Source organism: Streptomyces sp. NPDC047079 (genome assembly GCF_040643755.1).
GTDB lineage: Bacteria > Actinomycetota > Actinomycetes > Streptomycetales > Streptomycetaceae > Streptomyces.
In genome coordinates this window covers 1-115,343 of record NZ_JBEYUZ010000007.1, presented here as the reverse complement: position 1 = coordinate 115,343, position 115,343 = coordinate 1, and the positions used below count along the sequence as shown (strand labels likewise).

Below are 115,343 nucleotides of genomic sequence, written 5' to 3'. Positions count from 1 at the left end.
ACCGCCGGCGTCGTCGCCTCGCTTCTCCTTGCCACGGCCCTGTTCGGGTATGCGACCAACCCCTGGCAGCGGATCTTCACCCAGGCGCACGGCGCGCATGTGTGGATCCACACCGGCCGCCTGGCCGACGCCTCGAAGCTGGCCCGACTGGAGGGTGTCGCGTCCGTCGCCGGTCCCTACCCCACCGAGTCCACGACCGTCACCTCCCGCGGCACCCGTGCCTCGGTGGAACTGCGCGGCGCGCTGCGGCCGCCGTCCGTAGGCCGGCCGCTGCTCACCACGGGCCACTGGCTGGACCCGGCCAACCCGGGCGGCGTGGTGCTGGAGAGCCGGCTCGCCCGGGCTCTGCTGGCCGAGCCCGGCGACACCCTGAGCGTGGGCGGCACGGCCCGGACGCTGAACGTCGTGGGCATCGCCGACAGCGCCGAACCCCGCTACAGCCCGGGGGAGCAGCCGGGACTGGTATGGGCGCTGCCCTCAGCCGTGCGCGATCCCGGCGGCCAGGTCACCGGGCTGCGTCTGAGCGACCCCGCCGACACGGACTACGCCGTCCAGCGCGCCGTCACCGTGCTGGGTGCCGGCGCGATCAACGAGGTCTCCACCTGGCAGCAGGCGCGGGCCGAGGCACAGGGCGAGAACCGGCTGCTGGGACAGGTCCTCGGCCTGTTCGGTCTCGGCGCGCTCGTCGCCGCGGGGTTCGCCGTGCACGGGGCGATCGGCACCCGGATCCGGGGCCATCTGCGGGACATATCGGTCCTGAAGGCGATCGGTTTCACGCCTGGCCAGGTCGTCCGTGTCTTCCTGCTCCAGCATGTGGCGTACGCGCTGCTGGGCGCGGTGGCCGCGGCGGCGCTCACCCAGGGGCTGGGCGGCCGGATCCCTGGGCGCTTCGGGGACGCGGTCGGGGTGTGGCAGGGGCTGCCCGGGCACACCGCGGCACTGCTCGCCGTGCCGGTGGGCGCTGTGCTGTTCATCGCCGCCACCACCGGGCTTGCGGCCTGGCGCGCCGGGCGGGTGCCTCCGGTGCCGGTGCCCCGGCCCGCGGCCTTGGTCGGCGGGCGCCTGACGGGCGTGGCACGCGCGGCGCTCGGCCTGCGGCTGCCGCCCGCGCTGGTGCTGGGCTGGCACCAGGCGTTCACGCGCCGTCCGCGGTCGCTCGCGACGGTCGTCCGGCTGGCGCTGCCGCTGCTGCTGATCGTGGTGGCGATGAGCGCCTGGACCACCATCGACCGCTTCCACAGCAGGCCGGACGAGGTCGGCCTGGCCGCCGCCCTCACGGTCCGCCCCGACGCCGGTCTCGGCGACTCGGCCGCCCGCTCCCTGATGGAGGCCAATCCCCGGGTCGCCGCCGCCTACCCGGGTGTGGAGGTCGCGGCCCTCGTACCGGGCCAGACGGCGACGATCGCACTGCGCGGCCTCGGCACCCGGCCGGATCCCTATCCCTACGCGCTGGCCGAAGGCCGCCCCGCGCGGGGCCCCGACGAGGCGGTCGCCGGTCAGGGGCTGCTCGATCTGCTGGATGTACGCGTCGGCGACTGGGTGCGGATGACGGTGGGCGAGCAGCCGCAGATCCTGCACATCGTGGGCCGCAGCATCGAGCCGGAGAACGCCGGGCGGGTCATCTCCACCTCGCTCGACACCCTCCACGAGAACGACCCCGGAGTGCGCCCCACCCTCTACCAACTGCGGCTGCGTCCCGGCGCCGACCCGCACGAGGTCGCCGAGGAGCTGTCCCGGGCGGCCCGTGGACACCTGGACGTGCATCCGGTGGCGAACCCCGCGGACGGGCTCTCCCCGCTGCGCGGAGTCGTCGTCGGACTGATCGCCGTTCTCGCGCTCATCGGGATCGTCGAGCTGCTGACCGCGATCGGCGGCACCGTCCGGGAGGGTGAGCGGGATCTGCTGGCGCTCAAGGCGATCGGCCTGTCCCCGCGACAGATCACCGGGATCACCGTCACGGCCACGGCCTGCACCACCCTGGCCGCGGTCTGCGTCGGCACGGTGCTCGGCATCCCCCTCGCCCACTGGCTGATCGACGCCCAGGGCCGGTCCAGCGGCATCGGCGCGGGTCTCGCCCAGGGCCCGTCCCCGGTCCTACTTGTCCTGTTCGGGGCCGCCGCCGTGCTCGGCGCCGCCGCTCTCGCCGCCCTGCCCGCGTCCCGCGCGGCACGCCGACGGCTCGCGGACACGCTGAGCGCGGTGGGCTGACCGGCGAGCGTGGTCGTCCCGGGAGTCGCCGGGGAGCGGACGGCACCGCGCCGTCCGCTCCCCGGGCTGCGCGAGCGGCTAACGGCCGCGCATCTCCCGGTACTTGGCGACCAGGGTCTTGCTGGACTCGTCCAGGCCCGGGACCTCCGCACCCTCGGTCAGCGCGGGCTCCACACGCTTGGCGAGTACCTTGCCGAGTTCGACGCCCCACTGGTCGAAGGAGTCGATGTTCCAGATCGCGCCCTGGACGAACACCTTGTGTTCGTAGAGCGCGACGAGCTGCCCGAGCACCGACGGGGTGAGCTCCCGGGCGAGGATGGTGGTGGTGGGACGGTTGCCCTTGAACGTCTTGTGCGGCACCAGCTCCTCGGGGACGCCCTCGGCGCGCACCTCGTCCGGGGTCTTGCCGAAGGCCAGCGCCTGCGTCTGGGCGAAGAAGTTGGCCATCAGCAGGTCGTGCTGGGCGACCAGGCCGGGCGGCAGATCGGCGACCGGCTCGGCGAAGCCGATGAAGTCGGCCGGGACCAGCTTGGTGCCCTGGTGGAGGAGCTGGTAATAGGCGTGCTGCCCGTTGGTGCCCGGCGTTCCCCACACGACCGGTCCCGTCTGCCAGTCGACCTCCTTGCCGTCCCGGCCCACGGACTTGCCGTTGGACTCCATGTCCAGCTGCTGGAGGTAGGCGGTGAACCTGGACAGGTAGTGCGAGTACGGCAGCACCGCGTGCGACTGGGCGTCGTGGAAGTTGTTGTACCAGATGCCCAGAAGGCCGAGCAGCAGCGGCACATTGGACTCGGCGGGCGCCGTGCGGAAGTGCTCGTCGACCGTGCGGAAGCCGTCGAGCATCTCACGGAAGCGGTCCGGGCCGATCGCGATCATCAGGGACAGGCCGATCGCCGAGTCGTAGGAGTAACGGCCACCGACCCAGTCCCAGAACTCGAACATGTTGGCGGTGTCGATGCCGAATTCCTCGACCTTCGACGCATTCGTCGACAGGGCCACGAAGTGCTTGGCGACGGCTTCCTGACCCGCCTTCAGCTCTCCGAGCAGCCAGGTGCGGGCGGAGGTCGCGTTGGTGATCGTCTCGATCGTGGTGAACGTCTTCGAGGCGATGATGAACAGGGTCTCGGCCGCGTCCAGGTCCCGGACCGCCTCGTGCAGGTCGGCACCGTCCACGTTGGAGACGAAGCGGACCGTCAGATTGCGGTCGCTGTAGGCCCGCAGGGCCTCGTACGCCATCGCCGGGCCGAGGTCGGAGCCGCCGATGCCGATGTTGACGACGTTCTTGATGCGCTTGCCGGTGTGGCCGGTCCACTCGCCCGAGCGCACGCGGTCGGCGAAGGCGCTCATCTTGTCCAGCACCGCGTGGACCTTGGGGACGACGTTCTCCCCGTCGACCTCGATGACGGCGTCCCTGGGGGCGCGCAGCGCGGTGTGCAGGACCGCACGGTTCTCCGTGGTGTTGATCTTCTCCCCGCGGAACATGGCGTCCCTGAGGCCGAAGACGTCCCGGGCGGCGGCAAGCTCGCGCAGCAGCCGCAGCGTCTCGTCGGTGACCAGGTGCTTGGAGTAGTCGACGTACAGATCGCCGGCCTCGAGGGTGTACCCGCTGCCGCGCCCGGGGTCCGCCGCGAACAGGTCGCGCAGCCGCACCTCGCCGAGCTCCTCGCGGTGCTTGGCCAGAGCGGTCCACTCGGGCGTCTGATTGAGCCTGGTACGGCTGTCTGCGTTCATCTCGGACTTCAGCCTTCTTCCTTGCCGGTGCTGCTGCGTACCTCACCCCGCTGCCGGTCCCAACCTAATTGATCAGGGGGCCCGGTCACCTGGTGTCGCGCCGTCGTCCGGCACAACAACAGGTACGTCCGGCTTGCGCCGGGGTATCAGCGCGGTGACGGACAGCACGAAGAATGCGGCGGCGAGCAGGGCCGGTGTGTTCGGACCCCAGGCGGTGGCGACGGCGCCGCCCAGCAGGGCGCCCAGTGGGGCTCCGGCAACGGCGAGCGTCCGGAAGGCGGAGCCGACCCGGCCCAGCAACGCGGCGGGGGTGCGCTGCTGCGTCAGGGTCGTCGTGTTCACGTTCCACACCGTCCCCATCAGCCCGAAGACGCCGAGGGCGGCCACCAGCGCCGGCAGACTGCGCACGGACCCCATGACGACCAGGGCACCGGTCTGCACCGCACCGGCGGCCAGGACCGCCGCCGGGCGGCCGAGGCGGGCCACGAGCGGGCCGTTCACCGCCGCGCCGGCCAGGCTGCCGACGGCGTACGCCGTGCCCGCCGCCGCGTATCCCGCCGGACCGGCGTCCAGCCAGCCCGTCACCAGGATCACCAGGGTGGCGACCAGCGCACCTACGCCGACGTTGCACAGGGCGGTGGCGGCGCACAGCCCGCGCAGGACCCGGTCGCGCCACAGTGTGCGGAGACCGTCGGCGATCTCCAGGCGCAGGGTGCTGCCCGCCGCTCTCGGCGCCCGCTCGCGCCTGGTGACCCGCAGCGAGCCGACCAGCAGGGCCGCCGCCAGGAAGGTGCCCGCGTCCACGGCGAAGGGGGCGGCAGCGCCCGACGCGAGGAGCAGCGGCACGGCGGGTCCGGCCAGCAGGCCGCCCGCGATCCGCTGGCCGGTCATGAGCCGGGTGTTCGCGCTGCCGAGTGCCTCGCGGGCCACGAGGCCGGGCAGCAGCGCCGTGGCGGCGTTGTCGAAGAGGGTCTGGAGGGCGGTGAGTGTGAAGGCCAGTGCGACGAGCAGGGCGATCGAGGCGTGTCCCGCCGCCACGGCCAGGGCGAAGCACCCGACCAGCACCCCGCGCACCGCGTCCACCGTCCACATCGCGCGCCGCTGGTCGACTCGGTCCGCGACAGCACCGCCGAGCAGCCCGAAGACGATCCAGGGCAGATAGCCGCAGGCGGTGACCGAGGCGATGAGCAGCGGCCGGTCCGTCAGTCCGGTGGCGAGCAGCGGCAGCGCGGCCCCGCGCAGCGCGTCACCGAAGCTGGAGAGCACGGAGGCACTCCACAGCCGTCCGAATCCTCCGCGCCAGGCGGGCGCACGCGCGCCCGTCACCTCCACCGTCGTCACGTCTCCCCCTCACGATTCGCCGATGCACAAACCGTAAGGGGCACCACTGACAATGGCGGCGGAGGCGGCCTGCCGCCGGGCGGGCGAAGCAGCTCCGGCCGGGCACCGCAGGGTGTCCGGCCGGGCTCAACTCCTAGATTTCGCCCCGCAGTTTGGCGAGCGCCTCGGCGAGGATCGCCTCGCCGTCCGCGTCGCTGCGCCGCTCCCGCACATAGGCGAGGTGCGTCTTGTAGGGCTCGGTACGCGGCGGGTCCGGCGGATTGTCCCGGTCCTGTCCGGCCGGAAAGCCGCAGCGCGGGCAGTCCCAGGTGTCGGGAACCTGCGCGTCGCTGGCGAAGCTCGGCTGGGTCTCGTGCCCGTTGGAGCACCAGAAGGAGACGCGCAGACGCGGCGCGGACTCGCCGCGCTCGGCCTCACCCATCGGCCCCGCCCCGACCCGGCTTCCTCGGATCGCGTTGCCACTTGCCACGGTCGTAACTCCCTGCGTGATGGTGCCGCGAAGCGAGTCGGCGTTTCGCTTCACTGCGAGCGCCTCAGTCTACGTAAGGCCCAACGCGCGTCCAGTGATGGGAGTTACCCCCGCCCCCAGACGCAAGCCCCATGATAGGCCGCGTCCGAAGACCCGTACCGGACATGGGGCGTTACGTGCTTCCTGCGCGGTCCGCCGATGGCGACCGGCGCTACTTGACCTTCACCAGGATGCCGAGCACCACGATGCAGGCCAACCAGAGGAGACCGACCACGATGGTGATCCGGTCGAGGTTGCGCTCGGCGACCGAGGAGCCGCCGACGGAGGACTGCATGCCGCCACCGAACATGTCGGAGAGGCCGCCGCCCTTTCCCTTGTGCATCAGCACCAGCAGCATCAGCAGCAGGCTGAAGACGATCAGGGCGATCGAGAACCCCAAAACCACGGCTGGACCAACTTCCTCGGATTCGGATGGACGACGGGGGCACGGTGGATAGCCACCATGCCCCCGCAAGGGTACGACGGATCGCCCCTAGGACACACTCACGGCTGATCGGTTCGCCTCCGGAGTGGCGATCACTGGTCGCGGAAGCGGACGATCTTGACGAACTCGTCGACGTCCAGCGAGGCGCCGCCGACCAGGGCACCGTCGATGTCCGGCTTCGCCATGATCTCGGCGACGTTGCCCGACTTGACGGAGCCGCCGTACTGGACGCGGACCTTGTCGGCCACATCCTGCGAGTACAGCTCGGCGATCTTGCCGCGGATCGCCGCGCAGACCTCCTGGGCGTCGTCTGCGCCGCAGACCTTGCCGGTGCCGATGGCCCAGACGGGCTCGTACGCGATCACGATCGACTCGACCTGCTCGGCCGGGATGTCCTTCAGACCGCCCTCGACCTGCGCGAGCGTGTGCCCGACGTGGTCGCCCGCCTCGCGGACCTCCAGCTCCTCGCCGACGCACAGGATCGGGGTCAGGCCGTGCCTGAAGGCGGCCTTGGCCTTGGCGTTCACCAGCTCGTCGGTCTCACAGTGGTACTGCCGTCGCTCCGAGTGACCGATCACCGCGTAGGTGCACTTCAGCTTGGCCAGCATCGAGCCCGAGATCTCGCCGGTGTAGGCGCCGGAGTCGTGTGCCGAGACGTCCTGGGCACCGTACTTGATCTTGAGCTTGTCGCCGTCGACCAGCGTCTGCACGGAGCGCAGGTCGGTGAAGGGCGGCAGGACGGCGACCTCGACGGCCTCGTGGTCCTTGTCGGACAGGGCGAAGGCGAGCTTCTGGACGTGGGCGATGGCCTCGAGGTGGTTGAGGTTCATCTTCCAGTTGCCCGCCATCAGCGGCGTGCGCGTGCTCATTGAGGTTCAGTCCTCCAGTGCGGCGAGGCCGGGGAGCGTCTTGCCCTCGAGGTACTCGAGGGAGGCGCCGCCACCGGTCGAGATGTGGCCGAATGCCGACTCGTCGAAGCCCAGGATGCGGACGGCGGCGGCGGAGTCGCCGCCTCCGACCACGGTGAAGCCCGGGCAGTCGACGAGTGCCCGGGCGACCGCCTTGGTGCCCTCGGCGTAGTCGGGGTGCTCGAAGACGCCCATGGGCCCGTTCCAGAAGACGGTGGCGGCGTCGGCGAGCTTCAAGGCGTACAGCTCTCGGGTCTTCGGGCCGATGTCCAGGCCCTCCTGGTCGGCGGGGATCTTGTCCGCGTCGACCACGGTGTTGTCGGTCGGCGCCTTGGTCTTCAGGTCCGGGAACTCCCGGGAGACCACGACGTCGACGGGGAGCAGCAGCTCCACGCCCTGCTTCTCGGCGCGCTCCAGGTATTCGGTGACGGCCGGGATCTGGTCTTCCTGCAACAGGGAGATACCGACCTCGTAGCCCTTGGCCTTGAGGAAGGTGTAGGCCATGCCGCCGCCGATGAGCAGCCGGTCGGCCTTGCCGAGCAACTGGTCGATCACGGCCAGCTTGTCGGAGACCTTGGCACCGCCCAGCGCCACGACATAGGGACGCCGCACGTCATCGGTGAGCTTCTTCAGGACGGCGACCTCGGTGGCGATGAGGTAGCCGGCGTAGTGCGGCAGGCGGGCCGGGAGGTCGTAGACGGAGGCGTGCTTGCGGTGCACCGCACCGAAGCCGTCACCCACGTACACATCGGCGAGGGCGGCGAGCCGGTCGGCGAACTCGCCGCGCTCGGTGTCGTCCTTGGACGTCTCGCCGGGGTTGAAGCGCAGGTTCTCGAGGACCGCGACCTGGCCCGGCTGGAGGCCGTTCACCGCGTCGTGGGCGGCGGGGCCGACGGTGTCCTGGGCGAACGCCACGGGCGCGTCGAGCAGTTCGCCGAGGCGCTCGGCGGCGGGCAGCAGCGAGAAGGCCGGGTCCGGGGCACCCTTGGGGCGGCCCAGGTGCGAGGCGACGACCACCTTGGCGCCCGCGTCGGCGAGGGCCTTGACGGTGGGCAGGACGGCGCGGATGCGGCCGTCGTCGGTGATGAGGCCGTCGGCCAGCGGGACGTTCAGGTCGGCGCGGACGAAGACCCGCTTGCCGTCCACGCCTTCGGCGAGAAGTTCGTCGATCGTCTTCATAGGGGACTCCTGGAGAGGGCTCTTGATCGTACGAGAGCTGATCGATCTGCACGCGCGCGGGCGCCCGCCGTGCGCGGGGCCGCTCGCTGTACGTGAGTCAGGGCTCGGGCAGCGCGCCGTGCGCTGCCCGAGCCCTGTTCTCACATCGAGGTGCCTGCTTCGGCGATCAGAGCTGGTTGCCGACGAAGACCGTCAGGTCGACGAGGCGGTTGGAGTAGCCCCACTCGTTGTCGTACCAGCCGATGACCTTCACGTTCTTGCCATCCTGGACCATGGTCAGGGAGGAGTCGAAGGTGCAGGACGCCGGGGCGTTGACGATGTCGGAGGAGACGATCGGGTCCTCCGTGTAGTCGAGGAGACCCTTGAGCTCGCCCTCGGCGGCCTTCTGGAAGGCGGCGTTGACCTCTTCCTTGGTGACCTCGCGGCCGAGCTCGACGACCAGGTCGGTGACCGAGCCGGTCGGGACCGGGACGCGCATGGCGATGCCGTCCAGCTTGCCCTTGAGCTGCGGCAGGACCAGGGCGGTGGCCTTGGCGGCACCGGTGGTGGTCGGGATGATGTTCTCGGCGGCGGCACGGGCGCGGCGCAGGTCCTTGTGCGGGAAGTCCAGGATGCGCTGGTCGTTCGTGTACGCGTGCACCGTGGTCATCAGGCCCTTGACGATGCCGAAGTTCTCGTCGAGGACCTTCGCCATCGGCGCCACACAGTTGGTGGTGCAGGAGGCGTTGGAGATGACGTGGTGGTTCGCCGGGTCGTAGGTGTCCTGGTTGACACCCATGACGATGGTGACGTCCTCGTTCTTGGCCGGAGCCGAGATGATGACCTTCTTGGCGCCGCCGGCGATGTGCTTCTCGGCGTCTTCCTTCTTGGTGAAGATGCCGGTCGACTCGATGACGATGTCGACGCCCAGCTCGCCCCAGGGGATGTCGGCCGGGTTGCGCTCGGACAGGACCTTGATGGTCTTGCCCCCGACGGTGATGGTGTCCTCCGTGTGGGACACCTCCTCCTTGAGGCGGCCGAGGATGGTGTCGTACTTCAGCAGGTGAGCGGTGGTCGCGGTGTCACCCAGGTCGTTGACAGCCACGATCTCGATGTCCGCACCCTGCTCCAGCAGCGCGCGGAAGTAGTTGCGACCGATGCGGCCGAAGCCGTTGATGCCTACGCGGATCGTCACGAACCGATCTCCTCGTTGGTACGCCGGCTATGGACGCCGGCGAGCTCTATTGGGATGTCCCCGACCGCCTACGACCCTACCCCCCTGAGGCTCCCGGAGTGACATCGAGACGGCTCATACACGGCAGTGCGGTCCGTACCCGTCAGTAGGGGTACGGACCGCCCTGTCCCGAAGGCCCCGTCACCCTTTTCGGCGATAGGGAACCAACTGCCGTTGACTACAGGGGGTCAGTTGCCGAGCGCGGCGAGTGCCTTGCCCATGAGCGCAGTCCGCTCGCCCGCCGAGGCGAGGTGTTCCAGGCCGAAGCAGAGGAGCACGGTGCGGTCCGTGGTGACCGCCCCGTAGGTCCGGAACAGGGGCGCTCAGGTCGAACTCCGCCTGCTGCCAGCCGTGCGAGGCGCCCGTGAAGCTGTGCCACGCGCCGGTGGTGCCGGTCGCGGCGCAGCCGCTCGCCGTCACGGTCAGGTAGTGCCTCAGCCAGGGGTGCTCGCCCACGAGGTACCCGGCCCCGCAGTCCTGCGGCACGGCGTCGCTCGTGGCGCCCCCGGCCTCCGGCAGCGTGGTCCAGTCGTCGGTCCCGCGGTGTGGATCTCGACCACGGCGTGGTCGTAGCCCGGTTCGGTGTCCCACAGCAGCCGGGTGCGGAGCACGGGCTTGTCGGCGGCGGTCACTTTGGTGAGGTCCAGGGTGCGGGTGAGCCGCTTGTACGCGTCGTCGGTGTGGACGGCTGCCGCCATGTACGAGCCGGCGTAGGGCCCGTACGGGTCGACGGGGCCGACGAACTGGCCCGCCCCGGCGCTCGCGAACTGGGGGTAGCAAGCGGCGGGCTCGAGTCAAGAGCGCCCCAAGGACAGACAAACGCCGGTGCCGACGGCCCAAGTGGGCGTCGGCACCGGCGGGTTGGAGGTCTGCTCGTCGACCCCGCGGATCGTCATCCCACCATGTTGTCCGCCATCTCCTCCGAGAGGTTGGACTCGGTCCCGGGAATGCCCAGGTCCGCGGCGCGCTTGTCGGCCATCGCCAGCAGCCGGCGGATACGGCCGGCGACCGCGTCCTTGGTCAGCGGCGGGTCGGCGAGGGCGCCCAGCTCCTCCAGGGAGGCCTGCTTGTGTTCCATGCGCAGGCGCCCCGCGGCCGCGAGATGCTCGGGGACCTCCTCACCGAGGATCTCCAGGGCACGGGCGACGCGCGCGCCCGCGGCGACGGCGGCGCGCGCCGAGCGGCGCAGGTTGGCGTCGTCGAAGTTGGCCAGGCGATTCGCCGTGGCCCGGACCTCACGGCGCATCCGCCGCTCCTCCCAGGCCAGCACGGACTCATGGGCACCGAGACGGGTCAGCAGCGCACCGATCGCGTCGCCGTCCCGTACGACGACGCGGTCCACGCCCCGTACCTCCCGGGCCTTGGCCGCGATCGACAGGCGGCGGGCGGCGCCGACCAGAGCGAGCGCGGCCTCCGGACCGGGACAGGTCACCTCGAGGGACGACGAGCGGCCGGGCTCCGTCAACGAGCCGTGCGCGAGGAACGCGCCGCGCCAGGCCGCCTCGGCGTCGCACGTGGCACCCGAGACAACCTGTGGGGGCAGGCCGCGGATCGGGCGGCCCCGGCCGTCCACGAGGCCGGTCTGCCGCGCCAGCTGGTCACCGCCCGCCACCACACGCACCACATAGCGGGAGCCGCGGCGCAGACCGCCGGGCGCCATCACGATCAATTCGGAACTGTGGCCGAAGATCTCCAGGATGTCCCGCTTGAGACGCCGGGCCGCCATTGCCGTGTCCAGCTCCGCCTCGATCACGATGCGGCCGCTGACCAGGTGCAGTCCGCCCGCAAACCTCAGGATCGCCGAGACCTCCGCTTTTCTGCAGCAGGTCCGGGTGACGGGAAGCCGGGAGATCTCGTCCTTCACCGCTGCCGTCATCGCCATGGGCCGATCCTTCCATGCATCCGAAAAATACGGTCGTACGCGGCGGCCAACAGCTCCGGGTCGTGCCGCGGGGTTCCGTCGGTACGGGCCACCGGGGCCAGCTCGACCGCGGCGCCGAACCTGTTGGCGGCCTCGGTCAACGAGGCGCGGTCGGGCACGGCGGCCTGATCGGCCAGCACCACGTCCAGGGCGAGTTTAGGGGCGTGTCGTCCCAAAACCTCCAAATGACGCTGCGGAGAGAATCCTTCGGTCTCTCCCGGCTGCGGAGCGAGGTTGAGGGAGAGCACCCGGCGCGCCTTGGTCTCCGTCAGGGCGTCCAGGAGCTCGGGCACGAGCAGGTGCGGGATCACGGAGGAGAACCAGGAGCCGGGCCCGAGCACCACCCAGTCGGCGTCCAGGACCGCGGCGACGGCCTCCGGGACGGCCGGCGGGTCGGACGGCACGAGGTGCACCGACTGCACCTCGCCGGGGGTGAGCGCGACGGTCGCCTGCCCCCGTACGGTGCCGACCTCGTCCGGACGCTCCGGATCGTGGCCCTTGACCAGGGCCTGGAGTTCCAGGGGGACGGCGGACATGGGCAGGACGCGTCCGTGGGCGCCCAGGAGCCTGCCGACCAGGTCGAGGGCCTGGACGTGGTCGCCGAGCTGCTCCCACAGGGCCACGATCAGCAGGTTGCCGACCGCGTGTTCGTGCAGGTCACCCCGGGACTGGAAGCGGTGCTGGATGACGCGGGCCCAGGTCTGGCCCCAGTCGTCGTCGCCGCACAGCGCGGCCAGCGCCTTGCGCAGGTCGCCGGGCGGGAGCACGCCCAGCTCGTCGCGCAGGCGGCCACTGGAGCCGCCGTCGTCGGCGACGGTGACGACGGCGGTGAGGTCGCCGGTGATCCGGCGCAGAGCGGCGAGCGAGGCGGACAGGCCCATGCCGCCGCCGAGGGCGACCACCTTGGGCTGGGCGCCGCGGCGGCGCGCCCGGCCGCCGCGTCCCTCGGGCACGACTCGGCGCAGCCTGCTCAGCCGCAGAGTACGTCCGGTCACTCGCGCCCCATGTCCCGGTGCACGACCACGGTCTCCACTCCCTCGGCGGCCAGGCGGGCGGCGAGCTTCTCGGACATGGCGACGGAACGGTGCTTGCCACCGGTGCAGCCGATGGCGATGGTCACATAGCGCTTACCCTCCCGGCGGTACCCGGCCGCGATGAGCCGGAGCAGCTCGGCATAGCGGTCGAGGAAGTCCTTGGCTCCGGGCTGGTTGAAGACGTACGCGGCGACCTCCTCGTTGAGGCCGGTGTAGGGGCGCAGCTCCGGGACCCAGTGCGGGTTGGGCAGGAAGCGCATGTCGGCGACCAGGTCGGCGTCGACCGGCAGGCCGTACTTGAAGCCGAAGGACATGACGGTGGCCCGCAGCTCGGGCTCCTCGTCGCCGGCGAACTGGGCGTCCATCTTGGCGCGCAGTTCGTGCACGTTCAGGCTGGAGGTGTCTATCACGAGGTCGGCGTCACCGCGCAGCTCGCGCAGCAGCTCGCGCTCGGCTGCGATCCCGTCGACGATACGGCCGTCGCCCTGAAGCGGATGCGGCCTGCGGACCGACTCGAAGCGGCGGACCAGGGCCTCGTCGGAGGACTCCAGGAAGACGATCCGCCGGGTGACGTGCTTCGCCTCCAGGTCGGCCAGGGACTGGCGGAGGTTGTCGAAGAAACGCCGTCCGCGGACGTCCACGACGACCGCGATCCGGGCGACGTTGCCCTGGGAGCGGGCGCCCAGTTCCACCATGGTGGGGATCAGCGCGGGCGGCAGATTGTCGACGACGAACCAGCCGAGGTCCTCCAGACACTTGGCGGCCGTGGACCGGCCGGCGCCGGACATGCCGGAGATGATCACCAGCTCGGGGATGCCCGCGTCGGCGGCCCCGGCTGTTTCGATGCCCGTACTCACCTGTGCTCCGTTTTCCTGGACCGTCTGCTGCGGCGTCCGATCCTCGCCCGTCTCGTGGTGGGCGGCCCGGCCTTGGGCTGAACGTTCTTCTGCGCGCTGGTTGTGCTCGGTCATGTCTCCTGCCCCCGTCGCTCGTCCGGGGCGCCCGCGGACACGGGCTCCCCGGGGGAACCCACCGTCGTCGCGGATTCTTCCTCTTCCATGATCTCTCCAGTCGCCGTGTTGACGGCTGGTGCGGCCGGAGCCGCCTGGGCGAGGGCCACGGCGATCGTCTCGGCCGTCTTGCGGCCGATACCGGGGACCTCCTGAATCTGGTCGATTGTCGCGGATCGCAGCTTTTTCACCGAGCCGAAATGCTTCACGAGCGCCTGTTTGCGGGTCTCACCGAGCCCCGGCACCTCGTCCAGGGGACTCGACCTGACACGTTTGGCCCGCTTGCTGCGCTGATACGTGATCGCGAAGCGGTGGGCCTCGTCCCGGATGCGCTGGAGCAGGTAGAGGCCCTCGCTGGTGCGGGGCAGGACCACCGGGTCGTCCTCGCCCGGCAGCCACACCTCCTCCAGGCGCTTGGCGAGACCGCACACGGCGATGTCGTCGATGCCCAGCTCGTCCAGTGCCCGCCAGGCGGCGGCGACCTGCGGCTGTCCGCCGTCGACCACCACGAGCTGCGGCGGGTAGGCGAACCGCTTGGGCCGCCCGTCGTCCTCGGTCAGGACGACCTCCCCGTCCGCCCACTCCCCCGTCTTCTCCTTCTCCGCGAGATAGCGCCTGAAGCGACGGGTGATCACCTCGTGCATGGAGCGGACGTCGTCCTGGCCCTCGAAGCCCCTGATCTGGAAGCGGCGGTACTCGCCCTTGCGCTGGAGGCCGTCCTCGAAGACGACCATGGAGGCCACCACGTCCTCGCCCTGGAGGTGCGAGATGTCGTAGCACTCGATCCGGAGCGGGGCGCTGTCCAGGTCGAGGGCCTCGGCGATCTCTTCCAGGGCGCGCGAGCGCGTGGTCAGGTCGGAGGCGCGCTTGGTCTTGTGCAGGGCGAGTGCCTGCTGGGCGTTGCGCTGCACGGTCTCCATGAGCGCCTTCTTGTCGCCGCGCTGGGGGATGCGCAGCGACACATGGGACCCGCGGCGGCCGGTGAGCCAACCCTGGACCGGCTCTATGGGGTCGGGGAGCGCGGAGACGAGGACCTCCTTGGGCACGGAGTCGCCCGTCTCCTCGCCGTAGAGCTGCTGGAGGGCGTGCTCGACGAGGGCGCCGGTGGTGACGTCCTCCACCTTGTCGGTGACCCAGCCGCGCTGGCCGCGCACGCGCCCGCCGCGCACGTGGAAGATCTGCACGGCCGCTTCCAGCTCGTCCTCGGCGACCGCGATCAGGTCCGCGTCGGTCGCGTCGGTGAGCACGACCGCGTTCTTCTCCATGGCCCTCTTCAGGGCCTCGATGTCGTCGCGCAGGCGGGCGGCCCGCTCGTACTCCATCTCCTCGGCCGCCTCCGTCATTTGATTCTCCAGACGGCGGAGGTACGCGCCCGTGCGCCCGGCCATGAAGTCGCAGAACTCCTCGGCCAGTTCGCGGTGGTCCTCGGGCGATATCCGGCCGACGCAGGGCGCGGAGCACTTGCCGATGTAGCCGAGCAGGCAGGGGCGGCCGGTGCGGGCGGCGTTCTTGAAGACGCCCGCCGAGCAGGTGCGCACGGGGAAGACGCGCAGCAGCAGGTCCACGGTGTCCCGGATCGCCCACGCGTGCGAGTACGGCCCGAAGTAGCGCACGCCCTTGCGCTTCTGGCCGCGCATCACCTGTACGCGCGGGAACTCCTCGTTCATCGTCACCGCGAGGTAGGGGTAGCTCTTGTCGTCGCGGTACTTGACGTTGAACCGGGGGTCGAACTCCTTGATCCAGGTGTACTCCAGCTGAAGGGCCTCTACCTCGGTGGACACCACGGTCCACTCCACGGACGCGGCCGTCGTGACCATGGTGCGGGTGCGCGGGTGGAGGCCCGCCAGGTCCTGGAAGTAGTTCGCAAGGCGCTGGCGCAGGCTTTTCGCCTTTCCGACGTAGATCACCCGGCGGTGCTCGTCGCGGAACCTGTAGACCCCGGGAGAGTCCGGGATCTCGCCCGGCCTGGGGCGGTAGCTGGAAGGGTCGGCCATGTCTCACACCCTACTGGCGGGGGCCGACAGCGCGGCGCCCTGTGGACAACCCCCGGCGGGATCCCACCCCGCCCCCGCGACATCGTCGCGGGCCCGCCCCCGGCCCCGCGCCGAGGGACCGGGCCAGGGGCGGGAGAGGTGCTCAAAGGCCCCGGGCCCGGGCGCTCGGCCGTCTCCCGTCGGGCTCGGCCCGCCTCCGGCCGCCGGTGGCTCGGTGCCGGGGCGGTCTCGTCGGCCATACGCCCGTGGAGGGCCGTTTCCGCCACCCGGCACAGCAGCCGGTGACCGCCCCGCACAGCAGCCGGTGACCGTCCCGCGCAGCAGCCGGTGACCGCCCCGCAGCAGCGGGTACAGCCTTCGGCCACGGTCCACCGTTCGTCGGAACTCAGGTGTTGTCGGGACTTGGTCAACACGCTTCAATGCGGGGAACCTTCGGGCCACCGACGGAGAGGTTCGCTTGTGAACGGACCTCACACGCCTCCGGGTGGCCCGGTACGACCCTGCGCGCGGTCCGACCAGCCGTCGCGCACATTCACAGAAAGGCCCCCCTGTATGCGGCACGGCACACAGCATCCGGACATCGTTCCGGTCGTTCCGACGGAGGTGGAGGCGGCCCTGCGCGGCGGCCCCTTCCATGTCGCGCTGCGCACCGCGATCGCCGCTCGTGGGCTGCCGCTGCAGCGCGTGCAGCACCATCTGTCGCGCTACGGGGTCAGGGTCGGGGTGACGAGCCTGAGCTACTGGCAGCAGGGTGCGCGCCGCCCGCAGCGCCCCGAGTCCCTGCGCGCCGTGCGGGCCCTCGAGGAGATCCTCCAGCTGCCCGAGGAGTCTTTGATCAGGCTGCTCGCCGAGACCGACGAGCGGACCGGTCCCCGTCCCGCGGGCCGTTCGTACCGCTCCCTGATAGAGGCCTCGGGCGTGCTGGAGAAGCTCCTCGCCGACCTGGAGTCACCGCTCGACGGCGGACTGCACACCATCGGCCACCAGGATCACGTCCGCATCGGAGCGCGCCGCGAGCTGCTGGCCCGTGAGTCCCAGCACATAGTGCGTGCCCACAGGGAGGGGGTGGACCGCTATCTCGCCGTCCACCACGGCGATCCGGGGTGTGTCCCCGAGCGGATCGCGGTGCGCGCGCTGGAGAACTGCCGCACCGGCCGGGTGCGCTGGCATCACGACACCGGCATCCTCGTCGCCGAACTGCTCTTCGACACCCGGCTACGTCCCGGCGATACGTTTCTCTTCCGCTACGCCTTCGAGGACGGCACCGCCGGCGCGTCCCGTGAGTACGTCCGCGGGTTCGGTCTCGCGGGCGGCCAGTACGCGCTCCAGGTGCGCTTCGACGAGGAGGCCGTGCCGGCACGCTGCCACCGGTTCACCCAGCACTCCCCCGCCGCCCCCCGCAGCGGCCGCCAGGAGCTGCGCCTGAGCGGGAGCCACCGCTCGGTGCACCTGGTGGAGCCGAGGGTGCGGTCAGGGATCGTCGGGATCGGCTGGGACTGGGAGTGACCCGGCGCCGCTGAGCCGTCAGGCCGCCGGGCCCGCCACGATCCGGCCGTTCTTCACCTCGACGGACAGCTCGTGCAGGGGCTCGGTGGCCGGGGCCTGCACCACCTGGCCCGTGACGGCGTCGAAGCGGCTTCCGTGGCAGGGGCAGACCAGCGTGGCGCCCGACAGTCTGTCGATGGCGCATCCCGCGTGTGTGCAGATGGTGCTGTAGGCCTTCAGGGAGCCGTCCGCGGTGCGGCTCACGACGACGTTCTCGTCCCGGTACAGCTTCGCGCCCCCCTCGGGGACCTCGCTCTCGGCTCCCAGCGCGACCGGGGCGGTGGGCGTGGCGGGCGTCGCGCCGGTGTCGCCGCCCGGCGAACAGGCCGCGAGACCCAGCCCGGCGACCGGGGTGAGCGCCGCCCCGCGCAGAACGGTGCGACGGGTCGCGGAGGGACGGGCGGCCATGGGAACTCCACTGGTCAGGGGCGGTGTACGCCGGAAGGGGTCACGCCGACGATACCGGTGGCGGCCATTCCGCTCACGACCGGGGCCAAGGGCCGGAACGCCACCGGGGCAGGGAGCGCCCGGCGACAGGAAGTGACGTAAACGCTTGCGCAAGCGTTTACGTCTGCCGCCGAATGGGATACGTTCCCGGCCGGACGGTCCGAGAAGGGGGCACGTTTGGCAACGATGGCGGATGTCGCACGGAGCGCGGGTGTGTCCGTGGCGACCGTCTCCCATGTACTGAACGGCACCCGCCCGGTGCTGCCCCACACCCGCCAGGCCGTGCTGGACGCCATCGAGGAACTGGGCTACGCACCGAACACGCTCGCCCGCTCCCTGGTCACCTCGCGCACCCGGACCATCGGGCTCGCGGTGTCGGCCATCAGCAACCCGTACTTCACGGAGATCCTCCAGGGTGTCGAGGCCCGCGCCCGGGAGCACGGCTACGGCCTGCTCATCGCCGATCCCCACGACGACCCGGAGCACGAGCGCGATGTCGTCCGGCTGCTGCACGAGCGTCGCGTCGACGGCGTGATCGTGGCGCCTTCCGCGGACCCGGGCGAACTCCTCGCCCTCCTCACGCGACACCGGGTCCCGGCCGTGTTCCTCGACCGTTTGGTCTCCCCCGTGGTTGCGACGCGTCACGCGCACACCCCGGACGCCCCCACACCGCACGCGCACACCCCGGGCGCCCCCACACCGCACGCGCACACCCCGGACGCCCCCACACCGCACGCGCACACCCCGGACGCCCCCACACCGCACGCGCACACCCCGGACGCCTCCACACGGCACGCGCACACCCCGGGCGCCCCCGCGCGCGACGGGTACGCCCGCGGCTCCTTCCACTTCGACCAGGTCTGCGCCGAGAACGCCGAGCCCCTGGCCCGCCTGGTCACCCATCTCGCCGGACTCGGCCATCGGCGGATCGGCCTGGTCGCGGGTCTGCCCGGGTTCAGCACCACGACGGAGCGGATCAGCGGGTACCGGCACGGACTCGCGGCCGCCGGTCTTCCCCATGACGCGCGGCTGGTGGTGCACGGCGACTCCACGGCGGAGGGCGCCCAGCGCGCCACCGCCGCCCTGCTGTCGCTCGCCGCACCGCCCACGGCCCTGGTCACCGCCAACAACGCGATGACCATCGGCGCGCTGCGGACCCTGCGCGATCACGGACTGTCCGTACCGGGCGACCTGGCGCTCGTCTGCTTCGACGACTTCGCCTGGGGGGATCTGTTCTCGCCCCGGCTCACCGCCATCGCCCAGCCGAGCAAGGAGATCGGCGCCGAGGCCGTACGGCTGCTCCTGGAGCGCCTCCAGGCACCGGACCGTCCCTCCCGCACGGTGCGCCTTCCCTGCGCCTTCGTCCACCGCACCTCGTGCGGCTGCCCCGACACCCACTCCGAGAAGGGAACCGTCTCGTGATCGTCGTCGCCGGTGAGGCCCTGATCGACCTGGTCCCGCGCGAAGCGGGCGCCCTCGCACTGTTGCAGCCCGCGCTCGGCGGCGGCCCCTACAACACCGCCGTGGCGCTCGGCCGGCTCGGTTCCCCGACGGCCTTCTGCTCCCGCCTGTCGTCCGACGCCTTCGGAGAGGCCCTGCTCGACGGGCTGCGCGCGGCGGGCGTGGACGTGTCGGCGGTGCGGCGCGGCCCCGAGCCGACCACCCTCGCCGTCGCCACGATCGACGACAGCGGCTCGGCCGCGTACTCCTTCTACGTCGACGGCACCGCCGACCGGCTGTTCACGGCGCCGGCACACCTTCCCCAGGGCACACGGGCCGTCTCGTTCGGCACCTGCTCCCTCGTTCTGGAACCGGGGGCGAGCGCCTACGAGGAGTTGATGCGCAGCGCCGCCGCCGAGGGCGTGTTCACAGCCCTGGACCCGAACATCCGCGCGGGGCTGATCCCGGACCCCGACGCCTATCGGGCTCGCTTCAAGAGCTGGCTGCCGTCGGTGACCCTGCTCAAGCTCTCCGCCGAGGACGCCCGGTGGCTGGGCGGCACCCCGCGGGAGTGGCTGGCTTCCGGGCCCTCCGCCGTGGTGCTCACCCACGGGGGCGATGGACTGACGGTCTTCACCCGCGACGGGGCGGAGCATTCCGTGGCGGGGGTACCGGTCGACGTCGTGGACACCATAGGTGCCGGCGACACGGTGAACGCGGCTCTGCTGCACGGCTTGGCCGCCCGCGACGCCCTCTCCCCGGGGGCGCTGGCCGCTCTGGACGGAGAAGGCTGGAGCGAGCTGCTGCGCTTCGCGGCTCGTGCCGCGGCGATCACCTGCTCCCGGGCCGGTGCGGAACCGCCGTACGCGTCCGAGCTGACAGCCCCGTAGCCCAGGACGGGTCGCGCCGCAGGGACCCTGCGGCCGGCCGTTCGACGAGCGGCGCCCCGCGGGGAGTTCCGCGGGGCGCCGGCTGCGGTGAGGAGGGTCAGGCCTTGCGCGCCCGCGTGGCCTTCTTCGCGGGCGCCGCCTTCTTCGTGGCGCCGACCGCCTTCTTGGCCGCCGTGTTGTTGGCGGTCTTCACGGTCTTGGCCGCCGCTGTCTTCGCCGTCCTGGCCGTCGCCGTCTTCCTGGCCGTCGAGGCGGCCGCAACCGCCTTGCCGGCTGCCGTCCTGCGCGGCGCCTTGACCGAGGCCGCGTCGCTGATGCGCTCCGCGCCGAGGATCTCGCGCAGGAACTTGCCGGTGTGGCTGGCCGGAACGCCGGCGACCTCTTCGGGCGTGCCCTCGGCGACCACGAGACCGCCGCCCGCACCGCCCTCGGGCCCCATGTCCACGACCCAGTCGGCGGTCTTGATCACGTCGAGGTTGTGCTCGATGACGATGACCGAGTTGCCCTTGTCGACCAGTCCGCCGAGCACCGTGAGCAGCTTGCTGATGTCCTCGAAGTGCAGACCGGTGGTCGGCTCGTCCAGGACGTAGACCGTCCGTCCGGTGGACCGCTTCTGAAGCTCGCTGGCGAGCTTCACACGCTGGGCCTCACCGCCGGACAGGGTGGTCGCGGACTGGCCGAGGCGGACATAGCCGAGACCGACGTCGTGCAGTGTCTTCAGGTGACGGTTGATCGCCGGCACTGCCTCGAAGAAGTGCATGGCCTCCTCGATCGGCATGTTCAGGACCTCGGCGATGGACTTGCCCTTGTAGTGGACCTCCAGGGTCTCCCGGTTGTAGCGGGCACCGTGGCAGACCTCGCACGGGACGTAGACGTCCGGGAGGAAGTTCATCTCGATCTTGATCGTGCCGTCGCCCGCGCAGTTCTCGCAGCGGCCGCCCTTGACGTTGAAGGAGAAGCGGCCCGGCAGGTAGCCGCGGACCTTCGCCTCGGTGGTCTCGGCGAACAGCTTGCGGATGTGGTCGAAGACACCGGTGTACGTGGCCGGGTTCGACCGCGGGGTGCGGCCGATGGGCGACTGGTCGACGTGCACGACCTTGTCCACGAGGTCGTCGCCGTCCACGCGCGTGTGCCGCCCGGGAACGTTCCTCGCGCCGTTCAGCTCACGGGCGAGGTGCGTGTAGAGGATGTCGTTGACCAGGGTCGACTTCCCGGAGCCTGACACGCCCGTGACGGCCGTGAACACGCCCAGCGGGAACGACACGTCGATGTCCTGGAGGTTGTTCTCACGGGCGCCGTGCACCGTGAGCTGCCGGGACGGGTCGCGCGGGCGCCGGATGTCGGGCAGCGGGATCGACTTCTTGCCCGAGAGGTACTGCCCGGTCTGCGACTCGTCGTTGGCGAGCAGCTCCTTCAGGGAGCCACTGTGCACGACCTTGCCGCCGTGCTCGCCCGCGCCGGGGCCGATGTCGACGATCCAGTCGGCGACCTTGATGGTGTCCTCGTCGTGCTCGACGACGATGAGCGTGTTGCCCATGTCGCGGAGGCGGACCAGGGTCTCGATCAACCGGTGGTTGTCGCGCTGGTGCAGGCCGATGGACGGCTCGTCGAGGACGTACAGGACGCCGACGAGTCCCGAACCGATCTGGGTGGCCAGCCGGATGCGCTGGGCCTCGCCGCCGGAGAGGGTGCCGGCCGCGCGGTTCAGCGAGAGATAGTCGAGGCCGACGTCGACCAGGAACCGCAGCCGCTCGTTGACCTCCTTCAGAACCCGCTCGGCGATCTTCTTGTCCCGTGCGTCCAGCTTCAGCTCGCCCAGGAAGTCCGCGCAGTCGCTGATCGACATCGCGGCGATCTCGGCGATCGACTTGTCCATGATCGTGACGGCGAGGACCACCGGCTTGAGCCGGGTGCCCTGGCAGGTGGGGCAGGGCACCTCGCGCATATAGCCCTCGAAGCGCTCCCGGCTGGCGTCGCTCTCGGCCTCACTGTGGCGGCGCCTGACGAAGGGGACGGCGCCTTCGAACGGCGTCGTGTACACACGCTCACGTCCGTACCGGTTGCGGTAGCGGACCTCGATCTGGGTCTTGTGGCCGTAGAGCAGGGCCTTCTTGGCGCGCTGCGGCAGGCCCGCGAAGGGGATGTCGGTCCGGAAGCCGAGCGCGTCCGCGAGGGCGCCGATGAGGCGGCCGAAGTAGTCCTTGGTGTGCCCGTGCGACCAGGGGTGGATGGCGCCCTCGTCGAGCGTCTTCTCCTCGTCGGGGACGATCAGCTCCGGGTCGACCTCCATGCGCGTGCCGATACCGGTGCACTCGGGGCAGGCGCCGAAGGGCGAGTTGAAGGAGAAGGAGCGGGGCTCCAGCTCCTCGAAGGACAGGTCGTCGTACGGGCAGTACAGGTGCTCCGAGTACATCCGCTCGCGCTCGGGGTCGTCCTCGGGAAGGTCGACGAAGTCGAGCACGACCATGCCGCCGGACAGGCCGAGCGCGGTCTCGACGGAGTCGGTGAGGCGGCGCTTGGCGGATTCCTTCACCGTGAGGCGGTCCACGACCACCTCGATGGTGTGCTTCTCCTGCTTCTTCAGGGTCGGCGGGTGGGAGAGCTGGATCGTCTCGCCGTCCACCCGCGCGCGGCTGTAGCCCTTGGTCTGGAGATCGGCGAAGAGGTCGACGAACTCCCCCTTGCGCTCGCGCACCAGCGGCGACAGCACCTGGAAACGGCTGCCCTCCGGCAGCTCCAGGACCTTGTCCACGATGGCCTGCGGGGACTGGCGGGAGATCGGGCGGCCGCATTCGGGGCAGTGCGGCTTGCCGATGCGCGCGAAGAGCAGACGCAGGTAGTCGTAGACCTCGGTGATCGTGCCGACCGTCGAGCGCGGGTTGCGCGAGGTCGACTTCTGGTCGATGGAGACCGCCGGCGAGAGGCCCTCGATGAAGTCGACGTCCGGCTTGTCCATCTGGCCGAGGAACTGCCGGGCGTACGAGGAAAGCGACTCCACGTAACGCCGCTGGCCCTCGGCGAAGATCGTGTCGAAGGCCAGCGAGGACTTGCCCGACCCCGACAGGCCCGTGAAGACGATGAGCGAGTCGCGCGGCAGATCGAGCGAGACATTCTTCAGGTTGTGCTCGCGCGCGCCACGGACGATGAGACGGTCGGCCACGCCGGTCCGCACCTTTCTTGAGAGAAGCGACAGGGGCGAGGCCCCCGTGCTTTCTCAGACTAGGGGGAGCCACTGACAACGCCGGTCGGATTCCAGGGTTCATAACAATCCCCGCCCATCCAGCATGCCCGACGCCGCACTCGACCATATAGCACGTGCATTCGATTTGCGGCCGTGGTCCACCCGCTTCACCCGAAGGTGTGGCCCGGCTAGGGTCGGGCTCATGATGGATCACGCGCACGACCTGGCGTCTGTACGTGACGCGACCGATCGACTGCTCACCGCAGTCGCCAAGCTGGACAACGCGGCAGTGACCGAGTCGTCACGGTTGCCCGGCTGGACCCGGGGCCACGTCCTCGCCCACCTCTCGCGCAACGCCGACGCCCTGGTGAACGCACTGGAGGGGCGTCCGATGTACGTCTCCGCCGAGGCACGGGACGCCGACATCGAGCGGGACGCCCCGCGCCCCCTGGAGACCCAGCTCGCCGACCTGCGCGAGAGCGCGGGCCGGTTCGAGCGGGCCGGAGCCGCCCCCGCGGACTGGTCACGCACGGTGGAGCTGCGCAACGGCGTCACCGACGCGGCCGCCCGGGTGCCGTTCCGACGGTGGATCGAGGTCGAACTGCACCACGTCGACCTGGGGATCGGGTACGAGCTGGAGGACCTGCCGGCGGAGTTCGTCGAGCGGGAGATCGACTTCCTCACAGAGCGGTTCACCGGGCATACGGAGATGCCGCCCACCAGCGTCACGGACGGCACGCGCGCGTGGAGCACGGGCCCGGAGGGGGCCGAGCCGGAGGTCACGGTCCAGGGTCCCGCCGCCGTGCTGCTCGGCTGGCTCTCGGGCCGCGACGACGGTTCCGCGCTGAGAGTCGAGGGCGGGCCGCTGCCGAAGCTTCCGCCGCTGTAGTCCGACGCCCCTCCCCCCTCGCCGCTATAGGCTGCCGCCATGACGTACAGCGGACAGGTGACGGTCGGCGGCCCGGCGGATGTGCACGAGCTCAAGGACCTGATGATCACCAAGATCGCGGTCGGCCCGATGGACAACAACGCCTATCTGCTGCGCTGCCGGGCCACGGACGAGCAACTGCTGATCGACGCGGCCAACGACGCGAAGGCGCTCCTCGGCATGATCGGTGACGACGGGATCGCGTCCGTCGTCACCACGCACCGGCACGGGGACCACTGGCAGGCGCTCGCCGAGGTCGTGGCGGCCACGGGAGCGCGGACCTACGCGGGCCGGGAGGACGCCGAGGGCATCCCCGTACCGACGGACGTGCCGGTCGACGACGGCGACACGATCCGGGTGGGGCGCGTGGAACTCACCGCGCGCCACCTCGTGGGCCACACGCCGGGCTCGATCGCCCTCGTCTACGACGACCCGCACGGACACCCGCACGTGTTCACCGGGGACTGCCTCTTCCCGGGCGGGGTGGGCAACACCCACAAGGACCCGAAAGCCTTCGCCAGCCTCATCCACGACGTCGAGACGAAGATCTTCGACGTGCTTCCCGACGAGACCTGGGTCTACCCCGGGCACGGCAACGACACCACGCTGGGCGACGAGCGTCCGCACCTGCCGGAGTGGCACGCGCGGGGCTGGTGAGCCCCGCCCCGGCAACGCGCCCGGTCTGAAGACCGGGCGCACGCGCCCCGTGTGAACCGTTCGCACACACCGGTCTCCCGCGCGCGCTCCCGGCGCACACGCCGGCGCGGTCAACTGAGAACAGCCCCGCTCAGGATGACGGCTCCTGCGCGGCACGGGCCGCCGGTCCCCTGTTTCCCGCCCTCGGCCGGCGGCCCCCGGCACGCGCGCACCGTCCAGGGGTTCACATAAACGCAACACCCGTTCCCGCCATACGGACAGTTGCCCGCGTGACCTCGACAAGCAGCATGTCGCGCTGCCAATCTCCCGCCATGCAACGTGTCCAACGCGCCCTGCGCAGCGCCACGTCCGGCGCCACCGTCGCCCTGCTCGCCCTCGCCGTGGGGTGCGCCCCGCAGCCGGAGGGAAGTGCTTCCGCCACAGCTTCCGGGACGACCGCGGGCACCTGTGCGCAGGGCAGGTTGGCCACCAGGACCCCGGGCAAGCTGACGGTGGCGACCGACGAGCCCGCGTACGAGCCCTGGTTCAAGAACGACACGCCGGCCAACGGCAAGGGCTTCGAGTCGGCGGTGGCCTACGCGGTGGCACGGCAGCTCGGCTACGGCAAGAGCGCCGTGGTCTGGCAGACCGTTCCCTTCAGCAAGGCCTTCGCGCCTGGGGAGAAGACCTTCGACTTCGACATCAACCAGGTCTCCGTCAGCGCCGAGCGCAAGAAGGCCGTGGACTTCTCGTCGGGTTACTACGACGTCCGCCAGGCCGTCATCGCCCTGAAGGGCTCCAAGGCCGCGCAGGCGAAGAGCAGCGCGGACCTGAGGGGTGTCAAGCTGGGCGCCCAGGTCGGCACCACCAGTCTCGACTACATCACCAAGGTGGTGAAGCCGACGCGGCAGCCGGCCGCGTACGCCAAGAACGACCAGGCCAAGTCCGCCCTGAAGAACGGTCAGGTGGACGCCATCGTCACCGATCTGCCGACCGCCTTCTACATCACCGCCGCCGAGGTGACCGATGCGAAGATCGTCGGCCAGTTCGAGAACCAGGGCGGTACACCCGAGCAGTTCGGGCTCGTCCTCGACAAGGGCAGCGCGCTGACCTCGTGCGTGACCTCCGCCGTGGACGCCCTGCGCAGGGACGGCACCCTGGCGAGGCTCGAGAAGCAGTGGCTGTCCGACGCCGTCGACGCTCCCGTGCTCAAGTGACCGTCGTCAAGCCGGAGTCGGGAGAGGGATCGGACGAGGGCGGCAAGGCGGCAGGGGGCGAGGCGAGGGACACGCCCGGCGGGGGCGACGCGTACGTCCCCTCCCAGCGGCGGATCGAACGTGAGCGGCACAAGCGCGCCCGAGCCCGCCGCGCCACGGCCGTCGCCGCGGTCTCGACCCTCGTCACCGGTGTCGTCCTCTATCTGATCGTCGTCAACGCTCCGGGCTGGCCGCGGACCGAGGAGACCTTCTTCAACGCGCACTACGCGCGCGAGGCACTCCCCAAGGTTCTCGACGGCCTGTGGCTCAACGTCCGGCTGCTGCTGGTGTGCGGGACCGCCGTCCTGCTCCTCGGTCTGCTGATCGCCGTCGCCCGCACCCTGCGCGGGCCGGTCTTCTTCCCGCTGCGCGTACTGGCCGCCGCCTACACGGACTTCTTCCGAGGACTGCCACTGATCATCAACCTCATGATCGTGGTCCTGGGCGTGCCCGCGCTGCGCCTGCAGGGCGTCACCGTCGACCCGGTGCTCCTCGGCGGCACGGCACTCACGCTGACGTACTCCGCGTACGTCGCCGAGGTCTTCCGCGCCGGTATCGAGTCGATCCATCCCTCCCAGCGTGCGGCGGCCCGCTCGCTCGGCCTCACCAACCGTCAGGCACTGCGCTACGTCGTGCTGCCGCAGGCGGTACGGCGTCAGGTGCCGCCCCTGCTCAACGATCTGGTGTCCTTGCAGAAGGACACGGGGCTCGTCTCGATCGGCGGTGCGGTGGACGCGGTGCGGGCCGCGGACATCATCGTGGGCCGCAGCCTCAACTACACGCCGTACATCGTCGCGGGGCTGGTCTTCGTGGCGCTGACCATCCCCATGACCCGCTTCGCGGACTGGGTGACCGCCCGGCTGGACCGGCGGCGGGCACAGGGAGGGAACCTGTGAGCGACATCCTCGCCCCGAGCGGCCCCGCCGAGGACACCGAGTCCCCAGGCTCCCCGGTGTTGCGCATGGAATCGGTCCGCAAGACCTTCGGCGGCTCCGTCGTCCTGCGGCACATCGATCTGGGCGTCGCCGCGCACACGGTGACGGCGCTGATCGGCGCCTCCGGCTCCGGCAAGTCGACCCTGCTGCGCTGTGCGAACCTCCTCGAGGACGTCGACGACGGCGCCATCTGGCTCGACGGTGAGGAGATCACCGACCCGCGAGTCGACCAGGACGCCGTACGCCGCCGGATCGGCGTGGTCTTCCAGGCGTACAACCTCTTCCCTCATATGACCGTCCTGGAGAACATCACGCTCGCCCCGCGCCGGGTGCACGGCGTGGACCGTGCCACGGCCGAGGAGCGCGCACGCGCGCTGCTGGAGCGCCTCGGGCTCGGAGCCAAGGCGGGCGAGTACCCGGACCGGCTGAGCGGCGGCCAGCAGCAACGCGTCGCGATCGTGCGCGCGCTGGCCGTACGCCCCCGGCTGCTGCTCCTCGACGAGATCACCGCCGCCCTAGACCCGGAACTCGTCGGCGAGGTCCTCACCGTCGTCCGGGATCTGAAGGACGAGGGCATGACCATGGTGCTGGCCACCCACGAGATGGGCTTCGCCCGCGAGGTCGCGGATCAGGTCTGCTTCCTGGACGGCGGCGTGGTCCTGGAACGCGGCACTGCCGAGCAGGTCTTCGGCGACCCCCGGCACGAGCGCACACGGCGCTTTCTGCGCCGGATCATGGAGGCGGGGCGGCTCTGAGGCCTGGGTGCTCGATGGCTGTGGAGGCGGGGCGTCCGGTCTTGCCGCCCGCTCTCAGGGCAGCAGCGGGCTGCCCTCCGGTGTCTCCGCCCACCGCCGCGGCGGCCTCGCGACCGGACGCTGGACTCGGCGTCTTCGCGCGGGTCGGCGACGTCGTGTCACTCCTCCGTCCGCCCCGCCCCCGCGAGCGTCGCGACCCGCTCCACCGCGAACGCGTACCCCTGCACACCGCATCCGGCGATGACACCGTCGGCACGCAGCGAGACGTACGAGTGGTGCCGGAACTGCTCGCGCTGGTGGACGTTCGAGATGTGGACCTCCACGACCGGCAGTCCGTCGCAGGTGTTGAGCGCGTCCAGGATCGCGACGGAGGTGTGGGAGTAGGCGGCCGGGTTGATCACGATCCCCGCGTGGTTCAGCCGTGCCTCGTGGATCCACTCCACCAGTTCACCCTCGTGGTTTGACTGCCGGAAGTCCACCGTGCCCCCGTATGCGGCCGCCGTCTTCACGCACAGCGCCTCGACGTCCGCCAGCGTGTCGGAGCCGTAGATCTCCGGCTGGCGCTGCCCGAGGAGGTTCAGGTTGGGGCCGTTGAGGACCATGATCGGGTCGCTGGCGAGGGTACGGGGCACGGTTCCTCCGGTCCGTTCGGATCTGCTGAGCCCCCGGTTTATCACGATGCGGCCCGCAGGCGGCGCCCCATGGCCGACCGCGAGGTACCGCGCGATCCGGCGGCCCACGACGGCGGGGTGCTCTTCCTGGAGACGTCGGAGGAGATGCCGAGCGGCGCGGAGGTCTTCCGCCTGCTGCGGAACATGGGCGAGCGCGGGCTGCTCCAGCGCTTCCCCGCACTGCTCATGGGCCGTCCGAAGACCTGGTCGTTCGAGCGCCCCAACAGTCCGGAAGCGGCCGCCCGTTACGCGGCGGAGCAGCGCGAGGCGGTGCTACGCGCCCTGAGGGCCTACGCTCCCCACACCATGGTCGTCTTCGATGTGGATCTCGGACACACCGATCCGCAGCTCGTCATCCCCTACGGCGGCACCGTACGCGTGGACGGCCCGGCCCGGCGCATCACCGTGATGTACTGATCACGGCCGCCGCCGCGGGCGTACGCCCTCTCCCGTCACATCATGCACCGAGCCCCCATGCGCCCCCGTAATCGCCGATCACGGTGGGTAGTTGAAGCGGCATGCACGACGTACGCAACGTGAGGGCCCCCTCCCTGATCCGGCTCGCGGTCGCCTCACTGGCGGGGACCGCCATCGAGTTCTACGACTTCTTCGTCTACGGGACCGCCGCCGCCCTGGTCCTTGGGCCTCTGTTCTTTCCGACCTTCTCGCCGCTCGGGGGCACGCTGGCGGCCTTCGGCACCTTCGGCGTGGGCTTCATCGCCCGCCCACTCGGCTCGGTGCTGTTCGGGCACATCGGCGACCGGCGCGGTAGGCGGCCGGTCCTCATCGCCTCCCTGGTGCTGACCGGCGCCGCGACGGTGGCGGTCGGCTGTGTGCCGACGTACGGCACGATCGGCATCGCCGCCCCCATGCTCCTTCTGGTGCTGCGCTTTCTCCAGGGACTCGGGCTCGGCGGGGAGTGGGGCGGTGCGGTGCTGCTGACCCTGGAACACGCGCCACCCGGGCGGCGCGCCCTGTGGTCAAGCTTCCCGCAGATGGGCCCCGCGCTGGGGTTCGCGCTCGCCAACGGCATGGTGCTGGGGCTGTCGGCGACGCTGTCGGACGCGCAGTTCGCCTCCTGGGGGTGGCGGATCCCCTTCTGGGTGGCGGGCCTGCTCGCGGCAGCGGGCCTGTGGCTGCGCGGTTCGCTGCCGGAGAGTCCGCTCTTCCTCGAGATCGACGACCACGCGCGCGTGCCACTCGCCGAGGTGGTGCGCGGCCACTGGCGGCTGGTGCTGTTGACGGCCGGCGCGCTTGCGGTCGGGTACGCGGTCTTCTACTCCGTGACGACCTGGTCCCTGGCCTACGCGACGGAGCGGCTCGGGGTGAGCCGTCCGGTCATGCTGACCTGTGTCATGGCCACCGTCCTGGTGCAGGGTGCCCTCACTCCCCTCGCGGCCCTCCTGGGCGACCGCTACGCACGCCGGCCGCTGTGCCTCACGGGGTGCGTCGCTGTCGCCCTGTGGATGTTCCCGATGGTCGCGCTGCTGTCCACAGGCGAGCCCTTGCTGATGTGCCTGGGGTTCCTGGGAGCGATGCTCGCCCTGAGCACGACGTTCGCCGTGACCGCCGCGTATCTGCCGGAGCTGTACGAACCCCGGCTCCGGTGCACGGGCGCGGCCGTGGGCTACAACCTCGGCGGAGTGCTCGGCGGCGCCCTCACCCCGATCGTGGCCACCACGCTTGCCGGGTACGGGGGCCGGGTGCCGTGGGGTGTCGGCGCCTATCTGACGGCCGTGGCCCTGCTCAGCCTGGGATGCTTCGCGGTGCTGCCGGAGACCGGTCCCGTGTCCGTCCCGGTGACGGAACCCGCGCCCGGATGAGAAGCCGGCGGGCACACCGGCGCCTCCGCGAGGGCTTGCCCGCCGGCCTTGGGCACCCGGCCGCCTAAGGGGTCACCGCCAGCTCCAGATACGCCGCGAACAGCACGAGGTGCACACCGCCCTGAAGCGGCGTGGCACGGCCGGGCACCACGGTCAGCGAACCCACCACCACGGTCAGGGCGAGCAGAACCATGTGGACGGGGCCGAGGCCGAGGACGAGCGGCCCCGACAGCCACACGGACGCGAGGGCGACGGCGGGGATGGTCAGGCCGATGCTGGCCATCGCCGAGCCGAGGGCGAGGTTGAGGCTCGTCTGGACGCGGTCGCGGCGCGCCGACCGCAGAGCGGCGATGGTCTCGGGCAGCAGCACGAGCAGCGCGATCACCACCCCGACGACGGCCTGCGGCATCCCGGCCGCCGTCACGCCGGACTCGATGGCGGGCGAGACACCCTTGGCGAGTCCTACGACACCGACAAGGGCCAGCGCGAGCAGGCCCAGGCTGATGGTTGCGGCACGGGCGGACGGCACCTCGGCGTAGTCGTCAGCGCCGATCACCTCTCCCTGGCGGGTGATCGGGAGGAAGTAGTCGCGGTGGCGCACGGTCTGCGTGGTCACGAACAGCCCGTAGAGGATCAGTGAGGAGAGCGCGGCGAAGGTGAGCTGGGCCGGGGAGAACTGCGGACCGGGTGTGCTGGTGGTGAACGTCGGCAGAACCAGGCTGAGGGTCGCCAGGGTGGCAACGGTGGCGAGCGCGGCACCGGTTCCCTCGGGGTTGAAGACCGCGATCCGGTGGCGGAGCGAGGCCACCAGGATGCTCGCGCCTACGACGCCGTTGCAGGTGATCATCACGGCCGCGAAGACCGTGTCGCGGGCGAGGGTCGCGCTCTTGCCGCCGCCGTCCGCCATGAGGGTGACGATGAGACCGACCTCGATGGCCGTGACCGCCACGGCGAGGACGAGCGACCCGAACGGCTCACCGACCCGGTGCGCGATCACTTCCGCATGGTGGACCGCGGCCAGTACGGATCCGGCGAGGACCACCGTCACCAGGACGACGACACCCCCGGGCAGAGTCCGCCCCCAGGTGAGGGCCAGGAGGGCCACCGCGGCCACCGGCACGACGACCGGCCACCGCGCCGTGAGTGACCGGAGCCCGACGACCATGCTAATGATCGTCGCAGACCCGCACGGGGCCCGCATTCCAGGTCGGACGAACGCGCGGGACGTCCGCCGTGGGGATGCGTGGCGGTGTGTCGCGCATCCCCTTCGGCCGCTGGCCCCCGTCCGGTGCGGTCACGTCTTGACGTCGTCTTTCCGCCTCGTCTCGATGGCCTCCTGCTTCCTGGAGGTCATCAGGCTGGTGATCGTCGTGACGACCAGAACGGTGCAGATCACGCCCAGGGAGACCGGTATGGAGATCTCGGGGACGTGCACACCGGTCTCGTGGAGCGCGTGCAGCACCAGCTTGACTCCGATGAAGCCGAGGATGATCGACAGTCCGTAGGAGAGGTGGACCAGCTTTTTGAGCAGGCCACCGATGAGGAAGTACAGCTGTCGCAGGCCCATCAGCGCGAACGCGTTGGCCGTGAACACGATGTACGGATCCTGGGTCAGGCCGAAGATGGCGGGGATCGAGTCAAGGGCGAAGAGAACGTCGGTGCTGCCGATCGCGAGCATCACGACCAGCATCGGCGTCATGACACGCTTGCCGTTCTGCCGGATCCACAGCTTGGTGCCGTGGTACCGGTCGGCCACGCCGAAGCGGCGCTCCGCTGCCTTCAGCAGCTTGTTCTCCTCGTACTCCTCGTCCTCCCCTTCGGCGCGGGCTTCCTGGATCAGCTTCCAGGCGGTCCAGATCAGGAATGCACCGAAGAGGAAGAAGACCCAGGAGAAGGACGAGAGGATCGCGGCGCCCGCGGCGATGAAGAGTGCCCGCAGGACCAGGGCTATGAGCACGCCGACGAGGAGGACGCGCTGCTGGTACTGCGAGGGCACCGCGAACTTCGCCATGATCAGAACGAAGACGAAGAGATTGTCGACGCTCAGCGACTTCTCGGTGATGAAGCCTGCGAAGAATTCTCCGGCCGGCTGGCCGCCGCCGAAGACCAGCAGCCCCAGGCCGAACAGCCCGGCCAGGACGACCCAGACGACCGTCCAGACACCGGCTTCCTTGATCGACACGTCGTGCGGCTTGCGGCCGATGAAGAAATCGACCGCGATGAGGGCGGCGAGGCCCCCGATCGTCAGGACCCACAGGGTCAGGGAAACATCCACTGCGCCTCCGGCAGTACATAACGGCATTTATTGCGTCGTCGCTACCGGAGGTCTCTTCCACCCGCGGCGCCCGGAGCGCGTGGAGAACGCGCCGGATGCCTGTGGGCCGACGCCCCGGGATCTGGCCTGATCCGTACTGACGGGTGCGCCGCAGCAGATAGGGAGTACTCCCCTCCGTGGGAAAGACACTACCCCAATCACCAAGTAAAGGTAAAGAGTTCGGTAAAAGAAGAGCCGAATTACCTGCTCAGGACGCCTTTACTCGCCCTTGGTGAGCGGGTCCTGACGGGTCAGTGGTCCCAGGCGCGGCGGGCCTTCGCGACCTGACCGAGGACCTGCGCGAGCACCTGGCTGCCTCCGGGCACGCGCGGTGGCTCGTACGTCCACGCATGGCCGACCCACGGGTCGGCGAGGTGGTCGTCGGGAACGGGGGTGAGCCGCAGCAGTGAGCGCCAGAGCGGGTCGAGCAGGGGGCCGTAACCGGCGGCGTCCTCCCGGGCGGCGACCAGCATCAGATGCACGCCCACCAACGGCCCCTCGTCCGCGAGATAGCGCAGCTGGGTCACGGCCCGGTCGTCGAAGCCGTGTGGGAAGTCATGGACGATCAGCAGATGTCCGGCGGTGTCGAGGTCGGGCGGCAGAGCGTCCGAGGCACCGCCGCGCGCTGCCATCTGGAGCAGGTCGACGCGCCGGGTCAGCCGTGTCAGCACGCCACCCACGCCCGTGGCACCGACGGCGGGCGGATCGGCGAGCACCCCGGACCGCACCAGCGGGGCGAGCGCCGGGGCGCCCGAGCCGGCCGGGTCGATCACGTGCACCGCGAACTCGTCGGGCGGGTACACCGCCAGGAGCCGTGCGGCGTGCGCCACCGCCGTCTCCATGGCGAGCCGCCGCAGTTCGTCGGAGTCCACGAGCGGGTCGAGGGATCCGGAGCGGCCGCTGTCGATCCACAGGCCGCGTTCCAACGGCAGCCTGATCAGCATGGGGATGCGCAGACTCTCGCTCTCCGGGAGGTGCAGATCTCCCAGGCGCACGGCCATGGGCATCTCCACGGGCACCCGGTAGCCGTGCCAGACCGGGTTGTCCCAGCGTGCGAACGCCGGGGGCAGTGCGGGCTCGACGACGTCCGACTCCGCGACGAGCTGGGTGAGGTCGCGGTCGAGCGAGGCCCTGGCCTGGGTGACGAGTCGGGTGTGCTTGGTCCGGGCCGCCTCACGTGCCATGTCGCCCTGCTCCCCGATCCGGTTGCGGGGATCGGCCAGGACCTCGTCCAGCTCCTGTTCCAGGCGTGAGTCGGCGAAGTCGACGGCGCTGCGGTACGCGGCGGCCGTGCGCGCCAGGTCCTCGAACATGCCCCTCACCTGGTTGTAGAGCCGCTCTTCCATGGACCAGCCGGTGGCGTCGCCCGCCACGGGCTGTGCGGACTGCCCCGGCGGGGCCGCTGGCGCGGTCGGCGGGGGCGCCTGCGGTGCCGCGCCGTGCCGCCCGGGGTGGACGTAGTCGATCGGCCCGCCGGCAGGCGGTTGCGGAACCGGGCCGGGCGAGCCGGTGACGTCGTACGCGGATCCCTGTCTCGGCACGCCCGCCGGACCCTGGTGCGGCGGGACCGCACCGGATGCCCCCGGGGGTGCCGCCGGGGCGGCCGTCTGCCGCGTGCGGTCACCGTCGGAGAGACGCGGCGGTGGCGGGGCGACCGAGCGGGCCAGGCCCTGGACCACCGCCTCGTTGATTCCGCCCGCGAGTTGCTCGGCCTCGGCCAGGCCCTGGTCCGCGAGGAGCGCGGCGAGCCCGCCCGCGTACCCCTGGCCGACCGCGCGGACCTTCCAGGCGCCCTGTCTGCGGTAGAGCTCCAGCGCGATGACCGCGGACTCGGAGTCCAGACCGCTGATGGTGTACTGGGCGACCTCGGAGCCGTCGAGGCCGGTGACCGCGGCAACAGGGGCCGAGAGGCCGCCGAACCTCACCGGACCGCCGACCCCCGTGGGCAGGGCGAGCAGCACACTGACCCAGTGCACGCTCTCCGGCAGAGCGTCCAGGTCGAATGCCAGACGGTGGTCGGCCGCAGCCTGCCGGGAGACCTCGACGCCGGCCAGCGTGGGCACCCCCGGATGGGCCACCCATTCGGTGCCGCTCACTCTGCCCTGTGCGTCTGCGAGCGTCGCCCCGGCCACCACGGGTGTGCCGGCGGACACCCGGACCTCGAGGCGGGCCTGCGGAAGCGGACGGTTCTGCCCCCGGACCAGCTCGGCCGTCATCGCCTCGTCCCCCTGTGTCGCTTCGTCTGCCGTGCGTCCGGATGCCTACAGATGCGGCAGGATCGCCGGCATCAGGTCCTGGAAGGTGCGGCCGTTGGCGGGGGTGCCCAGCGCCGTCATGGTCCATCCGGCGCCCGCACGGTGGACCTTGGCCATGATCTGCGCCGTGTACCCGCCCCCGCCGGCCAGCGTGTACCGGGCCAGCTCCTGGCCGTTGGTCTCGTCGACGAGGCGGCAGAACGCGTTCTGCACCTCCTGGAAGGTCTGCCCCGTGAACGAGTTCACGGTGAACACGATCTGGTCGATGTGGACCGGAACGCGCTGCAGGTCGACGAGGATCGCCTCGTCGTCGCCGCCCTGGCCGACTCCCCCGACGAGGTTGTCGCCGGTGTGGCGGACGGATCCGTCGTCGCTGACGAGGTGACGGAAGAAGACCACGTCCACGGGCTGCTTGTCCGCGAAGAGCACGGCGGACGCGTCGAGGTCGATCTCCCGGGTGCGCGAACCGAACAGCCCGCGCCGAGGGGCGGCCTGCCAGCCGAGTCCCATGCGCACCGCGTTCAGCGTGCCCCCGTCGTTCTTCTGCAGGCTGATGGCCTGCCCCTTGGTCATGTTGACGGTCACGCGCCGTTCCCCTCTCGAGCAGTCCCCAGTTCGCCCGCGGACTCCGCGGATGCCAAAACCCTACGCAGCGGCACTGACAGTGACGAACCCCGGACCGCGCTTTGTGTCGGTCTTGCAACACACTGCGCACATCCCGGGGTCCGAACGGGTGGCGGGGACGTCAGGCCAGGCCCGCCTCCCTCATCTGGCGCAGCTCCTTCTTCATCTCGGAGACCTCGTCGCGCAGCCGGGCCGCGATCTCGAACTGAAGGTCCGCGGCCGCGGCCCGCATCCGTTCCGTCAGTTCTTCGATCTGCTCCGCCAGATCGGCCGCGGGACGGTCGGTCGGGACCGTCTCCTTGGCCTTGCCCTTGGCGGGCTTGGCACCCTTCGCCGCCTGGCCGCCGAGGGCGGGGACGGGGGTCTTGGCGCTCTTGCCGTCCTTCGTCTTGCGGTAGCCGGTACCGAGCAGCTGCTCCGTGTCCACGTCCTCTCGGGCGATCTGCGCCACGATGTCGTTGATCTTCTTGCGGAGCGGCTGCGGGTCGATGCCGTTCGCCTTGTTGTACGCGACCTGCTTCTCGCGGCGGCGGTTGGTCTCCTCGATGGCCTTCTCCATCGCCGGAGTGATCTTGTCCGCGTACATATGGACCTCGCCCGAGACGTTGCGCGCGGCACGGCCGATGGTCTGGATGAGCGAGGTCCCCGAACGCAGGAACCCCTCCTTGTCGGCGTCGAGGATCGCCACCAGGGACACCTCGGGCAGGTCCAGGCCCTCCCGGAGGAGGTTGATGCCGACCAGGACGTCGTACTCACCGGACCGCAGCTCGCGCAGCAGCTCGACACGGCGCAGGGTGTCCACGTCGCTGTGCAGATAGCGCACCTGGATACCGAGCTCCAGGAAGTAGTCGGTGAGGTCCTCGGCCATCTTCTTGGTGAGCGTGGTGACCAGGACACGCTCGTCCTTCTCGGTGCGCTTGCGGATCTCGTGCACCAGGTCGTCGATCTGGCCCTCCGTGGGCTTGACCACGACTTCCGGGTCGACGAGTCCGGTGGGACGGATGATCTGCTCGACCTGGCCGTCCGACCGGGACAGCTCATACTGCCCCGGGGTCGCCGAGAGATAGACGGTCTGGCCGATGCGCTCCTGGAACTCCTCCCACTTCAGCGGCCGGTTGTCCAGGGCCGAGGGCAGGCGGAAGCCGTGCTCGACGAGGGTGCGCTTGCGGGAGGCGTCGCCCTCGTACATGGCGCCGATCTGCGGCACGGTGACGTGCGACTCGTCGATGACGAGCAGGAAGTCCTCAGGGAAGTAGTCCAGCAGCGTGTTCGGCGGGGAGCCGGGCTCGCGCGCGTCGAAGTGCATCGAGTAGTTCTCCACGCCGGAGCAGGTACCGATCTGGCGGAGCATCTCGATGTCGTAGGTCGTGCGCATGCGCAGCCGCTGGGCCTCCAGGAGCTTGCCCTGCTTCTCCAGCTCGGCCAGGCGCACCTCCAGCTCCTTCTCCATCCCGTTGATCGCGCGCTCCATGCGCTCGGGTCCCGCGATGTAGTGGGAGGCGGGGAAGACGTACAGCTGCTCGTCGTCGCTGATGACCTCACCGGTGAGCGGGTGGAGGGTGGAGAGGGCCTCGATCTCGTCGCCGAACATCTCGATGCGGACGGCCAGCTCTTCGTACACCGGGAAGATCTCGATGGTGTCGCCGCGCACCCGGAAGGTGCCGCGCGCGAAAGCCATGTCGTTGCGCGTGTACTGGATGTCGACGAAGCGGCGCAGCAGCTGGTCGCGGTCGATCTCGTCGCCGACGCGGAGGCTGACCATGCGGTCCACGTACTCCTGGGGAGTACCGAGGCCGTAGATGCAGGAGACCGAGGCGACCACGACGACGTCACGCCGGGTGAGCAGTGAGTTGGTCGCGGAGTGACGCAGGCGCTCCACCTCCTCGTTGATCGAGGAGTCCTTTTCGATGTAGGTGTCCGACTGCGGGACGTAGGCCTCGGGCTGGTAGTAGTCGTAGTACGAGACGAAGTACTCGACCGCGTTGTTCGGCAGCAGCTCGCGGAACTCGTTGGCCAGCTGGGCGGCCAGCGTCTTGTTCGGCGCCATCACCAGGGTGGGACGCTGGAGCTTCTCGATCATCCACGCGGTGGTCGCGGACTTACCGGTACCGGTCGCACCCAGCAGGACGACATCTTTCTCACCTGCGCGGATGCGCTTTTCCAGCTCGGCGATGGCGGTGGGTTGGTCACCGCTGGGCTGGTAGGGACTGACGACCTCGAAGGGCGCCACCGAGCGTTCGATCTGTGAAACGGGCCGCATGTTCTCCACCGTACGACCCCGCACTGACAACGGGGGGCGGTCAGCGGTTCTGCGGGGCCCGGAAGCTCCGCTGCGCCGAGCGCCCGCGGGGGTGAGCGGACGGATGCCGTCCGGTGTGGGCGACCCGAGGACGGGCCGGGACCCCTGGTTTGCGCTCCACCGGGGTCCAGTCGGGCTTGCCCATGACCATCAGCGGGTCGAACATCACGACGACCCCGGCCAGGCACAGGAAGACGAGCGGACCGATCATCATCGGGGCGAGCAGGGCGGCGGGTGCCTCACCGGCCGGCGTCCCCCCGATGCCGTGCAGATGGACGCGGAGGGCGGCCATCCCCGTGTAGTGCATGCCGGTGACGGCGAGCCCCATGACGAGGCTCGCTCCGACGCTCCAGAGGAACCCGCGGATCTGGCCGGCGGCCCAGAGAGCGGCGGTCGCCGCGACGACCGCTATGAGGACGGACGCGGCGACGGTGAGGGTGTTGTACTCCAGCACGCCGTTGAGGCGCATCCCCGCCATGCCGAGGTAGTGCATCGAGGCGATCCCCAGGCCGGTGACAGTGCCGCCGGTGAAGAGCGCCACCCCGGTCGCGCCCCGGTACCCCACGATGAAGACGCCGACCCCGACCATCACGATGGCGACGGCAAGGCTCGCGAACGTGATCGCCTTGTCGTAGTGGATGGGGGTCTGCTCGACGGTGAAGCCCATCATCGCGATGAAGTGCATGGTCCAGATGCCGGAACCGATCGCGGCCGCCCCCAGGGCGAGCCACCCCGCACGCCAGGACTGGGCGACGACCATCGATCTTGTGGTGCAGCGCAGACCGAGCGCGCCGCCGAGGCAGGCCATGAGGTACGCCACCACGGGAGTGACGAGTCCGTAGCTGAAGCCGTCGACGGTGCTCTGCATGCGCGGCTGCCCTTCCCACCCTGATGCCTCTGTGAACTCCGGAAATGCCCCCATCCCCAGGACCGTGACGACGGTCAGGGTTGTGCCAGAGAGTATGACTCCCACCAGATCGGTCGAACGATTTTCCGGCAAAAAATCACGACGCTGCCGCACTTGTGCGGCGCTCGTGAGCACATGCGGGCAACCCCAGCCAATCTGTGCCCGCCTCGTTCTCGCACTTACTTGACCGACTGCTGTCACTCTGGTGCTGTAGGTGATCGCCCGATGCTAGGAGTACGTATGCACGCGCGCGTTGCCGCAGCCACGGCCATCGCGTTCTTCGGACTGGGCCTCGCCATGCTGCCGACGCCACACGCCGGTGCCACCGGCGGCGACAGGCTGGTTGTCGTCGCCCACCGAGGCGCCTCCGGCTCTGCGCCCGAGAACACCATGGCCGCCGTCGACAGGGCCGCGGCCATGGGCTTCGGCTGGGTCGAGAACGACGTGCAGCGCACCAAGGACGGCCGGCTCGTCGTGATCCACGACGCCACACTGGACCGGACGACCGACGTCGAGCGGTTGTTCCCGCACCGGGCGCCCTGGAGGGTCAAGGATTTCACCGCCGCGGAGATCGCCCGCCTGGACGCGGGAAGCTGGTACGGCCGTCGGTACGCGGGCGCGCGCGTACCGACCCTGCGGGAGTACATGGAGCGCGTGTCGCACAACCACCAGAACCTCGTCCTGGAGATCAAGAACCCCGAGCTGTATCCGGGCATCGAGCGCCAGACCCTCGCGCTGCTGGACGAAGAGGGCTGGCTTGACTCCGGCCACCTGAGGAACCGGCTGATCGTGCAGAGCTTCAGCGCGGCCAGTGTGCGGATGGTCCACGAGCTGCGGCCGGGGATCAGGACCGCGTACCTGGGCACGCCACGCGTGACGGAGCTGCGGGCGTACGCCCGGTTCGCCGACCAGATCAACGCGGAGTACACCAGGCTCTCGCCCGGGTACGTCTGCGCGGTGCACGCGCTCAAGGGGCCGCACGACAAGCCGATGAGGGTGTTCGCCTGGACCGTCAACGGCGCGAAGGAGGCCCAACGGATGGGCGGCTTCGGCGTGGACGGTGTCATCACGAACGTTCCCGACGTGGTGCGCACAGCGGTCACGGCCCGCTGATCCGGCGGAGCCCCGGGCTGTCGCAGGCCGCCCGGCGCGCGACCACGGAGCCGTTGTCGGTGCCGGGTCGTACGGTGGGCGCATGAACAGTGACGGGCAAGGCCAGCAGCATCTGGTGTGGACCGTGGTGGCCACGGACATCGGACCCTTGCTGCTGGCCGCGACGCGCGACGGCCTGGTGAACGTGGTGTTCCACGCGACGGAGGCCGTGCGCGACAAGGCCCTGGCGCGGCTGGCGTCCCGGCTCGGCACCGAGCCCGCCGAGACCGAGGACTCTCCGCTGCTGGCCGAGGCGATACGCCAGCTGGCGGCCTACTTCGGGGGTGGGCTGCGCGACTTCGCGCTGCCGTTGGACTGGTCCCTGATCACCGGCTTCAACCGGCAAGTGCTGCGCGAGCTGGCCTCCGCCGTGCCGTACGGCACCGTGGTGGGGTACGGCGATCTGGCCGGCCGGGTCGGCCAGCCGGGCGCGGCCCAGGCCGTCGGGGTGGCGATGGGCTCCAACCCGCTGCCGCTGGTCGTGCCGTGCCACCGCGTGATCGAAAGCGACGGCGGCATCGGTGGATTCGGTGGCGGGCTGGAGACCAAACGGAAGCTTCTGGCTCTCGAAGGGGTGCTGCCGGAACCGCTCTTCTGATCCGCTCCACAGGTCCGGCGGAGACCTGGACCGGAACCGGGGAGACCACTGCCCGCGGGGCCCGACCGGCGCGGGGGCCGGTGGGCGCTGCCGGCGGGCGCTACTCGTAGTGCCGTGCCTCGAAGACGTTCCCGTCGGGGTCTCGGAAGTAGAAGCTGCGCCGGGCGGCGCCGCGGGCGCCGGAGGAGCCGTGGGAGAAGTCCGAGAGGGGCACGGCCCGCTCCTCCAGGCGGGCCCTGAGGGCCTCGAAGCCGCCTTCCGTCAGAGCCAGGCAGATGTGATTGACCGGATGTCCGGCACTCTCGGCGGCGCCCGGAAGCATCTTCATGTCCGTGGCAGAGGAGAGCGGGGCGAGATCGAGAATGGTCTCCTCGTTGAGCCGCACGGAGGGGAACGACACCTTGCCCGCGGTGAAATCCGCGACCCCGAGCGGTTCCAGGCCGACCGCTTCCGCGTAGAAGCGGGCGGCTGCGACCGGGTCCCGGACCCACAGGACGACATGGTCGAGACGTGGCGAGTTGTCCGTCATGCCCTCAGGCTGGTGTTCTCTTCCACCGCTCGCAAGTGTTTGGCCGCGGGTGCCGCCCGCCAGGGATGAGGGAAAACCCACAGACAGGAGGCACGCGCGTGCTGATGGTGTCCGAAGAGGTGCGGGAGGCCCTCGCCGCCCGCCGGCCGGTGGTGGCTCTGGAGTCGACGATCATCGCGCACGGGCTGCCCCGTCCGCGGAACCTCCAGGTCGCGCTGGAGCTGGAGGACCTGGTACGGCAGGAGGGCGCCGTACCGGCGACGATCGCCGTCCTGGACGGCACGCCCCACGTCGGGCTGAACAAGGTGCAGGTCGAGCGGATCGCGAACGAGGAGGTGATCCGCAAGCTGGGCCAGCGCGACCTGCCGCTTGCCGTCGCGGCGGGTATGAGCGGGGCGACGACGGTCTCCGCGACGGCGCAGCTGGCCTCCCTGGCCGGGGTGCGGGTGTTCGCGACGGGGGGCCTCGGCGGGGTGCACCGGCAATGGACGGCGACCCAGGACGAGTCCGCCGACCTGGGTCTGCTGGCCCGGACGAGGATCACCGTGGTGTGCGCGGGTGTGAAGTCGATCCTGGACGTACCGGCGACGTTGCAGCGGCTGGAGACGCTGGGCGTGGCGGTGGCCGGTTACCGCACGGATCGCTTCCCGGGCTTCTATCTGTCCGACTCCGGGCATCCGGTCGACTGGACCCTTGAGTCACCGGAACAGGTGGCGGCGGTCATGCATGCGCAGGATGCGCTCGGCGTTCCCGAGTCGGCGCTCATCGTCGCCCATCCCGTTCCACAGGAGAAGCAACTCGATCCGCAGCTCCACGCGCGTGTGCTGGCCGCCGCGCTCCAGGCGTGCGAGGACGAGGGTGTGACCGGGCAGGCGGTCACGCCGTTCCTCCTCGACTATCTGGTGCGGCACACCGACGGGGCCTCGCTGAGCGCCAACCTGGCGGCGGTGCGCGGCAACGTACGGCTCGCGGCACAGATCGCGGCGGCCTGGGCGAAGGCGTGAGCGGGGCTCTGCTGGTCGTCGGGGACGTCGTCACGGATGTCGTCGCCCGGCACGTCGGTCCGCTCGCGTCGGGCACGGACACGGCCGCCGTCATCCGTACGCTCCCCGGCGGCGCCGGTGCGAACGTGGCGTGCTGGGCGGCGCACTGGGGCTGCCCGGATGTGCGGCTGCTCGGGCGCGTCGGGGCCGATGCGGCAGCCTGGCACGCACGGGAACTGTGCGGGTCCGGCGTACGGCCGCACCTGGTCGTCGACGCCGAGGCGGCTACGGGAACGGTCATCTGCCTGGTCGACGGAAGCGCCTCGGCGGAACGCACCTTCCTCACGGACAGCGGGGCCTGTCTGCGGCTGGACCCCGGCGACTGGTCGGACACGCTGCTCGACGGCGTCGCACGAATGCATCTGTCGGGCTATCTGCTGTTCTCCGAATCGAGCCGGGCGCTGCTCAGGGTGGCCCTGACGACTGCACGCGCGCGCGGAGTGCCGGTGAGTCTGGATCCGGCGTCGGCCGGGTTCCTCACCGATCTGGGCGTGGGCCGGTTCCTGACACTCTCCGAAGGCCTCGACGTGCTGCTTCCCAGCAGGGACGAGGCGTGTCTGCTGACCGGGCTGCCCGACCCGGGGGACGCGGCCGCGAAATTGAGCCGCCATGTCCCCCTGGTGGTGGCCAAGCAGGGCCCGGACGGGGCACTGGTGGCCGTGTCGGGAACGGTCCGGGCACGGATCCCGGCGGTCCCCGCCACGCCCCGGGACACCACGGGTGCGGGCGACGCCTTCACCGGGGCCTTCCTGGCGGCCCTGCTGGCGGGGGCGGAAGCGGAGGAGGCGACGGCGGAAGGGTGCAGGGCGGGCGCCATGGCGGTGGAGAAGGTGGGGGGCAGACCTCCGACGGACGTCGAGTAGGCCGTCGGCGTCGTGCCCTGCCGGTGCTGCCCTCCCGCGTGGCCCCCTTGTCCCGCCGGCCCCATACTTCGTGCCCCTTACGCCTTTCGACCCCACGCCGAGATCAACGGGGCCGTCGCCAGGTCCATCGAGCCGGAAGCGACATGGGAGAGATGACGGTCGATCTCCTCGTCGGTGGCGAGGCCCGCGGCGACGAGCCGGTCGCGGATCTGACGGACGGTCGCGGCTTCGAGGGCCGCGCAGGCGGGCGAGGTGAGCGGGAAGTACGCGTCGGCTTCCACGCGCCGCAGCCCCGCGTCGCGGAGCAGGCGCGGGAGTCGGCGGCCGTAGGAGAGGTCGGCGCCGCGTTCGGCGAGGAGCGTGCGGAAACCCTGGCGCAGACGGTTGGCGAGCTGCTGCTCGGGGCCGTGCTCGTCCGGGCAGATCAGGGGCTGAAGCGCAGGGTCGGCGTCCTCGATCAGCAGCCGCCCGCCGGGGCGCAGCGCCTTGATCATCGATCGCAACGCCCTTTCCCGGTCCGGTACGTGGACGAGGACGAGCCGGGCGTGCACAAGGTCGAAACCCTGCCCCGGCGGCTCCTCGGCGCCGACGTCGTGGGTGCGGATCTCGATCGGGGGCCGGGCGCCCGACGCCGCCCACGAGGTGTCGATGTCGGTGGCCAGGACCTTTCCGGTCGGACCGACCTTCCTGGCAAGCCAGGAGACCACGGAAGTGCCGCCGGCGCCGACCTCCCAGCAGCGCCAGCCGGATCCGATACCGAGATCCTCGATGTGGCGGAACGTCGTGGGATCGAAGAGGGCGGAGAGCGCGTCGAAGCGCCGGCCCGCCTCCGCCTGCTGGTTGTCGAGGAGATATCCGTCGCTCGGCGTCATGCGGCGATCATCCCAGCTGTCCGGTCCGGCCGTGCCGGACGACGCTCCGCGCAGGCGGCACACGGCGGCGGCACAACCCGCGTATTGAAGCGGAACTCTCCGTTTCCACAGGCTTTTCCAGGGACGGAGACCGACTGGCAGACTGGCCTGCGAAAGCGCGGAGTACGGCGCAAGGAGATCCAGATGTCCATGGCAGGGAATCTGCGGAAGGTCGCGGGCCTCGACAGGGTCGGCGGCCTCCGTAAGGCGGCGCGGTTGGGGCGACGTCAGGCGCGCGTCGATCTGAGCCACCCCGCCCGCTCGCCGCTCGGCTCCGCGGTGGTGAACTGCGTGACGTACCAGGACGGCGCCCGCGTCCCCGGCGGCCGGGATCTGGTCGAGGCCGTGGAGCGGGTCCGCAAGAGCGACGACGGCTTCGTCTGGCTCGGGATGCACGAGCCGACGGACGATGAGTTCGCGGGAATCGCCGAGCTCTTCGACCTGCATCCGCTCGCGGTCGAGGACGCGGTCGAGGCGCATCAGCGCCCGAAGCTGGAGCGGTACGGGGAAACGCTGTTCGCCGTCTTCAAGACCGTCTGCTACGTGGAACACAAGGAGTTGACCGCGACGAGCGAGGTGGTGAGCACCGGCGAGATCATGGTGTTCGTCGGTCCCGCCTTCGTCATCACGGTGCGGCACGGACGGCACGGCTCGCTCGGGCCGCTGCGTGAGGAGCTGGAGGCCCATCCCCAGCAGCTCGCGAAGGGCCCTGCCGCGGTGCTGCACGCCATCGCCGACCATGTGGTGGACGACTATCTGAGCGTCACGGACGCGGTGCAGGAGGACATCGACCAGGTCGAGACGGACGTGTTCGCGGACAGCGGCGAGCGGCTGGACCCGGGCCGCATCTACCAGCTCAAGCGTGAGCTCCTGGAGCTGAAGCGGGCGGTGGCGCCCCTGGACCGCCCCATCCAGGAGCTGGCCACCAAGCCGATCCGAGTGATCGATCCGGAGATACAGGCGTACTTCCGGGACGTCTCCGATCATCTGCTGCGCGCCACGGAACAGATAGCCGCGTTCGACGAACTGCTGAACTCGATCCTGCAGGCGCATCTCGCGCAGGTGAGCGTCGCTCAGAACGAGGACATGCGCAGGATCACGGCCTGGGCCGCGCTGATCGCGGTGCCGACGATGGTCACGGGGGTGTACGGCATGAACTTCACGTATATGCCCGAGCTGCGGTCGAGGTTCGGCTACCCGCTGGTTCTGGTCGTGATAGGCGTCGCCTGCCTGGCGCTGTACCGGGGGTTCAAGCGCAACGGCTGGTTGTGATCCCCCGCGCTTCGTGGCGGGCGGGCAGGTGGGCCGGCGTGGTCCGGGTCAGCGCGTCACGGTCCTCGCGTAGACCCTCTCGACCCACTCGGCCAGTTGATCCTCCGTCAGGTTCTCGGCCAGGTCGGCTTCGCTGATCATGCCGACGAGGCGCTTGTTGTCGATGACGGGAAGCCGGCGGATCTGATGCTCCTCCATCTCCTCGAGCACGTCGCCGACATCGGCGTTCGCGTCGATCCAGCACGGTGTGCCCTTGGCCATCTCGCCCGCGGTCACCCGTGACGGATCGTGGCCCATGGCCACACAGCCGACGACGATGTCGCGGTCGGTGATGATGCCGCAGAGCCGTTCGTTCTCGTCACTGATGGGCAGCGCACCGACGTTGAGTTCGCGCATCAGCTGGGCGGCGCGGTCCAGGGTTTCATGGGCGGGGATCCACTGGGCACCACGATGCATGATGTCTTCGGCTGTGGTCATGGAGTACCTCCCGGTGCCGGACGGCCGGCGCGGCACGGGACGCACCGCATGTCCCGGCGCCCTTCATTCTCGCCGTGCCCGAGGGCGAGCGCACCCGGAGGAACGGTACGGGCGGAGCAGGCGCGCGGCCGAGGGTGGCGTCGTCGGCGAACCGGAGGAAGGCGCGGGAGCGCCGCCAGAACTACATGCACGCGCTTGGGAAGTGTGTGACTGATCGAGGGTGCGATCAGCCGTTCCAGGCGGGGTGGCGCGGGTCGTCGGCGCGGACCAGAACGTCGGCGGAAGCGACCGGGTCGGTCTCCGCCTCATAGCGCTCGAAGGCGGGAAGGGTCCAGTGCTCGGACTCGGGGGTGCGGCGGCGGAGGGCGCCGGCCGACAGCAGCACGTGGACGGTCAGGTCGAAGGGGAACCAGTGCCGGAGGAGGAGAGGACCGTGGAGCAGCAGAAGGCCGCCGGGAGGAAGTGGAACATAGGGGCTGCGCGTGGCGCGGTCGGTGACCGGGTCCCACAGGTCGGGCAGGACGCGGCCGTCACCACCGGGTTCGAGGGGTCCGAAGACCTCCCGCCACAGGGCGCCGGTGTCGAGCCATCCGTCGTAGTAGGAGTTCGCGTCCCGGTGTCCGTGTTCCAGGCGGAGAGACGCGGGACGCAGGAACCCCTCTGCACCGACGACGAGCGAGGGTCGGCCGCGTATACGGAGCGCGTCGGACACACGCTGTGCGAGGTCGCCGGGGCGCGCGGCCGGGGCACCGTCGAAGGCGATGCGAGGCCAAGGGCTGCCGTCGTCGGGCTTCAGGTCGAGCAGCCGGTCGGCGAGGAGGTCGGCGAGCCGCTCCCAAGTGATCGCTTCGAGTCGCACAGGGCCCATGATGCCGCTCCAGGGGGGTGGAACCGCGACAGGGCCGGTGCCGGACGTTCGGCTCCGCGATCGGCCGGGGAGCCGGCCGCCGCACTGTCGTGGACCCGCCGGTGGGCCAGGAGGTGAGAGAGACCGGGGCCGTCAAGGTCCTGTCCATCGAGGGCCGGTCCATCGAGGGCCGGTGTGCACCGAGGTCCCGTCCATCAAGGGCCGGTGTGCACCGAGCGCCGGTCCCCGAGGTCGGATCGCGGCTCGGCCCGGCGGGGAATGAAGCGGGTATGGTGCCGACCGCAACTCCCCCGCCCCTCGGCGGACTTCTGGTCTTCCAGCCGCTCAAGCGGCGGCACTGCGCCGAGTGCCACGGCGGGCCCTTGTCGTTGCTGGTGCTGGAGGAGGGCACGCCCCGGTGTCTGGACTGCGCCGATCTCGGACATCTGGTGTTCCTGCCGCGCGGCGACACGGCGCTGACCCGGCGGGCTCGGGAGGCGAGTGCGCTCTGGGCGGTGGTGGTGCGGTTCAACCGGCGCCGCGGCCGGTATGAGCGGCAGGGGGTGCTCGTCGAGGAGGAGGCGCTCGCGCGCGCGGAGGAGCGGTGCCTGGCGGATGCGGAGGCACGGCGCAGACGCCGGGTGCGGGACGCACGGCGGCGGGCGGCCGAGGACCTGCGGTTCACGGAGGCTTTCGCGCGAGAGATCCGTCGGCTGTTTCCCGGGTGTCCGGCCGGGCGTGCGGAGGAGATCGCTGCGCATGCCTCGGTGCGTGGCAGCGGACGGGTCGGCCGCAGTGCGGCGGGGCGGGCGCTGTCGCCGGACGCGGTGACGGCGGCGGTGCGGGCGTCGGTACGGCACATGGAGACGCCGTACGACCAGTTGCTGATGGACGGGGTGCCGAGGGCCGAGGCGCGGCGGCGCATCGCCGAGCGCGTGGAGGCGCTGCTGCGGGAGTGGCGGCTCCGGGAGGCGGCGTGACCTGGGCGTTTCGAGGGTGGCGGAGCGGGCCCGGTGACGAGGGGCGGACGGGCGGAGGGCGTCGTATTGTGGCACGAAACGACCCGGTACGCGTATGCAAGGGGGACGGCCATGGCCGATCCCAAGGGCTTTATGAGCACCCCCCGGGAGGAGTGGCCCCGCAGGCCCGTGGAGGAACGGGTGCGGGACTGGAACGAGGTGTACGTTCCGGGTGCGCTGCTGCCGATCATCAGCCGTCAGGCGAACCGGTGCATGGATTGCGGGATTCCGTTCTGCCACGAGGCCTGCCCGCTCGGAAACCTGATCCCCGAGTGGAACGGCCTCGTCTCCCGCGAGGACTGGCGCGCGGCCAGCGACCGGCTGCACGCCACGAACAACTTCCCCGAATTCACGGGGCGGTTGTGTCCGGCGCCCTGTGAGGCGGGGTGCGTGCTCGCCATCAACCAGCCGGCGGTCACCATCAAGAATGTGGAGGTGGCCATCGCGGACCGCGCCTGGGAGGAGGGGTTCGCGCCGCCGCGTCCGCCGGAGCGGCTGTCAGGGCGGACCGTCGCGGTCGTGGGCTCGGGTCCAGCTGGGCTCGCGGCGGCCCAGCAGCTCACGCGCGCCGGCCACACGGTGGCGGTGTACGAGCGCGCGGACCGGGTCGGGGGGCTGCTGCGCTATGGGATACCGGCGTTCAAGATGGAGAAACGGCATCTCGACCGACGTCTGGAGCAGATGCGGGCGGAGGGGACGAAGTTCCGTACGTCCACGGCCATAGGGAAGGACATCGGGGCCACCGAACTGCGGGCGCGGTACGACGCCGTGGTGATCGCGACCGGCGCCACGGCATGGCGGGAACTGGACGTGCCCGGGCGGGAGCTCGCCGGAATCCATCAGGCGATGGAGTATCTGCCGCTGGCCGACCGGGTGTGCGAGGGGGACCTGGAGGTCTCGCCGCTGTCGGCGGCGGGGAAGCACGTCGTGATCGTGGGCGGCGGGGACACCGGGGCGGACTGCCTCGGCACCGCGGTGCGCGAAGGGGCGGCGTCCGTGACCCAGCTCGACATCTACCCGCAGCCGAACGCGGCCCGGAACGAGGACGCCGAGCCGTGGCCGACGTACCCGAAGATCTATCGGCTGTCCGGCGCGCACGAGGAGGCGCGCGATCTGCGGACGGCGCCCGCCGCGGATGCGGACGCGCGGCTGTTCGCGGCGTCCACGCTGCGCTTCACGGGGGACGACGACGGGCACGTACGCCGGCTGCACCTGGTCGAGGTGGACGAGCGGCGGCAGCCGGTGTCGGGCACCGGGCGGACGCTGCCCGCGGACCTTGTGCTGCTCGCGCTGGGCTTCTCGGGACCGGATCGCCGGGACGGGCTGATCGACCAGCTCGGGATCGCGCTCGACGCACGGGGGACGATCGCGCGGGACGAGGACTTCGCGACGAATGTCCCAGGGGTGTACGCCGCGGGGGACGCCGCGCGCGGGCAGTCGTTGATCGTATGGGCGATCGCGGAGGGGCGCTCCGTGGCGGCGGCGGTGGACCGACTGCTGTCCGGCGGCGCGTCGCGTCTGTCGGCCCCGATCGGGCCGTACGACCGGCCGATGAGGGCGTAGCCACGGCCCATGACGGTGCAGCCACGGCCGATGACGGGTGTAGAGGCCGGCGCAGGCACGGCCGGTGAGGGCGCAGGTGCGCACGCGGGCGCCGCTCGCCCGGGGTCGTCGCGGGCGCCGAGCCTACGAGGCGCCGAGGACGACGTGTCTCCCGGGACCGCAGGGCAGCCGTCGCGGGGACCGGGGTCCGCTGTGACCTCACCACCGGACGGCCGGTACGGCCTGCCCACCGGACGGCCGGTACAGCCTCGCCACCGGACGGCCGGTACAGCCTCGCCACCGGGCCGGTCATCGAGCGGCCCGGGTGCCGGGGAGCGACTGTGAGGATGGCGGTTCCCCGGCGAAGCGGATGACCGTCCGGTGACCGGTCGGGGACGGAAACCGGCGGATACCTCACGGCCCCAGGGCTGCGGACGGCGACCGGTTTCCCGGAGTTACGGCTTGCGGCCCACCGCGCCGTAGCCGGGAATGACTCCGTCGTCCTGCCCGGGGACCGGTTCGCCCAGCTCCGGGTGCCACTTGTGGACCACCTCCACCCCGGGTTCGACGAGGTCGAGCCCGTGGAAGAAACGGGCGAACTCCTCGCGGGAGCGAAGTGCGAGCGTGACTCCGGCCGCCCTGAGCTTCTCGGTCGCCGCAGCGGACTCCTCCGGGGTGAAGTCGGCGGTGGCGTGGGTCATCATCAGGTAGCTGCCGGAGGGCAGGTCGGACAGCAGCCGGTCCACCAGGTCGTGCGCGCCGTCCTCGTCGGAGACGAAGTGCAGCAGCGCCACGAGGGACAAGGCGACGGGCCGGCCGAAGTCCAGGACTTTCCTGGCGCCTTCGATGATGGCGGCCGGGTCGCGCACGTCGGCCTGCAGGTACTCGGTCACGCCTTCGGGCGTGCTCCGCAGCAGGGCGGCCGCGTGAGCCAGCACGATGGGGTCGTTGTCGCAGTAGACGACGCGTGCGTCGGGCGCGACATCCTGGGCGATCTGGTGCAGGTTCGGCTCGGTCGGAATGCCCGTGCCGATGTCCAGGAACTGCCGTACGCCGTGGTGCGCCAGCCAGCGCGTGGCACGGTGCATGAACGCCCGGTTGACCCGCGCCATCACGGGCACCCTCGGCTCGAGAGCGAGCATCTGCCGGCCCATCTCCTCGTCGACGGGATAGTTGTCCTTCCCGCCGAGGTACCAGTCGTACATCCGTGCCGGGTGCGGCTTGCTCGTGTCGATGGCGACGGCGTCCGGTGCGGGGTTCTGGCCGGTCATGAGGAACTCCGTTATTCCTTGGGAAAGTCAGTGGTCAACTGAATGACAAGTCAGTGGTGCCGATGACAGTGGTGCCGAAAACGTTGTGGCGGAAGCGGTGGTGCCGATAACGGTGGTGCCGATAACAACGTCGCCGAGCGACGGGGCAGTCATGAGAGCAGGAAGTCGGCCTCCCCCGCCTTGGCCCCCTCGATGAACGCGGTCATCTCGTCGGAGGTGTAGATCAGCGCGGGCCCGTCCGGGTCGGTGGACTGGCGGACGGCGATCCGGCCGTCGGCGAGCTTCATCGCCTCCAGGCAGTTGCCGCCGTTGCCTCCGCTCCACGGCTTGTGCCAGCCCTCGCTGCCGAGTTCCCGGGCGGGCATGCCGTTGTAGACGCGTATGCGCGGCGTGATGCGGTCCATTCACAGCTCCTTGCGGAGATCCTCGAGGATCTCCTTCGTGCGTTGTGCCGTAGCGGCCTGAGCCGCCATGCGGTCCATGACCTCGAGGTGGGTCGACACCTCGTTGCGCGCGTCCAGGTAGACGGCGCCGGTCAGGTACTCGCTGTAGACCATGTCCGGCAGTTCTGACATGGCAAATCGGAACAGGACGAAGGGCCCGTACGTACCGGGGTGCGGTCCCGAGGAGAACTCGAGCACTTGCAACGTCACATGGGGCAGTTGAGTGATCTGGAGCAGCCTGTCGATCTGGGCACGCATGACCTGGGACCCGACGACCGGACGACGCAGCGCGGTCTCCTCCATCACGACCCAGATCCGGGGCGCGTCCTCCCTCGTCAGCAACGCCTGGCGCTGCATGCGCAACGCCACATGACGCTCGATGTCCTCCGGGCTGGTCTGCCCGACGGCACCGGATCTCAGGACGCCCTGGGCATAGTCCTCCGTCTGCATGATGCCGGGCACGAAGTGCGGTTCGTACTGGCGGATGAGCGCGGCAGCTCCCTCCAGGCTGACGTACATCGAGAACCAGCCCGGCAGGATGTCGTGAAACCGCTGCCACCAGCCCGGTTTATTGGCGTCCTCGGCAAGTTGGACGAAGGCCTCGGCCTCCTCGTCACTCACCCCGTACGCCTTCAGCAGCAGCTGAAGGTACGGGATCTTCAGGGCGACCTCGGCCGTTTCCATACGGCGGACGGTGGCCGGAGCGACGCGCAGAATGCGTGCGGCCTCCTCCCGCTTCAGGCCCGCGCGTTCACGGAGGTCCATTAGACGTCGGCCGAGGACGACCTGGCCGACCGTCGGTGCCGACCGCGGCTCGCTCACGTCGTGTTCCTTCCAGTCCTGATGTCTCCCGACAGCCCGGACGGCGCCGTTCGGAACCGTTCCCGGTTCACGCACGCCCGCATGCGGCTTCCATCCGTTCCCTACCAGGGCCGATCCGCCCCCCGCCAGGTCACGCTGGTCGATCGGTTCCCTACCGGATCGAACGGTTCCCAGCCGGTGCGGACACCGGACTCGGCAATCCGTGCTTCGGATCCCAACTGACCCCGCTCGGCGGGCCGTTGCGAGCAGTGTGCCATGGCCCCGCGTCGAGTCACACTGCACTCTGCAATTTTCAGAGTGACCCTTGCCAAGTGTTCACGTCACAGCGATAGTGGCAGGCGTGATTCCGTCCGCGCCGTTAGGAACAGACGCCGCCGCAGACCGGTTCGGCCCGGGCGGTGCCGCAGCGCTGCGCCCAGGCGCGGCTGCCGAGCACCGTTTCCGCTTCGAGCTGGCCGCACGTCCCGGCTCGGTCGCCCAGGCCCGGCAGTTGACCCGCTCCCGGCTCTCCGGCTGGGCGGTGTGCGACGACACGTGCGACACGGCCGCCCTGGTCGTCTCCGAGCTGGTCACCAACGCGATCGTGCACACCGCCGGCGAGTACGTCGTGTGTGAACTGCACGACAGCGGCGAGCTGGTGCGCATAGCCGTACAGGACGAGGGATGCGCTCCGGGCGAGCCGCACACCGGTCCACAGCGCCCCGACGAGGAGCACGGGAGGGGATTGCTTCTCGTCGCGGCGCTGTGCCAGGCCTGGGGAGCCCAGGAGGCGGGGCCCGGCCTGCTGGTCTGGGCCGAGCTGGCACGGGAGGCCGACCAGTCGGCGTCGGGTGAGCCCCCGCGCCACCGGCCCCGGGACCTGTCGTGTTCCGGCGACAGGTCCCGGGCGAACGAGGACACGACCGCCCGGTCCGACCTGGGCTGGGGCGCCAAGAGGCCGTCGGCGGACGGAGAGGCCCGTTCCGACTTGGGTTGGAGCGCCAGGAGGCCCCCGGCCGACGGCCGGGGTTCCGGGGCCGCGGCGGAGGCACCCTGCGGAACGGTAGCGGGAACGGGGACGGGGACCGCGTGGGAGTGAGGGGTACGGGAGCCGCAGGACACGGAACCGCACCGGTTCTGGCCCTGGACTCGCTGGTCCGCCTGGGGCGGGCACGGCGGACGTCCGGGGCGTCGTCCAGGACACTCGCCCTCCCCGAGGACATGACGGTTCCGCTCGGCTGCGACGCGGTGACCGTGCCCGCCCTCTACGGCCCTCTGCTGCTGTCCAGACTGCCGAGCGTGGGCTGTGTGTACGCCGACCGGGCCGACTGGTGGTGGATCGTGCCGTCGGACTCCGATGTCGCACTCGCATGGCCCGTACCCGCCCGCTACTCCAGGGGAGCGCTGGTCCCGGACGCATCCGACGGCCTTGGCCTCGTCCACCGGCCGCGGGGCAGCGTGCCGTACACCCCGCCCATTCCGCTCTACCTGGCTCTGTGTCAGGTCACCGGCACGATCCCGGCCTGGTCACGGCCGCTCAGCGCCTGAGCAGACCCGTCCGGTGACCAGCCAAGGGCGACGGGTGAGGTCACTCGGCCGCGTCGGCTCCCCGCACGATCACCAGGAAGGCGTCCGTCGCGAGGTCCATGACGACCTCCGCGGGCTGCCCCTCCAGGCGGCGCGCCTGCGCGTACTCCTCCGCGGGCCACGAGCCGCGCGGTCCACCGGCGGGAAAGCGCTCCAGAACCGTTCGCCCCTTCACCCTGCACCTCCTTGCAACGCCGAGTTTCGGCGGCCGATCCCGATCGGCTCACAGAGTTAAACGCCACTCCCCGGTGAACGGATCGTGAAGTGACGGTACTGAGACGTATTTGACACGCGGTCACGGGTAAATGGTGAAAAAAGCACTGGAGTGACCGGCTTTGCCCAGGCGCAGGGGCACCTCAAGCCCCACACGTCACCGTCCGGAGGCATTGCCGGGCGCTGGCACTGCCGGCGGCGGCAGTCAGGCCGCCGTTCCTCTTGCGCCGGCGAGGGCTGCCTCGAAGAGCTCGTCGGCCGTGACGACGGCCGCGACCAGCCGGTCGGGGTCGGCCCGGAGGCCCGCCACTGTCCCGTCCAGGCCCCGCAGCCCGGCCCGCTCCAGCAGACGCTTCTCATTCGTCACCCATTCCCCGCGCGCCGCGAGCACCGCGTGCGCGGCGTGGGCGGCGGCCGTCGCAAGGGCGCCGGCGACCTCGGTGAGGCGGCCCTTCGGGGCGTGATTGGCCTTCGCGTACGCGAGTGTGGCGCGGGCCGTGCCGTGCCAGCGGTCGGCGGCGGAGGTGCGCAGCTTCTCGGGGTACGACGCGGGGCGCGTAAGGGTGCCCCGCAGTACCCGGTTGACGGCCAGTTCGGCGACCACCAGGTAGCTGGGGATGCCCGCGAGGTGGAAGAGCAGCGGCTCCACGTGGAAGCGGCCTTGCTCCGCCTCCGCCAACTGGTGTTCGACGACGTCCAGATCGCGGTAGTGGACGTCGACCCGACGCCCCTCGACGGTGAGCCAGGCGCCACCGTTGAACACGCCTCCGCCCCAGCCGCCGATCTCGGAGACTTCGCCGGGCCAGCCGATGGCCCGGAGGTCGGCGGGGTCGAATCCCGGGCCCCGGTGGTAGACGGCCAGATCCCAGTCGCTGTCCGGGCCGTGGACACCCTGCGCGCGGGAGCCGCCGAGCGCGACGGCCCGCACGGCGGGGAGCGCGGCCAGGCGGTTCGCCACGCCGTCGAGGAACGCGTCGTCGTCCATGGTCACGCGCAGGCCCCCTCAAGGGCCGGGTCGCTCGCCGTCTCTGCCCTGAGCGCGGTCACCCGGTCACCTCAGGTTCCATGAACTCGTGCAAAGGCCAGTTCACTGACGGCGCGTCAGCACAACGAACCCCAGATCGCCGACCGTCCGTCCGCCCGTCCATCCGTCCGCCTGTCCGCCCGTCCGCCCGTCCGCCCGTCCACCCGTCTGCCCGTCCACCCGTACGTCCATCGGCCCGTCCGGTCCCATACGGGGACCGAGAATACGGATGCGCGGGCCGTTCCGTCCCTGCATTATCGGCGGGTCGGCGTTCGGACCGGCGCGTGGCCGGGCCGAAACGAGGGTCGTTTGCGGGAGGTCCCATGCTGAAGCGCGTCACTGTGCCCACCCTGTTCCCGCCACCCCGCTACGCGCACGGGTCGGTCGTCGAAGCGGGGAACCGGCTGGCGTTCCTGGCCGGGTCCGTGCCACTCGACGCCGAGGGGAAGCTCGTCGGCGAGGGCGACCCCGTCCGGCAGGCGCACCAGGTGCTCGCCAACCTCGATGAGCAACTGCGCGCGGTAGGCAGCGACCTGGAGCACGTGGTGTCCACGGACGTGTACGTCGTGAGCAGTGAGCCGGCGGTGCTCTCCGCCGTCTGGGACGTGGTCGAGGCGTCGGGGCTCAGCGCCGGGCCGCATTCGTCGACGCTGATCGGGGTGACCTGCCTCGGCTACACCGGCCAGCTCGTCGAGATCACCGCGACGGCCGTGGTTCCCGCCGACCAGCGTGAGGAGGCCTAGCCTCGGCCCGGCGGGCCAGACCGGCTGGGCCGGGCGAGCTACGTTCCGGTCGGCAGCTCGGCCGCCCGCGCCGCCGTACGCAGCACGTCCCGCAGCATCTCAGGGGTGAGCCGTCCCGTGAACGTGTTGCGCTGGCTGACGTGGAAGCAGCCGAAGACCTCCAGCCCGTCCAGCGACACCCGGGTCCCGTGCCCGAAGGCGGGCCTCGGCCTGGGCACCGCCCAGCCGGCCTCGGCGAGCGCGGTGAGCGCGGCCTGCCAGCCGAAGGCACCGAGCGCGACCACGGACCGCAGGGACGGGCGCAGCAGCCGCAGCTCCTGGACGAGCCAGGGCCGGCAGGTGTCCCGCTCCTCGGGGGTCGGCTTGTTGGCCGGCGGGGCGCAGTGCACGGGCGCGGTGACGCGTACGCCGTAGAGCTCCAGCCCGTCGTCGGCGGACAGGGACGTGGGCTGCGACGCCAGCCCGACGGCGTGCAGAGCCGCGTACAGCACGTCCCCGGACCGGTCGCCGGTGAACATCCGTCCGGTCCGGTTCCCGCCGTGCGCCGCGGGTGCGAGCCCTACGACGAGCATCTTCGCGTCGGGCGGCCCGAAGCCCGGTACCGGCCTCCCCCAGTACGTCCAGTCGGCGAACGCGGCGCGCTTGGTAAGGGCCACCTCCTCACGCCAGGCGACCAGGCGGGGGCAGGCACGGCATCCGGTGATCCGTTCGTCCAGCCTGGCAAGGCTGCTGCTGTCCATGCCTCCACGGTAGGACCGTGGAGCGAGGGCGCTTGCGGTCGGGGCCCGGTGCCCCGGGAAAAGGCTTCGGGCGCACGCGGCTCGGCGACTAAGGTCGGGGACATGGCTTCCGAAGGCGCGGTCGAAGGCGCGGACGACGAGAGGACGGGCGGGACCGAGGGAACCCGCGCGGCGGCGATGGACCAGGAGTCCGGGGCGCGCCGGGGCGGTGAGACGGGCCCCGGGGAATCCGGTGCGGGCGCGCCGGACCCCGAGGGGGCCGCCCAGGCCCTGGACCCGAAGACCGCCGCCGCGGTGGCCACCGCCGAGGCGGCCGGCCCGCAGCACGGCGAGAGCGTGCGCATCGACAGCTGGATCTGGTCCGTGCGGCTGGTCAAGACCCGCTCGGCCGGCGCCTCCGCGTGCCGGGGCGGACACGTCCGGGTCAACGGTGAGCGTGTGAAGCCCGCGCACTCCGTGCGGATCGGTGACGAGGTACGGCTGCGGCACGAGGGCCGGGAGCGGGTCGTCGTCGTGAAGCGACTGATCCGCAAGCGGGTGGGTGCCCCGGTGGCGGTCCAGTGCTACATCGACAACAGCCCGCCTCCGCCGCCCCGCGAGGCGGTGACCCCGGCGGGCATCCGCGACCGCGGCGCCGGCCGCCCCACCAAACGTGACCGCCGCGAGATGGAACGCCTGCGCGGTCTGGGCGCGGCGCCGGGCAGCCCGTACGGCGGCTACGCCGAAGCCCTCGACGCCGGAAGCCGGGCCGAGGGCCGGGGCCAGTCCGCGGGCCGGGGCCAGGCCGGTGACCAGGAACGGACCGGAGGCCAGGGCGGGTCCGGTGACCGGAACCGGCCCCAGGGGCGTAGCGGCGCCGGGAGCCGCTGAGCGCGAGGCGGGCCGGCCCGTTCGGACGACCCGCCGCGCGCCGTCCCCCGCTCCCCCCAGTCCTGCGGTCTCTACGGCTCAGCGGCCCCCGCGACGGCGTACCGCGAAGGCGGTCACGCCCGGCGGCGTACCAGGCGGACCAGCTCCGCGGTGCGGTGGCGGCGGGCCCAGGCGATCACGGTCAGCGGGACGATCAGGATCAGCGGGGTCGCGGCGTACTGCCCGTCGAAGACCGTGAGCTGAACGGCGAAGGCGCCGGCCATCAGTCCGCAGAGCGCCATGGCCGCGACCGACGACAGCAGGGGGACGAGCAGCGCGACGGCCCCGGCGAGCTCCAGTGCGCCGATGGCGTACATCCCCGTGCTCCCCCAGCCGATCCTGTCGAAGGACTCGACGGCCGATGAGTGCGCGATGAGCTTGGGCAGCGCGCTCGCGAGGCCGTAGAAGAGCGCCAGGACGATCTGGAGGGCGCGCAGGGAGATCTCGGCGCGACGGCTCCGGCCTCGGCTCACCGACGGGGCAGCGGACGCGGGACGGGATGCGGGGACAGAGGTGGTGCGCGGGGCGGGGGCGGCGGTCTCGGACATGAAGTTCTCCCGGATGTGAGGAGCCGGTGCACGGTGTTGTCAGTGAGGCAGACCCGTGGACCCTGCGAAACTCATCGCTCCCGGGCCGACCGCCACGCCTGCCTCACTCTCGCTCCCGGTCCGACCGCCGCGCCTCTCTCATAGAGCTCACAGCCCTCACAGCTCTTACATCTCTCACAGCGCAAACCAGCCGTGCCGCGTGTACCAGTGCCCGCCCCCGCGCAGGTGGTCCGCCACCGCTCGCTCGACCGGTGTGCGTCGCGGCAGCCCCTCCAGCGGCAGATCGGGGTCGCCGAAGACGAAGCCGACCGGCACGCTGTCGTCCGGTGTCGCTTCCTCGTACGTGAGCTCGAAGCGGTCCTGGAAACGGATGATGTTGGAGTCGGCTGGCAGATACCGCTTGAGCTGCGCGTCCAGCAACCACGAGTGGCACACGGCGATCTGGTGGCGCTCGTCGGGGTAGTGCCGGGCGAAGAACTCCCGCGCGAGGGCGAGGGACCGCTCGCATGCGGACGGTGACAACGGGCCCCGGAAGTCGGGTATGTGCAGGCTGAGGCAGGGGTCGCCGGGTCCCAGGCCGTGGCCCGCCGCCGCGACGGCCCGGCCCGTGCGCTCGCCCAGCCGTCCACGCTGGAACTGCAACCGACCCAGCTGGAAGAGCTCCCCGTGGAAGTGCAGCGCCGGCCACCACGGAAACAGCAGCCCGCCGGTGCCGCGCCGCCTGCGATGCACCGCGACCTGGCGCCCGAGGTCCGCCAGCGTGCGGCGGGTCACCGCGCCCGGAACACCGCGCTCCCTGTGATACGCGCGCACATACGGGAGGGACGCGACGAAGACGTACAGATGGAAGTACCGCCCGAGCTCCCCGGCCGAGTCCGGGAACGGCGGCGGCTCGCAGGCTTTTCCGATCTCCCCCATGTCGCGTACGAAACGGGTCACACACCGTGCCAGCAGCGTCATCGCCTCCGGGTCCCGACCCAGCCGGGCGCGCAGCGCGACGAGTTCGTTGACGTCCTCGTGGGGTACGGCCAGATCGAGCAGGATGTCGGGCAGCTCGTCCGCGTCGGGCAGGGTGACGGCCACGCCCGCGTGGTCCTCGCGCTCCAGGTCCTTCAGCCACTCGGCGAGCCTCGCGTCCGCTCGCACCGCCTCCAGCAGCACCATCGCCTCCCCGGATGGCCCGGCCGCGCCCCCGCGACATTCGATTCCGGTCGCCGTTCCATGGTGAATGTGCCCCACGAAGGGTACGCGTCCGGTCAGGAGTGATGAGAGTGATGCGTACGGGCAGTGAACCGACGACGGCGCGCAGTGCGCTGCGGATGCGGTTCTGGCTGAGCCTGTGGGGTCTGGTGTGGGCGACCCTCGGAGTGGTCCTCTTCTCGCTCGTGGGGCGGCCGGGATGGGCGGCCGCGTGCGGTGTGCTGTGGCTGGTGATCAGCGCGGACATGGCCGTCATCGTGCGGCGCATCAGGCAGGGGGCCCACTGGCAGCCGGGCCGTGACGTCCCGCCGTATCCGCCGCCGGACCGCCGCCGGTGACGGCCCTCGCGCTCCCGAAGTCGTCCGGGCTACGAGTCGAAGCGCGCCGCCTTCAGATACTGCGGGTTCGGGTCCAGCGCGGCAGCCAGCCGGAAGTGCCGCTTCGCTTGCTCGTGCCGCGCCTGACGCTCGTAGGTGCGGGCCAGCGCGAAGTGCGCGAACGCGTTGTCCGGCTCACGCTCCAGCACGATGCTGAACTCCAGCTCGGCGGGGCGCAGTTGCGCGGCAGCGAAGAAGGCACGGGCGCGAAGCAGGCGCGCGGCCGTGTTCTCGGGGTGCGCGGCGATCACACCGTCCAGCAACTTGACCGCGCCCCGTGGGTCCCGTGCTGCGAGCAACTGCTCGGCGGCACGGAAGTCGATCACAAGCGTCTCCGGGGTCCGTCCGGTCGGATCGCTGGTCTCGGGCACGGCTGATTCCTTCCCTCACTGCACCGCTTCAACGCTCCCCAAGACGGCCGCTATTCCGGAGAGCGCCCCGCCCTGCGTACGAGATCCGCCCATACGTCCCTTACGCGCCCTCGCAGCTGCTCCAGGGGGACGTCGTTGTCGATGACGATGTCCGCGATCTCCAGGCGCTTCTCGCGCGGCGCCTGGGCGGCCATTCTTGCCCGGGCGTCGTCCTCCGTCATGCCGCGCAGGCGCACGAGCCGGTCGAGCTGGGTCGCCGGGCTTGCGTCGACGACGACCACCACGTCGTAGAGCGGAGCGAGTCCGTTCTCCGCGAGAAGGGGCACGTCGTGGACGACCACGGCGTCCTCGGGGGCGGCGGTCTCCAGTTCGCGGGAGCGGGCGCCGACCAGGGGGTGCACGATCGAGTTGAGAACGGCGAGCTTGTGGGGATCGGAGAAGACGAGGGAGCCCAGCCTGGGGCGGTCCAGGCTCCGGTCCGCGGTGAGGATGTCGTCCCCGAAGGCCTCGACGACCGCCGCGAGCCCGGGAGTGCCGGGTGCGACGACCTCGCGCGCGATGCGGTCCGCGTCGATCAGCACGGCCCCGCACTCCACGAGCAGCCGCGACACCTCGCTCTTGCCGGCGCCGATACCGCCGGTCAGACCCACCTTCAGCATGCCGGGAAGCCTACGGCCTGCCACTGACAGTCGCGGTGGCAGGCCGTAGGCTTCAGGCCTCGCCCTCGCGCTCCGCAAGAAAACGCTCGAATTCCTGGCCGATCTCGTCCGCGGACGGGATGTCGACGGGCTCCGCGAGCATATTGCCGCGCGACTCGGCACCGGCAGCAGCGTCGTACTGGTGCTCGAGCCCCTGGACGAGGGCGACCAGTTCCTCGTCGCCCTCCTGGATCTGGCGTTCGATCTCCGTCTGCGTGCGGTGCGCGTCCGCGCGCAGACCGTGCGCGATCCCCGGGAGGACGAGACCCGTCGCGGCCGTGATGGCCTCGAGAACCGTCAGCGCGGCGTCCGGGTACGGGGAACGGGCGATGTAGTGGGGGACGTGCGCGGCGACGCCCAAGACGTCGTGTCCGGCCTCCATGAGCCGGTATTCGACCAGGGACTCGGCACTGCCGGGGACCTGCGCCTCGTCGAAGGGGCTGCGGTGGCCCGGCACGAGGTCGGTGCGGTTGCCGTGCGGGGTGAGACCCACCGGACGGGTGTGCGGCACGCCCATGGGGATGCCGTGGAAGTTCACGGCCAGACGGACGCCGAGCCGCTCCACGATCTGCCGGACGGCCGCGGCGAACCGCTCCCACTCCACGTCCGGTTCGGGGCCGGACAGCAACAGGAAGGGCGCCCCGGTGGCGTCCTGGACGAGGCGTACCTCGATGGCCGGGACCTCGTAACCGGTCCAGCGGTCCCGCTTGAAGGTGAGCAGCGGGCGGCGGGCGCGGTAGTCCACGAGCCGGTCGTGGTCGAAGCGGGCCACGACCTGGTGGGGCAGCGAGTCGAGGAGCCGGTCGACGATCTGGTCGCCGGTCTCGCCCGCGTCGATGTATCCGTCGAAGTGGTAGAGCATGACCAGGCCCGCCGACTCCTGGGCGAGCGCCATGTCGACGACGGCCAGCCCCTTCGGCTCCCATGCGTACAAACCCTGCGGATCAAGCACTGTGGACCGCTCCTCCTCGTGTCTCTCCGGCACAACACGCCCTGGGGCGCGGGCATTCCCGGCCCCCGGCCCTTTCGCCTGTCCCCTCTGCGGGTCCGGACGGTCGCCGCCGGGCTACGAGACCGGTTCGCGCGCGTGGCGGGCCCGCCGGGGTGGACTTGGGAGGCGAGTCCACCGGGGAAGCGGGCACAGGGCTGGTCACGGCCCGTCAGGTATTCGCGGATCCCGCTCCCTGTTTGGCGCGCGCATGCCCAACGGCACCGACGCACCCGTACGGCCAGGACGCGCCCTCACGGCCATGGAGAGGGGCAACGCACTGAGGGCCCGCCCCCCAGGTGGGGGGCGGGCCCTCAGCTATCGGCTAACGCCTAGCGGCGAGCGATCAGCTCTGGCCGCCGGCCAGCTTCTCGCGCAGGGCAGCCAGCGCCTCGTCCGACGCCAGGGCGCCGGAGGTGTCGCCACCCTCGGAGGAGTACGAACCGCCGCCCGTCGCGGCCGGAGCGGCAGCCTCGCCACCCTCGGCGGCGGCAGCGGCGTCCGCCTCGCGGGACTTGATGACCTGCTGCTGGTGCTGCTCGAAGCGCTGCTGCGCCTCGGCGTACTGGCGCTCCCACTCCTCGCGCTGCTTCTCGTAGCCCTCGAGCCAGTCGTTGGTCTCGGGGTCGAAGCCCTCGGGGTAGATGTAGTTGCCCTGGTCGTCGTACGAGGCGGCCATGCCGTACAGGGTCGGGTCGAACTCGACCGAGGCCGGGTCGGCACCGAAGGACTCGTTGGCCTGCTTCAGCGAGAGGCTGATGCGACGGCGCTCGAGGTCGATGTCGATGACCTTGACGAAGATCTCGTCGTTGACCTGGACGACCTGCTCCGGGATCTCCACGTGGCGCTCGGCCAGCTCGGAGATGTGGACCAGACCCTCGATCCCCTCGTCCACGCGGACGAACGCACCGAACGGAACCAGCTTCGTGACCTTACCGGGCACGACCTGGCCGATCTGGTGGGTGCGGGCGAACTGCTGCCACGGGTCTTCCTGGGTCGCCTTCAGCGACAGGGAGACGCGCTCGCGGTCCATGTCGACGTCGAGGACCTCGACGGTGACCTCCTGGCCGACCTCGACGACCTCGGACGGGTGGTCGATGTGCTTCCAGGACAGCTCGGAGACGTGGACCAGACCATCGACGCCACCCAGGTCCACGAAGGCACCGAAGTTGACGATCGAGGAGACCACACCGGAGCGGACCTGACCCTTCTGGAGGGTCGTGAGGAACGTCTGGCGGACCTCGGACTGGGTCTGCTCGAGCCAGGCGCGGCGGGACAGGACCACGTTGTTGCGGTTCTTGTCCAGCTCGATGATCTTCGCCTCGAGCTCCTTGCCGACGTACGGCTGGAGGTCACGGACGCGGCGCATCTCGACCAGGGAGGCCGGGAGGAAGCCGCGGAGGCCGATGTCGAGGATGAGACCACCCTTGACGACCTCGATGACGGTACCGGTGACGATGCCGTCCTCTTCCTTGATCTTCTCGATCGTGCCCCAGGCACGCTCGTACTGGGCGCGCTTCTTCGAGAGGATCAGGCGGCCTTCCTTGTCCTCCTTCTGGAGGACCAGGGCCTCGATCTCGTCGCCGACGGCCACGACCTCGTTCGGGTCGACGTCGTGCTTGATCGAGAGCTCGCGGCTCGGGATGACACCTTCGGTCTTGTAACCGATGTCGAGCAGGACCTCGTCCCGGTCGACCTTCACGATGACGCCGTCGACGATGTCGCCGTCGTTGAAGTACTTGATCGTCTCGTCGATCGCTGCGAGGAAGGCTTCCTCGTTACCGATGTCGTTGACCGCTACCTGCGGGGTGGTGGCGGTGGTCTCGGTGCTGCTCGTCATGTGGGAAAGGGCTCCGGTACGGACATTGAAGTCGTAGGTACTGCTTACGCCGGGAGCCCGTTTCGCTCTGCAGAAGCCGGACAGCCAAGGAAGCGCCACACCGGGTACAGCCTGTGGCGCCTCGACAACCGAGGGGACATACAACAGATGCGAGCGCAGCCTGCTACGTCTGAGGTGCGCAGGCCCGCAGCGCAACTTGTAGCATACGGGGGCAGCCGGGCAGGGTCAATGCGCGAAGCCGCACACCCGGGGCGGATCGCCGCATTCCCGGCACAAGACGCCGTGCGGCGCCACCCGATCACCGGACACGCCACGAGCCGCACGGGCCCGAACACCCTTTTCCGTGACACCGCCGAGGCGGGTTGGACGGAAGAGTACGACGAGGGAGCCGATCATCCAAGAGCCCGAGCAGTCCGAGCCGGAAGCCACCCGACGTGCCGCGGGTGCCACGGAGAGTTCCCGGGCCAACCGGGGCTGGTGGGACCGGAACGCGGACGAATACCAGATCGAGCACGGCACGTTCCTCGGCGACGACCGCTTCGTCTGGGGTCCCGAGGGTCTCGACGAGGTCGAGGCCGAGCTGCTCGGCCCGCCGGAGGACCTCAAGGGCAGGGACGTCCTGGAGATCGGCGCCGGCGCGGCGCAGTGCTCGCGCTGGCTGGCCGGACAGGGCGCGCGTCCGGTGGCCCTGGACCTCTCCCACCGCCAGCTCCAGCACGCCCTTCGCATCGGCGGGACCTTCCCCCTGATCCAAGCGGACGCGGCGGCACTGCCCTTCCGGGACGGCTCCTTCGACCTCGCGTGCTCCGCGTACGGCGCGATGCCGTTCGTCGCGGACCCGGTCCTGGTCCTGCGCGAGGTGCGCCGGGTGCTGCGCCCCGGCGGCCGCTTCGTCTTCTCGGTGACGCACCCGATCCGCTGGGCGTTCCCGGACGAGCCCGGTCCCGAGGGTCTGTCGGTGTCGGCCTCGTACTTCGACCGCACCCCGTACGTCGAGCAGGACGAGGACGGCCGGGCGGTCTACGTGGAGCACCACCGCACGCTGGGTGACCGGGTGCGGGACATCGCGGCGTCCGGCTTCCGGCTCGTCGATCTGGTCGAGCCGCAGTGGCCCGCCTGGAACTCGTCGGAGTGGGGCGGCTGGTCGCCGCTGCGCGGGAGCCTGATCCCGGGCACGGCGATCTTCGTGTGCGAGCGGGACTGAGGGACGGGGCGGGGCCCGGGCCCGGAGACCGGCCCGAGATCTGAGCTGGGCCGCCATGCCCCTGCGGCCCAGCTCAGGGCTCGCGCCGGGCGGTTCCGGACACTCGGCGGTGACGGCGTCCGCACGCGTGTGCGCACGGTGCGGACCGGGCAGAAACGATGAGTCGACAAGTCGCCCTCAGGGCTGCCGTCAGCGGTGCCACGCGGTGGGGGGTTGCGCGCATGAACGTCTGTCCGGTCTGCGAGCGGAGCGACAGGACCACGAAGCTCAGCGCGTACTGGAGGACGCTCCCGGCCGAGCGGCGCGCCGGGGCGCCGCACCTCGCACGGCCCGCGCTCGACGACGAGCGCTGGACGGCGCCGCTCGGACTGCTCACCCTGGGCTGTGCCCTGCTCCTGTCCGAGGCGTGGCTGGGATTCGTCGGGGTGGCCGGCGGAGGCTTCTGGCTGGTGTCGCTGCGCGACAAGGTGGCCGAGGCCGCGAAGCGGCGGGCCGACTGGCACCGTAAGCGGTTCTGCCGGCGCTGCCACCACGTCTTTCTCCCGTGACACCGGACCGGCACCGCCTGGAACACTGGTGCGGTGATCCGCCACGACGCCCTCGACCGCCTTCCCGTCCGCTCCGCCGTCCCCGCCCTTCGGGGCGCGCTCGACGAGCACGGTGCCGCGGTGCTGTGCGCGCCGCCCGGCACCGGCAAGACGACACTCGTACCGCTGGTCCTCGCCGGGCTCGTGGGCGGCGGCCCGGCGCGCCGCGTGGTCGTCGCGGAGCCGCGCCGGATCGCCGCGCGGGCCGCGGCCCGGCGGATGGCGTGGCTGCTCGGGGAGAAGCCCGGCCACAGTGTCGGGTACACCGTGCGCGGCGAGCGCGTGACGGGGAGGCACGCGCGCGTGGAGGTCGTCACGACCGGTGTGCTGCTGCAGCGCCTGCAACGGGACCAGGAACTCACGGGCGTCGATGTGGTCGTGCTCGACGAGTGCCACGAGAGGCACCTGGACGCCGACACGGCCGCCGCCTTCCTGCTCGACGTACGGCAGGCCCTGCGGCCCGAGTTGCGGCTGGTGGCGGCCTCCGCGACCACGGACGCGGAGGGCTGGGCCCGGCTGCTGGGAGGGGCTCCGGTCGTCGAGGCGGAGGGGGTGTCGCATCCCGTCGAGGTGGTGTGGGCCCCTCCCGCGCGTCCGGTACGGCCGCCGCACGGACTGCGCGTGGACCCGGCGCTGTTGGCGCATGTGACGTCGGTGGTGCGGCGGGCGCTCGCCGAGTGCGAGGGCGACGTGCTCTGCTTCCTTCCCGGGGTCGGGGAGATCGCGCGCGTGGCGGGACGCTTGGGGGACCTGGCGGGCGTCGAGGTGCTTCAGGTGCACGGGCGGGCTCCGGCGTTCGTGCAGGACGCGGTGCTGTCCCTCGGTGCCGGGCGGCGGGTGGTACTGGCGACGGCCGTGGCGGAGTCGTCGCTGACGGTGCCCGGAGTGCGGGTGGTCGTCGACTCCGGGCTCGCTCGGGAGCCGCGGGTGGACCACGCGCGCGCACTGAGCGCGCTGGCGACGGTACGGGCCTCGCAGGCGGCGGGACGGCAGCGGGCGGGCCGGGCGGGGCGTGAGGCTCCGGGCCGGGTCTACCGCTGCTGGTCCGAGGCGGAGGACGGGCGGCTGCCCCGGTTCCCCGCGCCGGAGATCAGGCTCGCCGATCTGACGGGGTTCGCGTTGCAGGCGGCGTGCTGGGGCGATCCGGACGCGTCGGGGCTGGCGCTCCTGGACGCCCCGCCGGGCGGGGCGATGGCGGCCGCGCGGTCGGTGCTGACGGCGATCGGGGCCGTGGACGGGACGGGACGGGCCACGGAACGGGGCGTGCGGATGTCCCGGCTCGGTCTGCATCCACGGCTGGCCCGGGCGCTGCTGGACGCGGCGCCGGAGGCCGGCGTGGACCGGGCCGCCGAGGTGGTCGCCCTGCTGAGCGAGGAGCCGCCGCGGGAGTACGGAGACGATCTGGCGGGTGCCTGGCGGGCGGCACGGCGCGGGAGCGACGCGTACGCGGCCCGCTGGCGGGAGGAGGTGCGCCGGCTACGGGCCGCGGTGGACGGCCTCTTCTCCGTCACCTCCCTGACGAACGGCCTCGCCGCCGGAGCGGACGGGGCCCGGCCCCGTGAGGCGGACCGGCCGGTGACGGCCCCGGACGACCGGGCGGTCGGTCTCGTCGCGGCGCTCGCCTTCCCCGAGCGTCTCGCGCGGGCCGACGGCGGTTCGTACCTCATGGTGAACGGCACCCGTGCCGAGTTGGGGGACGGGTCCGGACTGCGCGGCGCTCCCTGGCTCGCGGTCGCCGTGGCCGACCGGCCGGTGGGCCACGTCCACGCGCGCGTGGGGCTCGCCGCGGTGGTGAACGAGGACGTGGCACGGCGGGCCGCCGCCACCCTGCACACCGAGGCCGAGGAGGTCCGCTGGGCCGAGAGGGACGTCGTGGCCCGGAGTGTCGAACGACTAGGCGCCGTCGAGCTGACGGTGCGGCCCCTGCGGGACCCGGCCCCCGACCTCGTTCGGGAGGCCCTTCTGACCGGACTGCGGGAGGAGGGGTTCGGTCTGTTGCGATGGCCGCCGGGGGCTCTCGTCCTTCGGCAGCGGCTCGCCTTCCTGCGGCGTCACCTGGACGATCCCTGGCCGGACGTCTCCGACGAGGCTCTTCACGCGCGCGTGGAGGAGTGGCTGGAGCCCGAGCTGAGCCGTGCCCGGCGACACGCCGACCTCGCGCGCATCGACGCGGGGCAGGCCCTGACCCGGCTGCTGCCCTGGTCCACCGGGGACGCGGCCCGGCTCGACGAGCTGGCGCCCGAGCGGATCACCGTCCCGAGCGGGTCCGCCGTCCGCATCGACTACGCCGACCCCGAGCGGCCCGTCCTCGCGGTCAAGCTCCAGGAGATGTTCGGGCTCCAGGAGTCGCCCGCGATCGCCGGCGTGCCGGTGCTGGTGCATCTGCTGTCCCCCGCCGGGCGGCCCGTCGCCGTCACCGCCGATCTCGCCTCCTTCTGGCGGGAGGGTTACCGGGCCGTACGGGCCGAGCTGCGGGGCCGGTACCCCAAGCACCCCTGGCCCGAGGACCCCTCCTGCGCGGAGCCGACCCGGCACACCGGCGCGCGGCTCAGGCGGTGACGGGGTCGGGCTCGGCAGTCTCGACGGGCGCCGGGCCGTCCGGGCGGCGGCCGTGCACCTCCAGGAAGAGGGACATGGTTCGCGGGGACCCTGGCCACGCGCGGGACGACGTACGAGCGCAGCAGCGGGCACAGCGCCGTGAAGAGCACGGCGAGGGCGAGCAGGATCAGTCCGACCTTGCGTCGCCTCCCCCGGGTTGTACTGATAGGCCGTCAGGTCAGGCGCCGTGGCAACGGGCGCGCGAGAGGAGAGCACGTCGCGCGCGAGGCGGCGGCGCCCCCGCGCGGTGCAGGGACGCCGCCGTCGTAAGCGGGCCGGTGCGGGCCTACGCGGTGGGGCTCGGCGACGGGCTGCCCGAGGAGGTCGGGCTGGGCGACGGGGTTGCCGCCGCGACGTCCAGCTGGACCGTGAGGGTCGCGCCGCCCGCGGTGGTGACACGGAGCAGGAAGGTGCCCGTGGTGTCGTCGGCGTACAGCTTCGGGAGCTTGAGCAGACCGTGCGCGTCGGTGTGCAGGCCCGTGAGGGTGCGTACGGTCTTGCCGTCGGCGTCCTTGAAGTAGGGGCCCTTGTCGTTCTCGGTCTGGTCGTCGGCCGACTTCACGAGAGTCGCGGTGGCCGCGACACCGTCCGCGACGGCGCCCTTGTACGTGGCCTTCACCTCGACCTGGTCCGCGAACTCGCCTCCCGGGGTGCAGGTCGGCGCGGTGTCGCTGGTTCGGGCGAGGGCGTCGGCCTGGCGTTCGGTGACGGTGGCCGTGAACCCGGCGGTGACCTTGCGGCCCACGAGGAGGGCGCGGACCGTGAACGCACCCGTCTTTTGCCCCGCGACGAGCGCCGGTGCGGTGGCCTTGCCCGAACCGTCGGTGACGACCGTCGCCACGGTCTCGCCGCCCGCGAACGCGGCGTCCGTGTTACCCGAGATCGTGAACCGCACGCGGACCTTCGGCACCGCCTTGCCGGCCTTGGTCACGGCCGTCACCGCGATCTTCCGGTCGAACGTGTCGCCCGTCCGGGCCGACAGCCGGCCGGCACCGGCGTCCGCCAGGCGGTCCACCGTGTCGCTCGCGGTGGGCGGCTTGGGGTTCGGCGTACCCGGCGTCGACGGGTCCGGAGACGGGCTGGTGCCGCCGGGCGTGTGGGTGCCGGGCTTGTCGGTACCGGGCGTGTGGGTGCCGGGCTTGTCAGTACCGGGCGTGTGGGTGCCGGGCTTGTCAGTACCGGGCTTCTGGGGCCCCGGCGACTTGGTGCCGCGGCTCCCGCCGGAGTTGCCGTCGCTACGGTGCCCGGGCACCGCCCCCTTGCCGTCGGGGATCGAGTGGGTGCCCTTGCGGTAGTACTCGTACCAGGACAGAACGGTGTTCAGATAGTCCTGCGAGGCGTTGTAGCCGAGGATCGCCGCGTTCATGTCGGACTGGACCGACAGGTCGCGGCCGGAGCGGCACAGGTAGTGACCGGCGGCGAGGGCGGCGTCGTAGATGTTGTTGGGGTCCTTGGCACCGTCGCCGTTGCCGTCACGACCCGCCCATGCCCAGGTCGAGGGGATGAACTGCATCGGGCCGACGGCGCGGTCGTAGGTGGTGTCGCCGTCGTAGGCACCGTGGTCGGTGTCCTTGATGTTCGCGAAGCCGTTGCCGTCCAGGAGCGGGCCGAGGATCTTCGAGTACGTCGTGCCGTCCGCGTCGACCTGGCCGCCACGGGCCTGTCCGGACTCGACCTTGCCGATGGCGGCGAGCAGTTGCCAGGGCAGGTTGCAGCCGGGCTTGGACCGCTGGAGCTCCGAGGCCGCCTTCTTGTAGGCCTCCAGGACGGTGGCCGGTATGCCCGCCTCGGCGGCTCCCACGCCGCCGGCGGGGGTGGGGCCTACGGCCGGGCCGGCGGACTCGGTGGGGCTGTTAAGCGGCGGGAGGTCCGTGTAGTAGCCGCCGTTGCCGGTGGCGGTGCCGTGATCGCCGCCGACGGCGGGGACGTCGGCCTCGGGCGTGGCCTGCGCTCCGGTGGTCTGTCTGCCCTGGTCGTCGGTGGTCACTCCCGGAGCCTGGGACGCCGCCAGAGCCGCGACCGCGGCCGCGGCCACAGCCGTGGTGGCCGCTCCCTTGCGCAGCCTCCTGCCGAAATGCGCCGCCATTGAGTGAACCCCTCCCGTCGACGACCCTTGTGTAGGGGTGCGCCCTTTATGTGCGCCGCCGCGCTCCCCGGCACGGCGACCAAGTGACCCTACGACAACTTCCGTCGACCCGACACCCGTTGATGCCCGGTTTTCACCAGTTGGCCATGCGCCCTTGGCCTGGACACAGGCGCGGGGCGGATCACCTCACCCGTTTCATGCGTCCCTCATACTGGAGGTCTGTGATCGCCGGGTGGTTGTGCCCGGTCAACGTCTGCCGAGGGAGCCGAATTGCCGTTCACCCTCAGCCATGCCGCGGCCGTGCTGCCCGCCGTGCGCGCGGACGGGTCCGGGCGCGGACGACTGGTGCCCTCGGTTCTCGTCGCGGGCTCCTTCGCACCCGACATGACGTACTTCGCGGCGAGCGCGGCGTCCGGAGCCATGGACTTCGGTGCCGTCACCCACTCCTTCGCCGGGGTGTTCACGGTGGACGTGCTGATCGCGTGGGCCCTGGTGGGAGCGTGGCTGCTGCTGCGGGAACCGGTGGTGGCACTCCTGCCGCGGTCGGCGCAGGGGCGGGTGGCGGCCCTGGTGCGCTGTGGCACACCGCTGCGTAAGGTCTCGCCTCCGTTGGTACTCCGGTGGTACGTCTCGGCGGTGCTGGGTGCGCTGACCCATGTCGTGTGGGATGCGTTCACCCATCTCGACCGGTGGGGGGTGCGGTTGTTTCCGGTGCTGGGGAGGCCGTTCTCCGGAGTACCGCTGTACACGTACCTGCAATACGGCAGTTCCGCGGGGGCGGCGGTGGTGATCGCGGTGGCCGTGACGGTCCTGCTGCGGCGGATGCCGGCCGGTCCGGCCACGGGGTCGAGGGTGCCGCTGCTGTCCCGGGCCGACCGGTGGCTGGCCGGTGCGGTGATCGGCGGATGCGCGACGGTGGGCGCGGTGCGGCGGGCGTCCCGGTGGTGGGCCTACTGGGGGGCGACCGCGAAGCCGTGGGATGTGATCCCCCCGGTGTGCTTCGGGGCGGGCGCCGGGCTCGCCGTCGGGCTGGCGCTGTATGTGGCCGGGGTCAGGGCATTGCGTCCGGCCGCCGCCGACCCGTCCGCCCCGCGACCGGAACCGACCCGGCCGACGTCCCGCTGACCTCGTCCCCCGTACCCCGCGCCGCGCCCGGCGTCCTCGGGCCGGTCCGCTTTGGGGGTCCTTGCACCATGGGCTTAGTGCAAGGACCCCTTAGTGCGCCGCCGACTCCCAGTCCGCCCCGTCTCCCACCGAGACATCCAGCGGTGCCCGCAGCTGAACCGCACCCGCCATCTCCCGGCGGACCAGCTCCTCCGCCTTCTGGCGCTCGCCGGGAGCGATCTCCAGGACGATTTCGTCGTGGACCTGGAGGAGCATGCGGGAGTGGAGGCCGGCGTCGCGCAGGGCCCGGTCCACGTGCAGCATGGCCATCTTGACGATGTCCGCCGCCGTGCCCTGGATCGGAGCGTTCAGCGCCATGCGTTCCGCCATTTCCCGGCGCTGACGGTTGTCGCTGTTCAGGTCGGGGAGGTACCGCCGCCGGCCGAAGAGCGTCTCGGTGTAGCCGGTGGCCCGTGCCTCGTCCACCACACGGCGCAGATAGTCCCGCACCCCGCCGAAGCGCTCGAAGTACGTGTCCATCAGGGCCCGGGCCTCCGCGGCCTCGATGTTCAGCTGCTGGGACAGGCCGAATGCCGACAGACCGTACGCCAGGCCGTACGACATGGCCTTGATCTTGCGGCGCATCTCCGCGTCCACCGCGTCGCGGGCCACACCGAACACCTGGGAGGCCACCGTGGTGTGCAGGTCCTCCCCGGAGGTGAACGCCTGGATCAGCCCCTCGTCCTCCGACAGGTGCGCCATCACGCGCAGCTCGATTTGGCTGTAGTCCGCCGTCATCAGGGACTCGAAGCCCTCGCCCACCACGAAGCCGCGGCGGATCGCCCTGCCCTCGTCCGTGCGGACCGGGATGTTCTGAAGGTTCGGGTCGGTCGACGACAGGCGGCCGGTCGCCGCGACCGTCTGGTTGAACGTGGTGTGGATCCGGCCGTCCGCCGCGATCGTCTTGATCAGGCCCTCGACGGTCACGCGCAGCTTCGCCTGCTCACGGTGACGCAGCATGACTACCGGCAGCTCGTTGTCGGTCTGGGTGGCGAGCCACGCCAGCGCGTCGGCGTCCGTCGTGTAGCCCGTCTTGGTCTTCTTCGTCCTGGGCAGGCCCAGCTCTCCGAAGAGGACCTCCTGGAGCTGCTTGGGCGAGCCCAGGTTGAACTCATGCCCCGCCGCCGCGTGCGCCTCCTTCACCGCCTGCTGGGTGGCGCCCGCGAACAGCTGCTCCATGGCCTCCAGATGCGTGCGGTCCGCCGCGATGCCGTACCGCTCCATACGGGCGAGCAGAGCGGAGACGGGCAGCTCCATGTCGCGCAGCAGGTCCGCCGCACCGACCTCCCGCAGCTTCTCCTCGAATGCCTCGCCGAGGTCGAGGATCGCGCGCGCCTGGATCATCAGCGCCTCGGCCTCGGCACCCTCGTCGGCGCCGAACGCGAGCTGACCGTCCGCCGTGGCCGCGGGTGCCAGCTCCCGCCCGAGGTACTCCAGCGACAGCGCGTCCAGCGCGAAGGAACGGCGGCCCGGCTTGACCAGGTACGCGGCGAGCGCCGTGTCCATGGTCACGCCCTCCAGGGACCAGCCGTGCTCGGGGAAGACACGCATCGCGCCCTTGGCGTTGTGCAGCACCTTGGGCCTGGCCGGGTCGGAGAGCCACTGCGCGAACGCCTTCTCGTCCGTCTCGTCCAGCTGCGTCGGGTCGAACCACGCCGCCGCCCCGTCGGCCGCGGCCAGCGCGATCTCCGCCACCGCGCCCACGCCGAGGCCCCATGAGTCGACCGTGGCCAGGCCGAGGAGCTGGTCGCCGTGCTCGGAGAGCCACGGCTTCAGCTCGCCCGCGCCCAGCACCGCGCCGTCCAGTTCGACGCCGTGCGCCTGGACCGGCGTCGTCTCGGCCTCCTGGGCCCCGGGGTCGACGGCGAAGAGCCGCTCGCGCAGCGAGGGGTTCCTGATCTCCAGGGTGTCCAGGATCATCGCGACGGCCTTGCGGTCGTAGGGGGCCCGCTCGAGGTCGGCGACCGCCTTCGTCAGCTCGACCCGCCGCTCCAGCTCCGTGAGCCGGCGGTTCAGCTTCACCGACTCCAGGTGGTCGCGCAGATTCTGCCCTGCCTTGCCCTTGACCTCGTCGACGCGCTCCACCAGCTCCGCGAACGAGCCGAACTGGTTGATCCACTTCGCGGCCGTCTTCTCGCCGACGCCCGGAATGCCCGGAAGGTTGTCCGACGGGTCGCCGCGCAGCGCCGCGAAGTCCGGATACTGCGCCGGCGTCAGTCCGTACTTCTCGACGACCTTCTCCGGAGTGAACCGGGTCAGCTCGGAGACGCCCTTCGTCGGGTAGAGCACCGTGGTGTGCTCGGAGACCAGCTGGAAGGAGTCCCGGTCCCCGGTGACGATCAGCACCTCGAAGCCCTCGGCCTCGGCCTGGGTGGCGAGCGTGGCGATGACGTCGTCCGCCTCGTACCCCTCGACGGCGAAGCGGTGGGCGTGCATCGCGTCCAGCAGCTCGCCGATCAGCTCGACCTGGCCCTTGAACTCGTCCGGGGTCTTCGACCGGTTCGCCTTGTACTCCGTGAACTCCTCGGAGCGCCAGGTCTTGCGGGAGACGTCGAACGCCACCGCGAAGTGCGTGGGCGCCTCGTCGCGCAGCGTGTTCGCCAGCATCGACGTGAAGCCGTAGATCGCGTTCGTCGGCTGGCCCGTCGCGGTCGTGAAGTTCTCCGCGGGCAGCGCGAAGAACGCGCGGTAGGCCAGTGAGTGCCCATCCATGAGCATCAGCCGGGGACGGCCGCCGCCGGAGGTCTTCTCGGTCTTCTTCGATGCTGTTTCTGCCACGCCCCCGATCCTGCCACGCTCCACTGACACTCGGCCCCGCCCGGGCCACCGGGGGCCCGGCGGTGCGGGGGCCGGTTCGGGGGCCCGGCGGTGCGGGGCCGGCCGGTTCGGCGGCCCGGCCGCGGGAGCCCCGCCGTGCCGAAGCGCCACGGCGGCGCACCGCGGTGGGCCGCCGTGACCGCACGGTCTCACCGACCGCGTGCTCCGGGCGACGAAGCGTCGCCCGGCGGCGCGCCACCGTGGCACAGCGCACAGCGCTGTTCCGCCGGTGACCGGACGTGATCGTTGTCAGCGGCACGTGCGAGGATCGGAGACGTACCTCACAAGGCAGGTGTACGCGAAGGGGAGGGCCCAGATGGCCAGCAAGCCGCCCACGGGGGACCCGGTTCAGGACGCGCCGCAGGTCGGCGCGCCGAAGCACGCGGCAGCGGGGCTGCCCGCCATCGGACACACCCTGCGCATCGCCCAGCAGCAGATGGGCGTGCGGCGCACCGCGCTCACCCTCCTCCGCGTCAACCAGAAGGACGGCTTCGACTGCCCGGGCTGTGCCTGGCCCGAGCCCGACCACCGGCACACGGCGGAGTTCTGTGAGAACGGCGCGAAGGCGGTCGCGGAGGAGGCCACCCTGCGCCGGGTCACCCCGGAGTTCTTCGCCGCGCATCCCGTGGCCGACCTCGCGACCCGCAGCGGCTACTGGCTGGGCCAGCAGGGCCGGCTGACGCACCCCGTGTACCTCCCCGAAGGGGGCGACCGCTACGAGCCGGTCACCTGGGAGCGCGCCTTCGACATAGTCGCCGAGGAGATCGCCGCGCTGGACTCCCCGGACGAGGCCGTCTTCTACACCTCGGGCCGCACCAGCAACGAGGCCGCGTTCCTCTACCAGCTCTTCGCCCGCGAGCTGGGCACCAACAACCTGCCCGACTGCTCCAACATGTGCCATGAGTCGTCCGGCTCCGCGCTCTCCGAGACGATCGGCATCGGCAAGGGCAGCGTGCTGCTCGAGGACCTCTACAAGGCGGACCTGATCATCGTCGCCGGGCAGAACCCCGGCACCAACCACCCGCGCATGCTCTCGGCCCTGGAGAAGGCCAAGGCGAACGGGGCGAGGATCATCAGCGTCAACCCGCTGCCCGAGGCGGGCCTGGAGCGCTTCAAGAATCCGCAGACCCCCCAGGGCGTGCTCAGGGGTGCCGCCCTGACCGACCTGTTCCTGCAGATCCGCATCGGCGGCGACCAGGCCCTGTTCCGTCTCCTCAACAAGCTGGTCCTGGAGACGGAGGGAGCGGTCGACGAGGAGTTCGTGCGCGAGCACACCCACGGCTTCGAGGAGTTCGCCGAGGCGGCCCGCACCGCCGACTGGGACGAGACGCTGACCGCGACCGGTCTCACCCGCGCCGAGATCGACCAGGCCCTGCGGATGGTCCTCGCCTCGCAGCGCACCATCGTCTGCTGGGCCATGGGTCTCACCCAGCACAAGCACGCCGTGCCCACCATCCGCGAGGTGGTCAACTTCCTGCTGCTGCGCGGCAACATCGGCCGCCCCGGCGCGGGCGTGTGCCCGGTGCGCGGTCACTCGAACGTGCAGGGCGACCGCACCATGGGCATCTTCGAGCGGCCGGCGCCCGCCTTCCTGGCCGCCCTGGAGAGGGAGTTCGGGTTCGCGCCGCCGCGCGAGCACGGCTACGACGTCGTACGGGCCATCCGCGCGCTGCGGGACGGCGAGGCGAAGGTCTTCTTCGCGATGGGCGGCAACTTCGTGTCCGCGTCGCCCGACACCGAGGTGACCGAGGCGGCCATGCGCCGGGCCCGTCTCACCGTGCACGTGTCGACGAAGCTGAACCGCTCGCACACCGTCACCGGCGCGCGTGCCCTGATCCTGCCCACCCTGGGCCGCACCGAGCGCGATCTGCAGGGCGGCGGCGAGCAGTTCGTGACCGTCGAGGACTCCATGGGCATGGTGCACGCCTCCCGTGGCCGTCTGGAACCGGCGAGCCCGCACCTGCTCTCCGAGCCCGCCATCGTCTGCCGCCTCGCCCGTCGTGTGCTCGGCGACGGCAGCAAGGTGCCATGGGAGGAGTTCGAGAAGGACTACGCAACCATCCGCGACCGCATCGCCCGTGTGATCCCCGGTTTCGAGGACTTCAACGCGCGCGTGGCCCGCCCCGGCGGCTTCGCGCTCCCCCACGCGCCGCGTGACGAGCGCCGCTTCCCCACCGCCACCGGCAAGGCCAACTTCACGGCGGCCCCCGTGGAGTACCCGAGGCTGCCCGAGGGCCGGCTGCTGTTGCAGACCCTGCGCTCGCACGACCAGTACAACACCACGATCTACGGCCTCGACGACCGCTACCGGGGCATCACCAACGGCCGCCGGGTGGTGCTGGTGAACCCGGAGGACGCACGGGCCCTGGGCGCGGCGGACGGGTCGTACGTCGACCTGGTGAGCGAGTGGAAGGACGGCGTCGAACGGCGCGCCCCCGGCTTCCGCGTGGTGCACTACCCCACGGCCCGTGGCTGCGCGGCCGCCTACTACCCGGAGACCAACGTCCTGGTTCCGCTGGACGCCACCGCCGACACCAGCAACACCCCCGCGAGCAAGTCCGTCGTGGTGCGCCTGGAACAATCGGCGACCGACTGAGCGTTTGCTCAGCGACATCCGAGTGACTGATCACCGATGAACGGAGCCGTGCCCCATGGGCGAGCAGCACCCCGTGAAGTTCCCGCGAGAGGTCATAGACGAGTACGCCGCGCTCGGCGTCGACCTGCCCGCCCTGTTCTCCGCCGGACACCTCGGCACCCGTATGGGCGTCCAGATCGTCGAGGCCGCCGCGGAGCGAGTGGTCGGCACGATGCCCGTGGAGGGCAACACCCAGCCCTACGGACTGCTCCACGGGGGTGCCTCCGCCGTCCTCGCCGAGACCCTCGGCTCGGTCGGGTCCATGCTCCACGGAGGCAGCTCCAAGATCGTCGTCGGCGTCGACCTGAACTGCACCCACCACCGGGGCGTGCGCTCCGGCATGGTCACCGGCGTCGCCACGCCCGTCCACCGGGGGCGGTCCACGGCGACGTACGAGATCGTGATCAGCGACGAGGACGGCAAGCGGGTGTGCACGGCCCGGCTGACCTGTCTGCTGCGCGATGTGCGGCCGGGCGACGGGGACCAGCTGCCCGACGCCGGCTGAGGCGGGAAGCCGGCGTCCGCAGCGCCGTTGCCCCTGGGGCCACCGGCGCCTTAGCGTCAGGGCATGGCGACGGCAGGAGCCCCCGGGCGGGGGCTGACGGTGCTGGGGCTCTTGCTCGGACTGGCCCTCCTGACGGGTGTGACGACGGCCGCCTGCGCCCCGTCCGGCTCCGCCGGCGCGACGGGCACCGAGGCGGCCGTTTCCGCCTCGGCGCCACCGCGGGCCACGCCCGCCGAGGAGTTGTGCGCGCGGGTCGTCGCGTACTGGTCCCGCAAGGTGCTGGACAGCGACACCTACGGGGACTACCAGTCGATGGGTCTGTCCAACGGGCAGTACGAGATCCTGCGGACGGTCGTGGCCGCGGCCCGGTCGGAGAAGCATCGTCAAGGCGCCCGAGCCGCCAGCCGGTTGATAGACCGTCGGACGCGTGAGGGCTGCGCCGACTGGTACCGCGGCGGCGGCCCGAGCAAGGGCCCCTGGCAGTGAGCGGCGTCGGTCCCGTCGAGCCGGGCGAGGGCACGCGCGCGCGGGACGACTCGCGGCCGGACGACTCGCCCCCGCCCGGCCGCCCTCCGCAGCGACGCCTCGCCCGGCTCCACGACCGGCACCGTCCCTTACTCCTCGCAGCGACAGCGGTGGCCGCCCTACTCGCGGCCGGCGGCTACCTCTACGCCACCCGGCAGCAGAAACCGCCGTCACCACCCCCGCCGTACCCCTCCCAGGTCGTCACCATCGCCTACCTGCACACGCGGCCCACACCCCGGGGCGCCCCGCCCCGAAGCTTCAGCCTCTCGGTGAGGCTGAGCGTGGAGTCCGGCCCGCCGGTCACCGTGACCCGGATAGCCCAGCCCTACGCGGGCCTTTCCGTCACCTCGATCCCACGCCCCCCTTTCCGCACCGAGGCAGGTTCTGCCCGCAAGATCGCCATCACCATGCAGGTGACCGAATGCGGAAAAGCACCTGAGAACGCCGGACTCCCTTTCCTGGACGTAACTCTGCGTAATACGCGCGCAATAGAGGACCACAGTTACATCCTCGGCCCGCGCTATGCACATGACCTCTCCGCGGCCCTGCACGTCGCCTGCGGCAACCATTCCCGGTAATCACCAAAACAGCCGAGACGCCTGAACACAGCGGCGTACGTCCTGCACGTTCTCACTATGCGGACCGGGCGAATCGGTTTGAATTCCGCTGTTTCACCCTTCCAGTACCGCTCTGCATTACCTCGTGTCATAACAAGAGCGTCACAGCCTCGGTCAGACCCTCCTCCGTCTTCCCCACCCGCGCTTAGAGTCACGGCCAGTCACCGCGCGGTCTGAATGTCACTTCGGCCCAGCGCTCGACTCGGCCGCTTCCAGGGGGGAGGGGCCGTGCCAGGGAAAGGACTGATCGTGCGTCAACGTTCGCTCATCGCCATCACCGCCGCGCTGGCGGCGGGAGCACTCACCCTCACCGCCTGCGGCTCGCGCGACAACGGCAAGAGCTCGGATTCCGGCAACGGCGGCACCACCGTCACCATCGGAGTCGACGCGCCGCTGACCGGCGACCTGTCCGCCATGGGCCTCGGCATCAAGAACTCGGCGGACCTCGCGGTCAAGACCGCCAACAAGCAGAACTACGTCAAGGGCATCACCTTCAAGGTAGAGCCCCTCGACGACCAGGGTCAGCCGTCCGCCGGCCAGCAGAACGCCACCAAGCTCGTCGCCCACAGCGACGTCCTCGGCGTCGTCGGCCCGCTGAACTCCAACATCGCCGAGTCGATGCAGAAGGTCTTCGACGACGCCAAGCTCGTCGAGGTCTCCCCGGCCAACACCGGTCCCGGCCTCACCCAGGGCGCGAACTGGCAGACCAAGAAGGTCCGCACCTACAAGTCGTACTTCCGCACCGCGACCACGGACGCCATCCAGGGCCCGTTCGCCGCGCAGTACGTATACAACGACGCCAAGAAGAAGAAGGTCTTCGTCATCGACGACAAGAAGACCTATGGCGCGGGCCTCGCCGCCACCTTCACCGCGGAGTTCAAGAAGCTCGGCGGCAAGGTCGCCGGGACCGAGCACATCAACCCCGACGCCAAGGACTTCTCCGCGGTCGCCACCAAGGTGAAGAACTCCGGCGCGGACGTCGTCTACTACGGCGGCGAGTACCCGCAGGCCGGCCCGCTCAGCAAGCAGATCAAGGCCGCAGGCGCCAAGATCCCGCTGGTCGGCGGCGACGGCATCAATGACGCCACCTACGGCAAGCTGGCCGGCCCCGAGAGCACCGGCGACCTCGCCACCTCCGTCGGCGCCCCCGTCGAGGAACTCCCCTCCGCCAAGCAGTTCGTCGCCGACTACAAGGCCGCGGGCTACAAGGAGGGGTACTCGGCCTACGGCGGTTACTCCTACGACTCCGCCTGGGCGATCATCGAGGCCGTGAAGAAGGTCGTCGAGGACAACGGCGGCAAGCTGCCGTCCGACGCCCGCGCGAAGGTCACCGCCGCGATGCAGAACGTCTCCTTCGACGGTGTGACCGGCAAGGTCTCCTTCGACGAGTTCGGTGACGCCACCAACAAGCAGCTCACCGTGTATGCCGTCAAGAACGGTGCCTTCACGGCCGTCAAGTCCGGCACCTTCACCGGCTGACCACGCCCGCACCATCCTCACGAGCCGCGCGGGGCGCTGTTCCACTGGCGCCCCGCGCGGACTCGCATCCGGCCACATTCGTCGAACGTCCGAAAGTCTCGGAGGACATGCGGTGAACGAACTGCCGCAGCAGCTGGTCAACGGCCTGCTACTAGGATCCATGTACGGGCTGGTCGCCATCGGCTACACAATGGTCTATGGCATTGTCCAGCTCATCAACTTCGCCCACGGCGAGATCTTCATGACCGGGGCGTTCGGCGCCCTCACGGTCTACATGTACATCCTGCCCGACGGCACCTCCATGTGGGTCGCCCTGCCGCTGATGCTCATCGGCGCCATCCTGGTCGCCGTCGTCGTGGCCGTGGGAGCGGAACGATTCGCCTACCGGCCCCTGCGCAACGCCCCACGCCTGGCCCCCCTCATCACGGCCATCGGCCTCTCCCTCGCTCTCCAGCAGGCGGTCTGGGCCTGGTACCCCGACGCCAAGTCCGCCCGCACCTTCCCGCAGATCGACGGAGGCCCCTTCCACCTCGGGGGCGTCACCATCCAGACCGGTGACATCTTCCTCATCCTCGCGGCCCCCCTCAGCATGGCCGTCCTCGCCTACTTCGTCATGAAGACCCGGACCGGACGCGGAATGCAGGCCACCGCCCAGGACCCCGACACCGCCAAGCTCATGGGCATCGACACCGACCGCATCATCGTGATCGCCTTCGCCCTCGGCGCCGCGTTCGCCGCCGTCGGAGGCGTCGCCTACGGCCTGAAGTACGGTCAGATCGACTTCCGCATGGGCTTCATCCTCGGCCTCAAGGCCTTCACCGCGGCCGTCCTCGGAGGCATCGGCAACATCTACGGCGCCATGATCGGCGGCGTCGTCCTCGGCGTCGCCGAGACCCTGGCCACCGCCTACATCGCCGACCTCCCCGGCATGGAGAAGTTCGGCAGCCAGTCCTGGGCAGACGTCTGGGCGTTCGTACTCCTCATCCTCGTGCTGCTGTTCAGGCCCCAGGGCCTGCTCGGCGAGCGCGTCGCGGACAGGGCGTGACACCGATGACCACACAGACCACCGCTCCCGACACCCCGAGCACCCCCGCCACCAGCGCCCCGTCCGGTCTCATCGGCATCCCGCCGCACATCGGCCGCGCCCTCGCCGTCACCGGCGGCGCCCTCACCATCCTCTCCACCTTCCTCGCCTGGACGTGGACCGCCGACTTCCCCGGCGACCTCACCGTCTACGGCTACCCCGGCGGTCTCCAGGTCCTCGTCCTCATCGGCGGCGCCCTCACCACCCTCTTCGCCCTCGCCTCCTACGGCATCAAGGGACTGCGCGGGCTCCTCCCCACCGGCTCCGACGCGGCCGTCAAGTTCGCCGCCCTCACCACCTTCGCGACCGCCTGGTACACGGTCCTCGCGATCAGCGTCGAACTCGGCGGACTCGTCAACCTCGAGCCCGGCGGCTACCTCGTGGCGGTCACCAGCCTCGCCGCCCTCATCGGCGCCCTGGCCCTGCCCTTCGAGCGGCCCCGGCCCGAGCTCATCGACCCCGACGACACGTCCTGGGAGCACTTCAAGCACAAGGCCGCCCACCAGTGGGAAACGGTCAAGGCCGCCTTCGCCTCCGGCAGCGCGCGCCCCGTGGGCAAGCTCCCCGCCTACGCCGAGATCCTGATCATCGTCGGAATCCTGGCCCTGGGACTGACCGTCTTCACCTACGGCATCGGCACCGAATACGACGAACTCTTCGTCGGCTTCCTGATCACCAGCGGCCTGGGCTTCGCCGCCCTCAACAAGGCCGGACTGATCAGCCAGGCCTCCGAGATCACCGCCCGCCACCAGAACATCACGATCTGCGGCGCGTTCGTCGCGGCAGCCCTGTTCCCCTTCACCCAGACCGACGACCAGTACGCGACCCTCGGCGTCTACATCCTCATCTTCGCCACGGTCGCCCTCGGCCTGAACATCGTCGTCGGCCTCGCCGGCCTCCTCGACCTCGGCTACGTGGCCTTCCTCGGCGTCGGCGCCTACGCCGCGGCCCTGGTCTCCGGCTCCCCCAGCTCGCCCTTCGGCGTGCACTTCCCCTTCTGGGCCGCCGCCCTCGTCGGCGCCGCCGCCTCACTCGTCTTCGGCGTCCTCATCGGTGCCCCCACCCTGCGCCTGCGCGGCGACTACCTCGCCATCGTCACCCTCGGCTTCGGTGAGATCTTCCGCATCACCGCCAACAACCTCGACGGCACCTCCGGACCCGACCTCACCAACGGCTCCAACGGCATCGCGTCCATCCCCAACCTCGACGTCCTCGGCTTCGACTTCGGCGCCCAGCACGACATCGGCGGATACAGCATCGGCCGCTTCGCCAACTACTTCTTCCTGATGCTGATCATCACCGCCGTCGTCGTGCTCGTCTTCCGGCGCAGCGGCAACTCCCGCATCGGCCGCGCCTGGGTCGCCATCCGCGAGGACGAGACCGCCGCCCTCGCCATGGGCATCAACGGCTTCCGAGTCAAGCTGATCGCCTTCGCCGTCGGCGCCTCCCTCGCCGGCCTCGCCGGCACCGTCCAGGCACACGTCACCTACACGGTCACCCCCGAGCAGTACCTCTTCGCCGGCGCCATCCCGCCCAACTCGGCCTTCCTGCTCGCCGCGGTCGTCCTCGGCGGCATGGGCACCATCAGCGGCCCCCTCATCGGCGCCGCACTGCTCTTCCTCATCCCCAACAAGCTCCAGTTCCTCGGCGACTACCAGCTCTTCGCCTTCGGTGTCGCACTCATCCTGCTGATGCGTTTCCGTCCGGAGGGCCTCATCCCCAACCGGCGCCGCCAGCTGGAATTCCACGAAGAGGCGGAAGCGCCCACAGTCCTCGGCAAGACAGGGGCCTGACCACGATGACCACCGACACCACCACCCAGGACACCACCCCGGGCGCCACCGCACCCGGCCAGGCCGTACTCGAGGCACGCGGCGTCACCATGCGCTTCGGCGGCCTCACCGCCGTACGGGGCGTCGACCTCACCGTCAACACCGGCGAGATCGTCGGCCTCATCGGCCCCAACGGCGCCGGCAAGACGACCTTCTTCAACTGCCTGACCGGCCTGTACGTCCCCACCGAGGGCGAAGTCCGCTACAAGGGCAACGTCCTGCCGCCGCAGTCCTTCAAGGTCACCGCCGCCGGCATCGCCCGCACGTTCCAGAACATCCGTCTCTTCTCCAACATGACGGTCCTCGAGAACGTGCTCGTCGGCCGCCACACCCGCACGAAGGAAGGCTTCTGGTCCGCCGTGCTGCGCGGCCCCGGCTTCCACAAAGCAGAGGCCGCCTCCCGCGAACGCGCCATGGAACTCCTGGAGTTCGTCGGCCTCGCGGGCAAGGCCGAGCACCTCGCCCGCAACCTCCCCTACGGCGAACAGCGCAAGCTCGAGATCGCACGCGCCCTCGCCAGCGAACCCGGCCTGCTGCTCCTCGACGAGCCCACCGCCGGCATGAACCCGCAGGAGACCCGGGCCACCGAAGAACTGGTCTTCGCCATCCGCGACAAGGGCATCGCCGTCCTCGTCATCGAGCACGACATGCGCTTCATCTTCAACCTGTGCGACCGCGTCGCCGTCCTCGTCCAGGGCGAGAAACTCATCGAGGGCGACAGCGCAACCGTCCAGGGCGACGAACGCGTCATCGCCGCCTACCTCGGAGAACCCTTCGAGAACGCCCCCGGCGACGAAGAGGTCGCCGAGGTCGAGGCCGCCGAAGCGCACGCCGAGGCACACTCCGAGACCACCACGGACGGCGCGCCCGGCAAGGAGAACGACCGATGACCGTACTGCTCGAAGTCGAGGACCTCCGCGTCGCCTACGGCAAGATCGAAGCCGTCAAGGGCATCTCCTTCAAGGTCGACGCCGGCGAGGTCGTCACCCTCATCGGCACCAACGGCGCCGGCAAGACCACCACCCTGCGCACGCTCTCCGGCCTCCTCAAGCCGGTCGGCGGCCAGATCAAGTTCAACGGCAGGTCGCTCAAGAAGATCCCGGCCCACCAGGTGGTCTCCCTGGGACTCGCCCACTCCCCCGAGGGGCGGCACATCTTCCCCCGCATGACCATCGAGGACAACCTCCGGCTCGGAGCGTTCCTGCGCAGCGACAAGCAGGGCATCGAGAAGGACATCCAGCGGGCCTACGACCTCTTCCCCATCCTCGGGGAGCGCAGGAAGCAGGCCGCGGGCACCCTGTCCGGCGGCGAACAGCAGATGCTGGCGATGGGCCGGGCCCTGATGTCCCAGCCGAAGCTGCTCATGCTCGACGAACCGTCGATGGGCCTCTCCCCCATCATGATGCAGAAGATCATGGCGACCATCGCCGAGCTGAAGTCCCAGGGCACGACGATCCTCCTGGTCGAACAGAACGCCCAGGCGGCGCTGTCGCTCGCCGACCACGGTCACGTCATGGACGTCGGGAACATCGTGCTCTCCGGCACGGGGCAGGACCTGCTGCACGACGAGTCGGTCCGGAAGGCGTACCTCGGCGAGGACTGATCGCTCCCGCGCCCTGACGCGGCGAGGCCCGCACCCCCGGAAGCGGGGGCGCGGGCCTCGCCGCACACATGTACGTACGCGATACGCGCCGCGGACGCCGTACGGGCCGCTCAGCCCTTGGACGCCTTCTTCTCCTGGGCGTCCTGGATCACGGCCTCGGCGACCTGCTGCATGGACATGCGCCGGTCCATGGAGGTCTTCTGGATCCAGCGGAAGGCGGCCGGCTCGGTCAGCCCGTACTCCGTCTGGAGGATCGACTTCGCCCGGTCCACCAGCTTGCGGGTCTCCAGTCGCTGCGTGAGATCCGCGACCTCCTTCTCCAGCGTCTTCAGCTCGTTGAACCGCGAGACGGCCATCTCGATCGCCGGAACGACGTCGCTCTTGCTGAACGGCTTCACCAGGTACGCCATGGCACCGGCGTCCCGGGCCCGCTCGACGAGGTCGCGCTGCGAGAAGGCGGTCAGCATCAGCACCGGGGCGATACGCTCCTCGGCGATCTTCTCGGCCGCCGAGATGCCGTCGAGCTTCGGCATCTTCACGTCGAGGATCACCAGATCGGGCTTGTGCTCGCGGGCCAGCTCCACTGCCTGCTCACCGTCGCCGGCCTCACCGACGACGCTGTACCCCTCTTCCTCGAGCATCTCTTTGAGGTCGAGCCGGATGAGCGCCTCGTCCTCCGCGATGACGACACGGGTCGTCAGCGGGGGCACGTGCGACTTGTCGTCGTCGGCAACGGGCTGGGGCGACTCGGGGGCGGTCACGCGGGCTCCTTGTTCCAGGACAGGCAGACACTGCTGACAAGAGCCTACCTAGCTACGGTATGGTGGACAGGCAGCGGGTCGGTATCAACCTTCGATTCGTTGGGCCCCGGTAGCCCAATCGGCAGAGGCAGTGCTCTCAAACAGCATACGGTGTGGGTTCGAATCCCACCCGGGGCACTTTTCCTAAGATTCCAAGGTCGCCGTTCAGATGCGGACGTTCTCATTCTCGTGAACGTCCGCTTTTTGCTGCCCACAGGAACCATCAGTCGCGCAGAGTGGACCCATGTACGACATGGGCACACGCAAGCGAGCCCTGGCTCTGGTGGCTGAGGGACGCAGTCTGAACTCCGTCAGCAGGGAGACGGGGATTTCTCGGTATGCGATCCGCTCCTGGGGGACGCGCATCGAAGCCGGCCCACACGCGGGCAATCCCTGCCCCAGGTGTCAGGAAGTCCCGAGTTCACCGCAAGCCCCTGCCGCGTACGCCTATCTTCTCGGCCTCTATCTCGGCGACGGCTGCATCAGTCCTCACCGCAGAGGCGTCTACTTCCTGCGCGTCGTCCTGGACAGGGCCTGGCCGGGCATCATCGACGCATGTGAGGAAGCAATGCGTGCTGTGCGCCCGTCGAACAGCGTCTTTCGTGTAGGCAGACAGGGTTGCGTAGCGGTCACCAGCTCCAGCAAGCACTGGCCCTGCCTCTTCCCCCAGCACGGCCCCGGCAAGAAGCACGAGCGCCGGATCGCCCTCGAACCCTGGCAGCAGGACATCGTCGACGCCCACCCCTGGGAGTTCATCCGCGGCCTCATCCACTCCGACGGCTGCCGCACCACCAACTGGACCACCCGGCTCGTCGACGGTGAGCGCAGGCGCTACGAGTATCCGCGGTACTTCTTCACCAACCTGTCCCGTGACATCGTCCAGCTCTTCACGGACACCCTGGACCGGATAGGCGTCGAATGGACACCGGCGAACGCACGCAACATCTCCGTCGCCCGCAGAGCCTCCGTCGCCCTTCTCGACGAGCACGTGGGCCCCAAGCACTGACGGCGACAGGGCGAAGGGGCCCCTAGACACAGCCAAGCTTCGACAGGGCCCCTTCGCGGTGCGCTCGGTCTACCGGGGACTGTCGTCCTCCCCGATGTGGTGCACCCGCACCATGTTCGTCGACCCGGACACCCCGGGCGGTGAGCCCGCCGTGATCACCACGATGTCGCCCCTCTCGCAGCGGCCGTACTTCAGCAGCAGTTCGTCGACCTGGTCGACCATGGCATCCGTGGACTCGACGTGCGGGCCCAGGAAGGTCTCCACGCCCCAGCTGAGGTTCAGCTGGGAGCGTGTGGCCGGCTCCGGAGTGAAGGCGAGGAGCGGGATCGGGGAGCGGTAGCGGGACAGCCGGCGGGCGGTGTCGCCCGACTGGGTGAAGGCGACCAGGAACTTCGCCCCGAGGAAGTCGCCGATCTCCGCCGCCGCGCGGGCGACCGCGCCGCCCTGGGTGCGCGGTTTGTTGCTCTCGGTCAGGGGCGGCAGGCCCTTGGCGAGGATGTCCTCCTCGGCCGCCGCGACGATGCGGGCCATCGTGCGCACCGTCTCGACGGGGTGGTTGCCGACGCTGGTCTCGCCGGAGAGCATGACGGCGTCCGTGCCGTCGATGACGGCGTTCGCGACGTCCGATGCCTCGGCGCGCGTCGGGCGCGAGTTCTCGATCATCGAGTCGAGCATCTGGGTGGCGACGATGACGGGCTTGGCATTGCGCTTGGCGAGCTTGATCGCGCGCTTCTGGACAATGGGCACCTGTTCGAGCGGCATTTCCACGCCCAGGTCTCCGCGCGCGACCATGATTCCGTCGAAAGCCGCCACGATCTCGTCGATGTTGTCGACGGCCTGCGGTTTCTCCACCTTGGCGATGACGGGGAGGCGGCGGCTTTCCTCCTCCATGATGCGGTGGACGTCCTTGATGTCCCGGCCGCTGCGGACGAAGGAGAGGGCGATGACGTCGAAGCCGGTGCGCAGGGCCCAGCGGAGGTCGTCCTCGTCCTTCTTGGAGAGCGCGGGGACGGAGACGGCGACGCCCGGCAGGTTCAGTCCCTTGTGGTCCGAGACCATGCCGCCCTCGACGACCGTCGTGTGGACGCGGGGGCCGTCGACCGAGGTGACCTCCAGGCACACCTTGCCGTCGTCGACGAGGATGCGTTCGCCGGGGGTGACGTCGGAGGCGAGGCCGGCGTAGGTGGTTCCGCAGGTCTGGCGGTCTCCTTCGACACCTTCTTCCACGGTGATGGTGAAGGTGTCCCCGCGTTCAAGGAGTACGGGGCCTTCGGTGAAGCGGCCGAGGCGGATCTTCGGGCCTTGAAGGTCGGCGAGGATTCCGACGCTGCGGCCGGTCTCGTCGGAAGCCTTGCGTACGCGCTGGTAGCGCTCCTCGTGTTCGGCGTAGCTGCCGTGGCTGAGGTTGAAGCGGGCGACGTCCATTCCGGCTTCGACCAGTGCCTTGATCTGGTCGTACGAGTCGGTGGCGGGGCCCAATGTACAAACGATCTTCGCTCGGCGCATGCTTCGAGCGTATGCCTTACCGGCCGGTAGAGAATTCGTTGCGCGTGACTACTCAACAACCTTTGCGTGAAGCCTTATTGACAAGTGTTGAATTGTGCGGTGGCGCGCTCCGATGAGCATCCCGGAGGGAAACCGGGGCGAAATGCGGGTGGCTTTCCCTGGCCCTTGCATTTCGGTGACGGCGCGTGATGCGACTACAGCGGTGGCGGGGCCATGGTGAATCGTGCGGTGATCCGGGCGTGGACGTGTTGCCGCTGGGGTTCGAGGGCGAGGGTGACGGGCCCGTCGCCGGGGTCCGCTCCGTCGAGGGCCGTCCGGCGTGCGGACCGGGCCGCGTAAACGGGCCGTTCGGCGATCTCCGCGCCGATGTCGGCGAGCTCGACGAGTGCTGTGAGGGTGGTGCCGAGGGCCTCGGCGTATTCGCGGGCGCGTTGAACCGCTTCGCGTACGGCTCGCCGGCGGGCTTCGCGGTGGGTGGGTGAGTCGGGGAGAAGGTCCCACCAGGGGCCGTCGACGCGGGTGAGTTCGAGGGCGGCCAGGCGGGTGGCGAGTTCGCCGAGCGCCGTGAAGTCGGTGAGCTCGGCGGTGATGTGGACGCGACCCTGGTAGGCGTACACGCGTTCGCTTTGACCGTGTTCGGTGAGTTCGGGGCTGAGGGTGAAGGCTCCGGTCTCCAGGCGCCGGACCGCATCTCCGTAGGACCTGACGAGGTGGAGGGCCGTGGTGTTGCGCCGGGTGAGGTCGTCGAGGGTGGTGCGGCGGTCGGTGCCGCGCGCGCTGACGGTGATGCCGAGGCGGGCGATCTCCGGGTCGACCTCGAGGTGGGCTTCTCCGTGGACGGCGAGGCGGGGGGCGTCCGGGGTGCCGTAGGGGGCGGGGGTCGCCTGGGGCTCGGCGGGGATGGAGGTCATACGCCCCACTCTGTCATCGATGGACTGACGGAGGGTCATGTACCGGTCACCGGATCGAAACCTTCGGGGGCTGTTGCGGCTGGTCATGGCCGGGGCAGAATCTACGCGCGTTGTTGACCACCCGCGAGGAGTTCGAGATGCCGTTGAACCGCCGGAAGTTCCTGAAGAGATCCGCTGTGACCGGGGCGGGGGTGGCGCTGGCGGGCTCGGCGGCGGCTCCGGCGGCACAGGCGGCGCCCGCGGCCCAGGCGAAGAAGCACCCCAAGCGGTATGCGCTGACGGTGATGGGGACGACGGATCTGCACGGACACGTCTTCAACTGGGACTACTTCAAGGACGCGGAGTACGCGGACAAGGCCGGCAACGCGATGGGCCTGGCGCGGATCTCGACCCTGGTGAACCAGATCAGGCAGGAGAAGGGCCACTGCAACACGCTGCTGCTGGACGCGGGTGACACGATCCAGGGCACTCCGCTGACGTACTACTACGCGAAGGTCGACCCGATCACGGCCGAGGGCGGCCCCGTGCACCCGATGGCGCAGGCGATGAACGCGATCGGGTACGACGCGGTGGCACTCGGGAACCACGAGTTCAACTACGGCATCGAGACGCTGCGGAAGTTCGAGTCGCAGTGTCACTTCCCGCTGCTCGGCGCGAACGCGCTGGACGCGAAGACGCAGAAGCCCGCGTTCCCCCCGTACTTCATCAAGAAGTTCCATGTGCCGGGCGCACCGCCGGTGAAGGTCGCGGTCCTCGGTCTGACCAACCCGGGCATCGCGATCTGGGACAAGGCGTATGTGCAGGGGAAGTTGACCTTCCCGGGCCTGGAGGAGCAGGCCGCGAAGTGGGTGCCGAAGCTCAGGTCGATGGGCGCGGACGTGGTGGTGGTGTCGGCGCACTCCGGAGCCTCCGGGACCTCCTCGTACGGTGACCAGCTGCCGTACGTCGAGAACGCGGCCGCCAACGTCGCCCGGCAGGTGCCCGGCATCGACGCCATCCTGGTGGGTCACGCGCACGTGGAGATCCCGGAGCTGAAGGTCACCAACGAGCGGACGGGCAAGACGGTCGTGCTGTCGGAGCCGCTGTGCTACGCGGAGCGGCTCACGCTCTTCGACATCGAGCTGGTCCTCGAGAAGGGCAGGTGGCAGGTCGAGTCCGTGGCCGCCTCCCTGCGCAACGCGAACACGGTCGCCGACGACCCGAAGATCACCAGGCTGCTGTCCGACGAGCACGCGGCCGTGGTGAAGTACGTCAACCAGGTGGTGGGCCGGGCGACGCAGACGCTGACGACGGTGGAGGCGCGCTACAAGGACGCCCCGATCATCGACCTGATCACCAAGGTGCAGGAGGACGTGGTCAAGGCGGCTCTGGCGGGCACCCAGTACGCGTCGCTGCCGGTGATCGCACAGGCGTCGCCGTTCTCGCGGACCTCGGAGATCCCGGCCGGCGATGTGACGATCCGGGATCTGTCGAGCCTGTACGTGTACGACAACACGCTGGTGGCGAAGCTGATGACGGGTGCGCAGGTCCGGGCGTACCTGGAGTACTCGGCGGAGTACTTCGTGCAGACGGCCGCGGACGCGACGGTGGACGTGGAGAAGCTGACCAACGCCGGCGGCCGGCCCGACTACAACTACGACTATGTGTCGGGCCTCACCTACGAGATCGACATCGCCCAGGCGGCGGGGTCCCGTATCAAGGGCCTGGCGTACCGGGGTGCCCCGCTGGACGACGCCCAGCAGTTCGTGTTCGCGGTGAACAACTACCGCGCCAACGGCGGTGGCGCCTTCCCGTACGTGGCCTCGGCGAAGGAGCTGTGGTCGGAGTCGACGGAGATCCGGACCCGGATCGCGGAGTGGGTGACCGCGAAGGCTGTTCTGGACCCGAAGGACTTCGCGTCGGTGGACTGGAAGCTCACGCGGAACGGCACGGCGGTCTTCTAGGCCGTGTCTGCCGGGGCCTCAGGTCGCCTGGATTTTCTGGGGACCTGGGCCGCGGGGGGACTCGGCTGCTGGAGTCCGAAGGTGGTGAAGGCGGTGCGCCGGGGCAGCGGGTAGGTCTCCTTGCCGGTGAGGGAGTTGAGGATGGTGGCACTGCGCCAGGCGGCGAGGCCGAGATCCGGGGTGCCGACGCCATGGGTGTGGAGTTCGGCGTTCTGGACGTAGAGGCGGCCGGTGACGGAAGGCGCGAGGACCATGCGGAACTGGTCGTCGATGCGTGGCCGTTCGCTGCTGTCACGGCACAGGTAGGGGCCGAGTCCGGCGAGGATGCGGTCCAGGGGACGTTCTCGGTAGCCGGTGGCGAGGACGACCGCGTCGGTGACGAGGCGGGAACGGGCGTTCTGCTGGGCGTGTTCCAAGTGGAGCTCGATCGTTTCGGTGGTGCGGCGTTCCGCGGTGCGGACGTGGACGCCGGGGGTGAGGACGGCGTCGGGCCAGCCGCCGTGCAGGGTGCGGCGGTACAGCTCGTCGTGGATGGCGGCGCTGGTGCCGGCGTCGATGCCTTTGTGGAGCTGCCACTGGGCGGAGACGAGGCGGTCGCGCACGGGTTCGGCCAGGGCGTGGAAGTAGCGCGTGTAGTCGGGCGTGAAGTGTTCCAGGCCCAGCTTTGAGTACTCCATGGGGGCGAACGCCTCCGTGCGGGCGAGCCAGTGGATCCTTTCCCGCCCGGCGCGCCGGTGGCGCAGGAGGTCGAGGAAGACTTCGGCGCCCGACTGTCCCGCGCCGACGACGGTGATGTGCCCGGCGGTGAGGAACTCCTCGCGGTGCCGGAGGTAGTCGGCGGCGTGGATGACGGGCACGCCGGGTGCGTCGACGAGGGGGCCCAGCGATTCGGGGACGTACGGTTCGGTGCCGACGCCCACCACGATGTTGCGCGCCCGGGTCCGGCCGAGGGCCTCGGCCTCGCCGTCCGCGTCGAGCCGGGTGAAGTCGACTTCGAAGACGTCGTTCTCCGGGTCCCAGCGGACGGTGTCGACCTGGTGGCCGAAGTGGAGCCCGGGGAGTTGGCCTGCGACCCAGCGGCAGTAGGCGTCGTATTCGGCGCGCTGGATGTGGAAACGCTCGGCGAAGTAGAAGGGGAAGAGCCGGTCGCGGCTCTTGAGGTAGTTGAGGAAGGACCAGGGGCTGGTGGGGTCGGCGAGGGTCACCAGGTCGGCGAGGAAGGGCACCTGGAGGGTGGCGCCGTCGATGAGGAGGCCGGGGTGCCAGTCGAAGCCGGCGCGCTGCTCGTAGAACGCGGTGTCGAGTTCGGCGAGGGGGTGGGCGAGAGCGGCGAGGGAGAGGTTGAACGGACCGATGCCGATGCCGACCAGGTCGCGGGGGGTCGGGAGGTCTTGGTACGGGGGGTGGGTCATCGGGGCGTGCTTCCTTCCACCAGTTTCAGGAGCGCGGCCAGGTCGCCGGGCCCGGTGTGGGGGTTGAGGAGGGTGGCCTTGAGCCAGAGGCGGCCGTCGAGCCGGGCGCGGCCGAGGACGGCACGGCCGTCGTGGAGGAGGGTGCGGCGGACGGCGGCGACGAGGTCGTCGGGAGCTCCGGCGGGCCGGAACAGGACGGTGCTGATGGTGGGCGGGGCGTAGAGCTCGAAGGCGGGGTGTGCCGAGACGAGTTCCGCGAGTTCCTGTGCGCGTGCGCAGACGTGGTCGACGAGGGCGCCGAGTCCGGTGCGGCCGAGGGCTTTGAGAGTGACCGCGATCTTGAGGATGTCGGGGCGTCGGGTGGTGCGCAGGGAGCGCCCGAGGAGGTCGGGCAGACCCGCTTCGGTGTCGTCGTCGGCGTTGAGGTAGTCCGCGCGGTGTTGCAGGGCCCGCAGGTCGTGCGGGTCCCGCACGGCGAGGAGGCCGGCGGCCACGGGCTGCCAGCCGAGTTTGTGCAGGTCGAGGGTGACGGTGTGGGCGCGGTCCAAGCCGAGGAGCTTGGGGCGGTGACGGTCGCTGAAGAGGAGTCCGCCCCCGTACGCGGCGTCGATGTGAAGACGGGCGCCGTGGGCGGTGCACAGGTCGGCGATGTCGGGCAGGGGGTCGATGAGTCCGGCGTCGGTGGTGCCCGCGGTGGCGGCCACGAGGACCGGTCCGCGGGAGCCGGACAGACCGGTGAGGGCCTCGGAGAGGGCGGCGGGGTCGAGGATGCCTCGCGGGGCGGGGAGGACGAGGGGTCCGGGCAGGCCGAGGAGCCAGGCGGCGCGGGCCAGGGAGTGGTGTGCGCCCGATCCGCAGACGAGCCGGACAGGGCCGTGGGCCTCGCGGGCGAGGAGCAGGGCGAGCTGGTTGGACTCGGTGCCGCCGGTGGTGACGAGGGCGGCGCCCGCACCGGCCTCCTGGGCGAGGGCCTCGGTGACCAGGGTTTCCAGCTCGGATGCGGCCGGGGCCTGGTCCCAGGAGTCGAGGGACGGGTTGAGGGCCGAGGCGGCGAGGTCGGCGGCGGTGGCGACGGCGAGGGGCGGGCAGTGCAGGTGGGCGGCGCACCGGGGGTCGGCGGGGTCGGCGGCGCCCTCGGCGAAGGCGCGTACGAGGGCGTGTACGGCGTCGGGGTCACCCTTCTGGGGCAGTACGTCGCCGACCGCGTCGCGGAGGCGTGCCGCGACCGCTGCGGGACCGCCCGCGGGCAGCGGCCCGCCGCGCAGCCGTACGCCTTGCCGCAGGGCGTCGAGGACGGTGGCGAGCAATGGCTCGAGGGCGCTTGGGCCTTCGGGGCCTGAGGCGAGGGGCGGCAAGCTCATGGGATGTCCTCCGGGCGCTGGGCGGGGGAATCAGGCCTGCGTGCGCGGGAGTTCGCCGCCCGCAGAGGACAACGATCCGACCGGGGAGGGGGTATCGGCGTGTGCGGGACACATCCGGGGTGAGGCGCCGGTGGGAGTGCGTGTGCCGGCCGGCACCCACGGCGGTGTGCCGGCCGGACGTCTGCTACGCGCGCACGCCGACCCGCACCCGGCGACGGGCAGGCCCGGCCCTCACCCGGCAACAGGCGGGCACCGACCCACACCTACCGGCAGGAAGGCACCGACCCTCACCCGGCAATGGGCGCGCCCCGGCCGACGCGCGGTGACGAGCGCGCGTCGGTCGGCGGACGTGGGGACGCGGGGACCAGGGGACGCGGGTTATGCTTCGCGGACGCGCAGCGCGCGTGCCAGGTCGTCGAGTTCGTCGACGAGCCTGCGGTGCAGGGCCGGGACGAGGTCCGTCTTGCGCAGGCACTTCTCGCCGCGGCGGAGGGTGTCCGCGTCGACGGCGTGGCGGGGGAAGGCCCAGCGGCCGGCCGCACCGGCGATGGCGGGGCCGCGGCGGGCGGCGACGGCCGGCGCGTCGGTCCAGTAGCGGTCGACGTACTCCGTGAGGAGGTCGGCCTGTTCGGGCTGCCAGAAGCCCCGCGCGGTGGCGGTGAACAGGTAGTTGGACAGGTCGTCGGTGGCGAACATCGCGTCCCAGGCGCGCCGCTTGGCCTCGGGGTCGGGCAGAGCGGCGCGGCAGCGGGCGGTGCCTTCCTGGCCGGTGGCGCTCGGGTCGCGCCGGAGTTCCTCGTCGATGGTGGTCTCGTCGACGGCGCCGAGGACGGCGAGGCGGCCGAGGATGCGCCAGCGCAGCTCGGGGTCGAGTTCGGGTCCGCCGGGCACCGTGCCGTCGGCGAGCCAGGCGGCGATGGTGTCCGGGTGGGCGGCGGCGTCGATGAAGTGGCGTACGGCGATCAGCCGCAGTCCGGGGTGGGAGCCGTCCTCGGTGCGGCGGATGAGGTCGCGGCACAGGTGGGTGAGGGTGGTGAGGGCGGCGGGGCGTTCCTCGGAGGGCAGATAGCGGTCGGCGACCTGGGTGGCGGCGAAGGCGAGGACGCCTTCGGCGAGGGCCAGGTCGGTTTCGTGCGGGAGGTGCGCTCGGGCGGTGTCCAGGTAGGCCGCGGCGGGAAGGCGGCCGTCGCGCACGGCGTCGCGCAGGGCGTTCCACACGACCGCGCGGCTGAGCGGTTCGGGCACGGCGGACAGGGAACCGGCGACGGCCTTGAAGGAGCCGGTGTCGAAGCGGACCTTGGCGTAGGTGAGGTCGCCGTCGTTGAGCAGCAGCAGGGCGGGGCGCTTGCCGAGGGGCTGCGGCGCGGTCTGCGGGATGTCCAGCTCGAGGCGTTCGCGCAGGGTGAGCCCGCCGTTGTCGGCGAGGTCATGGTCGTAGATGCCGACGGCGATGCGGTGGGGGCGGCTTCCGTCGCGGTCGACGGTGAGGGAGCAGGTGCCGTCGTCGGCCTGGGTGAGGTGCGGGGTGAGGGTGTCCACGCCGGTGGTGCGCAGCCAGGAGTCGGCCCAGGCGTGCACGTCGCGTTCGGTGGCGTCGGCGAGGGAGTCGAGGAAGTCGGCGAGGGCGGCGTTGCCGAAGCGGTGGCGGGCGAAGTGGGTGTTGATGCCGTCGAGGAAGTCCTTCTCGCCGAGCCAGGTCACGAGCTGCCGCAGCGCGGATGCGCCCTTGGCGTAGGAGATGCCGTCGAAGTTGAGGAGCGCGGCGGCGGTGTCGTCGACCGCGTCGGGGGCCACCGGGTGGGTGGAGGGGCGCTGGTCGGCGTCGTAGCCCCAGGCCTTGCGGGCGACGCCGAAGTCGGTCCAGGTGTCGGTGAAGCGGGTGGCCTCGGTGAGGGTCTGGTAGCCCATGTACTCGGCGAAGGACTCGTTCAGCCAGATGTCGTCCCACCAGCGCAGGGTGACGAGGTCGCCGAACCACATGTGGGCCATCTCGTGGGCGATGACCATGGCGCGGGTCTGGCGCTGGGTGTCGGTGACGGCGGAGCGGTAGACGAACTCGTCACGGAAGGTGACGAGGCCGGGGTTCTCCATGGCTCCGGCGTTGAACTCGGGGACGAACGCCTGGTCGTAGGAGTCGAAGGGGTAGGGCTCCTGGAACTTCTCGTGGTAGCGGTCGAAGCACTGGCGGGTGATCTCGAGGAGTTCGTCCGCGTCGGCGTCGAGGTGCGGGGCGAGGGAGCGGCGGCAGTGGAGGCCGAAGGGAAGTCCGCGGTGCTCGGCGCGCACGGAGTGCCAGGGGCCGGCGGCGACGGCGACGAGGTAGGTGGAGATGAGGGGGGTCGCGGCGGCCCGCCAGATGCCGTCGCCCTCGTGTGTGGTGATGCCGTTGGCGAGGACGCTCCAGCCCTCGGGTGCCTTGACGGTCAGGTCGAAGACGGCCTTGAGGTCGGGCTGGTCGAAGGCGGCGAAGACGCGCTGGACATCGTCCAGGAACAGCTGGGTGTAGAGGTACGTCTCACCGTCGGTGGGGTCCGTGAAGCGGTGCATGCCCTCGCCCGTGTGCGAGTAGCGCATGGCAGCGTCCAGGCGCAGTTCGTGCTCGCCCGCGGCGAGGCCCTTGAGCGGCAGCCGGTTCTCGTCGAGGGTCTCGGGGTCCAGGGGCTGTCCGTCCAGCGTGGCGGAGCGCAGTTCGGCGGGCTTGAGCTCGACGAAGGTGTCCGCGGCCTTCCGGTCACCGCGCACCGTGAAATGGATGACGGTACGGGAATCGAAGGTCTCGTCGCCGCCGGTCAGGTCCAGGGCGATCTCGTAGCGGTGGACGTCGAGGAGCCGGGCACGGGTCTGCGCTTCGTCGCGCGTCAGTACGGACATGAGGGACATGCTGCCTGATGCCGCCGACAGCGCACAGGGGCGGTCCGGTACACACCGTTTGCCGCGTCTCCGATATCGCCTGCTCGCGCGCCTTGTGCCGCCCACGTGCGCTTCTCGCGCGGTCCGGGTGGGCGCCGTGGGGGGCCTGTGGACGCCTCTCGCGCCCCCTACGCGCGCCCCTCGTGGCGCGCCGGGGTGCGCTCGGGGGATGTGTCGGCGGCTTCCTCGCGCTGGCCCGGCACGTGCGCGTCCGGATGCGGAAGGGCGCGGGCCGGGGGCGGGCCGGACTCCTTGAGCCGGGCGCGCAGGGCGCGCACCTCCTGTTCCAGAGCCTGGGAGCGCTGGTGGGTGTCGTAGAGGTAGCGGACCTTGGTGCGCAGGGCCCAGGGGTCGACGGGTTTCATCAGCAGGTCGGCGACGCCGAGGCCGAAGGCGGCGGAGGTGAGTGCGGCGTCGGCCCCGAAGCCGGTGAGGAGGATGACCGGGATGTGCTGGGTCTGTTCCACGCGCCGCATGTAGCGCACGACGTCGAGTCCGCTCACCCCGGGCATGCGCACATCGAGGAGCAGGAGGCCCACCTGGCCGCGCAGGATCTCCTTGAGCGCGTCGTCGCCGCTGGTCGCACGCGTGAGCCGGTAACCCAGGGGAGCCAGCGCGCTCTCCAGGGCGTAGAGCATGTCCTCGTGGTCGTCGACGATGAGAATTCTCGCATCAGACGGCATGGCCCGACGTCCCCTCGTTTGGGCAACCAGCTTATGCCCGAACCGTCCTACCGCGCGTTGCTTTGACCTGACAAAGAGTCACTCGTCCGAAGGGGCGACCGCAGGTCCGGCCGGCCGGCACGGGCCGTCCGGCGCGGGAGGCCCGGTCGCCCGCCTGGGACCGCTCCGGGGTGTCGGGGGGTCACTTCCCCTGCGTGCCGGCGGTGGACGTGGTGTCGTCGGCGATGCGCTCGTGGTGGCGGATGACCTCGGCGATGATGAAGTTGAGCAGCTTCTCCGCGAAGGCGGGGTCGAGCTTGGCACTCTCGGCGAGTCGGCGGAGCCGGGCGATCTGGGCGGCCTCGCGGGCCGGGTCGGCGGGCGGCAGGTGGTGTGCGGCCTTGAGGTGGCCTACCTGCTGGGTGCACTTGAAGCGTTCGGCGAGCATGTGGACGACGGCGGCGTCGATGTTGTCGATGCTGTCGCGCAGCCGGGCGAGTTCGGCGCGGACGGCCGGGTCGACATCGCCGGTGGGGGTGTTGCGGGTGGTCATGGGCGACCACCCTACGGGGCGCGCGGGCGCCCTCCCATTCCTGTCCGGACTGCGGTCGTCTCCGGGACACTGGCGGAAGGGGCCGGCCCGCGGGCACGCGCGCGTGGCGGCCGTTCGCAAGCACCCACGCCGACGGGACGGCAGTCCGCGAGAGAGCGCCCACGCCGACGGGACGGCGGTCCGCGAGAGAGCGCCCACGCCGACGGGACGGCGGTCCGCGGGAGAGCACCCACGCCGACAGGACGGCGGTTGTGCGGGAGAGCACCCACGCCGACAGGACGGCGGTTGTGCGGGAGAGCGCCCGCGGCCCGGGGGGTCGCGGGCGCCTCGTACCCGCCGGGGGTACGTCCGGCGTGCTCGTCGGGGCGTACGCGCGTGCGTACCCGTCAGGGGTGGATTCCGGGTCCGGCTAGAGGCCGGCTGCGGCGCGGGCTATGTCCGACGCGAACGTCGAGACCTCGGAGTAGACGCCGGGGTAGCCGGCCCGCGCGCAGCCCTCGCCCCAGCTGACGATGCCGACCTGGATGTACGCGCCCGCGGTGTCCCTGCGGAACATGGGCCCGCCGGAGTCGCCCTGGCAGGTGTCCACGCCGCCTTGGGGGAACCCGGCGCAGATCTCGTCGCCGGGCACCAGATCGCTGCCGTAGGCACGCTGACAGGTGGCGTCGTCGACGAAGGGGACCTGTGCCTTGAGCAGATAGCGCTGCTGGCCGCCGCCCTCGCTCGCCGCGCCCCAGCCGGCGACGGTGAAGTCGCCGTTGTTGTACGCCGTGCTGGTGGCGATCGCAAGCGTGGGCAGGTCGACGGCCCGGGCCAGCTTGATCAGCGCCCAGTCCTTGCCCTTGCCGTTGTAACCCGGGGCCTGCACCACCTTGGTCGACTTCACCTTGATCGCGCTGCTGCTCCGGAGGTCCACGACGCCGGCGGTGGCGGTGATGGAGGTGTTGGTGCCGGATCCGCTGACGCAGTGTGCGGCGGTCAGGACGATGTTCTTGGCGTACAGGGCCCCGCCGCAGCCCATGGAGAGCCGCACCATGAACGGGAACTCGCCCTGCGCGGCACGCGTCCCGCCGACGACGGGCTGGGGAGCCGCCTGCGCCGACAAGGGGCTGGAGCGAGAGGGCGGCGAGCGCGACCGTGATGGCCGCGATGGCTCTCTTGAGGCCGCCGGTCTTCTTCAGAAGCTTCACCGTGCTTCCTTCCGTGGGGGGTTGACCCGGTGGCGGTAGCGCGCCGTGTGCCTGGCATGCTCCCGCCAACTCTTTCCGGATTATCCGGATTATCGGGAGACCGGACGCGGGCGACAAGAACCGCTTTCCGGCCAGACGGCGCGCGCCAATACGGGCCCTACGCCCGCGCACGACAAGACGGCCCTACGCCCGCGTACGCCCCACCGCGGCAGGAAGCGTGCACGCGTCCAGGAGGAAGCGCGCATACAGTGGAGTCGGAGCCGGCGTCTTCAGGGGGTGCGGACGTGGCGAACGGCGGGCCTGTCGAGCACGGCTATCCGCATCTGGACACGGTGCGGGCGGCCATCACCGCGCTGTACAAACGACTCTCGTACGACACCATCCGCACCTTCGCGACCAGCGTGGTCCCGGCCGACGTGGCGTTCTTGGACCAGGACGACCTGCATCTGGGCGCCCAGCGCGTGGCGCACGAGATGGTGCGCCACTACCGGCTGCCGGACGCCCGGGTGATCGTCAGCTTCCGTGAGATGACACACGCGGCGAACGTCGAACTCGCCGCCGGGCCCGAGTACTTCGTGGAGCTGAACGACCGGTTCCGCACCCATCGGCGGGACATCGGCGCAGCCCTCGCGCACGAGGTGATGCATGTGTATCTGCACCGCCTGGACCTGTCCTTTCCCGGCACGCGCGACAACGAGATCCTCACCGACACGGCGGCGACGTACCTGGGCGCGGGCTGGCTGCTTCTCGACGCCTACCGAGAGGACGGGGCGTCGTCGCAGAAGCTCGGCTATCTCACCCCGGAGGAGTTCGGCTACGTCCTCGCCAAGCGGGCGCTGCTGTTCGGCGAGGACCCCGCGATCTGGTTCACCAGCCCGCAGGCGTACACGGCGTACACGAAGGGCATGGCGCAGGCCCGCCGTGACGAGCAGCAGCCGCCGTTGACGTCGGCCGGATGGGCGGGCCGCCGCCGCTACGCCAGGGACCGCCGTCACGCCCAGGACCACTCCGCGCCCGGCCCGCACCCGGGCGTGGCCTACTCCTTCACCCCGGCCGGCCGCGGCCCGCTGGGCGTCTGTTTCCCCTGCCCGACCTGTCACCAGCGGATCAAGGTGCCCGTGCGGGGGCGGGTGCGGGCGCGCTGCGGACTGTGCCGGACCGTACTGGAGTGCGACACCTGAGGGCCGGCCACCGCCGGGTGTGACGGAGAGGCTCCCCGAAGGGAGCAGAAGGTGGCGCAGAACACCGGAAATTCCTTTGCCCACGGTCCCGCCGGCGAGCGAGGGTCGAGGTATGAACACGCGTGAGCCGCTGGAGCTGTTCGCGGCGGTGTACGAAGGGGACGAGAACGCGGTCCTGCGACTGCTGCGCGCGGGTGCCGATCCCGACTCGGTGGACGCCGAGCGCCAGACCGTCCTGTACCTGGCGGCGGTGAGCGACGCGCCGGGCATCGTACGGCTGCTCCTGGCGGCGGGCGCCGACCCCGACCGCCTCAGCGCGGGCGCCGACGCGCCGCTGTGCGGGGCCGTCTGCGGGGGCCACACCGAGGTCGTACGGGCGCTGCTGGCGGCCGGCGCCGCACCCGACCTGCGGGAGGAGTACGGTTTCCGGGCGCTGACGTGGGCGGTGCAGCGCGGGCACCTGGAGGTGCTACGGGCGCTGCTGGCGGCGGGAGCGGACCCCGACCTGCCCGGTCCCGACGGCGAACCCCCGCTGGTGGCGGCCGCCCGTCGCGGCTCGCCCGGCTGTGTACGGGAGCTGCTGGCGCATGGGGCGCGGGCACGGCTGGAGGCCCTGGCGGAGGCCCGGCGCTGGCTGGCGCTGGACGTCGAGGAGGAACTCCGTGCGGGACTGGAGGCGGCCTACGGGCCGGGGTACGAGTACGTCGTGAGCCGCCGGGAGGACGAGCCCGGGACGGTGACCGTCGAGGTGGCGCTCCTGCGCGACGGCCGGCCCGCGGCGGGCAACGACCGGCAGACGGGGCACAGCGCGATAGTGAACCTGCTGGAAACGGCTCCCGGCACGCTCGACGGCTAGGGGGTTTCGTTCGGATCGGCCCGGGTCCGCGACGCCCGGCACGGCACCTCGCCGCGTTGTCGGACCACCCGAGTACATCCAGTACATGGGAGGTCCTCCGCCCTACGATCTTCCCCCAGCCACCACGGGGAGGTGCCCCCCGCACCGGAGGCCGCGGCCTGATCCGGACTGATCCGAACGTAACCCCCTAGCCGGCTCCCTCAAGGGATGGCCGGGCAGGCCGGGCGAGCCGCGCAGAACGAGCACGCGGCCATACGGACTCCCTTACGCTGCGGGGCGGGGAGCCGCCGTTACGCGACCACAGCCCCTCGTGGATCACCGTCCCCACAAGTTCGCTATTTTGTTCGCCGCCGTCCCCACCGGCTCGCCTTTGTCCATCCCCCGTCCGAGGAGCCGGCCGTGGAGCCCGAGTCCGCCGTCACCACCTGCTACCGCCATCCCAAGGTGGAGTCCTACGTCCGCTGCATCCGCTGCGACCGCTACATCTGCCCGGACTGCATGCGCGAGGCCGCCGTAGGCCACCAGTGCGTGGAGTGCGTCAAGGAGGGCGCGCGGTCGATCCGCCAGGCGCGTACGGCGTTCGGCGGCCGGATCACCACGGCGCCCCTGGTGACGTATGTCCTGATCTGCCTCAACGTCCTCGCCTATCTGGGCGAGTTGGTTCGTCCGGCGATCGTGGACCGGTTCTCGATGCTGGGTGCCGGTCTCCGGGGACCGGACGGCGGCCACTACCTGTGGCAGTTCCCGTACCCCGCGGAGCTGCATGCGGAGGGTGTGGTCGGCGGGCAGTGGGAGCGGCTGCTGACGGGGGCGTTCCTGCACCTGCCGCCCACCCAGGGGACGTTCGGCATCCTGCACATCGTGATGAACATGGTGTCGCTGTGGAACATCGGCCGGGTCGTGGAGGCCCAACTGGGCCGAGTCCGCTATCTCGCGCTCTACCTGCTGTCCGCCCTCGGCGGCTCGGTGCTCGTCCTGCTGATCGCACCTGACACCGACACGGTCGGCGCCTCCGGCGCGATCTTCGGACTGGGCGCGGCCTACTACGTGATGGCCCGCCGTCTCGGCGCCGACATGAGCACCGTCAACCGCTACATGGCGGGCCTGCTGCTGTGGCTGCTGATCTCCGCGGGCCTCACCTCCTGGCAGGGCCACCTCGGCGGCCTGCTGGCGGGCGGGCTGGTGACCCTGGCGTACGCGTACGTCCCCCGGGGACCGCGCCGCGGTCTGTTCCAGGCGGCCGCCTGCGCAGCGCTGCTGGTCCTGCTGGTGCTGCTGACGGTCGGCAAGGTCACGTCGCTGACGGGCTGAGCGGTTCCGCGCATGCGACGGCGCCCGCCCCATGGTCCGGTCGGGGACTTGTGGGCAGGCGCCGTCTGCGTTCCGTACGCCTTTGTACGGGACGTGGGATGAGTGACCGTCAGGTCACGTCCTGATGGCTCAGACCGCCAGTGCGCGGTCGGTCGGGCGGATCGGGGCCGGCAGGTCGCTGATGCCCGTGAGGTAGCGGTCGACGCCACGGGCCGCCGAACGGCCCTCGGCGATCGCCCACACGATCAGCGACTGGCCGCGGCCGGCGTCGCCCGCCACGAACACGCCCGGTACGTTCGTCTGGAAGTCGGCGTCACGGGCGATGTTGCCGCGCTCGTCCAGCTCCAGACCGAACTGCTCGACCAGTCCGTTCTGCTGGTCGGTGCCGGTGAAGCCCATGGCGAGGGTGACCAGCTGTGCCGGGATCTTCCGCTCGGTGCCCGGCTTCCGGGTCAGCTTGCCGTCCACGAACTCGACCTCGGCGAGATGCAGCCACTGCACGTTGCCGTCCTCGTCGCCCTCGAAGTGGGTGGTGGAGGCCGAGTAGATGCGCTCGCCGCCCTCCTCGTGGGCCGAGGTGACCTTGTAGAGGAGCGGGAAGGTCGGCCACGGCTGGCTGACCGGGTGCCGCTCGTCGTTCGGACGGGGCATGATCTCCAGCTGGGTGACGGAGGCCGCGCCCTGGCGGTGGGCCGTGCCCACGCAGTCCGCGCCCGTGTCACCGCCGCCGATCACGACCACGTGCTTGCCCTCGGCCGAGATCGGCGAGGTGACGTAGTCGCCCTCCTGCACCTTGTTGGACAGGGGCAGGTACTCCATGGCCTGGTGGATGCCCTTGAGCTCGCGGCCCGGCACGGGGAGGTCGCGTGCGGTCGTCGCGCCGGCGGCGATCACCACGGCATCGTACCGCTTGCGCAGGTCCGTCGCCTTGATGTCGCGGCCGACCTCGACGCCGGTACGGAAGCGGGTGCCCTCCGCGCGCATCTGCTCGATACGGCGGTTGATGTGCCGCTTCTCCATCTTGAACTCGGGGATGCCATAGCGGAGCAGACCGCCGACGCGGTCCGCGCGCTCGTACACGGCGACCGTGTGACCGGCCCGGGTCAGCTGCTGGGCGGCGGCGAGACCGGCCGGGCCCGAGCCGATGACCGCGACCGTCTTGCCGGACAGGCGCTCGGGGACCTGCGGCTTCACCGTGCCGCTGTCCCACGCCTTGTCGATGATCGAGACCTCGACGTTCTTGATGGTGACGGGCGGCTGGTTGATGCCGAGCACGCACGCCGACTCGCACGGGGCCGGGCACAGCCGTCCGGTGAACTCGGGGAAGTTGTTCGTGGCGTGCAGGCGTTCGGACGCGCCGGCCCAGTCCTCGCGGTAGGCGTAGTCGTTCCACTCGGGGATCAGGTTCCCGAGCGGACAGCCGTTGTGGCAGAACGGGATACCGCAGTCCATGCACCGGCTGGCCTGCTTGCTGATGATCGGCAGCAGCGAACCGGGTACGTAGACCTCGTTCCAGTCCTTCTTGCGCTCCTCCACCGGGCGGGACTCGGCGACCTCGCGGCCGTGCGTCAGGAAGCCCTTGGGATCAGCCATTGGTCGCCGCCTCCATCATCTTCTCGGTGATCTCGGTCTCGGTGAGACCGGCTCGCTCGGCGGCGTCCTTGGCGGCGAGCACTGCCTTGTACGTGCTGGGGATGATCTTGCTGAAGCGGTCCACGGCGACGGACCACTCGGCGAGGAGCTTCTCGGCGACCGTGGAGCCGGTCTCCTCGGCGTGACGGCGCACCACGTCGTGCAGCCACTGCTTGTCGGCGTCGTCCAGGGCTTCGATGGAGCCGTGGTTGCCCGCGTTGACGTTGTCGGGGTTCAGGTCGATGACGTACGCGATGCCGCCCGACATACCGGCCGCGAAGTTGCGGCCCGTCTCGCCGAGCACGACCGCGTGGCCACCGGTCATGTACTCGCAGCCGTGGTCGCCCACGCCCTCCGACACCACCAGGGCACCGGAGTTGCGGACGCAGAACCGCTCGCCGCTACGACCGCGCAGGAACAGCTCGCCGCCGGTCGCGCCGTAGGCGATGGTGTTGCCCGCGATCGTCGAGTACTCGGCGAGGTGCTCGGCACCGCGGTCCGGGCGCACGATGACCCGGCCGCCGGACAGGCCCTTGCCGACGTAGTCGTTGGCGTCGCCCTCCAGGCGCAGGGTGACACCGCGCGGCAGGAACGCGCCGAAGGACTGGCCCGCCGAGCCGGTGAAGGTGATGTCGATCGTGTCGTCGGGCAGACCCGCGCCGCCGAACTTCTTCGTCACCTCGTGGCCGAGCATGGTGCCGACCGTGCGGTTGATGTTGCGGATCGCGACCTGGGCGCGCACCGGCTGGGCCTCGGCCTGGGAGTTCGCGGCCAGGGCGTCGGCGGCGAGCTTGATCAGCTCGTTGTCCAGCGCCTTCTCCAGGCCATGGTCCTGGGCGACGAGCTGGTGGCGCACCGCGCCCTCGGGCAGCTCGGGCACGTGGAACAGCGGCTCCAGGTCCAGGCCCTGCGCCTTCCAGTGGTCGACCGCGCGGGTCACGTCGAGGACCTCGGCGTGGCCGACGGCCTCCTCGATGGAGCGGAAGCCCAGCTCGGCGAGAAGCTCGCGGACCTCCTCGGCGATGAACCGGAAGAAGTTCACGACGAACTCGGCCTTGCCGGCGAAGCGCTCGCGCAGCACCGGGTTCTGGGTGGCGATGCCGACCGGGCAGGTGTCCAGGTGGCAGACGCGCATCATGACGCAGCCGGACACGACGAGCGGCGCGGTCGCGAAACCGAACTCCTCGGCGCCGAGCAGCGCGGCGATGACGACGTCACGGCCGGTCTTCAGCTGGCCGTCGGTCTGTACGACGATGCGGTCGCGCAGGCCGTTGAGCAGCAGCGTCTGCTGGGTCTCGGCGAGACCCAGCTCCCAGGGCCCGCCGGCGTGCTTGAGGGAGGTCAGCGGGGAGGCACCCGTACCGCCGTCGTGGCCGGAGATCAGGACCACGTCCGCATGCGCCTTCGACACACCCGCGGCGACTGTGCCGACGCCGACCTCCGACACCAGCTTCACGTGGATCCGCGCCTGCGGGTTCGCGTTCTTCAGGTCGTGGATCAGCTGGGCCAGGTCCTCGATGGAGTAGATGTCGTGGTGCGGCGGCGGGGAGATCAGGCCGACGCCGGGTGTCGAGTGCCGGGTCTTGGCCACCCACGGGTAGACCTTGTGGCCGGGCAGCTGGCCGCCCTCGCCGGGCTTGGCGCCCTGGGCCATCTTGATCTGGATGTCGTCCGCGTTGACCAGGTACTCGGAGGTCACACCGAAGCGGCCGGAGGCCACCTGCTTGATCGCCGAGCGGCGGGCCGGGTCGTACAGGCGCTCGGGGTCCTCGCCGCCTTCGCCGGTGTTGGACTTGGCGCCCAGCTGGTTCATGGCGATGGCGAGCGTCTCGTGCGCCTCCTTGGAGATGGAGCCGTACGACATGGCGCCGGTGGAGAAGCGCTTGACGATCTCGGAGACCGGCTCGACCTCGTCGACCGGGATCGGCTGGCGGCCGGACTGGAAGCCGAACAGGCCGCGCAGCGTCATCAGGCGCTCGGACTGCTCGTTCACGCGGGACGTGTACTTCTTGAAGATGTCGTAGCGGCCGGTGCGGGTGGAGTGCTGGAGGCGGAAGACCGTCTCCGGGTCGAACAGGTGCGGCTCGCCCTCGCGGCGCCACTGGTACTCGCCGCCGATCTCCAGCGCGCGGTGCGCGGGAGCGATGCCGGAGGCCGGGTAGGCCTTGGCGTGGCGGGCGGCGACCTCCTTGGCGATGACGTCGATACCGACGCCGCCGATCTTGGTGGTGGTGCCGTTGAAGTACTTGTCGACGAAGGCCTCGTCCAGGCCGACGGCCTCGAAGACCTGGGCGCCCCGGTAGGAGGCGACGGTCGAGATGCCCATCTTGGACATGACCTTGAGCACGCCCTTGCCGAGCGCGTAGATCAGGTTGCGGATGGCCTTCTCGGGCTCGACGCCCGGCAGGAACGTCCCTGCACGGACCAGGTCCTCGACGGACTCCATGGCGAGGTACGGGTTGACGGCCGCGGCGCCGTAGCCGATGAGCAGGGCGACGTGGTGGACCTCGCGGACGTCGCCGGCCTCCACCAGCAGGCCCACGTGGGTGCGCTGCTTGGTGCGGATGAGGTGGTGGTGGACGGCCGCGGTGAGCAGGAGCGACGGGATCGGCGCGTGCTCCGCGTCGGAGTGCCGGTCGGACAGGACGATCAGACGGGCGCCGTTCTCGATGGCCGCGTCGGCCTCGGCGCAGATCTCCTCCAGGCGCGCGGCGAGGGCGTCGCCACCGCCGGAGACCCGGTAGAGGCCGGAGAGCGTCGCGGCCTTCATGCCGGGCATGTCGCCGTCGGCGTTGATGTGGATGAGCTTGGCCAGCTCGTCGTTGTCGATCACCGGGAAAGGCAGCACGACGCTGCGGCAGGAGGCCGCGGTCGGCTCCAGCAGGTTGCCCTGCGGGCCCAGCGACGAGCGCAGGGAGGTGACCAGCTCCTCGCGGATGGCGTCCAGCGGCGGGTTGGTGACCTGCGCGAACAGCTGGGTGAAGTAGTCGAACAGCAGCCGTGGACGCTCGGACAGCGCGGCGATCGGCGAGTCGGTACCCATGGAGCCGATCGGCTCGGCACCGGTCTTGGCCATCGGCGCGAGGATGACGCGCAGTTCCTCCTCGGTGTAGCCGAAGGTCTGCTGGCGGCGGGTGACCGAGGCGTGCGTGTGCACGATGTGCTCGCGCTCGGGCAGGTCGCCGAGCTCGATCTCGCCGGCCTCCAGCCACTCCTGGTACGGCTGCGCGGCGGCCAGGGTCGCCTTGATCTCGTCGTCCTCGATGATGCGGTGCTCGGCGGTGTCGACGAGGAACATGCGGCCGGGCTGAAGGCGGCCCTTGCGGACGACCTTGGCGGGGTCGATGTCGAGGACGCCGACCTCGGAGCCGAGGACGACGAGGCCGTCGTCGGTGACCCAGTAGCGGCCGGGGCGCAGGCCGTTGCGGTCGAGCACGGCGCCGACCTGGGTGCCGTCGGTGAAGGTGACGCAGGCGGGGCCGTCCCAGGGCTCCATCATCGTGGAGTGGAACTGGTAGAAGGCGCGCCGGGCCGGGTCCATGGAGTCGTGGTTCTCCCACGCCTCCGGGATCATCATCAGCACCGAGTGCGGCAGGGAGCGGCCGCCGAGGTGCAGGAGTTCGAGCACCTCGTCGAAGGAGGCGGAGTCGGAGGCGTCCGGCGTGCAGACCGGGAAGATCCGCTCCAGCTTCTCCTGGGGGCCGAACAGGTCGGAGAGCAGCTGTGACTCGCGGGCGCGCATCCAGTTGCGGTTGCCCTTGACCGTGTTGATCTCGCCGTTGTGGGCGACGAAGCGGTACGGGTGGGCGAGCGGCCAGCTCGGGAAGGTGTTGGTGGAGAAGCGCGAGTGCACCAGCGCGATGGCCGTCGCGAAGCGGCGGTCGGACAGGTCCGGGAAGAAGGGTTCCAGCTGGCCGGTGGTCAGCATGCCCTTGTAGACGATCGTGCGCGCGGACAGCGACGGGAAGTACACGCCGGCCTCGCGCTCGGCGCGCTTGCGCAGCACGAACGCCTTGCGGTCGAGGGCGATGCCCTTGCTCGCGCCGTCCGTCACGAACAGCTGACGGAAGACGGGCATGGTGGAGCGGGCGGTGGCGCCGAGCAGCTCGGGGGCGACCGGCACCTCGCGCCAGCCGAGAACGGTCAGGCCCTCGTCCGCGGCGATCGTCTCGATCTGCGTGACGGCTCCGGCGGCGCCCTCCTCGGGCAGGAAGGCGATGCCGACGGCGTAGGCACCCGCCTCGGGCAGCTTGAATCCGGCCACCTCGCGGAAGAACGCGTCGGGCACCTGGGAGAGGATGCCGGCGCCGTCACCCGAGTCGGGCTCGGAGCCGGTGGCACCGCGGTGCTCCAGATTGCGCAGAACGGTCAGCGCCTGCTCGACCAGCGCATGGCTCGCCTCGCCGGTGAGGGTGGCCACGAAACCGACGCCGCAGGCGTCGTGTTCGTCACGGGGGTCGTACATACCCTGCGCAGCAGGGCGAGCATCCATGAACGACCAGTTCTGGCCGTTCGTGGAGTGCTGGGACGGCTGGCGCGTCGTACGCATCGGCTCTCCCGTCGTCGTCATGTGGCATATGCAGTGCCGAGGGACGACGTTGGCCCTCTGCGTCAGGTGCAAAATTTCGTGCAGGTTACATGATGGAGCGGTTCTCGGGAAGTGGATAGCCCGTTCCAGCATGCGGACATCGGCGGGTCGCGGTACGGGTTCCACGCACGGCGATGGAGTCAGGGGGCGCAAGCGGACAGATCGGTGTCCGTCGGGCCGGGGCGGGCGGGCGTCGTCGCCCACCGCGAAGGTGCGGCGCAGGCCTCATTGCCGGCGGTGCTTACGGCTCATGCCCGGTGGTTAAGCAATCGAAACCGTGGAGTAACGACTACTTATACGGCCCCTCGCATAAGTAGCGCGCCTCTTGTCATCCTACGGCGGTACCGAACAGGCTGCCCAGGGCGTACGTCACACCCGCCGCGGCGCCACCGAGAGCCAGCTGCCGCAGTCCGCTGTACCACCAGGTCCGTGCCGTCACCTTGGCCACGACCGCGCCACAGGCGAAGAGCCCGAGGAGGGCGAGCAGCACGGCGGGCCACAGGGCGTGGGCGCCGAGCAGATACGGCAGGAGGGGCAGAAGGGCGCCGAGGGCGAAGGAGCCGAAGCTGGAGACGGCGGCCACCAGCGGGGAGGGCAGGTCGCCCGGGTCGACACCGAGCTCCTCTCGGGCGTGTATCTCCAGAGCCTGCTCCGGGTCGCGGGAGAGCTGCCTGGCGACCTCGCGGGCCAGCGCGGGCTCGACCCCGCGGGCCTCGTACAGTGCCGCCAGCTCCCGCTCCTCGTCCTCGGGATGCTTGCGCAGCTCACGGCGCTCGACGTCGAGCTCCGCCTCCACCAGCTCGCGCTGCGAGGCGACGGAGGTGTACTCGCCCGCGGCCATGGAGAAGGCCCCGGCGGCCAGGCCCGCGAGACCGGTGAGGATGATGGTCTGCTGACCGACGGATCCGCCGGCGACACCGGTCATCAGGGCCAGGTTCGACACCAGTCCGTCCATGGCGCCGAAGACGGCGGGGCGCAGCCAGCCGCCGTTCACATCGCGGTGAGTGTGGTTGTCCCGGTGCGCCTCGTGCAGCGTCGCCTCGGTCTCGATGATGGCCATGCCCGGTCCCCCAGGTGCTTGATTGGACTGTTTCCACTTTTCGACAACGGCAAAAGTACGCCGGGAATTTCCTCCCCGCCAGCAAGGAAAGGCTGGGCTAACCTGCACTTTTGACCCTGAGTGCTCATCGGTGGACGGATCTGCACAGATGTCGGACGGGTGATGCTGAGGTCGGCGAGGCTCGGGGGGACGGCTCCGGTGGCACAGATCCGCAAAGCGGTTCCGATGTCCCGGACCGGGGGCGGGGCATCCTGAGAGGAGAGGCTCCGTATGGCTTCCATCGCCTGCACTCCCCCGGCCCCGGGGCAGGCCTCCTGCCTGCGGGAACGGGCGCGCGGCGCGCTGCTCGGCCTCGCCGTCGGGGATGCGCTGGGCGCGCCCGCCGAGAACCTGAAGCCGTCCGAGATCCGCGCCCGCTGGGGCCGCATCACGGGGTACGTCGTCGACCAGCCCTCCGGAACGGACGACACGGAGTACGCGATCTTCTCGGGCCTGCTGCTGGCCCGGCACGGCTCGGCGCTCACCGTGGCGCAGGTGGAGGCGGCCTGGCACCGGTGGATCGCGGACCGGGACGAGGGCCCGTTCCGGGGGGCGGGCTTCAGCGAGCGGGGCACCCTGGAGAACCTCCGCCGGGGCCTCGCGGCGCCCATCTCGGCGCAGCACCGGCACGCCTGGAGCGACGGCCTGGCCATGCGGGCGGCTCCCTTCGGCGTCTTCGCCGCGGGCCGCCCCGCGGAGGCGGCCCGGCTGGTGGCCGTCGACGGCTCGGTGAGCCACGAGGGGGAGGGCATCTACGGGGGTCAGGCGGTCGCGGCCGGGGTCGCGGCGGCGATGGCGGGAGCACCGACGACCGCCGTGGTGGCCTCGGCCCTCGCGGTCGTGCCCGACGACTCCTGGACGGCCCGCTCCCTGCGCCGCGCGGTCGCCGCGGCCCGCCGGGGCGACCGCGCGGTCCGCTCCGCGGTGGTGATCGGCGGCTATCCCTGGACGGACCTCGCCCCCGAGGCGGTGGCCCTGGCCTTCGGCGCGTACGCGGCGGCGGACGGCGACTTCAGGGAGGCGGTGCTGACGGCGGTGAACATGGGCCGGGACGCCGACACCACGGCGGCGGTCGCGGGCGCCCTGGCCGGCGCGACCTGTGGGGTGTCGGCGATCCCGGAGGCGTGGGCGGCGGCGATCGGCCCGGTCCGCGGCCGGTGCCTGCCCTCCATGGCCGGCCACCATGTGCTCGCGGTGGCGGACCTGCTGACTCCGGAGGACACCAGGCCAGGGGCCACGGAAAGCACCGCACCCACACAGACCACAGGGACGAGGGGGTCGACGGAGACCTCCGTGGCACGGGGCAGCGCCACGCCCGCGCGACCGGTCCGGCCCGCCGTCGGCGGCGATCCGGTGCGGCGCAACAGGCCCCCACGGCAGGACACCCGCGCCCAGCCCGACCCCGCGGCCTACGCGGAGGCGGCGTACAGGGACGCGGCGGACGAGGACGAGGTGGAGCCGTGAGCGGACGAGAGGACGCCCTGAGCGCGCCCGCGGGTCCCCGTCGCATCGAGGGGCTGCTGCTCGGGCTCGCCGCGGGCGACGCCGCCGGCTGGCCGGCCGCCCGGCACCGGGCCGCCCGTATGCCTGAGTGGACCCGGCGGCTGACCCGGGAACTGGACACCTTCGCCGAGCAGAACGCGACCACCACCCTGCCCGTGCCGATCGCGCTCAACCAGCCGCCGGAGCCGCTGCGGCTGGGGCCCTCGGACGACGCGGAGTGGGCGGCGTTCGCGGCGGAGGCCGTGTTGCGGGCCGGGGACGGCAGCGCGCTCGGCGACCTCGACCGGCAGCGCAGGACGCGCGCGGCCATCGATCTGTCCTGGAACGCCGTCGCCGCCGAGGTCGCCGCCGCCGCCGACCGCGCGCCGGAGGTCGAATCGGCCGTTCTGCCGCTGCGGGCCCGCATCTCCGTGCGCGCCGGGCTCGGCAACCTCGCAACCGGTCTGCGCCCGCCGGCCACCGGCCACGACAACCCGCACTACTTCGACGACGCGGCCTGCGTACGGGCCTGCGTCCTGGCCGTGGCGCACCCGGGAGATCCCCGGCTCGCCGCCGAACTGGCGGAGTTCGACGCCCGCTACACCCAGGACGGCGACGGGGTGCACGGTGCGCGCGCCATGGCCGCGGCCCTCTCGCTCGCCCTGTCCGGGGAGCCGGTCGAGCGCTGCGTGGCGGCCGCGCTGGCCGAACTTCCCGAGTCCACCGAGATCGGCCGCAACGCCCGGCACGCGCTGACGCTGGCCCGGGACGGCGACCGCGCCTTCTGTGTCGTACCGCTGCTGGAGCACCAGATCGTCGACCACGTCTACAGCTACGGCGTCGCGGCCGCGGAGACCGTCCCGGTGGCGCTCGCCCTGGCGACGGCGGCCCGCGGCCGGATCGCCGAGGCCGTGCCCGCCGCCGCCTGCCTGTCGCGGGTCGCCGACTCCGCCCCCGCCCTGGCGGGCGCGCTGACCGGGGCGATCGGCGGCGGCGCGGCGATCCCGCCCGCCTGGCGCGACGCCTGCCGCACCCTCTCCGGCTGCGCGCTCCCCCGGCTGACCGGTACCGACCTCGTACACCTCGCCGAACTCCTGGAGGCAACGGAACTAACCGCTCCAGGTGGATGATTCCGGACATGACGCCTACTTCTGACGAGACGACCCCTCTCGACGAACGCATCACCGGCGCCCTGGTCGGCGCCGCCGTCGGCGACGCCCTCGGCGGGCCCGTCGAGGGCCACTCCCCCGAGGAGATCGTCGAACGGCACGGAGGCCGCGTGCACGGACTCGTCGGACCCTGGCACGGCGACGCCTGGCGGACCGCCCGCCCCGTCGCGCCGTACCACAAGGGCGACGGCCATGTCACCGACGACACCTTGATGACGCACGCGCTGGTACGGGTGTACGCGGCCGTCCGTGACCACCTCGACGCGTACGCGATCGCCGAACACCTGGTCCCCGACCTGATGACGAACCCGCGCTGGATCCCGGAGCTCGAGGCGGAGGCCATCCCCCTCCAGCGGCTCTTCCTCGCGGAGAAGTGGCTTGTGACCAGGCTCCACTACGGGCACGTCGATCCGCGTGAGGCGGGCGTCGGCAACATCGTCAACTGCGGTGCGGCGATGTACATGGCGCCGGTCGGCCTGGTCAACGCGGCCAATCCGGCGGGCGCGTACGCCGAGGCCCTGGGCGTGGCGGGGGCGCACCAGTCGTCGTACGGCAGGGAGGCGGCCGGGGTGTTCGCGGCGGCGGTGGCGGCCGCGTGCGCGCCGGGCGCGAGTGCCGACTCGGTCGTGGACGCGTGCCTGGCCGTGGCGAAGGACGGTACGCGCGCCGCCATCGAGACGGTCTGCGACACGGCCTCCCGCTACTCGGACTTCGAGTCGGCGCTGCGTCCGCTGCGGGAGGCGGTCGCGCCCTACGACACGGTCGGCCCCGACTACCGCGCCCCGTCCCTGGGCGCCCGCCGGCCCTCCCGACTGCACGCGATCGAGGAACTCCCGGTGGCGCTGGGCATGGTGGTGGTGGCACGCGGCGACTACCGGCACGCGGTGCTCGGATCGGTCAACTACGGCCGGGACTGCGACTCCATCGCGACGATGGCGGGCGCGGTCACGGGCGCGCTGGGGTCGGAGGTGCCGTCCTACTGGGCGAAGGAGGTCGCGGAGGCGAGCCGTCTGGACCTGCACGCCCCGGCACGGACGCTGACGGAGGTCACCTGGGAGATCTTCGCCCGGGACCTGCGCCGACGCCGGGCCCATGAGACGGCGTTCGCCCGGATGGGAGGCCCGAGGTGCTCCGACTGACCTGGGTCCAGCCGGAGGACCTGCTCAGCCACGAGCTGCACCAGTCGGCGCACGAGGGCCGGGAGACATCGGCCGTCGCGGCGAGGTGGTACCGGGCGGGCGGCCCCGAGGCCCCGTCGCGGGCAGGCGCGTCGCCGGGCCCGGTGTCCCCGTATCTGCGGGTGCTGGCAAAGGATCTGCTGGACGAGCTGGCCGATCTCCCCCGCCGGTCGGCGGAGCAGGAGCCGACTCATCTGGAACGGATCAAGGCCTTGTGTCCCGACTGGCCCGACCGGTCGGGGGACGCCACGGCCCCGGCCGAGGCCCGCCTGGAGGCCGCCTGGCTCGGCCGGGCCGTCGGCTGCCTCCTCGGCAAGCCCGTCGAGAAGCTTCCCCTGGAGGGCATCCGCCGACTCGCCCGCGCCACGGGCAACTGGCCTCTGCGCACCTGGTTCACGGCCCGCGGAGTGCCGGGCGACCTCGCCGAGCAGTACCCGTGGAACCGCCGCTCCGCGAGGAACTCCCTCGCCGAGAACATCGACGGCATGCCCGAGGACGACGACCTCAACTACCCATTGCTCAACCTCCTGTTGCTCGGCCGCCACGGCAAGGCCTTCACCACCGCGGACGTGGCACGGCTCTGGCTCGACGAACTCCCCGCCGGCCGCGCCTTCACCGCCGAACGCATCGCCTACCGCAATCTGCTCTGCGGCATCGAACCCCCGCACACCGCCCGCCACCGCAATCCCTTCCGCGAGTGGATCGGCGCCCTGATCCGTGCGGACGTCCACGGCTGGACCAACCCGGGCGACCCGGCCGCCGCGGCCGAACAGGCCCACCGCGACGTCACCCTCACGCACACCGCGAACGGCGTCTACGCGGCCATGTTCGCGGCGGCCGTCCTCGCCGAGGCGGCCGGCGGCGCCCATGACGTCCACCACTGCCTGCGCACCGGCCTCACCGTGGTCCCACCCGACTCCCGGCTGGCCCGCGCCGTCCGCCACGCGATCCGCCTCGCCCGCGCGACACGGGACTTCGAGGTGGTCGTCGACACACTCCACTGCACCCACCGCAGGTACCACTGGGTGCACGCCGTCCCCAACACCGCCCTGATCGCCGCCGCCCTCACCCACGCCGACGGCGACTTCACCGGCTCCGTCTGCCGGGCCGTGTCCGGAGGCTGGGACACCGACTCGAACGGCGCGACGGCGGGCAGCGTCGCGGGCCTGCTGGCCGGACACCCCGGCGCGCTGCCCGACCGCTGGACGGCCCCTCTCAAGAACCGGCTGACCACGTCGGTCGGCGACTTCAACGGCATCGGCTTCGACGTCCTGGCCCACCTCACCCACCGGGGAGCCCACCGCTCATGACCGCGCCCCTGACCGGCCTCCGTGTCCTCGATCTCGCCACCCTCTTCGCCGGCCCCCTCGCCGCGACCCTGCTCGGTGACTTCGGTGCCGAGGTCATCAAGGTCGAACATCCGGCCAGGCCGGATCCCTCCCGCGGCCACGGCCCGGCGAAGAACGGGGTGGGCCTGTGGTGGAAGCTGCTGGGCCGCAACAAACGCACGATGACCCTCGACCTGTCCCGGCCCGGCGGGCGGACGACACTGCTGCGCCTGGCCGCGACCGCCGACGTGGTGATCGAGAACTTCCGCCCGGGCACGCTGGAGAAGTGGGGCCTGGGCTGGGACGAGCTGTCGGCCGCGAACCCCCGGCTGGTCCTCGCCCGGGTGACCGCCTTCGGCCAGTTCGGGCCCTACGCGCACCGCCCCGGCTTCGGCACGCTCGCGGAGGCGATGAGCGGGTTCGCGGCCATCACCGGGGAGCCGGAGGCGCCCCCGACGCTGCCGCCGTTCGGACTGGCCGACTCGATCGCGGCCCTCGCGACGGCGTACGCGGTGCTGACCGCCCTCGCGGGCCGCGACCGCACGGGCGCGGGACAGGTGGTGGATCTGGCGATCATCGAACCGATCCTCACGGTCCTCGGCCCGCAGCCGATCTGGTACGACCAGCTGGGCCACGTCCAGCGGCGCACCGGCAACCGCTCACCGAACAACGCGCCGCGCAACACCTACCGCACGGCGGAGGGCGACTGGGTCGCCGTCTCCACGTCCGCGCAGTCCGTCGCCGAGCGGGTGATGCGCCTGGTGGGCCGCCCGGAGGTGATCGAGGAGCCGTGGTTCGCGACCGGTGAGGACCGGGCCCGGCACGCCGAGGTGCTCGACGAGGCGGTCGGCGGGTGGATCGCCGGCCACACCCGCGCGGAGGTGCTGAAGGAGTTCGAGAAGGCGGAGGCGGCCGTCGCGCCGGTGCAGGACGTACGGGACGTGATGAACGACCCGCAGTACACGGCCCTGGACTCGATCACCACGGTCCCCGACCCGGAGCTGGGCCGGCTGCGCATGCAGAACGTGCTGTTCCGGCTCTCCGCCACGCCCGGCGCGATCCGCTGGGCGGGCCGGCCGCACGGCGCGGACACGCGGGCGATCCTCAGCGAGCTCGGCCTCACCGACCGGGAGATCGACGCGCTCGCGGCGGAGGGCGCCCTGTGAGCGCGGGCCCGGGCATCCTCCCCCTCACCTTGCTGTACGCACCCGGGGACCGCCCGGAGGTGGTCGGCAAGGCGCTGCTGTCCGGGGCCGATGTGGTGCTGGTCGACCTGGAGGACGCGGTCGCCCCGGACCGAAAGGGGTTCGCACGGGCGGCGACGGCGGAACGGCTGTCCGAACGCCCGCCGGTGCCGGTCCACGTCCGTGTGAACGCGCTGGACAGCCCGTGGGCCGAGGCGGACCTCGCGGCGCTGTCGGCCCTGCCCGGTCTGTCGGGTCTGCGCCTGCCGAAGGTGACGTCACCGTCGGACGTGGTCCGGGTTGCGGAACGGGCCACCGCCGAGGCGGGCAGGACGGTCCCCCTCTACGCCCTGCTGGAGACGGCCCTCGGCGTGGAGCGGGCGTTCGCCATCGCGTCGGCGCACCCGGCGCTGCGGGGCATCGCGCTGGGCGAGGCGGACCTGCGGGCCGATCTCGGCGTGCGGCAGGACGCGGGCCTGGACTGGCCGCGGGCCCGGGTGGTGGTGGCCGCACGGGCCGCCGCGCTGCCGCCGCCCGCCCAGTCGATCTACCCCGACACCCGGGATCTGGAGGGCCTGGCGGCCTCCTGCGCCCGCGGCCGGACCCTGGGCTTCTTGGGCCGGGCCGCGATCCACCCCCGCCAGCTCCCGGTGATCGAGCTTGCCTACGCGCCCACTACGGAGGAGATCTCACAGGCGGAGGAGGTGCTGAAGGCGGCGGCCAGGGACCCGGGCGCCCAGGCCCTCCCGGACGGGCGCTTCATCGACACGGCGGTGGTGAGGGAGGCGTACACCACGCTGTCCCTGGCCCGCCGCAGGCGCTGAGAGCCTGCCCCACACGCCGTCGGGGGGGGGGGGGGGGGGGGGGGGGGGCCCCCCCCCGGGGGTGGGAGGTGAGGAGGTGTTTTGGGGGCCGGGGCGGGTGGGCCGGGGCGCGGGGGT

Annotated in this window: 95 protein-coding genes, 1 tRNA gene and 3 pseudogenes (1 of these 99 running past the window's edge); 48 read left to right on the top strand and 51 right to left on the bottom strand. The window is 71.1% G+C overall.

Annotation, left to right across the window (positions count from 1 at the left end):
* On the top strand, nt 1-2,208 hold the 3' portion of the coding sequence (locus ABZ823_RS12685; RefSeq protein ID WP_361657801.1) for an FtsX-like permease family protein. It extends 75 nt beyond the left edge of the window; 2,208 of the gene's 2,283 nt are visible here — the last part of the coding sequence; its start codon lies off the left edge, out of view; its stop codon occupies nt 2,206-2,208.
* A 78-nt stretch (nt 2,209-2,286) separates the two neighbouring features.
* Here ABZ823_RS12685 and pgi read toward each other — a convergent pair whose 3' ends face one another.
* From pgi to uvrC, 12 genes and pseudogenes are all read right to left on the bottom strand, one after another.
* Nucleotides 2,287-3,939, bottom strand: a complete 1,653-nt coding sequence (gene pgi / locus ABZ823_RS12680) for a glucose-6-phosphate isomerase (RefSeq protein WP_361657799.1) — start codon at nt 3,937-3,939, stop codon at nt 2,287-2,289.
* Nucleotides 3,940-4,011: 72 nt separating this feature from the next.
* Nucleotides 4,012-5,280, bottom strand: a complete 1,269-nt coding sequence (locus ABZ823_RS12675) for an MFS transporter (protein ID WP_361657796.1) — start codon at nt 5,278-5,280, stop codon at nt 4,012-4,014.
* Between the two features lie 133 nt (nt 5,281-5,413).
* Nucleotides 5,414-5,749: an RNA polymerase-binding protein RbpA gene (locus ABZ823_RS12670; RefSeq protein ID WP_078066843.1), complete on the bottom strand. Its 336-nt coding sequence runs from the start codon at nt 5,747-5,749 to the stop codon at nt 5,414-5,416.
* Between the two features lie 211 nt (nt 5,750-5,960).
* Nucleotides 5,961-6,194 carry a preprotein translocase subunit SecG gene (secG, locus tag ABZ823_RS12665; RefSeq protein ID WP_361657793.1) on the bottom strand — a complete coding sequence of 78 codons (234 nt, stop codon included), beginning with the start codon at nt 6,192-6,194 and terminating at the stop codon, nt 5,961-5,963.
* Nucleotides 6,195-6,325: 131 nt separating this feature from the next.
* A complete protein-coding gene (tpiA, locus tag ABZ823_RS12660) occupies nt 6,326-7,102 on the bottom strand; it encodes a triose-phosphate isomerase (protein WP_361657790.1) in 777 nt (258 codons plus the stop codon).
* A 6-nt stretch (nt 7,103-7,108) separates the two neighbouring features.
* Nucleotides 7,109-8,320 (bottom strand): phosphoglycerate kinase, encoded by a 1,212-nt coding sequence (locus ABZ823_RS12655; RefSeq protein ID WP_361657787.1) that lies wholly within the window; start codon nt 8,318-8,320, stop codon nt 7,109-7,111.
* Between the two features lie 166 nt (nt 8,321-8,486).
* Nucleotides 8,487-9,494 (bottom strand): type I glyceraldehyde-3-phosphate dehydrogenase, encoded by a 1,008-nt coding sequence (gene gap / locus ABZ823_RS12650; protein ID WP_361657784.1) that lies wholly within the window; start codon nt 9,492-9,494, stop codon nt 8,487-8,489.
* Between the two features lie 227 nt (nt 9,495-9,721).
* A pseudogene (locus ABZ823_RS12645) lies at nt 9,722-10,309 on the bottom strand (hypothetical protein); the annotation flags it as partial.
* 116 nt (nt 10,310-10,425) lie between these two features.
* A complete protein-coding gene (gene whiA, locus ABZ823_RS12640) occupies nt 10,426-11,415 on the bottom strand; it encodes a DNA-binding protein WhiA (protein ID WP_361657781.1) in 990 nt (329 codons plus the stop codon).
* Entirely contained in the window at nt 11,406-12,449 is a 1,044-nt protein-coding gene (gene yvcK / locus ABZ823_RS12635; protein ID WP_361657779.1) for a uridine diphosphate-N-acetylglucosamine-binding protein YvcK, read from the bottom strand. Before yvcK ends, whiA begins: the two co-directional genes overlap by 10 nt.
* On the bottom strand, nt 12,446-13,459 hold the full coding sequence (rapZ, locus tag ABZ823_RS12630; protein WP_361657776.1) for an RNase adapter RapZ: 1,014 nt from the start codon (nt 13,457-13,459) through the stop codon (nt 12,446-12,448). Before rapZ ends, yvcK begins: the two co-directional genes overlap by 4 nt.
* Nucleotides 13,456-15,492, bottom strand: coding sequence for an excinuclease ABC subunit UvrC (gene uvrC / locus ABZ823_RS12625; RefSeq protein WP_361657773.1), 2,037 nt, complete (start codon nt 15,490-15,492; stop codon nt 13,456-13,458). The genes rapZ and uvrC overlap by 4 nt, the downstream gene beginning before the upstream one ends.
* Before the next feature lie 552 nt (nt 15,493-16,044).
* Between uvrC and ABZ823_RS12620 the strand changes: the two genes are divergently transcribed.
* Entirely contained in the window at nt 16,045-16,998 is a 954-nt protein-coding gene (locus ABZ823_RS12620) for a hypothetical protein (protein ID WP_361657770.1), read from the top strand.
* A gap of 18 nt (nt 16,999-17,016) precedes the next feature.
* Here ABZ823_RS12620 and ABZ823_RS12615 read toward each other — a convergent pair whose 3' ends face one another.
* A complete protein-coding gene (locus ABZ823_RS12615; protein ID WP_361657768.1) occupies nt 17,017-17,445 on the bottom strand; it encodes a Rieske 2Fe-2S domain-containing protein in 429 nt (142 codons plus the stop codon).
* Nucleotides 17,446-17,661: 216 nt separating this feature from the next.
* Here ABZ823_RS12615 and ABZ823_RS12610 point away from each other — a divergent pair, with 216 nt between their 5' ends.
* Both ABZ823_RS12610 and ABZ823_RS12605 read left to right on the top strand, forming a co-directional pair.
* The gene (locus ABZ823_RS12610) at nt 17,662-18,906 is read left to right on the top strand and encodes a substrate-binding domain-containing protein (RefSeq protein WP_361657765.1); all 1,245 of its coding nucleotides are present in this window, start codon (nt 17,662-17,664) and stop codon (nt 18,904-18,906) included.
* On the top strand, nt 18,903-19,814 hold the full coding sequence (locus tag ABZ823_RS12605; RefSeq protein ID WP_361657762.1) for a carbohydrate kinase: 912 nt from the start codon (nt 18,903-18,905) through the stop codon (nt 19,812-19,814). The genes ABZ823_RS12610 and ABZ823_RS12605 overlap by 4 nt, the downstream gene beginning before the upstream one ends.
* Nucleotides 19,815-19,911: 97 nt before the next feature.
* Here the strand turns inward: ABZ823_RS12605 and uvrA are convergent, their stop codons facing one another.
* On the bottom strand, nt 19,912-22,974 hold the full coding sequence (gene uvrA, locus ABZ823_RS12600) for an excinuclease ABC subunit UvrA (protein ID WP_361657760.1): 3,063 nt from the start codon (nt 22,972-22,974) through the stop codon (nt 19,912-19,914).
* A 223-nt stretch (nt 22,975-23,197) separates the two neighbouring features.
* On the opposite strand from uvrA, the gene ABZ823_RS12595 reads away from it, so the two are divergent.
* The 5 genes from ABZ823_RS12595 to ABZ823_RS12575 all read left to right on the top strand — a co-directional run bounded on the left by ABZ823_RS12595 (nt 23,198) and on the right by ABZ823_RS12575 (nt 27,505).
* A complete protein-coding gene (locus tag ABZ823_RS12595; protein ID WP_361657758.1) occupies nt 23,198-23,884 on the top strand; it encodes a maleylpyruvate isomerase family mycothiol-dependent enzyme in 687 nt (228 codons plus the stop codon).
* A 39-nt stretch (nt 23,885-23,923) separates the two neighbouring features.
* Nucleotides 23,924-24,580: an MBL fold metallo-hydrolase gene (locus tag ABZ823_RS12590; protein WP_361657755.1), complete on the top strand. Its 657-nt coding sequence runs from the start codon at nt 23,924-23,926 to the stop codon at nt 24,578-24,580.
* Between the two features lie 311 nt (nt 24,581-24,891).
* A complete protein-coding gene (locus ABZ823_RS12585) occupies nt 24,892-25,776 on the top strand; it encodes an ABC transporter substrate-binding protein (RefSeq protein ID WP_361657752.1) in 885 nt (294 codons plus the stop codon).
* Nucleotides 25,773-26,711 (top strand): amino acid ABC transporter permease, encoded by a 939-nt coding sequence (locus ABZ823_RS12580; RefSeq protein WP_361657749.1) that lies wholly within the window; start codon nt 25,773-25,775, stop codon nt 26,709-26,711. The genes ABZ823_RS12585 and ABZ823_RS12580 overlap by 4 nt, the downstream gene beginning before the upstream one ends.
* 65 nt (nt 26,712-26,776) lie before the next feature.
* Nucleotides 26,777-27,505, top strand: coding sequence for an amino acid ABC transporter ATP-binding protein (locus ABZ823_RS12575; protein WP_361658199.1), 729 nt, complete (start codon nt 26,777-26,779; stop codon nt 27,503-27,505).
* A 158-nt stretch (nt 27,506-27,663) separates the two neighbouring features.
* Here the strand turns inward: ABZ823_RS12575 and aroQ are convergent, their stop codons facing one another.
* Nucleotides 27,664-28,137, bottom strand: a complete 474-nt coding sequence (gene aroQ, locus ABZ823_RS12570; protein ID WP_361657746.1) for a type II 3-dehydroquinate dehydratase — start codon at nt 28,135-28,137, stop codon at nt 27,664-27,666.
* 69 nt (nt 28,138-28,206) lie between these two features.
* Here aroQ and ABZ823_RS12565 point away from each other — a divergent pair.
* Together ABZ823_RS12565 and ABZ823_RS12560 are read left to right on the top strand one after the other, a co-directional pair.
* Nucleotides 28,207-28,593, top strand: a pseudogene (locus ABZ823_RS12565) (LD-carboxypeptidase); the annotation flags it as partial.
* 101 nt (nt 28,594-28,694) lie between these two features.
* Entirely contained in the window at nt 28,695-29,999 is a 1,305-nt protein-coding gene (locus tag ABZ823_RS12560) for an MFS transporter (RefSeq protein WP_361657743.1), read from the top strand.
* 64 nt (nt 30,000-30,063) lie between these two features.
* Here ABZ823_RS12560 and ABZ823_RS12555 read toward each other — a convergent pair whose 3' ends face one another.
* The 6 genes from ABZ823_RS12555 to ABZ823_RS12530 form a co-directional block, all read right to left on the bottom strand.
* On the bottom strand, nt 30,064-31,164 hold the full coding sequence (locus ABZ823_RS12555) for an ionic transporter y4hA (protein WP_361657740.1): 1,101 nt from the start codon (nt 31,162-31,164) through the stop codon (nt 30,064-30,066).
* Nucleotides 31,165-31,293: 129 nt separating this feature from the next.
* Nucleotides 31,294-32,274 carry a TerC family protein gene (locus ABZ823_RS12550; protein WP_361657737.1) on the bottom strand — a complete coding sequence of 327 codons (981 nt, stop codon included), beginning with the start codon at nt 32,272-32,274 and terminating at the stop codon, nt 31,294-31,296.
* Between the two features lie 290 nt (nt 32,275-32,564).
* Nucleotides 32,565-34,529, bottom strand: coding sequence for a TerD family protein (locus tag ABZ823_RS12545; RefSeq protein ID WP_361657734.1), 1,965 nt, complete (start codon nt 34,527-34,529; stop codon nt 32,565-32,567).
* 45 nt (nt 34,530-34,574) lie between these two features.
* Nucleotides 34,575-35,153, bottom strand: coding sequence for a TerD family protein (locus ABZ823_RS12540; protein WP_361657732.1), 579 nt, complete (start codon nt 35,151-35,153; stop codon nt 34,575-34,577).
* A gap of 160 nt (nt 35,154-35,313) precedes the next feature.
* Nucleotides 35,314-37,452: an excinuclease ABC subunit UvrB gene (gene uvrB / locus ABZ823_RS12535; RefSeq protein WP_361657729.1), complete on the bottom strand. Its 2,139-nt coding sequence runs from the start codon at nt 37,450-37,452 to the stop codon at nt 35,314-35,316.
* Nucleotides 37,453-37,492: 40 nt separating this feature from the next.
* Complete coding sequence (locus ABZ823_RS12530) at nt 37,493-38,359, bottom strand: MHYT domain-containing protein (RefSeq protein ID WP_361657726.1); 867 nt, start codon at nt 38,357-38,359, stop codon at nt 37,493-37,495.
* Nucleotides 38,360-38,638: 279 nt separating this feature from the next.
* Between ABZ823_RS12530 and ABZ823_RS12525 the strand changes: the two genes are divergently transcribed.
* Nucleotides 38,639-39,511, top strand: a complete 873-nt coding sequence (locus tag ABZ823_RS12525) for a glycerophosphodiester phosphodiesterase family protein (RefSeq protein ID WP_361657723.1) — start codon at nt 38,639-38,641, stop codon at nt 39,509-39,511.
* 82 nt (nt 39,512-39,593) lie between these two features.
* Nucleotides 39,594-40,148 carry a methylated-DNA--[protein]-cysteine S-methyltransferase gene (locus ABZ823_RS12520; protein ID WP_361657720.1) on the top strand — a complete coding sequence of 185 codons (555 nt, stop codon included), beginning with the start codon at nt 39,594-39,596 and terminating at the stop codon, nt 40,146-40,148.
* Nucleotides 40,149-40,248: 100 nt separating this feature from the next.
* Here ABZ823_RS12520 and ABZ823_RS12515 read toward each other — a convergent pair whose 3' ends face one another.
* Nucleotides 40,249-40,677: a VOC family protein gene (locus tag ABZ823_RS12515; RefSeq protein WP_361657717.1), complete on the bottom strand. Its 429-nt coding sequence runs from the start codon at nt 40,675-40,677 to the stop codon at nt 40,249-40,251.
* A 98-nt stretch (nt 40,678-40,775) separates the two neighbouring features.
* Between ABZ823_RS12515 and ABZ823_RS12510 the strand changes: the two genes are divergently transcribed.
* The gene (locus ABZ823_RS12510) at nt 40,776-41,681 is read left to right on the top strand and encodes a pseudouridine-5'-phosphate glycosidase (RefSeq protein WP_361657714.1); all 906 of its coding nucleotides are present in this window, start codon (nt 40,776-40,778) and stop codon (nt 41,679-41,681) included.
* Nucleotides 41,678-42,583, top strand: a complete 906-nt coding sequence (locus tag ABZ823_RS12505; protein WP_361657711.1) for a PfkB family carbohydrate kinase — start codon at nt 41,678-41,680, stop codon at nt 42,581-42,583. Before ABZ823_RS12510 ends, ABZ823_RS12505 begins: the two co-directional genes overlap by 4 nt.
* A gap of 77 nt (nt 42,584-42,660) precedes the next feature.
* Here ABZ823_RS12505 and ABZ823_RS12500 read toward each other — a convergent pair whose 3' ends face one another.
* Entirely contained in the window at nt 42,661-43,455 is a 795-nt protein-coding gene (locus ABZ823_RS12500) for a methyltransferase domain-containing protein (RefSeq protein WP_361657709.1), read from the bottom strand.
* A 183-nt stretch (nt 43,456-43,638) separates the two neighbouring features.
* On the opposite strand from ABZ823_RS12500, the gene ABZ823_RS12495 reads away from it, so the two are divergent.
* Nucleotides 43,639-44,766 carry a magnesium and cobalt transport protein CorA gene (locus ABZ823_RS12495; RefSeq protein WP_361657706.1) on the top strand — a complete coding sequence of 376 codons (1,128 nt, stop codon included), beginning with the start codon at nt 43,639-43,641 and terminating at the stop codon, nt 44,764-44,766.
* Nucleotides 44,767-44,814: 48 nt separating this feature from the next.
* Here ABZ823_RS12495 and ABZ823_RS12490 read toward each other — a convergent pair whose 3' ends face one another.
* Nucleotides 44,815-45,243, bottom strand: coding sequence for a CBS domain-containing protein (locus ABZ823_RS12490; protein WP_361657703.1), 429 nt, complete (start codon nt 45,241-45,243; stop codon nt 44,815-44,817).
* A gap of 226 nt (nt 45,244-45,469) precedes the next feature.
* Nucleotides 45,470-46,111 carry a uridine kinase gene (locus ABZ823_RS12485; protein ID WP_361657700.1) on the bottom strand — a complete coding sequence of 214 codons (642 nt, stop codon included), beginning with the start codon at nt 46,109-46,111 and terminating at the stop codon, nt 45,470-45,472.
* Between the two features lie 269 nt (nt 46,112-46,380).
* On the opposite strand from ABZ823_RS12485, the gene ABZ823_RS12480 reads away from it, so the two are divergent.
* Nucleotides 46,381-47,070 (top strand): DUF2293 domain-containing protein, encoded by a 690-nt coding sequence (locus ABZ823_RS12480; RefSeq protein ID WP_361657697.1) that lies wholly within the window; start codon nt 46,381-46,383, stop codon nt 47,068-47,070.
* 111 nt (nt 47,071-47,181) lie between these two features.
* Nucleotides 47,182-48,672, top strand: a complete 1,491-nt coding sequence (locus tag ABZ823_RS12475) for a glutamate synthase subunit beta (RefSeq protein WP_361657695.1) — start codon at nt 47,182-47,184, stop codon at nt 48,670-48,672.
* Nucleotides 48,673-49,106: 434 nt separating this feature from the next.
* On the opposite strand, the gene ABZ823_RS12470 is transcribed toward ABZ823_RS12475, so the two are convergent.
* From ABZ823_RS12470 to ABZ823_RS12460, 3 genes are all read right to left on the bottom strand, one after another.
* Entirely contained in the window at nt 49,107-49,922 is an 816-nt protein-coding gene (locus ABZ823_RS12470; RefSeq protein ID WP_361657692.1) for an SAM-dependent methyltransferase, read from the bottom strand.
* Between the two features lie 149 nt (nt 49,923-50,071).
* Entirely contained in the window at nt 50,072-50,326 is a 255-nt protein-coding gene (locus ABZ823_RS12465; RefSeq protein ID WP_361657690.1) for a DUF397 domain-containing protein, read from the bottom strand.
* Entirely contained in the window at nt 50,327-51,187 is an 861-nt protein-coding gene (locus ABZ823_RS12460) for a helix-turn-helix transcriptional regulator (RefSeq protein WP_361657687.1), read from the bottom strand.
* A 331-nt stretch (nt 51,188-51,518) separates the two neighbouring features.
* On the opposite strand from ABZ823_RS12460, the gene ABZ823_RS12455 reads away from it, so the two are divergent.
* Both ABZ823_RS12455 and ABZ823_RS12450 read left to right on the top strand, forming a co-directional pair.
* Nucleotides 51,519-52,265 carry an ATP-binding protein gene (locus ABZ823_RS12455; RefSeq protein WP_361657684.1) on the top strand — a complete coding sequence of 249 codons (747 nt, stop codon included), beginning with the start codon at nt 51,519-51,521 and terminating at the stop codon, nt 52,263-52,265.
* Complete coding sequence (locus ABZ823_RS12450; RefSeq protein ID WP_361657682.1) at nt 52,256-52,714, top strand: hypothetical protein; 459 nt, start codon at nt 52,256-52,258, stop codon at nt 52,712-52,714. The genes ABZ823_RS12455 and ABZ823_RS12450 overlap by 10 nt, the downstream gene beginning before the upstream one ends.
* A 40-nt stretch (nt 52,715-52,754) precedes the next feature.
* On the opposite strand, the gene ABZ823_RS12445 is transcribed toward ABZ823_RS12450, so the two are convergent.
* Entirely contained in the window at nt 52,755-52,928 is a 174-nt protein-coding gene (locus ABZ823_RS12445; RefSeq protein WP_361657679.1) for a hypothetical protein, read from the bottom strand.
* Between the two features lie 243 nt (nt 52,929-53,171).
* A complete protein-coding gene (locus ABZ823_RS12440; RefSeq protein WP_361658197.1) occupies nt 53,172-53,951 on the bottom strand; it encodes a nucleotidyltransferase domain-containing protein in 780 nt (259 codons plus the stop codon).
* Between the two features lie 362 nt (nt 53,952-54,313).
* On the opposite strand from ABZ823_RS12440, the gene ABZ823_RS12435 reads away from it, so the two are divergent.
* Nucleotides 54,314-54,733 (top strand): RidA family protein, encoded by a 420-nt coding sequence (locus tag ABZ823_RS12435; protein ID WP_361657676.1) that lies wholly within the window; start codon nt 54,314-54,316, stop codon nt 54,731-54,733.
* 38 nt (nt 54,734-54,771) lie between these two features.
* On the opposite strand, the gene ABZ823_RS12430 is transcribed toward ABZ823_RS12435, so the two are convergent.
* A complete protein-coding gene (locus ABZ823_RS12430) occupies nt 54,772-55,473 on the bottom strand; it encodes a uracil-DNA glycosylase (protein WP_361657673.1) in 702 nt (233 codons plus the stop codon).
* A gap of 177 nt (nt 55,474-55,650) precedes the next feature.
* Between ABZ823_RS12430 and ABZ823_RS12425 the strand changes: the two genes are divergently transcribed.
* Nucleotides 55,651-56,343, top strand: coding sequence for an RNA-binding S4 domain-containing protein (locus ABZ823_RS12425; protein WP_361658194.1), 693 nt, complete (start codon nt 55,651-55,653; stop codon nt 56,341-56,343).
* Nucleotides 56,344-56,456: 113 nt separating this feature from the next.
* On the opposite strand, the gene ABZ823_RS12420 is transcribed toward ABZ823_RS12425, so the two are convergent.
* Complete coding sequence (locus ABZ823_RS12420; RefSeq protein ID WP_361657670.1) at nt 56,457-56,930, bottom strand: DoxX family protein; 474 nt, start codon at nt 56,928-56,930, stop codon at nt 56,457-56,459.
* Nucleotides 56,931-57,104: 174 nt separating this feature from the next.
* Complete coding sequence (locus ABZ823_RS12415) at nt 57,105-58,091, bottom strand: acyltransferase domain-containing protein (protein ID WP_361658191.1); 987 nt, start codon at nt 58,089-58,091, stop codon at nt 57,105-57,107.
* Between the two features lie 113 nt (nt 58,092-58,204).
* Here ABZ823_RS12415 and ABZ823_RS12410 point away from each other — a divergent pair, with 113 nt between their 5' ends.
* Nucleotides 58,205-58,468, top strand: coding sequence for a DUF6343 family protein (locus ABZ823_RS12410; RefSeq protein WP_361657667.1), 264 nt, complete (start codon nt 58,205-58,207; stop codon nt 58,466-58,468).
* A gap of 29 nt (nt 58,469-58,497) precedes the next feature.
* Here ABZ823_RS12410 and ABZ823_RS12405 read toward each other — a convergent pair whose 3' ends face one another.
* From ABZ823_RS12405 to rpsA, 4 genes are all read right to left on the bottom strand, one after another.
* Nucleotides 58,498-58,878 (bottom strand): tetratricopeptide repeat protein, encoded by a 381-nt coding sequence (locus ABZ823_RS12405; RefSeq protein WP_361657664.1) that lies wholly within the window; start codon nt 58,876-58,878, stop codon nt 58,498-58,500.
* A 50-nt stretch (nt 58,879-58,928) separates the two neighbouring features.
* Nucleotides 58,929-59,537 (bottom strand): dephospho-CoA kinase, encoded by a 609-nt coding sequence (coaE, locus tag ABZ823_RS12400; protein ID WP_361657661.1) that lies wholly within the window; start codon nt 59,535-59,537, stop codon nt 58,929-58,931.
* Between the two features lie 52 nt (nt 59,538-59,589).
* The gene (locus tag ABZ823_RS12395) at nt 59,590-60,528 is read right to left on the bottom strand and encodes a PAC2 family protein (protein ID WP_361657659.1); all 939 of its coding nucleotides are present in this window, start codon (nt 60,526-60,528) and stop codon (nt 59,590-59,592) included.
* Nucleotides 60,529-60,910: 382 nt separating this feature from the next.
* Nucleotides 60,911-62,404: a 30S ribosomal protein S1 gene (gene rpsA, locus ABZ823_RS12390; protein WP_361657656.1), complete on the bottom strand. Its 1,494-nt coding sequence runs from the start codon at nt 62,402-62,404 to the stop codon at nt 60,911-60,913.
* A 343-nt stretch (nt 62,405-62,747) separates the two neighbouring features.
* Here rpsA and ABZ823_RS12385 point away from each other — a divergent pair, with 343 nt between their 5' ends.
* The 3 genes from ABZ823_RS12385 (at nt 62,748) to hrpB (ending at nt 66,754) form a co-directional block, all read left to right on the top strand.
* The gene (locus ABZ823_RS12385; protein WP_361657653.1) at nt 62,748-63,608 is read left to right on the top strand and encodes a class I SAM-dependent methyltransferase; all 861 of its coding nucleotides are present in this window, start codon (nt 62,748-62,750) and stop codon (nt 63,606-63,608) included.
* A gap of 221 nt (nt 63,609-63,829) precedes the next feature.
* Complete coding sequence (locus ABZ823_RS12380; protein WP_361657650.1) at nt 63,830-64,156, top strand: hypothetical protein; 327 nt, start codon at nt 63,830-63,832, stop codon at nt 64,154-64,156.
* Between the two features lie 33 nt (nt 64,157-64,189).
* Nucleotides 64,190-66,754 carry an ATP-dependent helicase HrpB gene (gene hrpB / locus ABZ823_RS12375; protein ID WP_361657647.1) on the top strand — a complete coding sequence of 855 codons (2,565 nt, stop codon included), beginning with the start codon at nt 64,190-64,192 and terminating at the stop codon, nt 66,752-66,754.
* A gap of 325 nt (nt 66,755-67,079) precedes the next feature.
* Here hrpB and ABZ823_RS12370 read toward each other — a convergent pair whose 3' ends face one another.
* Nucleotides 67,080-68,879, bottom strand: a complete 1,800-nt coding sequence (locus ABZ823_RS12370) for a lytic murein transglycosylase (RefSeq protein ID WP_361657644.1) — start codon at nt 68,877-68,879, stop codon at nt 67,080-67,082.
* A gap of 270 nt (nt 68,880-69,149) precedes the next feature.
* On the opposite strand from ABZ823_RS12370, the gene ABZ823_RS12365 reads away from it, so the two are divergent.
* Nucleotides 69,150-70,004 (top strand): DUF4184 family protein, encoded by an 855-nt coding sequence (locus tag ABZ823_RS12365; RefSeq protein ID WP_361657641.1) that lies wholly within the window; start codon nt 69,150-69,152, stop codon nt 70,002-70,004.
* A 90-nt stretch (nt 70,005-70,094) separates the two neighbouring features.
* Here ABZ823_RS12365 and polA read toward each other — a convergent pair whose 3' ends face one another.
* Nucleotides 70,095-72,821 (bottom strand): DNA polymerase I, encoded by a 2,727-nt coding sequence (gene polA / locus ABZ823_RS12360; RefSeq protein ID WP_361657638.1) that lies wholly within the window; start codon nt 72,819-72,821, stop codon nt 70,095-70,097.
* Nucleotides 72,822-73,176: 355 nt separating this feature from the next.
* On the opposite strand from polA, the gene ABZ823_RS12355 reads away from it, so the two are divergent.
* The 9 genes from ABZ823_RS12355 (at nt 73,177) to ABZ823_RS12315 (ending at nt 83,140) form a co-directional block, all read left to right on the top strand.
* Nucleotides 73,177-75,456 carry an FdhF/YdeP family oxidoreductase gene (locus ABZ823_RS12355; protein ID WP_361657635.1) on the top strand — a complete coding sequence of 760 codons (2,280 nt, stop codon included), beginning with the start codon at nt 73,177-73,179 and terminating at the stop codon, nt 75,454-75,456.
* Between the two features lie 55 nt (nt 75,457-75,511).
* On the top strand, nt 75,512-76,000 hold the full coding sequence (locus tag ABZ823_RS12350; RefSeq protein ID WP_361657632.1) for a hotdog fold thioesterase: 489 nt from the start codon (nt 75,512-75,514) through the stop codon (nt 75,998-76,000).
* A gap of 63 nt (nt 76,001-76,063) precedes the next feature.
* Entirely contained in the window at nt 76,064-76,486 is a 423-nt protein-coding gene (locus ABZ823_RS12345) for a hypothetical protein (RefSeq protein ID WP_361657629.1), read from the top strand.
* The gene (locus ABZ823_RS12340) at nt 76,483-77,103 is read left to right on the top strand and encodes a Tat pathway signal sequence domain protein (protein ID WP_361657626.1); all 621 of its coding nucleotides are present in this window, start codon (nt 76,483-76,485) and stop codon (nt 77,101-77,103) included. The genes ABZ823_RS12345 and ABZ823_RS12340 overlap by 4 nt, the downstream gene beginning before the upstream one ends.
* Nucleotides 77,104-77,391: 288 nt before the next feature.
* Complete coding sequence (locus ABZ823_RS12335) at nt 77,392-78,621, top strand: branched-chain amino acid ABC transporter substrate-binding protein (protein ID WP_361657623.1); 1,230 nt, start codon at nt 77,392-77,394, stop codon at nt 78,619-78,621.
* Nucleotides 78,622-78,733: 112 nt separating this feature from the next.
* Nucleotides 78,734-79,666, top strand: a complete 933-nt coding sequence (locus ABZ823_RS12330; protein ID WP_361657620.1) for a branched-chain amino acid ABC transporter permease — start codon at nt 78,734-78,736, stop codon at nt 79,664-79,666.
* Nucleotides 79,667-79,671: 5 nt separating this feature from the next.
* Nucleotides 79,672-81,498 carry a branched-chain amino acid ABC transporter permease gene (locus ABZ823_RS12325; protein WP_361657618.1) on the top strand — a complete coding sequence of 609 codons (1,827 nt, stop codon included), beginning with the start codon at nt 79,672-79,674 and terminating at the stop codon, nt 81,496-81,498.
* Between the two features lie 5 nt (nt 81,499-81,503).
* Nucleotides 81,504-82,427 carry an ABC transporter ATP-binding protein gene (locus ABZ823_RS12320; RefSeq protein ID WP_361657615.1) on the top strand — a complete coding sequence of 308 codons (924 nt, stop codon included), beginning with the start codon at nt 81,504-81,506 and terminating at the stop codon, nt 82,425-82,427.
* Complete coding sequence (locus ABZ823_RS12315; RefSeq protein ID WP_361657612.1) at nt 82,424-83,140, top strand: ABC transporter ATP-binding protein; 717 nt, start codon at nt 82,424-82,426, stop codon at nt 83,138-83,140. Before ABZ823_RS12320 ends, ABZ823_RS12315 begins: the two co-directional genes overlap by 4 nt.
* 110 nt (nt 83,141-83,250) lie before the next feature.
* Here ABZ823_RS12315 and ABZ823_RS12310 read toward each other — a convergent pair whose 3' ends face one another.
* Nucleotides 83,251-83,901 carry a response regulator gene (locus ABZ823_RS12310; RefSeq protein WP_361657609.1) on the bottom strand — a complete coding sequence of 217 codons (651 nt, stop codon included), beginning with the start codon at nt 83,899-83,901 and terminating at the stop codon, nt 83,251-83,253.
* Between the two features lie 103 nt (nt 83,902-84,004).
* Here ABZ823_RS12310 and ABZ823_RS12305 point away from each other — a divergent pair.
* Nucleotides 84,005-84,078, top strand: a tRNA-Leu gene (locus ABZ823_RS12305).
* A 106-nt stretch (nt 84,079-84,184) separates the two neighbouring features.
* Nucleotides 84,185-84,946 carry a transcriptional regulator gene (locus ABZ823_RS12300; RefSeq protein ID WP_361657607.1) on the top strand — a complete coding sequence of 254 codons (762 nt, stop codon included), beginning with the start codon at nt 84,185-84,187 and terminating at the stop codon, nt 84,944-84,946.
* Between the two features lie 69 nt (nt 84,947-85,015).
* Here the strand turns inward: ABZ823_RS12300 and pyk are convergent, their stop codons facing one another.
* Both pyk and ABZ823_RS12290 read right to left on the bottom strand, forming a co-directional pair.
* Nucleotides 85,016-86,452 carry a pyruvate kinase gene (gene pyk / locus ABZ823_RS12295; RefSeq protein ID WP_361657604.1) on the bottom strand — a complete coding sequence of 479 codons (1,437 nt, stop codon included), beginning with the start codon at nt 86,450-86,452 and terminating at the stop codon, nt 85,016-85,018.
* A 194-nt stretch (nt 86,453-86,646) separates the two neighbouring features.
* Complete coding sequence (locus ABZ823_RS12290; RefSeq protein ID WP_361657601.1) at nt 86,647-87,363, bottom strand: SIMPL domain-containing protein; 717 nt, start codon at nt 87,361-87,363, stop codon at nt 86,647-86,649.
* A 137-nt stretch (nt 87,364-87,500) separates the two neighbouring features.
* On the opposite strand from ABZ823_RS12290, the gene ABZ823_RS12285 reads away from it, so the two are divergent.
* Nucleotides 87,501-89,306, top strand: a complete 1,806-nt coding sequence (locus ABZ823_RS12285; protein WP_361657599.1) for a 5'-nucleotidase C-terminal domain-containing protein — start codon at nt 87,501-87,503, stop codon at nt 89,304-89,306.
* Here the strand turns inward: ABZ823_RS12285 and ABZ823_RS12280 are convergent.
* The 6 genes and pseudogenes from ABZ823_RS12280 to ABZ823_RS12255 all read right to left on the bottom strand — a co-directional run bounded on the left by ABZ823_RS12280 (nt 89,303) and on the right by ABZ823_RS12255 (nt 97,394).
* Nucleotides 89,303-90,718, bottom strand: a complete 1,416-nt coding sequence (locus ABZ823_RS12280; protein ID WP_361657596.1) for a SidA/IucD/PvdA family monooxygenase — start codon at nt 90,716-90,718, stop codon at nt 89,303-89,305. The two genes, ABZ823_RS12285 and ABZ823_RS12280, sit on opposite strands and share 4 nt — an antisense overlap.
* Nucleotides 90,715-92,079 carry a pyridoxal-dependent decarboxylase gene (locus tag ABZ823_RS12275; RefSeq protein WP_361657592.1) on the bottom strand — a complete coding sequence of 455 codons (1,365 nt, stop codon included), beginning with the start codon at nt 92,077-92,079 and terminating at the stop codon, nt 90,715-90,717. Before ABZ823_RS12275 ends, ABZ823_RS12280 begins: the two co-directional genes overlap by 4 nt.
* A 378-nt stretch (nt 92,080-92,457) precedes the next feature.
* Nucleotides 92,458-94,959, bottom strand: a complete 2,502-nt coding sequence (gene pepN / locus ABZ823_RS12270) for an aminopeptidase N (protein WP_361657589.1) — start codon at nt 94,957-94,959, stop codon at nt 92,458-92,460.
* Between the two features lie 158 nt (nt 94,960-95,117).
* A complete protein-coding gene (locus tag ABZ823_RS12265; RefSeq protein ID WP_361657586.1) occupies nt 95,118-95,672 on the bottom strand; it encodes a response regulator in 555 nt (184 codons plus the stop codon).
* Nucleotides 95,673-95,853: 181 nt separating this feature from the next.
* Nucleotides 95,854-96,204, bottom strand: a complete 351-nt coding sequence (locus ABZ823_RS12260; protein WP_361657584.1) for a chorismate mutase — start codon at nt 96,202-96,204, stop codon at nt 95,854-95,856.
* A gap of 409 nt (nt 96,205-96,613) precedes the next feature.
* Nucleotides 96,614-97,394, bottom strand: a pseudogene (locus ABZ823_RS12255) (serine protease).
* A gap of 284 nt (nt 97,395-97,678) precedes the next feature.
* Between ABZ823_RS12255 and ABZ823_RS12250 the strand changes: the two are divergent.
* The 3 genes from ABZ823_RS12250 to ABZ823_RS12240 all read left to right on the top strand — a co-directional run bounded on the left by ABZ823_RS12250 (nt 97,679) and on the right by ABZ823_RS12240 (nt 100,742).
* Complete coding sequence (locus ABZ823_RS12250) at nt 97,679-98,575, top strand: hypothetical protein (protein ID WP_361657581.1); 897 nt, start codon at nt 97,679-97,681, stop codon at nt 98,573-98,575.
* 112 nt (nt 98,576-98,687) lie between these two features.
* Nucleotides 98,688-99,431: an ankyrin repeat domain-containing protein gene (locus ABZ823_RS12245; RefSeq protein WP_361657579.1), complete on the top strand. Its 744-nt coding sequence runs from the start codon at nt 98,688-98,690 to the stop codon at nt 99,429-99,431.
* A gap of 399 nt (nt 99,432-99,830) precedes the next feature.
* Nucleotides 99,831-100,742, top strand: a complete 912-nt coding sequence (locus ABZ823_RS12240) for a rhomboid family intramembrane serine protease (protein ID WP_361657576.1) — start codon at nt 99,831-99,833, stop codon at nt 100,740-100,742.
* A 129-nt stretch (nt 100,743-100,871) separates the two neighbouring features.
* Here ABZ823_RS12240 and ABZ823_RS12235 read toward each other — a convergent pair whose 3' ends face one another.
* From ABZ823_RS12235 to ABZ823_RS12225, 3 genes are all read right to left on the bottom strand, one after another.
* Entirely contained in the window at nt 100,872-102,335 is a 1,464-nt protein-coding gene (locus tag ABZ823_RS12235; protein WP_361657574.1) for a glutamate synthase subunit beta, read from the bottom strand.
* Complete coding sequence (gene gltB, locus ABZ823_RS12230; protein ID WP_361658189.1) at nt 102,328-106,923, bottom strand: glutamate synthase large subunit; 4,596 nt, start codon at nt 106,921-106,923, stop codon at nt 102,328-102,330. The genes ABZ823_RS12235 and gltB overlap by 8 nt, the downstream gene beginning before the upstream one ends.
* A gap of 367 nt (nt 106,924-107,290) precedes the next feature.
* Entirely contained in the window at nt 107,291-108,022 is a 732-nt protein-coding gene (locus tag ABZ823_RS12225) for a VIT1/CCC1 transporter family protein (protein ID WP_361657571.1), read from the bottom strand.
* Between the two features lie 270 nt (nt 108,023-108,292).
* Between ABZ823_RS12225 and ABZ823_RS12220 the strand changes: the two genes are divergently transcribed.
* Genes ABZ823_RS12220 through ABZ823_RS12195 form a run of 6 tightly spaced genes read left to right on the top strand, consistent with a single transcriptional unit; the run spans nt 108,293 to nt 115,226 of the window.
* Nucleotides 108,293-109,525 (top strand): ADP-ribosylglycohydrolase family protein, encoded by a 1,233-nt coding sequence (locus tag ABZ823_RS12220; RefSeq protein ID WP_361657568.1) that lies wholly within the window; start codon nt 108,293-108,295, stop codon nt 109,523-109,525.
* Nucleotides 109,522-110,673 (top strand): ADP-ribosylglycohydrolase family protein, encoded by a 1,152-nt coding sequence (locus ABZ823_RS12215; RefSeq protein ID WP_361657565.1) that lies wholly within the window; start codon nt 109,522-109,524, stop codon nt 110,671-110,673. The genes ABZ823_RS12220 and ABZ823_RS12215 overlap by 4 nt, the downstream gene beginning before the upstream one ends.
* An 8-nt stretch (nt 110,674-110,681) precedes the next feature.
* Nucleotides 110,682-111,851 (top strand): ADP-ribosylglycohydrolase family protein, encoded by a 1,170-nt coding sequence (locus ABZ823_RS12210; protein ID WP_361657563.1) that lies wholly within the window; start codon nt 110,682-110,684, stop codon nt 111,849-111,851.
* The gene (locus ABZ823_RS12205; protein ID WP_361657560.1) at nt 111,839-113,200 is read left to right on the top strand and encodes an ADP-ribosylglycohydrolase family protein; all 1,362 of its coding nucleotides are present in this window, start codon (nt 111,839-111,841) and stop codon (nt 113,198-113,200) included. Before ABZ823_RS12210 ends, ABZ823_RS12205 begins: the two co-directional genes overlap by 13 nt.
* Nucleotides 113,197-114,384 carry a CoA transferase gene (locus ABZ823_RS12200; RefSeq protein ID WP_361657558.1) on the top strand — a complete coding sequence of 396 codons (1,188 nt, stop codon included), beginning with the start codon at nt 113,197-113,199 and terminating at the stop codon, nt 114,382-114,384. Before ABZ823_RS12205 ends, ABZ823_RS12200 begins: the two co-directional genes overlap by 4 nt.
* Nucleotides 114,381-115,226: a CoA ester lyase gene (locus ABZ823_RS12195; RefSeq protein WP_361657555.1), complete on the top strand. Its 846-nt coding sequence runs from the start codon at nt 114,381-114,383 to the stop codon at nt 115,224-115,226. Before ABZ823_RS12200 ends, ABZ823_RS12195 begins: the two co-directional genes overlap by 4 nt.
* Nucleotides 115,227-115,343 lie beyond the last annotated feature (117 nt).

Excerpts from the sequence above, each read along its gene's own strand:
- pgi (WP_361657799.1), bottom strand. The coding sequence starts at position 3,939 with ATGAACGCAGACAGCCGTACCAGGCTCAATCAGACGCCCGAGTGGACC.
- tpiA (WP_361657790.1), bottom strand. The coding sequence starts at position 7,102 with ATGAGCACGCGCACGCCGCTGATGGCGGGCAACTGGAAGATGAACCTC.
- ABZ823_RS12655 (WP_361657787.1), bottom strand. The coding sequence starts at position 8,320 with ATGAAGACGATCGACGAACTTCTCGCCGAAGGCGTGGACGGCAAGCGG.
- whiA (WP_361657781.1), bottom strand. The coding sequence starts at position 11,415 with ATGGCGATGACGGCAGCGGTGAAGGACGAGATCTCCCGGCTTCCCGTC.
- rapZ (WP_361657776.1), bottom strand. The coding sequence starts at position 13,459 with ATGACCGAGCACAACCAGCGCGCAGAAGAACGTTCAGCCCAAGGCCGG.
- uvrC (WP_361657773.1), bottom strand. The coding sequence starts at position 15,492 with ATGGCCGACCCTTCCAGCTACCGCCCCAGGCCGGGCGAGATCCCGGAC.
- ABZ823_RS12620 (WP_361657770.1), top strand. The coding sequence starts at position 16,045 with ATGCGGCACGGCACACAGCATCCGGACATCGTTCCGGTCGTTCCGACG.
- ABZ823_RS12615 (WP_361657768.1), bottom strand. The coding sequence starts at position 17,445 with ATGGCCGCCCGTCCCTCCGCGACCCGTCGCACCGTTCTGCGCGGGGCG.
- ABZ823_RS12595 (WP_361657758.1), top strand. The coding sequence starts at position 23,198 with ATGATGGATCACGCGCACGACCTGGCGTCTGTACGTGACGCGACCGAT.
- ABZ823_RS12590 (WP_361657755.1), top strand. The coding sequence starts at position 23,924 with ATGACGTACAGCGGACAGGTGACGGTCGGCGGCCCGGCGGATGTGCAC.
- ABZ823_RS12585 (WP_361657752.1), top strand. The coding sequence starts at position 24,892 with ATGCAACGTGTCCAACGCGCCCTGCGCAGCGCCACGTCCGGCGCCACC.
- ABZ823_RS12575 (WP_361658199.1), top strand. The coding sequence starts at position 26,777 with ATGGAATCGGTCCGCAAGACCTTCGGCGGCTCCGTCGTCCTGCGGCAC.
- ABZ823_RS12560 (WP_361657743.1), top strand. The coding sequence starts at position 28,695 with ATGCACGACGTACGCAACGTGAGGGCCCCCTCCCTGATCCGGCTCGCG.
- ABZ823_RS12555 (WP_361657740.1), bottom strand. The coding sequence starts at position 31,164 with ATGGTCGTCGGGCTCCGGTCACTCACGGCGCGGTGGCCGGTCGTCGTG.
- ABZ823_RS12545 (WP_361657734.1), bottom strand. The coding sequence starts at position 34,529 with ATGACGGCCGAGCTGGTCCGGGGGCAGAACCGTCCGCTTCCGCAGGCC.
- uvrB (WP_361657729.1), bottom strand. The coding sequence starts at position 37,452 with ATGCGGCCCGTTTCACAGATCGAACGCTCGGTGGCGCCCTTCGAGGTC.
- ABZ823_RS12530 (WP_361657726.1), bottom strand. The coding sequence starts at position 38,359 with ATGCAGAGCACCGTCGACGGCTTCAGCTACGGACTCGTCACTCCCGTG.
- ABZ823_RS12525 (WP_361657723.1), top strand. The coding sequence starts at position 38,639 with ATGCACGCGCGCGTTGCCGCAGCCACGGCCATCGCGTTCTTCGGACTG.
- ABZ823_RS12520 (WP_361657720.1), top strand. The coding sequence starts at position 39,594 with ATGAACAGTGACGGGCAAGGCCAGCAGCATCTGGTGTGGACCGTGGTG.
- ABZ823_RS12515 (WP_361657717.1), bottom strand. The coding sequence starts at position 40,677 with ATGACGGACAACTCGCCACGTCTCGACCATGTCGTCCTGTGGGTCCGG.
- ABZ823_RS12500 (WP_361657709.1), bottom strand. The coding sequence starts at position 43,455 with ATGACGCCGAGCGACGGATATCTCCTCGACAACCAGCAGGCGGAGGCG.
- ABZ823_RS12495 (WP_361657706.1), top strand. The coding sequence starts at position 43,639 with ATGTCCATGGCAGGGAATCTGCGGAAGGTCGCGGGCCTCGACAGGGTC.
- ABZ823_RS12490 (WP_361657703.1), bottom strand. The coding sequence starts at position 45,243 with ATGACCACAGCCGAAGACATCATGCATCGTGGTGCCCAGTGGATCCCC.
- ABZ823_RS12485 (WP_361657700.1), bottom strand. The coding sequence starts at position 46,111 with ATGGGCCCTGTGCGACTCGAAGCGATCACTTGGGAGCGGCTCGCCGAC.
- ABZ823_RS12480 (WP_361657697.1), top strand. The coding sequence starts at position 46,381 with ATGGTGCCGACCGCAACTCCCCCGCCCCTCGGCGGACTTCTGGTCTTC.
- ABZ823_RS12475 (WP_361657695.1), top strand. The coding sequence starts at position 47,182 with ATGGCCGATCCCAAGGGCTTTATGAGCACCCCCCGGGAGGAGTGGCCC.
- ABZ823_RS12470 (WP_361657692.1), bottom strand. The coding sequence starts at position 49,922 with ATGACCGGCCAGAACCCCGCACCGGACGCCGTCGCCATCGACACGAGC.
- ABZ823_RS12465 (WP_361657690.1), bottom strand. The coding sequence starts at position 50,326 with ATGGACCGCATCACGCCGCGCATACGCGTCTACAACGGCATGCCCGCC.
- ABZ823_RS12440 (WP_361658197.1), bottom strand. The coding sequence starts at position 53,951 with ATGGACGACGACGCGTTCCTCGACGGCGTGGCGAACCGCCTGGCCGCG.
- ABZ823_RS12435 (WP_361657676.1), top strand. The coding sequence starts at position 54,314 with ATGCTGAAGCGCGTCACTGTGCCCACCCTGTTCCCGCCACCCCGCTAC.
- ABZ823_RS12430 (WP_361657673.1), bottom strand. The coding sequence starts at position 55,473 with ATGGACAGCAGCAGCCTTGCCAGGCTGGACGAACGGATCACCGGATGC.
- ABZ823_RS12425 (WP_361658194.1), top strand. The coding sequence starts at position 55,651 with ATGGACCAGGAGTCCGGGGCGCGCCGGGGCGGTGAGACGGGCCCCGGG.
- ABZ823_RS12420 (WP_361657670.1), bottom strand. The coding sequence starts at position 56,930 with ATGTCCGAGACCGCCGCCCCCGCCCCGCGCACCACCTCTGTCCCCGCA.
- ABZ823_RS12410 (WP_361657667.1), top strand. The coding sequence starts at position 58,205 with ATGCGTACGGGCAGTGAACCGACGACGGCGCGCAGTGCGCTGCGGATG.
- coaE (WP_361657661.1), bottom strand. The coding sequence starts at position 59,537 with ATGCTGAAGGTGGGTCTGACCGGCGGTATCGGCGCCGGCAAGAGCGAG.
- rpsA (WP_361657656.1), bottom strand. The coding sequence starts at position 62,404 with ATGACGAGCAGCACCGAGACCACCGCCACCACCCCGCAGGTAGCGGTC.
- ABZ823_RS12380 (WP_361657650.1), top strand. The coding sequence starts at position 63,830 with ATGAACGTCTGTCCGGTCTGCGAGCGGAGCGACAGGACCACGAAGCTC.
- ABZ823_RS12370 (WP_361657644.1), bottom strand. The coding sequence starts at position 68,879 with ATGGCGGCGCATTTCGGCAGGAGGCTGCGCAAGGGAGCGGCCACCACG.
- ABZ823_RS12355 (WP_361657635.1), top strand. The coding sequence starts at position 73,177 with ATGGCCAGCAAGCCGCCCACGGGGGACCCGGTTCAGGACGCGCCGCAG.
- ABZ823_RS12350 (WP_361657632.1), top strand. The coding sequence starts at position 75,512 with ATGGGCGAGCAGCACCCCGTGAAGTTCCCGCGAGAGGTCATAGACGAG.
- ABZ823_RS12345 (WP_361657629.1), top strand. The coding sequence starts at position 76,064 with ATGGCGACGGCAGGAGCCCCCGGGCGGGGGCTGACGGTGCTGGGGCTC.
- ABZ823_RS12325 (WP_361657618.1), top strand. The coding sequence starts at position 79,672 with ATGACCACACAGACCACCGCTCCCGACACCCCGAGCACCCCCGCCACC.
- ABZ823_RS12320 (WP_361657615.1), top strand. The coding sequence starts at position 81,504 with ATGACCACCGACACCACCACCCAGGACACCACCCCGGGCGCCACCGCA.
- ABZ823_RS12315 (WP_361657612.1), top strand. The coding sequence starts at position 82,424 with ATGACCGTACTGCTCGAAGTCGAGGACCTCCGCGTCGCCTACGGCAAG.
- ABZ823_RS12300 (WP_361657607.1), top strand. The coding sequence starts at position 84,185 with ATGTACGACATGGGCACACGCAAGCGAGCCCTGGCTCTGGTGGCTGAG.
- pyk (WP_361657604.1), bottom strand. The coding sequence starts at position 86,452 with ATGCGCCGAGCGAAGATCGTTTGTACATTGGGCCCCGCCACCGACTCG.
- ABZ823_RS12290 (WP_361657601.1), bottom strand. The coding sequence starts at position 87,363 with ATGACCTCCATCCCCGCCGAGCCCCAGGCGACCCCCGCCCCCTACGGC.
- ABZ823_RS12285 (WP_361657599.1), top strand. The coding sequence starts at position 87,501 with ATGCCGTTGAACCGCCGGAAGTTCCTGAAGAGATCCGCTGTGACCGGG.
- ABZ823_RS12280 (WP_361657596.1), bottom strand. The coding sequence starts at position 90,718 with ATGACCCACCCCCCGTACCAAGACCTCCCGACCCCCCGCGACCTGGTC.
- ABZ823_RS12275 (WP_361657592.1), bottom strand. The coding sequence starts at position 92,079 with ATGAGCTTGCCGCCCCTCGCCTCAGGCCCCGAAGGCCCAAGCGCCCTC.
- pepN (WP_361657589.1), bottom strand. The coding sequence starts at position 94,959 with ATGTCCCTCATGTCCGTACTGACGCGCGACGAAGCGCAGACCCGTGCC.
- ABZ823_RS12265 (WP_361657586.1), bottom strand. The coding sequence starts at position 95,672 with ATGCCGTCTGATGCGAGAATTCTCATCGTCGACGACCACGAGGACATG.
- ABZ823_RS12260 (WP_361657584.1), bottom strand. The coding sequence starts at position 96,204 with ATGACCACCCGCAACACCCCCACCGGCGATGTCGACCCGGCCGTCCGC.
- ABZ823_RS12245 (WP_361657579.1), top strand. The coding sequence starts at position 98,688 with ATGAACACGCGTGAGCCGCTGGAGCTGTTCGCGGCGGTGTACGAAGGG.
- ABZ823_RS12235 (WP_361657574.1), bottom strand. The coding sequence starts at position 102,335 with ATGGCTGATCCCAAGGGCTTCCTGACGCACGGCCGCGAGGTCGCCGAG.
- gltB (WP_361658189.1), bottom strand. The coding sequence starts at position 106,923 with ATGCGTACGACGCGCCAGCCGTCCCAGCACTCCACGAACGGCCAGAAC.
- ABZ823_RS12225 (WP_361657571.1), bottom strand. The coding sequence starts at position 108,022 with ATGGCCATCATCGAGACCGAGGCGACGCTGCACGAGGCGCACCGGGAC.
- ABZ823_RS12220 (WP_361657568.1), top strand. The coding sequence starts at position 108,293 with ATGGCTTCCATCGCCTGCACTCCCCCGGCCCCGGGGCAGGCCTCCTGC.
- ABZ823_RS12210 (WP_361657563.1), top strand. The coding sequence starts at position 110,682 with ATGACGCCTACTTCTGACGAGACGACCCCTCTCGACGAACGCATCACC.
- ABZ823_RS12200 (WP_361657558.1), top strand. The coding sequence starts at position 113,197 with ATGACCGCGCCCCTGACCGGCCTCCGTGTCCTCGATCTCGCCACCCTC.